Consider the following 114971-nt stretch of genomic DNA (forward strand, 5'->3'; position numbering starts at 1 on the left):
ATGCCTGATGACCATAGCAAGTCGGTCCCACCCCTTCCCATCCCGAACAGGACCGTGAAACGACTTTGCGCCGATGATAGTGCTGCAACCAGTGTGAAAGTAGGTTATCGTCAGGCTAGTTATAAGAAAAAAACCCGTTGGCGTGTGCCGGCGGGTTTTTTTTCGTCCGGAAATTCGCGACTGGCCGCATTAGTCGTGGTAGCGGTGTGCGATCGCGTCTGGTATATGCCACTTGTCCAAGCGGGCCGAGCGGAAGTCCATCCACATCGTATGGGAGCTGGGTTGACGTTTCGTGTTCAGGCACTGCGCCGCCGACCCCTCCAACCTCGCCGATTTGCACGCCATCGTCGAGCACGACCTCGGCTTCATGCGGAACCGGCTACACAGGTATTAAGTCACGACCACCACTTACAACTGCCCAAGCGGTACGACGACCAGTACGAACACGCGCGGCTGTGGTTGTGCAAACGGTGGGACTAACTATCCAATATGCTCACCGCCGGCGCCGACGCCGCCCGCCTACAGTTGCCCATCCTGGTCGAGCGGCCAGTGGACATCGGGAACGAAGACGTACTGCTGGACAGGCAACGATGCGCTGGTTAAGGGGAGTTCGCTCGATCTGATCTGCAAAGGGGTCGGAGTTTTGGAGGTCGAGCGCTTGATTCGTCACGGGCCTGACCAAGTACGGATACGCATGTACGTTCGGTTCGACAAGCCTGTATACGATGGGCGGCACTAAGATTAACTAATCGCCTTACTGTACTTCTGAAACGAAAAAGGCACTCCGTTCCCGGAGTGCCTTTTTTGTTTTAACGCTAACGCACCTTTTACCGCGTGGTAAACTTCCAATTTCGACTCACGACCACGTTATTAACGCGACCCGTGAACGCAACGTTATAGGTCGTCGCGGGTTTGAGTGGACTGGAAGCCACCAGGAAGGCCACGTAATCGCGCAAATAGCGGTTACGGTCATTCTTAGCCGTTATCACGCGTCCGTGCTCGATTCGGAGTTTGTAGACGTTCACTTGATCTATTACCTAATATTGCAGATGGGAAAGATTGTAGCGGACGTGAGAAAGAGCGGGCAGATTTATTTGAGTGAGGCGCCGCATGCACCCTGGCGTCGTGGGTTGGCATTTGCCCGGGTAATAATGAATCGGCGGGAAGCAACCGCATTGATGGCGCGGTTGAGCTGACGGTTGCTGAGCGGGTCAACTGGATCTGACCGGGAAATAGCCAGGCGCCGTCAAGTATCTCTCCTTGGGCTCGGGTGGCATGCCTTCAGTCGCAGGCTTAGGTTGCCAGCGACTGCTCGTTGCACACTTTGAGCATTTGATAAACCGTTATGAGACGGAAATTCGGATTATCTCCGACGATCAAAGGTTTCGCAGATAATCGCTCCGCTCAAACAGCCTCGGCCCAGCGGTCCCGGATGGCGCGGATCGCCGGCATGTGCTGCAAGAATAAATCGACCAGTCGGCCATCGAAATGGCGGCCTTTTTGCAGTTGCAGATATTCGATTGCCGCCTCGATTGTCCATGCCGCCTTGTACGGACGCACCGAGGTCAGCGCATCGAACACGTCGGCGATCGCGACGATTCGCCCTTCGAGCGGTATCGCGTCCCCCGCCAATCCGTTCGGATAGCCGCTGCCGTCCCATTTTTCGTGATGCGTCAGCGCGACGCTGCGCGCCAGCGCCAGCATGCCGGTCCGGTGCTCGCCGATAATCTCCGCGCCGATCGCGGCATGGGTACGCATGACGCGCCATTCGTCGGCATCGAGCGGTCCCGCTTTTTGCAGGATCCGGTCCGGGATCCCGATCTTGCCGACGTCGTGCATCGGCGCCGCGTGCAGCAGGTCGTCCGCTTCAAGCGGATTCATACCGGATGCCACCCCAAGCAGCCTGGAGAAATGGCTCATCCGGATCACGTGCAGTCCGGTTTCGTTATCTTTGTATTCGGCCGCCAGGCCAAGCCGCTGGACAATCTCGAGCCGCGAGTCGCGCAGTTCCTCCATCCGCACCAGCGACAGGTGGGTGTGCACCCGCGCGCGCACGAGGGGCGGGCTAAGCGGCTTGGTGATGTAGTCGACCGCGCCCACCGCGAAGCCCTCGACCTCGTCGTCGATCTCGGTCAGCGCGGTCACGAAGATCACCGGGATGGCAGCCGTCGCCGCTTGCGCCTTGAGGGCGGCGCAGACTTCGTAGCCGCTCATCCCTGGCATCATCACGTCGAGCAGGATCAGGTCGGGGCGCTCCTGCTGCGCTAGTTCGAGCGCACGCCGGCCGTCCTTGGCGAACGACAGCCGGTACTGGTCATGCAAGGCTTGACGCAGCAATTGCAGGTTGCTCGCTTCGTCGTCCACCACCAGGATCAGCGGCTGATACGGGAATGCGCTCATGCGCTTGGCTCCGCTAGCGGATTGGAGGTGACCATGGCGAGCACCGCTTCGACCCGCTGCTGCGCCAGCAGGAAATCGAAATCGGCAAGCGCGGCATGAATCGCCGCCAGCCGACCGCCGGCAGCATGGGCGGCGAGCGCGGCGCACATGTCGGCCAGCGCCGCATCGTCGAGCGCGCCGCGGCGCAGCGACTCGAGCAGCGCGCTGCCGGAGCGCAGGGCGCGCGCGCGGTCGAAGGCGCCGCGCGCGACAGGCGCCGCCGGCTGTAGTTGCGGGGCGGCGCGGATCGCCGCCAGCGCCGCGGCCAGTGCCGCAGCAACGCCTTCCTGCAGGGCGCGCACGGCAAGCTCGCCGGATGCGGCGGCTGGCCTGCCGGCGCCGCATCCGGCGTGCTCGAACTGCGCCAGCGTCTCGGCCATGCGTTCCAGGCCAAGGTTGGCGGCGACTCCGCGCGCCTTGTGGGCCAGCATCTGGGCGCCGGGCCGGTCGTGCGCTGCCGCGTGGTCTGCCAGCTGTTCCGCCAGCGTGCCGTACTGGCGCTCGAAGTGCGCCAGCGCCTGGAGGTAAGCTTCCTCGCGCCCGGCCCAGCGGCGCAGCCCGGCGTGAAGGTTGAGCACCTGGCGCGCCGAGTCCGGCGCCGGGTCGCGATCCAGGCCGTCGCCGAGGCCAAGCACGCGCGCGATTTCATGCGAGAGCGCGGACCAGTCGACCGGCTTGGACGCGAAGCCGTCCATGCCCGCTTCGGCGCTGGCCAGGCGGTGCGCCTCGAGCACGCTGGCCGTCATCGCGACCACCGGCACCCGCGGCCGGCCAGCCAGCAGGGCCGCCGCGCGAATCCGGCGGGTGGCCTCCAGCCCATCGAGCTGCGGCATCTGCACGTCCATCAAGATCACGTCGAAGTCCTGGCTGGCCGCCAGCTCGAGTGCGGCGGCGCCGTCCACGGCGCTGGTCGTGGTATGGCCGCGGCGGGTCAGCAGCAGCTCGAGCAGTTCGAGGTTTTGCGGTACGTCGTCGGCCATCAGGACACGCAGCGGCGGCAGCACCATGGCGGTGCGCGCGCGCGGCTTTTGCGGCGCGAAGCGGGCCGGCGTGAGCGGCAACAGCACATGGAATGCGGTGCCCTCGCCGGGCGTACTCTCGGCCCAGATGCGTCCGCCCATCAGGTCGACCAGCTGTTTGCAGATGGTGGTGCCAAGGCCGGTGCCGCCATAGCGCCGCGTCATCGACGGGTCGGCCTGGGTGAAGGGCTCGAAGATCGCCGCCAGCCGGTCGGATGCGATGCCGATGCCGGTATCGCGCACCAGGAAATGCAGTTCGTCGCCCAGGGTTTCGGCGACCAGGGTGACACTGCCGGCGGCGGTAAACTTGATCGCGTTGTCGAGCAAATTGGTGAGCACCTGGCGGATCCGCAGTTCGTCGCCGTACAGGCAGGTCGGCAACTCCGGATCATAGTCGATTTCGACATGCAGTCCCTTTCCGCGCGCGTTCGCGCCCAGCGTCGACGACAGTTCATCGATCAAGCCGAGCAGATCAAAGTCGCGCAGTTCGAGTTCGACCGCGCCTTTCTCGAGCTTGGCGGTATCGAGGATTTCGTTCAGCAGGCGCAGCAGCGAGCGGCCGGCGCTGCGCACCGTATCGAGATGGCGCCGCTGGTCGGGCGCCAGTTCGCCATCAAGCAGCACGTCGGTAAAACCGAGGATGGAGTTCATCGGGGTGCGGATTTCATGGCTCATGTTGGCGACGAAACGGGCGCGTGAGGCTGCTGCCTGTTCTGCTTTTTCCATGGCCAGGCGCAGCGCTTCTTCCATCGCGCGGCGAGCGCTGATGTCGAGGATGACGCCGTCCAGCCACTGGATCCGGCCGACATCGTTGAGCACCCCTGTGCCGTTCTCCCACAGCCAGCGAATGCTGCCGTCCGCATGCAGCAGGCGGTATTCGACCAGATAGGGCCGCTGCTCGCCCAGCGCCAGGGCGATGGCAGCCGCGACCGGCGCGCGGTCGGCCGCGTGCAGCAGCGCGCCGAAGCTGCGGCGCGGCGGCGCGCCGATGAAGTCGGCGGCGGGATAGCCGGTCACGCGTTCGACTGCGTCGCTGATGAACAGCATCGGCTGGTCGCCCTCCACCAGGCTGCGGTAAGAAATGCCGGGGATGTTGCCGATCAGCGAGCGGAACTGTTGCTCGCTGCCGCGCAGCGCCTGCTCCATCGCTCGCCGCTCGCTGATGTCGGTGATAAAGCAGACGAACAAGTCGTGCCCGGCCGTACGCGCATGGCCAAGCGCGCGTCGGATCGGTACCTGGCGGCCGTCCCTACGCAGGCCGATGACCTCATCGACTTCGCCAACGGCCGCGTGATCCCGGGTGCGCAGGAAATGGAGCAGCCCATCCTGGAGCGAGCGTTCCGGTTCGACGATCAGCAGGCTGATATTGCGGCCCATGATCTCGCTGCGGTTCCAGCCGAAGATCCGCTCGGCCGCGCTGTTGAACTCCTGGATGATGCCTTCCTGGTTGACGGTGATGACGCCATCGACGGTGGTCGTCAGGAGCGCCCGCATCCACGCTTCGCTTTGGCTCAGTTCGCGAAACAGCTGACGGTAGCGCAGCAGGCCATTCGCTGCCAACACGAAGATCGTCAGCGCGACCGTAATCAGGGCAATGGCGAGCGCCAGGAAGGTGCTGTTGGACGACCCGGTCGAGCCGGGCGGCACCTGGCCGACGAAACGCGCCGCCGCCATGCCGGTGTAGTGCATGCCCGCGATCGCCAGGCCCATCACCGTCGCGCTGAGCAGTAGCAGGCGCGATTCGTTCAGCATCGCGCTGAAACTGCGCAGTCCGAAGCGCACCCAGAGCGCCAGCGTGGCGAGCGCAACTGCGACCGCGATCGAAAGGCCGAACATGAACGGATCGTAGCGCAGCAACAGGTTCATGCGCATGCTGGCCATACCGGTGTAATGCATGGCGCCGATGCCGGCCCCAACCAGCACGCCGCCGGTCAGCAGCGCCCAGCCGCCGAGGCGCTTGCGGCCGATCAGCGAAAGCGCGACAAACGAGGCGCCGATACTGGGCAGCAGCGAGAGGATTGTGATGGCCGGATCGTAGTCAACGCGGGTACACAGGTCGAAGGCGAGCATGCCGATGAAATGCATGGCCCAGACCCCACTGCCGAGCGCCAGGCTGCCGGTCAGCAGGACGATAGAGCGTTGGGCCCGGTTTGCGCTGGCCTGGCCGGCTATCTGCAGGCCCATCCACGAGGAGAAGATCGCCACCAGAACCGACAGCGCGACCAGCGCCGGATCGTACACGGCGTAAGTTAGCATCGAAGGCTCGGTCGGCGTAGCAAATAGTTCCAGCAGCGTCATAGTGTGTCCGTAAGCCCTGTCCACATGACAACGACGGTCACCAGAGAGCGCCAAAATATCATCTTCTCAGAGATCGGTTGCTTTATGCAAAGCATTTCGTTACCTGGGGTGTCGGGTAGCCACAAAACTGGAGCAACACTATTAATTAAGACAGGCTTCGCATTTTCCGCAACGCAGGTCGTGGCACAACGACAAAGAGTTGCGCGCCGCACAATTGATGTAAAAACCATAATCACACAAAAACTACGGGCCGAACCCAGCTGCCAAACTGTCGCACCAGCAGATCGCCGATGCGCTGGGGCTGTCGAAGCATTCTCTGAGTCAATCATGGAATTCATTCGCGTGAGGATTTGTTTTCTCTTTTCACGTTTTTTCCATGATGGTCAAGCGTCAGCTTGCGTCCAGGCTTCGCCGGGCATAATACGTTCATAAATTCATCAAACAGCGGCTCCGTGAAAGCGGTATCACCATGCGTCTGACTCCATATCATCCCTTTGGCTATGAGGCTGCTTCGTACCGGGCCGAGTGATGAGCTTTCGCGTCCCAGCTTCGCGGCAATGTCCCCAGAACGGTGTGGTCCACTGCCAAGTTCCGCCATCGCGCGAAGATTTTTTTCTCCGCTGGTGTCAGCCGGTCGAAACGCACCCGGAAAAAGCTTTAATCGAGCGCGGCAACGGCTTCCGTCGAAGCGGTCTCGACATCTAAGCGTGTGATCGGACTGGCGGAAGCAACGTCCCATGCGTGCTTGCCCCATTCTTGCAGGAAGTATGGGTAGCCTTTGGTGTATGTGACGATAAGTGTTACTGCGTCTTCATCGAAGTCGACGCCTTCATCTTGTGCAGGCTTGACGATTGCGTCGGCTGCGTCGGCTGCGTCAAGCGGTCCAATCGCAGGGAAGTCGAACAGGCGCTCGGCATATGTAAGCGATCAGCCGCCGGCGTCCGTACGCCGTCCACCAAGGTCATGCAAATCGGACCGCAACGGGTTGGCGGCGAACATCTGCTTCCAGATGCGCGGCGTGAGCTGATGCACCAGTGACGCCGGGTGCTTGCCGACGCGCTGCAGTACGTCGACGAAGTAGTCACGCATCGAGTGCCTGATCCGCGTGGGCAGGCTCGATGTCGCGAGCGTCGTAGATTGTTCGGCGCGAATGTGCCCAGCACTGCGCGTGGGTGATCCCCGTCTTCTTCGCGTAGTGCGCATAGGCGCTGTAGCCGTCGCTCTGCAATACCGCGCCGTTCGGACGCGTCAGGCCGAGCGCATCCTCGATGTGCTTTGCCGCCCGACTGGGGTAATACAGGAAGCAGATTTCATCCTGTTCGCCCACCACCGGCCAGAAATACGCCGCCTTCATCTTGCCGGGGCCGGCGCGTCCGGCCTTGATCGGCGTTTCGTCCATTGCGATGACGCGGGACAGCCGGACCGAGTCCAGCTGAGCTTCGAAGATCGGTTCGATCAGCGATACCGCCGCCGGCATCAGCTTCGTTACCCAGGGCCGGCTGACGTTGATGCCGGAATCCTGCAGTTTGACGTGCTGGCGCGCCGGAGGGCAGGACAGCGCCTGGGTGGCGCGCAGTTTGATGACCGGACGAACATATTTCAGGATCACATAGCTGCCGGGGCGTTGCGCGAGGCAGTGGCTGACCTTCAAGCCGATCACCTCGAAGTCGGCAGGGTCGAGTCCGGCCGCGTCCGGATTGGGGACGGCGATGACCTCCACCGGCACTTTCGAGTCGTCATAGAACAGGGCCGATTCGTCGCCGCTGTCGATCTGATTCTCGTTCTTGTGTTCGCGCTCGTGCGCGGCGATCCTGCTCTTCTTGGCAGGTGGCAGATCGTCGGGTACGATCTCGAACAGTTCGCCCAGCGTGCCCCTGGATGCCTTCCGGTTCGGGCAAGCGGCGCTCGCTCTTCTGGCCGAAAATCTGGCGCTGAAACCAGGCCACCTGGCGGCGCAGGTGGACGATTTCGCGATCCTTCACATCGAGCAGTTTGGCCATATCCACAGCGCTCAATGCCACCGTCGGGTGGACAAGTTTAGCGGCGGATTCTTGGTCGAATTGCATATCATTATCATAAGTCGAAATACAGGACTCTGATCTGGGTGGCGCGCCGGTTGATGAACGCGAACAGATTGCCCGACAGCGGATCCTGGTGCATGACGTGCCTGGCCAGCGCGTACAGGCCATCAAACGACAGGCGCATGCTCACCGGCCGGCCGTACAGGAATACGCGCACCTGGCCTTCGGGGAAGAACATCAGCGCCTCGCGATCGTCAGTACGACACCGCCGCCGAGATCTATGCGGATGTCGAGGCTGGGAATGGCCAGTGGCGCTGGTGCCGGCGCATGCTCCGTGGCTCTGCTACCGACGGCGCTGTTGACGGCGCCAAGATCGATGCATGTCGCCTGCGGTGCCGGCCGGGCGGCGTGCTCATTGGCGCCGTTTGCGAGTTTCGTGCGCCAGACGTGAAAGTTGGCCTGCGAGATCGCATCATCCCGACAGAAGGCGGCGATGCTCTTGCCGCTCGAGGCATGTCGTGCCAGGTGATTGCGCCAGGTCGCTTCTTTCGAGGTCTGAAATTCCAGCTTGTCCATGTCCCGCTCCTTGTTGTTGAACTCGGAGGAGATTGTGCCGGCATGACGAACCGATAGAAGTGATCGGGAATATTATCGGTAATGCCGTGCGCTATACGCCTTCCGGCGGGCGGATCGACATCGGCATGTCGTGTACGCCCGATGCCGTGACGATCACGATCGCCGATACCGGTATCGGCATTCCACCTGAACGGATGGCGGACTTGTTTGGCCTGTTCACGCAAGGCGACAGGACGAGCGACCGCAACAGCAGCGGCCTCGGCCTGGGCCTGGCGCTGGTGCAAAAGCTGGTGGCGCCGCATGGCGGCGCTGTGTCTGCATTCAGCGCCGGCGAAGGGCCGGGTAGCGTCTTTTGGATCTGCGGATTGTCCTTCCTGATCTCCGCTTCGAACGGCATCGATGTCGCATACCCCTGCGCGTGCCACGACGCATGGTCCGAGCACGCGTATCCGCACTTGTCGTAGCCAACGGTCAGCGTCGGCAGGTAGTGTTCAGGAGTTTCACCAGGAACTGGTTTTGCGGCTCGCTCGTGTCATCGACATCTCCTGCGTTAATGCGGCGAGGAAATGTTGCCAGTGGGGAAGGTGGATGCATCAGGACTGCGCAGCGTAACAATTGATCGAAATCAGTCGCTACGCTGTCAGTGGGGCCAGTGCTTAAAACGCCCGGGCGGCCTTCAGGACGAGGAAATTAACGCCGTCGTTGGGCTTCTTGTAGCCGCCGTTCGAGAAGTGCTGTACTTTCAGGCCAAGGTCCCAGCGGTTCGCGAAGACATAGCCGGCGCCGACGTGGTCGCCGAACTGGAAGTGGGTCGACAGCTCGCTGCCATCGTTGTCGTAACGCTTAGACAGCAGGTTCAGGCCGATACCGCCTTCGGCATACCAGCCCAGTTTGTTATCGGCCTGGAAGCGGAACACCGGCGTGAAGCCAAGGTTGGTGATGTTTTGATTCTCACCTGGCACGTTGCGATATGCGGTCCCGCGCCATTGAGCCAGCGACAGGTCCCAGTAACCGGAAAGATGGGTGCCGTTCGACACGAACCACCGCTTGTCCCATTGCGACTGGGCGCCCAGGCGCACCATCCGCGCCTTGGACGTGGTGCCGAATTCCAGGGATGCGGAATCGAACATTGTGTCGGAAGCGGTGGCCGGGGATGAAACAATTGCGGCGACCAATGTCGCCAGGGAGATGTGAACCAGGGATTTTGCACTTAACATATTTACTTCCACTCGATAGGTGCGCTGACGCATGCAGCACAGGAGCGATTATTTTACCGACGATCCGAAATCCTTGTTGCAAGCCTCGTAATCGTTGAACTAGTTGCATTAAATTTCCAAAGGGGACGCCTTGAGTACGCCAAATATCACATTCCTGGGAATCGGTTTGATGGGTGCGCCTATGGCCGCGCGTTTGCTCGCGAACGGTTACCGGGTGCGCGCCTGGAACCGCAGTTTTGCGAAAGCGGCGGCGCTGGCCGGAAAAGGGGCGCAGGCCGAGCCCGACCTGCAGGAAGCCGTGCGGCACGCCGATATCCTCATCTCGATGCTCGAATCCGGCGCGGTGGTTGGCCAGGTCATCGATGCAGCGCTTCCGGCAATGAAGCCTGGCGCGTTATGGATCGACATGAGTTCCACGCGGCACGATGAGGCCCTTGCCTTCAATGGCAAGCTCGAGGCGCTTGGTTTCCATTTCCTCGACGCGCCGGTGTCCGGCGGCGTGGTGGGCGCCGAGGCTGGCACCCTGGCGATCATGGCCGGCGGCAGCGTGCAGGATTTTTCGATGGCGGAAGCGGTACTGCAGGCGATGGGACACCCGATGCTGGTCGGGCCCGCCGGCAGCGGCCAGGTCGCCAAGCTGTGCAACCAGCTGATTGTCGGGGGAACGCTGAATGTCATCGCGGAAGCGCTGCTGTTGGCGCAGGCCGCCGGCGCCGATCCGGCCGCCGTTCGCGCCGCGATGCGCGGCGGCTTTGCCGAGAGCCGGATCCTCGAAGTGCACGGCCAGCGCATGCTGGACCGTAATTTCCTTCCGGGTGGACAGGTGAAAAGCCAGCTCAAGGATTTGCAGAATGTGCTGGCGGCCGCTGCCGATGCGGGCCTCGTGCTTCCCGTCACCGCGCTTGTCACAGAGCACTACCAGTCGATCGCAGGGGAGTTCCCGCGCGCCGACCAGTCGGCCGCGCTGCTCGCGGTGGAACAGCGCAATCCGGGCCAGCGGCTGGGCGCCGGCCCGGACCAGTTGCCTTAACGCAGAGGCAAGCTCATCTCTGCCAGCCGCACCCAGTAGCTGGCGCCGATGGGCAGCAAGTTGTCGTTGAAGTCATAGCTCGCATTATGCAGCTGGCACGGGCCGAGGCCGTGCCCGCCCATGCGATGGTCGCCTTCGCCGTTGCCGATGAACACATAGCATCCCGGCTTTTCCTGCAGCATGAAGGCGAAGTCCTCGGCGCCCATAGTCGGCTCGACATTCGTGTTGACCCGGTCCGCGCCGGCCACCGCCTTCATCGCCTCGACGGCGAAAGCGGTTTCCTTTTCATGGTTGACCAGCGGCGGATAGTTGCGCTTGAACCCGAAATCGACTTTCGCGTTAAAGCCAGCCGCGACACCATTGGCGATCTCTTCCATGCGGCGCTCGATCAGGTCCAGCACTTCAGTCGTGAACGTCCGCACGGTGCCGATCAGCACCGCTTCATCCGGGATGACATTGGTGGCGCTGCCAGCGTGGATCTGGGTAATCGACAGCACCGCGGTATCCAGCGGATTTTTCTCGCGCGAAATGATGGTCTGCCATGACTGGGCGATTTGCACCGCCACCATCACCGGGTCGACGCCGCGGTGCGGCTGGGCCGCATGGGCTCCCTTGCCTTTGACCACGACGCGGAACTCGTTACTGGACGCCATCATCGGCCCGGCGACGACGCCAAAACTGCCCGCTTCCAGGCCTGGCCAGTTGTGCATGCCATAAACAGCTTCCATCGGGAATTGCTTGAACAAGCCATCGTCCATCATGCGGCGCGCGCCGCCGCCACCTTCCTCGGCAGGCTGGAAAATCACATACACGGTGCCGTCGAAACTGCCATGCGTTGCCAGGTAATGCGCGGCGCCCAGCAGCATGGCAGTGTGGCCGTCATGGCCGCAGGCGTGCATTTTGCCCGCATGGCGCGACGCGTGCGCAAAGCTGTTTACTTCCTGCATTGGCAAAGCGTCCATATCGGCGCGCAGGCCGATGGCCCGATCCGAGGTGCCATTCTTGATGATCCCGACAACGCCGGTCACGCCCAGGCCACGCACGACCGGAATGCCCCATTCGGTCAGCCGTGCGGCGACGATTTCGGCGGTACGTTCTTCTTCATAGCAAAGTTCCGGATGCGCATGCAGGTCCCGGCGTATTTCTTGCAGCGCGCTCTGAAAAGCGATGATCGGTTCAACCAGTTTCATAATCTTCTCCGTGATGCTGGAATGCTAATGAGCCATTGTAGCCTTCTCATCCTAGGTAAGCCAGTCTGGGACGTCATCATAACGACCAGCCCGGAATCGTTTACAGTAAGGGTTTCAAGCACGTTTTTTTTCTGGAAATCCACATGACGACCACCCAGGTCCGGGCAACTTGCCCTCACGACTGCCCCGACACCTGCGCGCTGCTGATCACCGTCGAGGACGGCGTCGCAACCGAAGTCAAGGGCGACCCGGACCACCCGACCACGGCGGGCGTCCTGTGCACCAAGGTGGCGCGTTACGCCGAGCGAACCTACCACGTAGAGCGCCTGCTGCACCCAATGAAGCGAGTCGGGAAAAAAGGCGAAGGCAAGTTCGAACGCATCAGCTGGGACGAAGCGCTCGACACCATCGCCGCGCGCCTGAAGGACATCGCCGCGCGCGATCCGCAAGCGATCCTGCCGTACAGCTATTGCGGCACGATGGGAATGGTGCAGGGCGAGTCGATGTCGCTGCGCTTCTTCCACCAGCTGGGCGCGTCGCTGCTCGACCGCACCATCTGCGCCAGCGCGGGTTCGACCGGCTACAAGTACACCATCGGCGGATCGATCGGCACCGACATGGAGCAGTTCCAGGATGCGAAACTGATCATCATCTGGGGCGGCAACCCGATCGCCTCGAACCTGCACTTCTGGACCCGCGCCCAGGAAGCCAAGCGCCGCGGCGCGAAGCTGATCGCCATCGATCCATACCGCTCGCTCACCGCCGACAAGTGCCACCAGCACATCGCGCTGTTGCCGGGCACCGACTCCGCGCTGGCGCTGGGCGTGATGCACGTGCTGATCCGCGAGAACCTGCTCGACCACGACTACATCGCGCAGCACACCCTCGGCTTCGAGCAGCTCAAGGGGCGCGCGGCCGAATGGACGCCGGAACGCACCGCCGAAACCTGCGGCATCACGGTCGATGAAGTGGTCAACCTGGCGCGCGAGTATGGACAAGCTGCGGCGCGAGGAGACGCTGCCGCGATCCGCGTCAACTACGGCGTGCAGCGCGTGCGCGGCGGCGGCATGGCGGTACGCGCGATCGCCTGCCTGCCGGCGCTGGTCGGCGCATGGCGCCACCCGGCCGGCGGCATCCAGCTGTCGTCGTCCGGCACCTTCCCGACCAACAAACCGGCGCTGCAGCGGCCGGACCTGCTGAACGGACGCCCGGCGCGCACGATCAACATGACCACCATCGGCGACGACCTGCTGAAGGACAGCTCGCCCGAATTCGGCCCGAAGGTCGAAGCGGTCATCGTCTACAACGCCAATCCGGTGGCCATCGCCCCGGACTCGGGCAAGGTGATGCGCGGCTTCGCGCGCGACGACCTGTTCACCGTCGTGATGGAGCACTTCCAGACCGACACCGCCGATTACGCCGACATCCTGCTGCCCGCCACCACCCAGCTCGAACACGTCGACACGCACACCTCCTACGGCCACCTGTACATGATGGCAAATAACGCGGCCATCGCGCCGATGGGCGAAGCCAGGGCCAACACCGAGGTATTCCGCCTGCTGGCCGCGCGCATGGGTTTCGACGACCCGATCTTCCGCGAGACCGACGACGAACTGGCCGCGCAGGCCTACGACAAGAGCCACCCGCGCGCCATGCATTTCGACTGGGAGTCGCTCAAGCGCACCGGATGGCAGAAGCTGAACGTGCCGGCCGCGCCGTTTGCCGAAGGCGGCTTCATGACCCCGTCCGGCAAATGCGAGTTTTACTCGAGCGCGATGCTGGCCGACGGCCTCGACCCGCTGCCTGCGTATATTCCGCCCTACGAATCGATCGCGTCGAACCCGCAGCTGGGCGCGAAGTACCCGCTGGCGATGATCTCCCCGCCGGCGCGCAACTTCCTCAACTCCAGCTTTGTGAACGTCAAGAGCCTGCGTTCGGCCGAAGGCGAGCCGCACCTCGACATCCACCCGCTTGACGCGGCCGCGCGCGGCATCCTTGATGGCGACATGGCGCGCATCTTCAACGACCGCGGCACGTTCGTCGCGCGCGCCCGCGTCACCGACAAGGCGCGCCAGGGACTGGTGGTCGGCCTGTCGGTGTGGTGGAAGAAGCTCGCCACCGACGGCAAGAACGCCAATGAAGTGACCAGCCAGCGCCTGACCGACATGGGCCGCGCGCCGACCTTCTACGACACGCTGGTCGAGGTCGAAAAACACGCTGCATAGGAAACAGGAACCGCCTAGATGAAGACCAGGACCCTCAGGCAGATCGCGCTTGCGGGCGCGGCGGCGGGCTTGCTGGCCAGCTGCTCCAGCCTGAACTACTACGCGCAGGCCGCGCGCGGGCAGGTGTCGCTGCTGACCGACGCACGGCCGATCGAAGATTGGCTGGCCGATAACGGCACCGACTCGAAGCTTCGCGTGCGGCTCGCGACGGCGCGCCAGATCCGCAGCTTCGCGGTCAAGGAGCTTGGCCTGCCCGACAACGGCAGCTACAAGAACTATGCAAAGCTGTCCCGGCCCTACGTCCTGTGGAACATCGTCGCCACGCCGGAACTGTCGCTCAGGCCCCTGCAGTGGTGTTTCCCCGTGGCCGGGTGCGTCAACTATCGCGGCTACTACAGCAAGGAAGACGCGCAGGCCTATGCGCAGGAGCTGCGCGCCGGCGGCCACGACGTGCAGGTCGGCGGCGTTCCGGCCTATTCCACGCTGGGCTGGTTCAACGACCCGCTGATTTCCACTTTTATCCAATATCCTGACGCCGAACTGGCGCGCCTGATCTTCCACGAGCTGTCGCACCAGGTGATCTACGTGCCTGGCGACTCGCAGTTCAACGAATCGTTCGCCAGCGCGGTCGAAGAAGCCGGCGTCGAACGCTGGCTGGCTGGATTCGGCAACGACGTCATGCGCCAGAACTACGCCAAATTCGCCGCGCGCAAAAAGGACTTCCTCAAACTGCTGCTCGAATACCGTCACGCGCTGGAGGTGAACTACGCGTCGAAGGCGCCTGCAGCGTCCAGGCGGGAGACCAAGGCGCGCCTGTTCGTCCAGCTGAAGGACGACTACCTGCTGCTGAAGGAATCATGGGGCGGCTTCGCGGGCTACGACCGCTTCTTCGCCGAGCCGCTGTCGAACGCCCACCTGGCCTCGGTCGCCACCTATACCGATTTCGTGCCGGCCTTCCGCGCACTGCTGGCGCGCGAAAAGACCTTCGCCGGTTTTTACGACGCGGCCCGCAAACTCGCCGCGCTCGAAAAAGCAGAACGCCACCGCCGGCTAAAGGCGCTCGTCGCGCGCGCCTGAGGCCCGCCCTGTGGTGCTCTGCTGCGCCGCAGCAAACCATCGCGGGTAGAGGCATTGCTCAAATAGCAGCAAAAGCGCTTGCGTAAGGCCGCGTCGCCCGATAGCATCAACAATGGGAGTAGTCATGCGCCTGCACGATCAGGCCAGATAACATCCGCGACTGGCAGGTGCGCCAGATCCCATAACGATAGAGACGAGACGAGGCAGACATGGACAAATTTTGGTTGAACTCATACCCCCCTGGCGTCCCCGCCGAGATTGATCCGGACCAGTATCGTTCGCTGGTCCAGATGTTCGAAGAGTCGTTCCAGAAGTTCGGTGACCGCAACGCCTACGTCTGCATGGACAAGTTCCTGACTTATTCGGAACTGGACACCTATTCGAAGAAGTTGGCGGCCTGGCTGCAAAGCCGCGGCCTGAAAAAGGGCGCCCGCGTCGCCGTGATGATGCCGAACGTGCTGCAGTACCCGATCGCGATCACCGCGATCCTGCGCGCCGGCTATACCGTCGTCAACGTCAACCCGCTGTACACGCCGCGCGAACTCGAACACCAGCTGGCCGACTCCGGCAGCGAGGCGATCATCGTCCTGGAAAACTTCGCCAACACGCTGCAGCAGGTACTCACCAAAACGCCGGTCAAGCACATCGTCGTGGCCAGCATGGGCGAAATGCTGGGCGGCGCCAAGGGCATGCTGGTCAACTTCGTGGTCCGCAACGTCAAGAAGATGGTGCCTGAATACGCGCTGCCGAATGCGGTGCGCTTCAAGGACGCGCTGTCGCAGGGCGAGCGCATGACGTTCACGCCGGCCGATATCGCCAGCGCGGATGTCGCCTTCCTGCAGTACACCGGCGGCACCACCGGCGTGTCGAAAGGCGCCACGCTCACGCACCGCAACATCATCGCCAACATCCTGCAGACCGAAGTCTGGGCCAAGCCGGCGCTGGACCAGGCCCCTGTCGTCGAACAGCTCACCATCGTGTGCGCACTGCCGCTGTACCATATCTTCGCGCTGACGGCCTGCGCGATGTGGGGCACCCGCGTCGGCGCGCTGAACATCCTGATCCCGAATCCGCGCGACATCGGCGGCTTCATCAAGGAACTGCAGAAGTACAAGTTCAACATGCTGCCGGCGGTGAACACGCTGTACAACGCGCTGCTGAACCACCCGGAGTTCGAGAAGATCGACTTCAGCGGGCTGAAGCTGTCGAACGGCGGCGGCATGGCAGTGCAGCAGGCGGTCAACGACAAGTGGAAGAAAGCCACCGGCACCTCGATCATCGAAGGCTACGGCTTGTCCGAAACCTCGCCGGTCGCTACCTGCAACCGCGCCGACATGCTTGAATTCACCGGCAACATCGGCCTGCCGATGCCGTCGACCGACATCGCCATCGTCGACGACGACGGCGTTCCTGTCCCGCTGGGCGAACCGGGCGAGATCGCGATCCGCGGCCCGCAGGTGATGGCCGGCTACTGGAACCGTCCCGACGAAACCGCCAAGGTCATGACTGCCGACGGCTACTTCAAGTCGGGCGACGTCGGCGTGATGGATGCGAACGGCTATGTCAAGATCGTCGACCGCAAGAAGGACATGATCCTGGTGTCGGGCTTCAACGTCTATCCGAACGAGCTGGAAGGCGTGATCGCGATGCATCCGGGCGTGCTCGAATGCGCGGTCATCGGCGTCGAGGACGAACATTCGGGCGAAGCGGTCAAGGTGTTCGTGGTCCGCAAGGACCCGAACCTGACCGTGGCCCAGCTGATGGACTACTGCAAGCAGCAGCTCACCGGCTACAAGAAACCGAAGTACATCGAGTTCCGCGACGAGCTGCCGAAGACGAACGTCGGCAAGATCCTGCGCCGCGTCCTGAGGGACGAGCAGAAGAAGATCGAGAAACAGGCCGCGTAACACGGGTGGACCACAAGGCCGCCCGCATGCGGGCGGTCTTTTCATTTATAAAACGAACAAATGACAGAGGCATCAAAGATGGACAAGTTTTGGCTCAGGCAGTATCAACCGGGCGTGCCGGCGGAAATCGACATCACGCAGTACCGGTCGCTGTCGCACCTGCTGGAAGAGTCGTTCCGCAAATACGCGGACCGCAGGGCCTACGTCTGCATGGACAAGGCCATCACCTTCCGCGAACTTGACCAGATGTCGCAGCAGATGGGCGCGTGGCTGCAGTCGCGCGGCCTGAAGCAGGGCGCCCGTGTCGCCATCATGATGCCGAACGTGCTGCAGTATCCGGTGGCGCTGGCCGCCGCGCTGCGCGCCGGCTATACCGTCGTCAACGTCAACCCGCTGTACACCGCGCGCGAACTGCAGCACCAGCTGATCGACTCGGGCGCCGAAGCCATCGTCGTACTCGAGAATTTCGCCCACACGGTCGAACAGGTGCTGGACAAGACCAGCGTCAAACACGTCGTCGTCGCGTCGATGGGCGGCCTGCTCGGCGGCCTGAAAGGCACCATCGTCAACTTCGTGGTCCGCAAGGTCAAGAAGATGGTGCCGGCCTTCGCGCTGCCGACGGCGGTAGGCTTCAACAAGGTGCTGGCGGAAGGCTCGCGCCTGCCGTTCAAGGCTGCCACGCTGGGCCACGACGACATCGCCTTCCTCCAGTACACCGGCGGCACCACCGGCGTGTCGAAGGGCGCCGTGCTCCTGCATCGCAACGTGATCGCCAACGTTCTGCAGAACGAAGCGTGGCTGCAGCCGACGCTCGATACCCTGCCGAAGGGCACCGAGCCGCAGTTCGTATGCGCGCTGCCGCTGTATCACATCTACTCGCTGACGGTCTGCGCGCTGATGGGCATGCGCCTCGGCGGCATGAACGTGCTGATCCCGAACCCGCGCGACATCCCGGGCTTCGTCAAGGAACTGGGCAAATACAAGATCAACATTTTCCCGGCCGTGAACACGCTCTACAACGCGCTGCTGAACAACGCGGAATTCGCGAAGCTGGACTTCTCCAGCTACAAAGTCTGCAATGGCGGCGGCATGGCCGTACAGCGGCCGGTGGCCGAGAAGTGGCTGGCAGTGACAGGCACCGCGATCGTCGAGGGCTACGGCCTGTCGGAGACGTCGCCGGTGGTTACCGCCAACCGCTGCGACATCAAGGAATTCACCGGCACCATCGGGCTGCCGTATCCATCGACCGAAGTTGCGATCCTCGACGACGACGGTAATCCGGTACCGCTAGGCACCGCAGGCGAAATCGCAGTCCGCGGCCCGCAGGTGATGGCCGGCTACTGGAAGCGCGACGACGAAACGGCCAGGTCGATGACTGCGGACGGCTTCTTCAAGACCGGCGACGTCGGCATCATGGACGAACGCGGCTACACCCGGATCGTCGACCGCAAGAAGGACATGATCCTGGTCTCCGGCTTCAACGTGTATCCGAACGAGGTGGAAGAAGTCGTGGCGGGCCACCCGGGCGTGCTGGAAGTGGCCTGCATCGGCGTGCCGGACAATGCGTCCGGCGAGGCGGTGAAGCTGTTCGTGGTCCGCAAGGACCCATCGCTGACCGCGGAGCAGCTGAAGGACTACTGCAAGGAACAGCTCACCGGCTACAAGAAGCCGAAGTACATCGAGTTCCGCACCGAGCTGCCGAAGACGAACGTCGGCAAGATCCTGCGCCGCGAACTGCGCGATAAACCAGCGGCGGCATAAAACCGATTACAGCCTGACAGAGATGCGGCGCCGCGCCGCGTCGCTGGCGGTGGCCTGGAATACCAGCGTGCCGCTGGCGCCCTGGTAGTCGAACGGCACAGCGCGGCCATCCACCTCGACCTGCGCCGGCTTCGCGCCGATGTTATGAATGACCATCGACAGCGTGCGCGCCAGGCGGCGGCGGTTCGCACCGGCCTCGCTGGCTATCGTTATCTCAAGCTGCTTGCCGCTCAGGCGGCTGGCGAACTGCAGCAGTTCATACTTGCCCTTCTCGAAAGCCTCCGGCGTTTCGCCATCGTCCTCATACATCTTGCCGCTGCCTGCCGCCACCGAGCGGTCGTGGTAGTAGTGGAGCTCGATATTCTTTCCCGAATAGTCGCGCGTGGTCTGCATGCCGGGCGCCATCGGGATGAACGCGCCTGCGCGCACGAAGACGGGGATGCGGTCCGCAGCCAGCGCCACCGTGGCTGTGCTGCCACCTTCATGGCGTTGGCCTGTGTGGAAATCGATCCATGCGGCGGTCGCCGGGAAATAGACTTCCTGCGCCGTCTTCTTCGCTTCCAGCACCGGGCTGACAAGGATGTCGTTGCCCCACAGGTAGGTCGACGACAGCTCGCGCAATCGCGGGTTGCCCGGCTCCTCGTACATCAGTGGCCGCATCAGCGGCAGGCCAGCCTGGTTGTTATCGAACGCCGCCGTGTAGTTATACGGCAGCAGTCGATAGCGCAGGCGGATCGCTTCGCGCGCCAGTGCCAGCGCAGCCGGTGAACGGAACACCGGCTCCGAGGCCACGTCTTCCTGCGCATGCGGGCGGAAGATCGGCTGGAACACGCCGTACTGGAGCCAGCGCGTGTACAACTCGTCGTCCAGGTTGGCGCCGGCGAAGCCGCCCAGGTCGGAATGCATGTAAGCCGCGCCCTGCATCCCCATCTGGAGCGAAATCTCAGGCTGCGGCTTGAGCCCGTCCCAGCTGCGGCTGACGTCACCGGACCACGGGATAAGCCCGAAGCGCTGCGAGCCCGAATAACCGGAACGCATCAGGATGAACGGCCGCTGGCCAGGGAAGTCCTTGCGATAGCCCTCATGCACCAGCCGCGCCCACTCATGGCCGTAGACGTTGTGTACCTGCGCTGCGCTGCCGCCAACATGGCGCGTAGCGTCCGGATGGACCTCAGGTTCGCCCAGGTCGCCCCACCAGCCGGCCACACCCATCGGGGCCAGTTCCTTGTAGATGTCCCAGAACCAGCTGCGTGCCAGAGGGCTGGTGATGTCGATCAGTCCCGTGTTCCCGAAGTAGAAGTCGTAGCGGAACGGCGCGCCCTTGTCGTCGGTCGCGAGCACCTTGCGGTCGACCGCCTCCTGCCAGCGCGTCGACGCGGTCAGCACAAACGGCTCGGTGATCAGGATGGTCTTGACGCCCTTTGCCGAAAAATCGGCCATCATCCCGCGCGGATTCGGGAACTGCGCCTTGCTGAAGCTGAAGTTCCCCATCGAGCCGCGCATGTCGGGACCGAACCAGTACAGGTCGAACACGATCGCATCGAGCGGCACCTTCTCGGCGATGAACTTGTCGACGGTGGCGCGGGCCTCCGCTTCGGTGTGATAGCCGAAGCGGCTGGCGAAGTTACCGAAGGCCCAGCGCGGCGGCAGCGGCTGGCGGCCTGTCAGGCCGGTGTACTCCCAGGCCAGCTGCTCCCAGCTGTCGCCGGCGATCACCTGGTAGGCCTTGCGGCCGCTCGACGGCTGGTACGACAGCACATTCGCCTTCTTCGCATCGAGGTCGAGGAAGCCGGTGGTCGGATTGTCGAAGTGGACCATGTACATTTTCGACGACAGCACCAGCGGCATCGCATAGCTCATCTGCTCCGACTTCTGGCCGTACCCGTAGTGCGCCTTGTTATACAAGGGAAGGCGGTGGCCGCGCCGGTTCATCCCGAGCGCGCGGGCACCGCCGCCGTACAGGGCCTCGTCCGGCGTCAGCGCGAAGTCGATCGATTCAAGCTTGCCCTGGCGCGCATAGCCGTTCTTCTCGGCGACCAGCGGCTTGCCCTTGTACGAATAGCTGATGCCGAAAGGCGCGCGCGTGACAGTCGCACTGATGCCGCCGGTGGCGAATTCGACCGCGCCGTCCAAGGTGCGGAGTGTCCCCGCCGCCTTTGGCGCCATGACCACCGCATGCGAGCGCGGATCGTGCGCTTCGCCGTTCGGGACGAACACGGTTTCCATGATGCGGTCGGAGTAGGGCGTGATCAGGTAAACGCCGTCGCTGGTGACGACCTCCAGCCGGTTGCCTTTCTGCTCGATGCGCTCCACCGTGCGGCTGCTGTTCTGGGCGAAGCTGAGCGAAGGGAGCGCCAGCAGCAGTAGCGCGGTGTGAAGCGTTGCTCTGATCATTGGAAGTGGAATGCGGGTGTGGAAAATGTAGTCAATGTACATCATGCCACCCGTCCTTGTCATGGCCAGGTTCAGCTGCGGGCGGCTTTGCGCTAAACTGGGTCGGCCCCTCATCACTGGTCTGCTATGAAAATCTCCAAGTCCCTGCCGCGCTGGTCGATCGCCGCCCCGATTTTTTCCTGGCTTCTGCTGGCCGGATCAGTTGCCGGCGCCGGAGACCTCCTTGGCGTGTACTACACGGTGCTTCTCGTCGCCGGCCTGTTTGGCGGCGTACTCGCTGCTGTTTTTCACGCGGAGATCGTCGCCCACAAAGTCGGCGAACCGTACGGCACGCTGGTACTGGCCCTTGCGGTGACCGCGATCGAGGTCGCGCTGATCGTGTCGCTCATGATTGCCGGCGGCGAGTCGACGACAGGCCTTGCGCGCGACACGGTATTCGCCGCCGTCATGATCATCCTGAACGGCATGGTCGGCTTGTGCATTCTTGCGGGCGCGGGACGGCATGGCGAGCAGACTTTTGGGCTGTATGGCGTATCCGCTGCACTGGCCACGCTCGCGGCGATTTCGGTGCTGACGATGGTACTCCCGAATTACACGACCACCACGCCCGGCCCCTCGTACAGCACCAGCCAGCTGGCTTTCATTGCCGTGGTTTCGCTCGTGCTCTATGGGACGTTTGTGCTTGTGCAGACCGTGCGCCACCGCGATTACTTCCTGCCTGAAGCGGCTTCCGGCGACGAGGATGTGCACGCACCGCCACCGCCCGCGAAGATGGCGTGGATCAGCGCGGGCTTGCTGCTGGCCTGCCTGGGGGGCGTGGTCCTGCTCGCGAAATCGCTGTCGCCGACGCTGGAGGCGGCGGTCATCGCGATCGGTGCGCCCAAGGCCCTGGTCGGCATCATCATCGCGGCGGTTGTGCTTCTGCCTGAAGGGATCGCGGCCTACCAGGCCGCGCGCGCCAACCGCCTGCAGACCAGTCTTAACCTGGCTTTGGGATCGGCGCTGGCCAGCATCGGCCTGACGATTCCCGCCGTGGCGATCGTGTCGTTGGCGACTGGCTGGACGCTGTCGCTCGGGATCGACGTCAAGTCGACCGTGCTGCTGGTGTTGTCGATCATCGTCGCCACGCTGTCGCTCGGCACCGGCCGAACGACCGTCATGCAAGGGACCGTACACCTGGTGATATTCGCGGTGTACTTGTTTACGACGATTGTTCCGTAGGATCAGGCCCGGATCGCGCCCGGCCGGCCATGTTCGACCCGGAACTGGGCGATCGTGGTAGCCCCCGAGCCGGCCAGCTTCACATCGTCCAGCCCGACGAACATCGCCTTGGTAGCGGCGGGAGTTACCTCCATCAGGATGAACCCGCGCTTGTCGCTGCGGCCGTATTTGACGTGCGGGTTCATGTCGACAAACTGCAGCGTGCGCGCCTGCGGGCGGGAGCCCGAGGTAACCGAAGTACCGCAAAACTCGGTCGCGATGACCGGATTTTGTTTGGATAGCGGGCGGTCGAAATCGGTCTTCAGGTCGGTCGCATAGAAGGTGTGTACATCGCCCGCCAGCGTGATCGGATTCGAGGCGCGCGTGCTTTCAAGTGTATCGAACAGGCGCTGGCGCGCCGCGGGATATCCGTCCCAGCCATCGTTCCAGAAACGGCCATCGTCGGGCCGGCTGACCGGAACCTGGGACGACTGCGCCATCGGCGTTTGCTGGACGAGGAAGTTCCAGCGTGCCTCCGACCTTTCCAGGCCGGTTTCCAGCCAGGCTTCCTGCTCCGCGCCGAGCATCGTGCGCGATGAATCGCGCAGCGCGTGGCAGCGCGAACGCAGCACCGATGAAGAACCACCCTTGCCGGGCTGCTGGCAGGCGTGCGTCGCGCGGTACTGGCGGTCGTCCAGCACGTGCAGCCGCGCCAGCCTGCCCCAGTCGAAACGGTCGTAGATGCGCAGGTTGCCGAAGCCGTTGCGGCGTGCCGGCGCCACCCGCAGCGGCATATGCTCGTAGAACGCCTGGTAAGCGGCCGCGCGCCGCTGCGCAAACGTCGGGCTGAGCCGCTCGTCGCGGTCGCCCGCGTAGTCGTTCGCGACTTCGTGGTCGTCCCACGTCACGATCCACGGCGCCGCGCGGTGCGAAGCCTGCAGGTCAGGGTCGCTCTTGTACTGTGCATAGCGCGCGCGGTAGTCGGCCAGCGAGTAGCTTTCGTCGACGCGCCTTGCGCGCTCCGGATGGTTAAGCTGGTAGGGGCCCCACTCGTAGATGTAGTCGCCCAGGAAGGCGACCAGGTCGGGCGCCGCGTTGGCGATATGGCGGTGCGCGGCAAAGCTGCCGAACTCCCAGTGCTGGCAAGATGCGACAGCCATCTTCAGCATTGTCGGCAGCGAATCCGCGGCCGGCGCGGTACGGGTGCGTCCGACCGGACTGACTGCATCGCCCAGCATGAAGCGGTACCAGTACCAGCGGCCCGCTTCCAGCCCCGTCGCGTCGACGTGCACGCTGTGCGCCAGCTCGGGGACGGCGCTGGCGCTGCCCTGCGCTGCGATGCGGGTAAAGGCTTCGTCGTGCGCGACTTCCCAGCGCACGACGAAGGCGACCGGCGGCGTGGCCGCGGCATTGAGCGGATCGGCCAGGATGCGGGTCCACAGGATGACCGAGTTGGGCAGCGGCGAGCCGGAAGCGACGCCCAGGCTGAACGGATAAGCGTTTCCCGGCGCCGCTTGTGCCGCGGCACGCGCGAGCGGCGCGCAGGCGGCCAGCACGGCCATCTGGCCCGCGCCCGCCAGGAAGATGCGGCGCTGCTCGTCCATTACTACCCCGGGTCAGTTGTCGATGAGCGATTCGAGCGGCGGCAGCTGGCGCGGCTTGCGGTCGTCGCCGGTGGCGACATACGTCAGCGTCGCCTCGGTCACCTTGACCGTGTCGGCCTGCAGCCGGTTCCGCTCGGCGTAAACTTCGACATACACGGTGATCGACGTGTTCCCGACTTTGACGATATCGGCGTAAAACGACAGCAGGTCGCCCACGAACACCGGGTTTTTGAAGACGAAGGAATTCACGGCAATGGTCGCGACACGGCCGTTGGCGCGCCGGGTGGCCGGCAGCGAACCGGCGATGTCTACCTGGGCCATGATCCAGCCGCCGAACACGTCGCCGTAGACGTTGGCATCGGAAGGGGCTGGCATTACGCGCAGTTGAGGCATCTTTCCTGCTGGAAGCGACGTGTTGACAGGGCAGGGTGCGACGTTCTCGGGCTTGGTCATCTTGAAATCTCATGAAAGGCTACAATCGAACCCGATTGAACCATAAATTACAGAGCTCTGCCATGCGCCATCATTCCACCAGTACCACCGCACCTGTTCCCCCAGTCGATCCGAACGCCACCAAACGCAGCGAATGGGCCACGCTCAAGACCCTGCTGCCGTACCTGTGGGTGTACAAATGGCGCGTGACCGCGGCGCTGGCCTGCCTGATCGGCGCCAAGGTCGCCAACGTCGGCGTGCCGCTGATCCTCAAGCAGCTGATCGACCACCTGACCATCAGCCCGTCCGATCCGAAGGCGCTGCTGGTGCTGCCGCTCGGTATCCTGGTCGCCTATGGCGCGCTGCGGCTATCGACCACGGTGTTCACCGAACTGCGCGAATTCCTGTTCGCGCGCGTGACCCAGCGCGCGGTCCGCACGATCGCGCTGCGCGTGTTCCGCCACCTGCACGCACTGTCGCTGCGCTTCCACCTGAACCGCCAGACCGGCGGCATGACGCGCGACATCGAGCGCGGCACGCGCGGCGTCAGCTCGCTGATCTCGTTCACGCTGTTTAATATCCTGCCGACGCTGGTCGAGATTTCGCTGGTGCTGGGCTACCTGGTCCTGAACTACGACATCTGGTTCAGCGTGATCACGGTGCTGGCGCTGGTCAGCTACATCGCGTTCACCGTCATCGTCACCGACTGGCGCACCCACTTCCGGCGCACGATGAACGACCTCGATTCGAAAGCCAACACCAAGGCCATCGACTCGCTGATCAATTACGAGACGGTCAAATATTTCGGCAACGAGGACTACGAAGCCAAACGCTACGACGAAGGGCTCAAGGGTTTCGAGAACGCGGCGGTGAAGTCGCAATCGTCGCTGTCGGTCCTGAACACCGGCCAGTCGCTGATCATCGCCACCGCCGTCACGCTGATCCTGTGGCGCGCGACCGAAGGCGTCATCGCCGGCACCATGACGCTGGGCGACCTTGTGCTGGTCAACACCTTCATGATCCAGCTGTACATTCCGCTCAACTTCCTCGGCGTGATCTACCGCGAGATCAAGCAAAGCCTGGCCGACATGGAGCGCCTGTTTGGCCTGCTGGAGCAGAACCGCGAAGTGGCCGACTCCAGGGACGCCAGGGCGCTCCAGACGCAAGGCGCGCGCGTCACGTTTTCCAACGTCGAGTTCAGCTACGAGCCGAAACGCCAGATCCTGTTCGACGTCGACTTCACGATCCCCGCCGGGACCACGACTGCGGTGGTGGGGCACAGCGGATCGGGCAAGTCGACCCTGTCGCGGCTGCTGTTCCGCTTCTATGACGTCAACAGCGGCAGCATCACGATCGACGGCCAGGACCTGCGCGAGGTGACGCAGGAATCGCTGCGCCACGCGATCGGCATCGTGCCGCAGGATACGGTGCTGTTCAACGACAGCATCGAGTACAACATCGCGTATGGCAAACCCGGCGCGACCAAGGACGAGATCATCGCGGCTGCGCGGGCCGCGTCGATCCACGACTTTATCGACAGCCTGCCGGACGGGTACGCGACGACCGTTGGCGAGCGCGGGTTGAAGCTGTCGGGCGGCGAGAAGCAGCGCGTGGCGATCGCGCGCACCTTGCTGAAGAATCCGGCGATCCTGATTTTCGACGAAGCCACGTCGGCGCTCGATTCAAAGGCCGAGCAGGCGATCCAGGCCGAGCTGAAGGAAATCGCGAAGAGCCGCACGACCCTGGTGATCGCGCACAGGCTGTCGACTGTGGCGGACGCGCAGCAGATCCTGGTGCTCGATCACGGGCGGATTGTGGAGCGGGGGACGCATCAGCAGCTGTTGGCGGCGAATGGCTTGTATGCGCAGATGTGGGAGCGGCAGCAGGCGAGGCAGGATGAGGAGCTGAAGTCCCCGGTCGAAGAACTGAGTTAAACGTTAAGCCGTCGTTTCCGCCACTGGCGGAAACGACTTTCCGCGAACGCGGATTTAATAGGTGTAGAACATCCGCTGGATTTCCTTGGTGTTATTCGTCTTGGTCAGCGCCAGCATCAGCAGGATGCGCGCCTTTTGCGGGTTCAGCGTATCCGCCACAACGAAGTCCAGCTCATCGTCGTTCGCTTCGCCATTGCGCGCCAGGATGCCCTGGCCAACGCGGCTCGAACGCACAACCAGAACGCCCTTCGCACGCGCGGCCGACAGCGCCGGACGCACCTTCGCAGGCAGGCTGCCGTTACCGACACCCGCGTGGATCAGCCCCTTCGCGCCAGCGCCGACCAAAGCATCGATCGCGGTCGGACCAACGTTTGCGTACGAGTAAGCCACATCAACCTGCGGCAGCGCAGTGAGTGAGCTGACATCGAACTCGGTCTCGGTCGTATGTTTGCGCACCACCTGGCGATAGAAGAGCGGCTTCCCGCCCTGGAAATAACCGAGCATGCCCATTTCCGGCGTACGGAAGGTATCGACCATCGTGGTATTCGACTTCGACACATCGCGGCCTGCGTGGATCTGGTCGTTCATCGACACCAGCACGCCGCGGCCAACCGCGTCAGGGCTGGCAGCCAGCACCACCGCGTTGTACAAGTTGACAGGGCCATCGGCCGAGATGGCGGTCGATGGACGCATCGAGCCCACCAGCACCACCGGCTTCTTGCTCTTGACGACCAGGTTCAGGAAGTACGCGGTTTCTTCCAGCGTGTCGGTGCCGTGCGTGATGACGATGCCGTGGACGTCCTTCTGAGCCAGCAGCGTGTTGACGCGCTTGGCAAGCGTCAGCCAGTGCTCGTTGCTCATGTTCTCGCTGGCGATCTGGAATACCTGCTCGCCGCTGACGTTGGCGACCTTGGTCATCTCAGGAACGGCCTGGATCAGCGTCTGCACGCCGACGGTCGCCGCGGTGTAGCCCACGGTGGTGGTGCTGGTAGCGCCGGTGCCGGCGATGGTGCCGCCGGTTGCGAGGATGGTGACATTCGCCAGTTTCGGATCGGCGGCATGCACCGATGCGACAGCAACCATAAAGCCCAGCAGCGCAATCATCGACTGCGCGGATTTTTGAAACAACATACGATCTCCTTTAAAAATTATGGCTTCTTGTAGACGACGCCTTCTTTCATCACGAACTGGACTTGCTGCAGGATTGTCACGTCGCGCAGCGGGTCGCCGCTGACTGCGATGATGTCGGCAGCATAGCCAGGCTCGATCGAACCGAGGCGTTTTTCCTGGTCGAGAAGGGCGGCCGCACCCAGCGTGGCGGAGCGGATCGCCTCCAGCGGCGGCATGCCTGCTTCGACCATGTAGGCGAATTCCCTGGCGTTCTCGCCGTGCGGGAAAACGCCGGCATCGGTTCCGAAGGCGATCTTCACGCCGGCCTTGTAGGCGCGGCCGAAGGTGGCCTGGATCTGCGGGCCGATGGCAGCAGCTTTCGGGCGCACCAGCGGCGAATAGTAATCCGCTTCTTTTGCCTTGTCGGCGACGTAGCGGCCGGCCGAGATGGTCGGGACGTACCAGGTGCCGTGCTTCTTGATCAGGGCGATGGTCTCGTCGTCCATCATCGTGCCGTGTTCGATCGAGTCGATACCGGCGCGCACCGCGCGCTTCATGCCTTCGGCGCCGTGAGCGTGGGCCGCAACGCGGAAGCCGTAGTCGCGCGCCGTGCTGATGATGGCGCGCAGCTCGTCCTCGGTGTACTGCGAATTCTCTCCGCTGCGGGCCTGGCTCAATACGCCGCCGGTCGCGGTGACCTTGATCAGGTCCGCGCCTTCCTTGTAACGCGCGCGCACCGCCTGGCGGCCTTCTTCCGGGCTGTTCACGACACCGTCTTCAGGCCCGGGTGTGCCGAGCGCCATGCTGAAGCGGCGCGAGTAGTTATTGGTCGGGTCGGCGTGGCCGCCGGTTGTGGCGATCGATTTGCCGGCCGTGAACATGCGTGGCCCTGGAATCGTACCGCTTGCGATGGCGCGCTTGAGCGATACGTTCAGGCCATCTGCGGCGCCGAGGTCGCGCACCGTGGTGAAGCCTGCCTTCAAGGTGCGATCCGCGAACACCACGGAGCGGTACGCCAGGTCGGCCGGATCGAAGCTGATGCTCTCGCGCAGGGCGTCGACCTGCTTCTGCGTCTCGCCGGTCAGGTGCACGTGCATGTCGATAAAGCCGGGCATGCAGGCGTGTTTGGACAGGTCGATATGGTCAGCGCCCTGGGTCATCGGCCCGACCGATTTGACCGAGCCATTTTCGACCACCACGCTGACACGCTCGAGCCACTTTCCCCCCTTGACGTCCAGGAGGCGGCCGCAGTCGATCGTCTGGGTGGCGGCCTGCGCGAGGCCGGTGGCGGCGAAGAGAAGACTCAAGGCGGACAGCTTCTGCATATCTGGTGCTCCTGGGAGGGGATAATGGCAAAAGAGCATACACGATTCAATACGGAAAGTTTATAAAAACGTTCACCAAAAGACACGGGGCGGGATGCGTTATCCGCATACCCGCCCCGTGGCGTTCCGACCGAAGCGCCGTATTTACGGCAGCGGCACGGTCGCCAGGTCCTTCTTGATCGGATCGGTCAGTTCGTTCTCCCACTTGGCCACGACGGCGGTAGCGATACCGTTGCCGATGACGTTGGTGGCCGAACGCGCCATGTCGAGGAAGTGGTCGATGCCCAGCAGGAGCAGCAGGCCGGCTTCAGGGATGTTGAACTGGGTCAGGGTCGCGGCGATCACCACCAGCGAAGCGCGCGGCACGCCGGCCATGCCCTTCGAGGTCAGCATCAGCACCAGCATCATCACGATCTGGGTCGACAGGTCCATCTCGATGCCGTAGGCCTGCGCGATGAACACGACGGCGAAGGTGCAGTACATCATCGAGCCATCAAGGTTGAACGAGTAACCGACCGGCAGCACGAACGCCGCGATGCGGTTGCGTACGCCGAAACGCTCGAGGCCTTCCAGGGTTTTCGGGAATGCCGCTTCCGACGACGCGGTCGAGAAAGCCAGCAGGGTCGGCTCGCGCAGTTCGCGCAGCAGGGCGAACACGCGCGGGCCCAGGAACATGAAGCCGGCGATGGTCAGCACGATCCACAGCAGTACGATGCCGAAGTAGAACTCGGCCATGAAGATGCCAAAGGTCGATAGCACGCCGAGGCCCTTGCTGGCGATAGTGCCCGAGACAGCTGCAAACACGGCGATCGGCGCCAGGTTCATGACGTAGCCGGTCACTTTCAGCATGACGTGGGCGACGCCGTCGATCGCATCGATCATCGGATTGGCGCGCGGGCCGACTGCGGCGGCTGCCGTACCGAAGAACAGCGAGAACACGACGATCTGCAGGATCTCGTTCTTGGCCATGCCGTCGACGATCGACGAAGGCACCAGGTGGGTGACGAATTCCTTCAGCGTCAGGCCGGTGGTGGCGATACCCGAAGCTGCGTCGGCGGCTGGAACCATTGCGGTCAGCGCGTCGCCTGGACGGAACAGGTTCACCAGGATCAGGCCGAGCGACAGCGAGATGACGGAGGCGATGACGAACCAGCCCAGCGCCTTGACGCCGATGCGGCCGACTTCCTTGGCGTCCCCCATCTTGGCGATACCGACGACCAGCGTGGAGAACACCAGCGGCGCGATGATCATCTTAATCATGCGCAGGAACAAGGTCGAGATCAGCGACATGTAATCAGCGAACTGCCCGGGATTTGGCATGCCGACGTTGGCCAGGAAGCCGACGACGACACCGGCGATTAGGCCGATGAGGATATAGATAGTCAGGCGGTTTCGATTATTCATGTGCTGCTGCGCTTTCTGTAAGGGTGTCGAACCGTATATGGAAAAGAAAGGACTGCCTGTCCCGGCGCGTTCTCGGGCAAAATAGCGTCATTTTGTGAGTGAACTTGCCAGATGCATTTGATGATTTTGCAAGTTCCGGCAGTATCCTAGGGGCAGCGGGTACTGTCAAGCTCGCCTATCAGGCGCTGTGGTGGGGCGTTAACGACCTGGGTAAATGAACAAAAACATGATCGAGCTAAAGAATGTCAGCAAGTGGTACGGCAAGTTCCAGGTGCTGTCCGACTGCACCACCCACGTCGCCAAAGGCGACGTCGTCGTCATCTGCGGGCCGTCCGGCTCCGGCAAATCGACCCTGATCAAGACCGTCAACGGGCTCGAACCGTTCCAGCAGGGCGAAGTGGTGGTCGATGGCGTCCAGGTCGGCGATCCCAGGACCAAGCTGTCCAAACTGCGCGCCCGGATCGGCATGGTGTTCCAGAACTTCGAGCTGTTCCCGCACCTGTCGGTACGCGATAACCTGACGCTGGCGCAGGTCAAGGTGCTGGGCCGCACGCGCGACGAAGCGACCGAAAAGGGTCTCCGGTATCTCGACCGGGTCGGCCTGCTGGCGCAGCAGGACAAGTTCCCGAGCCAGCTGTCGGGCGGCCAGCAGCAGCGCGTGGCGATCGCGCGCGCGCTGGCGATGGACCCGATCGCGATGCTGTTCGACGAGCCGACATCGGCGCTGGACCCGGAAATGATCAACGAGGTACTCGACGTGATGGTCGGCCTGGCGCAGGAAGGCATGACCATGATGGTGGTCACCCACGAGATGGGCTTCGCGCGCAAGGTGGCGGGCCGGATCATCTTTATGGACCACGGCCGCATCGTCGAGGATAGCCCGACTGAGGAATTCTTTACCCTCCCGCGTGCGGAACGGGCGCGGGAATTCCTGGCCAAGATTATTCATTGATGCGGTCTTTTACTCGTAATGCGTCCACATTCGCAGTACTTGTACGGTCATGTCGTTCGCAAGGACCCGGTATACCAGTCGATGCTGGATATTGATCCGGCGCGAATATGCGCCGGCGAGATCGCCGACCAGCTTTTCACACGGCGGTGGGGACTGGAAGGGATCGACGGCCAGAATTTCGAGAAGTTCTTGCGCTTTCGGTTTTAAACCTGCCCGTGCGAGCTTCGTTGCATCTTTCGCGGCCTGTTTGGTGAATACTACCCGCCAGCTCACCACTTGAGTTCGGTCGTGCAGTCATCAATGGGTGTTGCCATACCCTCCCGAATGGATTCCCGCATTCCTGGGACAGAGAGCAAAAACAAGGTTTCCTGTATCGCCGCCCAGTCTTGGGCGGACACGAGGACGGCATCATTGCGTTTGCCCGTAATTGTTACCGGCGCATGGCTTGCGGCCGTTTCATCGATAAGCTCGTACAGGTTGGCGCGCGCTTTGCTCGCAGAAATGGTTTCCATGATCAGTTACCTTCAAAACATCAAACGTACGCTTTAACGTACGGGATGTCAAACGGTCCGGACAAGCGTCCTCTGCTCCCTCATGCTCAACGGGTAAATGCCCATCGACAAGACTTTTGTGTTGACGCTTTTACACCGCTTAAATACACTCGGCTGCTTGAACGACGGCATGCCATCCCGGGTTAATAATGTCTTTGAATTTTGAGTGAGCTTCAACTAAATGGCGCCGGATTTCGCCATAAGACCGCTCTCGCCTTTGTAGCGGCTGCTCACCTGCTTGCGATATTCGCGTTCACGGCTGTAAAGCCGCGGCCGGAGAAAGACGCCGTCTGGTCCGATCCTGTCCTTCTAATCCTTCCTCCAATCGCCGAAGCAGTGCGTCCTCCGGCGCTGACCCGATCGCCCCGGCCAACGACGCGTGAACGGATCCGCACGCCAACACGCGAGGCGGTCCATGCCGAACAGCACACCGCGCGTGCCAACGACCTCGAAATAGCCGCCGACGTCCCTGATGTGCTGATAGTCGGCGAGCCAGCGCCTGCGGTCGACCTGACGCACCAGGCCAAACGGGATCTCGTTAAGGTCGAGCGTGAGCTCGCCAAGACGCAGCGCGCCGGCATCAATGGCCCGCCGACATACCAGTCTGCCCTTGCCAAGGGCATCGAAGCTGCTTACAAGCCACGTGGCATCACCATCAAAGAATACATACTGCCCGATGGCCGGCGCATGAGCAGGGTAACCGGTTCCGGTGGGTCGAAGTGCCATGCCGCGCTGGACAATCACACCATCATGGCCGAGGCGTACAGGTCGCAGGGGCGCGTCGCCAAAGAGGTCCCATGTCCGCCGAATTAATGGCAAACAGGAAAGTTCGTCCGCCGGGAGCGGGACAAGCGGCACCCGATCAAAAGCGAGCAGGTAAAATGGCGGGATTCGTTTTCCGAAAGCCGCCATGTCCATCCTCGAAACGCCCCAAAGCCTGACGATCGCCCGTCCCGACGACTGGCACCTGCACCTGCGCGACGGCGCGGCAATGGCCAGCGTGCTGCCGCATACAGCGCGCCAGTTCGCCCGCGCCATCGTGATGCCGAACCTGCGCCCGCCAGTCACCACCACCGCGATGGCCCAGGCCTACCGCGAGCGCATCCTGGCCGCGCTTCCCGCCGGCATGAGCTTCGAGCCGCTGATGACGCTTTACCTGACTGACAACACCGATCCGGACGAGATCCGCCGCGCCAAAGACAGCGGCTTCGTCCACGCGGTCAAGCTGTACCCGGCAGGCGCCACCACCAATTCCGACGCCGGTGTCACCGACCTGGCGCGCTGCCACAAGACGCTGGAAGTCATGCAGGAACTCGACATGCCGTTCCTCGTGCACGGCGAAGTGACGGACCAGGACATCGACCTGTTCGACCGCGAAGCTGTCTTCATCGAGCGCGTCATGCGCCCGCTGCGTAAGAACTTCCCGGAATTGAAGATCGTGTTCGAGCACATCACCACCAAGGACGCGGCCCAGTACGTGGCCGAAGCCGAAGGCCCGATCGCGGCAACCATCACCGCGCACCACCTGCTCTACAACCGCAACGAGATCTTCAAGGGCGGCATTCGCCCGCATTACTACTGCCTGCCGGTGCTCAAGCGCGAAGAACACCGCCTGGCGCTGGTAACGGCTGCGACCAGCGGCGACGAACGCTTCTTCCTCGGTACCGACTCGGCGCCGCACGCCATCGGCGCCAAGGAAACCAGCTGCGGCTGCGCCGGCTGCTACACCGCGCTGCACGCGATGGAGCTGTACGCCGAGGCATTCGAACGCGCCGGCGCGCTCGACAAGCTTGAAGCCTTCTCCAGCTTCTACGGCCCGGACTTCTACGAACTGCCGCGCAATACCGAGACTGTCACGCTCAAGCGTGAAACCTGGACCCTGCCTGAAACGGTGCCGCTGGCCGATTCGCAGCTGGTCCCGCTCAACGGCGGCGAGTCGATCAACTGGAAGATGATCTAATCCACATGCTGGAGCAGATCGACTGGACGCGCCGCTGGTATGACTCGGTGCGTCCGGCCTTCGCCCGCATCGATAACGATGCGGGCAGCGTCGGCGATGCGCTGAATGCTGGCGCTGCTGGCCTCGACCTGCGCAACGCAGCCGGACTGCCGGTGCGCTTCGTGCCCCAGTCGGACCTGCCGGAAGGGCTGGCCTACGAACAATTCATCGGCGCCACCGGATGCGTGCCGACGCGCGACAACCTGCATGACTTCTTCAATGGGCTGGTGTGGCTCACCTTCCCGCGTATCAAACAGCGGCTCAATGCCTTGCAGGCGGCGCAGATCGCGCTGGCCGGCGTGGGCAAATCGCGTGGCCCGGCCCGCGATGCGGCGACCATCTTCGATGAGAACGCAGCGCTGCTGGTAGTGCGCGATAGCGCCGCCGCGCGTGAACTGGTCGACGCGCTGCGCGGACATCGCTGGACCGAAGCGCTGTTCGGACGGCGCGCTCAGTTCGGAGTGGATGTCCAACCCTGGCTGTTCGGCCACGCGCTGATGGAAAAGCTGGTCGCGCCGCGCAAAGCCATCACCGCGCACACGCGCGTTATCGTGGCTCCCGACGCTTACTTCGCGCTGGATTGGAATGCGCAGCGCGCCTGGATCGACGAGGCCGTGGCGGCGGAACTGGCAGCGGATGACCTCACGACAGCATCCTTTACGCCGCTGCCGGTGCTCGGCATCCCCGGCTGGTATGAAGGGCAGGATGGCGATTTTTATGCCGACGCGAGCGTGTTCCGGCCAAAGCGAACCAGCACCGCCTCCTGACATGTTTGACAGTGTCAATGTTCGCGCCGATACTGGAAAATGCGCTTCCGCTCTCCCTGGGAGCGGAACAAGGAAGGCAAATCGGTCGACCTGAATATCGAGCTGAAGGGCTTTAACGGCGATAATTTCGATGCGGGCGTGAGCGTGGTGCGGTCGACCTTTGTCGTCAGCAAACCGCCGTACCGCGATGGACGCGACTGGAAAATGGTTGTTGACGGCGTCGAACTGACGAAGGTTGAATAAGGAAAAAATATGGCTGACGAGGTTCGCTGGGGAATTATCGGTACCGGGAAAATTGCGCGCGCTTTTGCGACAGCGCTGAAGGACACGCCCGGAGCGGTGCTGGCAGCGGTCGGATCGCGCCGGATGGACAGCGCGCTGGCCTTCGGCGCCGATTTCGCACTTCCGGACCGCGCCTGCTTCGGCTCGTACGAGGAAGTCGCCAACGCGATGGACGTCGATATCGTCTACATCGGAACGCCGCACCCCATGCACGCCGAGAACGCGATCATGGCGCTCAAAGGCGGCAAGGCCGTACTGTGCGAGAAGCCGTTCACCATGAACAAGCGCGAAGCCGAGCAAGTGGTGGCGCTGGCCCGTTCCAAGAAGCTGTTTTTGATGGAAGCGATGTGGACGCGCTACCTGCCGGCGGTCGACGAAGTGCGGCGCATTATCGCGTCGGGCGAGATCGGCAAGCCGCGGCAGGTCAGCGCGGACTTCGGATTCACTGCGGCAGTCGATAACGACCATCGCCTGCTTAATCCGGAACTGGGTGGCGGCGCGCTGCTGGACCTTGGCATTTATCCGCTGTCGATTGCCGCGTACCTGCTCGGCCCGGTGGCATCGGTGCAGGCGCAGGCCGAAATCGGCGCCACCGGCGTCGACGTGCAGACTGGTTTCGTGCTGAAGCATGAAGGCGGCGGCATGTCGGTGTGCAGCTGCTCGATCCAGGCGCGCACGCCGGCGGAGCTGACGGTGTCGGGCGACCTTGGGCATGTTCGGATGAATACCATGTTCCATCGCGCGCCGTCGATCAGCGTGTCGCTGGTGGACGGGACTTCGCGTACGGTGCCGACGCCGTACGCTGGTAACGGCTATGCCTACGAAGCGGTGGAAGCTGGGCGCTGTCTCAAGGAAGGGCTGCTGGAAAGCCCGCGCATGCCGCTCGACGAAACGCTGGCGCTGATGGGCGTGCTCGACACGATCCGCGAACAGATTGGCCTGCGTTATGCGGCCGACGCCGCGCGCTGGGCTGACGGCGCGGACATCTAAACCTTCAAGAATTCCTCGCGTCCGCCCAGCCATCGCGCGAGGTGCGCTTCGACGGTGTCGTCATCGGCTTCATGCAGCAGCGAGTGCGCGACGTCGCGCGCTCGCTCGACCAGCCACTGGTCGGTCTCCAGATCCGCAAACCGCAGCATCGCCTGTCCTGACTGGCGCGCACCGAGGAATTCGCCCGGTCCGCGTATCTCCAGGTCGCGCCGCGCGATCTCGAAGCCGTCGGTGGTTTCGCGCATCGTCATCAGGCGCTGCTTCGCCACGCTGCCCAGCGGGCTCTGATACAGCAGCAGGCACACACTGGCCGCGGAACCCCGCCCGACCCGCCCGCGCAACTGGTGCAGCTGCGACAGGCCGAATCGCTCGGCGTGCTCGATCACCATCAGCGATGCATTCGGTACGTCCACTCCGACCTCGATGACGGTGGTCGCGACCAGCACATGAACCTCGCCCGCCGCGAATGCGTCCATGACCTGCTGCTTCTCGGCCGGCTTGAGCCGCCCGTGCACCAGCCCCACCTGCAAATCCGGCAGCGCTTCGGCCAGCATCAGGTGGGTGTCGGTCGCGGTTTGCAGCTGCAGCGCTTCCGATTCCTCGATCAGCGGGCAGACCCAGTAGGCCTGGCGGCCTTCCTGCGCCGCCGCGTGCACGCGCTCGATGACTTCGTCGCGACGGTTCTGGTCAATCGCGCGCGTGACGATCGGGCTGCGCCCGGGCGGCAGCTCGTCGATGATCGATACCTCGAGGTCGGCGTAGTAAGTCATCGCCAGCGTGCGTGGGATCGGCGTGGCCGACATCATCAGCTGGTGCGGCGTGCGTCCCTGTGCGCCTTTGTTGCGCAAGGTGAGGCGCTGGCCGACCCCGAAGCGGTGCTGTTCGTCGACGATCACCAGTCCGAGCTTCGCAAACTGCACGGTGTCCTGGATCAGCGCGTGCGTGCCGATGATCAGGTGGGCTTCGCCCGATTCGACCAGCGCGGTCGCGGCCAGCTTGTCCTTTTTCTTCAGGCTGCCGGTCAGCCACGCAACCTTCACGCCCAAGGGTTCCAGCCACGCGGCGATTTTTCGGAAGTGCTGGTCAGCGAGAATCTCGGTCGGCGCCATCAGCGCGGCCTGGTAGCCGCTGTCGATGGCCTGCGCGGCCGCCAGCGCCGCGACAATCGTCTTGCCGCTGCCGACGTCGCCCTGCAGCAGGCGCTGCATCGGGAACGCCTGTGTCAGGTCGGCGCGGATCTCCTTCAGCACGCGCTGCTGCGCGCCGGTCAGCTTGAACGGCAGGGCGCGCATGAAGGCGTCGGACAGCGTGCCGACCGCATCCAGCACCGGTGCTCCTTTGCTGCGGCGTGCGACCTGCGCGCGCTTGAGCGACAGCTGCTGCGCCAGCAGTTCGTCGAACTTCATCCGCACCCAGGCCGGATGCGAACGGTCGACCAGCGCGTTCGGGTCGACTTCCTGCGGCGGGTAGTGCAGCAGCTTGACCGCAGGCTCGAAATTCGACAGCTGCATGCGCTTGAGCAGGGCTGGCGGCAAGGTGTCGCGCCAGTCGACGCGTTTCATCGCGTCCGAAATCGCACGCCGCAAAATCGCTTGCGACAGTCCTTCGCCGGAGGGGTAGACTGGCGTTAGCGCCGTTGGCAGCGGGGCGCCTTCGTTGATGACCTTGTACGCAGGGTGCACCATCTCGGCGCCGAAGAAGCCGTGCTTGAGCTCACCGCGGGCGCGCACGCGCGTTCCTTCGGCCAGCTGTTTGGTCTGGCTGCCGTAGAAGTTCATGAAGCGCAGCAGGACGTCGCCGGTTTCGTCGGCGATCGTCACCAGCATCTGGCGCCGCGGCCGGAAGCTGGTTTCATTTTTGGTCACGACGCCTTCGACCTGCGACACGTGGCCGCCGCGCAGGCAGGCTTCGCGGATCGAAACCACCTGGGTTTCGTCCTCGTAGCGCATCGGCAGGTGCAGCACCAGGTCCATGTCGCTGCGCAGGCCGAGCCGCGCGAGCTTGCTTTCGTTGGTTTTTGGCGCCGTTTTCGGTTTAGTTGAGGGCATATCGCGGTAAAATAGAGGGTTGCCCTTTGTGCGTAAGCGCTATTGTAAGGCCCTCGTTATCCATTTTTCCAGAATTTGCAGAATGTACTCGCTTTCCGATTTCGATTTTAACCTGCCGCCCGAGCGTATCGCACAGCTGCCGCTGCCGGACCGCAGCGCCTCGCGCCTGCTGCATCTCGACGGCGCGCAGCTCATCGACCGCGGCTTCGCCGACATCGTCGGCCTGCTCCAGCCGGGCGACCTGCTGGTGATGAACGACACGCGCGTGCTCAAGGCGCGCTTTTTCGGCGTCAAGGAGACCGGCGGTAATGTCGAGGTGCTGGTCGAGCGCGTGCTGGACAACCGCACCGTGCTGGCGCAGGTGCGCGCATCGAAGTCGCCCAAGCCGGGCACGAAGATGCGCCTGGCCGACGCCTTCGAGGTGACCGCCGGCGAACGCGCGGGCGAGTTCTTCACCTTGACGTTCGAAGGCGATGTGTTCGACCTGATCGAAGCGCACGGCCGCCTGCCGCTGCCGCCGTACATCGAACACGACGCCGACGAATTCGATGAGACCCGCTACCAGACGGTGTACTCGAAAGAGCCGGGCGCAGTGGCGGCGCCGACCGCCGGCCTGCACTTCGACGAAGCGCTGCTGGCCAAACTGAAGGACAAGGGCGTCAACTTCGCCTTCGTCACGCTGCACGTCGGCGCCGGCACCTTCCAGCCGGTGCGGGTCGAGGCGCTGGCCGAGCACAAGATGCACACCGAGTGGTACACCGTGCCGCAGGCGACCGTGGATGCGGTTCGCGCCGCGAAAGCCGCTGGCCGCGACGTGGTCGCAGTCGGCACCACCAGCCTGCGCGCGCTCGAATCGGCGTCGCAGTCGGGGATACTTTCGGCCGGCAGCGCCGACACCAGCCTATTCATCACGCCGGGCTACACGTTCAAGACAGTGACGCGGCTGGTGACCAACTTCCACCTGCCGAAATCGACGCTGCTGATGCTGGTGTCGGCCTTCGCAGGGTACGACGAGATCCGCGCGGCCTATGCCCACGCGATCGCCAATGAATACCGTTTTTTCAGCTATGGCGACGCCATGCTGCTCACCACACTGAACAAGTAGGACACGATGCTCGAATTTACACTCCTGAAAAAGGACACCAGCGGCCTGTCGCACGCGCGCCGCGGCCGCCTGAAGGTCAATCACGGCACCATCGAAACGCCGATCTTCATGCCGGTCGGGACCTATGGCTCGGTCAAGGCGATGTCGCCGCTCGAACTGAAGGAAATCAAGTCGCAGATCATCCTCGGGAACACCTTCCACCTGTGGCTGCGCCCGGGCACGCAGGTGCTCGACAAGTTCGGCGGCCTGCATGGCTTCATGGGCTGGAACGGCCCGATCCTGACCGACTCCGGCGGCTTCCAGGTGTTTTCCCTGGGCGCGATGCGCAAGATTACCGAAGAAGGCGTCAAGTTCGCCTCGCCGATCGACGGCAGCAAACTGTTCCTGTCGCCGGAAATCTCGATGCAGATCCAGAAGTCGCTCAATTCCGACATCGTGATGCAGTTCGACGAATGCACGCCGTACGAAATCGACGGCCGCCCGGCCACGTCCGAAGAAGCGGCCAAGTCGATGCGCATGTCGCTGCGCTGGGCCCAGCGTTCGATGAATGAGTTCAAGGCGGGCGAGAACCCGAACGCGCTGTTCGGCATCGTCCAGGGCGGCATGTACGAGAAGCTGCGCGATGAGTCGCTCGAAGGCCTCGAGAACATCAACTTCCCGGGCCTGGCGATCGGCGGCCTGTCGGTCGGCGAGCCGAAGGAAGACATGATGCGCATCATGGCGCATATCGGCCCGAAACTGCCTGAGAATAAGCCGCACTACCTGATGGGCGTCGGTACCCCGGAAGACCTGGTCGAAGGCGTGGCGAATGGCGTCGACATGTTCGACTGCGTGATGCCGACCCGGAATGCCCGCAACGGCTGGCTGTTCACGCGTTTCGGCGACATCAAGATCAAGAACGCGCGCTACAAGGAAGACGACACGCCCTTGGACGAGACCTGCGGCTGCTACTGCTGCCAGAACTTCACGCGCGCTTACCTGCACCACCTGCACCGCTCGAAGGAGATTTTGGGCGCGCGCTTGAATACGATCCACAACCTGCATTACTACCTGCAGCTGATGCAGGATATGCGCGACGCGATTGATGAGGACCGCTTCCACGCGTTCCGTTTGCAGTTCAATGCGGAGCGGGCGCGGGGAATTTAACGCCGACGTTTTACTTTATTTGTAAATACTTGCAATGAGAATTACGGCCACAACATGGCTTGAATGACTTGCATCATCCCAGCCGGTGCTAGAATACAGCGCTACTTTTTTTCACTGACTAACTAACAAACGGAGTCACCGTGTTTATTTCCAACGCTTACGCACAAGCCGCCCCAGCAGCAGATCCTGGCCTGATGGGCAGCCTGTCGACCTTCCTGCCATTGATCCTGATGTTCGTGGTCATGTACTTCCTCATGATCCGTCCGCAGCAGAAGCGCGCCAAAGAGGCGAAGGCCATGATGGACGCACTGGCCAAGGGCGACGAAGTGATCACCGCCGGCGGCATCCTGGGCAAGGTTATCAAGGTCAACGACACCTACGTGACCGTTGAAATTGCTGCGACCACCGAGATCGTCGTGCAGAAGCACTCGGTCACCACGCTGCTGCCAAAAGGCACCATCAAGTCCCTGTAAGCCTGACGGGCGGCCATAAGCCGCCCTGCTGCTCAACATCGAACGCTGGAAAACTATGAATCGCTATCCCGTCTGGAAATACGTCCTGATCGCCGTCGCGCTGTTGCTGGGCGCGTTGTACACGGCGCCTAACTACTTCGTCGAATCGCCAGCCCTGCAGGTCACCACCGGCAAGGCAACCATGAAGATCACCAGCGACACCGCGGCCCAGGTCGAGTCGGCGCTGAAATCGAGCGGGATCGCGACCGACGGCATCAGCCAGGACGGGACCGGCAGCAGCAGCTCCGTGCGCGCGCTGTTCCGCAGCACCGACGACCAGTTCAAGGCCAAGCTGGCCCTTGAACGCGCGCTCAACCGCGACCCTGTCGATCCGGACTACATCGTCACCGTCAACCTGGTGAAGAATGTGCCGAAGTGGATGCAGGCGGTCCGCGCGCTGCCGATGAACCTCGGCCTCGACTTGCGCGGCGGCGTGCACTTCCTGCTCCAGGTCGATGCAGCGGCGACGCTGGAGACCAAGGTCAAGGGCATCCAGGCAAGCGCGCGCAGCACCCTGCGCGACAAGAATATCCGCCACACGGGCATCGAGCGCGTCGGCAGCCGTATCGAAATCAAATTCCGCGACGCTGCCACCCGCAGCGCCGCCCGCGACGCGCTGGCCGGCCAGATGGCCGACCTGGCGTTTGCCGACTCCGGCGAAGGCGAGGACCTGAAACTGGTCGTCACCCTCAAGCCGGACGCGCTCAAGCGCACCGTCGAAGACGGCGTCAAGCAGAACATCTCGACCTTGTCCAAGCGTATCAACGAACTGGGCGTGTCGGAACCGATCATCCAGCAGCAGGGCCCGGACCGCATCGTGATCCAGCTGCCAGGCGTGCAGGACGTCGCCCACGCGAAAGACATCATTGGCCGCACCGCCACGCTGGAACTGCGCATGGTCGACAAGTCGGTGGTGCCAGGCACCGAATCGGCTGCGACCATTCCGCTGAACTCGGAACTGTTCGGGCCGGAGCAGGGCGGCCCGCTGGTCGTGTCGAAAGACGTGATCCTGACCGGCGACTACATCTCCAGCGCCGTTGCCAGCTTCGACCAGAACCAGCAGCCAGCCGTCAGCCTCGACCTGAACGGCGACGGCGGCCGCAAGATCCGCCTCGCCACCCGCGACAACGTCGGCAACAAGATGGCGATCCTGCTGAAGGAAAAGGGCAAGTACACGATCCTGTCGGCGCCGACCATCCAGAGCGAACTGGGCAGCTCGTTCCAGATCACCAACATGGGCAGCGCCGAGAAGTCGACCGAACTGGCGCTGCTGCTGCGCTCGGGCGCGCTGTCGGCCCCAATGGAATTCATCGAAGAACGCGTGATCGGCCCGCAGCTGGGCGCCGAGAACATCGCCAAGGGCCTGTACTCGACCGTGTACGGCTTCGTCGCGATCGCCATCTTCATGATCATCTACTACCACCTGTTCGGCGTCTTCAGTGTTCTGGCGCTGGCGTCCAACCTGCTGTTCCTGCTGGCCCTGCTGTCGCTGATGCAGGTCACGCTGACCCTGCCGGGTATCGCGGCAATCGCGCTGGCGCTGGGTATGGCGATTGACGCCAACGTGCTGATCAACGAGCGCATCCGCGAAGAACTGCGATCGGGCAACACGGCGCAGGCATCGATCTCGGCCGGCTTCGACCGCGCATGGGCAACCATTCTCGACTCGAACGTCACCACCCTGATCGTCGGTATCGCACTGTGGGCATTCGGCTCCGGTCCGGTGCGCGGCTTCGCTGTCGTGCACGTGCTCGGCATCCTGACCTCGATGTTCTCGGCCGTGTTCGTTTCGCGCGGCGTGGTGAACCTCTGGTATGGCCGCAAGAAGAAGCTGTCGACCGTATCGATCGGCACCGTCTGGGCTCCTGGCCTGTCGGTCAAAGAATAACTAGAACTCACGTACAGGATTCAAGATGGAATTTTTCCGAATCAAGAAAGATATTCCCTTCATGCGGAACGCGTTGATTTTCAACGTGATTTCAGCACTGACTTTCGTGGCCGCCGTCTTCTTCATCGCGACCAAGGGCCTGCACCTCTCGGTGGAGTTCAAGGGCGGCACCGTGATGGAACTGCAATACCCGCACGCGGCCAACCAGGAACAGATTCGCGGCGAGCTGATCAAGCTCGGCTACGAGCACCCTGAAGTGACCAGCTTCGGCAATGCCCAGACCGTCATGCTGCGTCTGCCGATCGTCAAGACCGTCAGCGGCGCGACCGGTTCGCAGCTGGTGTTCAACGCGCTATGCAAGGTCGAAGGCGGTAGCACCCGGCAAGTCAACACCGTCAGCGCCAAGGGCGAAGCAGTGGCCAAGTCGGGCTGTTTCACTGCCGCCGGCGCGGAATCGGTGAAACTGCAGAAGGTCGAATTCGTCGGCCCGCAGGTTGGCGAGGAACTGGCGCAGAACGGCCTGAACGCACTGATCATGGTGATCATCGGCGTGATGATCTACCTGGCCATCCGCTTCGAATGGAAGTACGCAGTGTCGGCGATTATCGCCAACCTGCACGACGTGGTCATCATCCTCGGCTTCTTCGCGTTCTTCCAGTGGGAATTCTCGCTGACCGTGCTGGCCGCGGTGCTGGCGGTGCTGGGCTACTCGGTCAACGAATCGGTGGTTATTTTCGACCGGATCCGCGAAAACTTCCGCAAGCAGCGCAAGGCCACCGTGACCGAAGTGATCGACAACGCGATCACCAGCACCATCTCGCGTACCATCATCACCCACGGTTGTACCCAGATGATGGTGCTGTCGATGCTGCTGTTCGGCGGCTCGACCCTGCACTACTTCGCGATCGCGCTGACCATCGGTATCTGCTTCGGTATCTACTCGTCGGTGTTCGTGGCGGCGGCAATCGCCATGTGGCTGGGCGTCAAGCGTGAAGACTTGATCAAGCCGGTGGTCCAGAAAGACGAGACGGACGGCGCCGTCGTGTAACAATTGGTCGGTCCTCGCGGGCCGGCACTTTGCGCGCCATTAACGGAGGGAAACGCCCGTTTCCTTCCGGCGCGCAAGCTTCCCAGCGCGATTCGCGCAACTTATCCTGACACTTAAGTGCAAATTGTGTGCGTTCACGCACAGAGTGGCATTCGCCATGGCGTTAAAGTGGCACTGTCTCTTTCAGGACATCCCTAGTTTTGGACTTGGCCCGCTCTCGTAGCGGGCGTTTTTTTGCCCGGACGGTGTTACAGCAGGGCGGATGCCAGGCTGCGCACTTCCTCGGCGGATTCGTCCAGGATGCTTTGCAGGCTGCCCTCGCCGATGACGAAGTCGATGGTCGCGGCGGATTGCTGGGAGGTGGCGCCGGGGCGCACGTGCAGCGGGGAGGGCACCTGTGCCAGGTCATTGGCCAGCAGCAGGGTATCGCCCAGGGATTCCGGCGGCAGCGCGCGCAGGCCGTGCCACATCGCTTCGATCGCGTCCGTCACGGTCGACGGCACGCCGAGCTTGCCCAGCACGCCGCGGCCGACGGCGGTTTCGCCGAACTCGATCCACTCGCCCGGTTCGCCATCGAGCAGGCCGGGGAACTCCTCGGCGCGCGACAGCACGTAGAAACTGCCAACTTCATGCACGATGCCCGCGAACAGCGCGGTGTCGGGGTCGGTATGGGTGACGCGGCGCGCGATGACTTGCGCCAGCGCGGCAACGTGGGTGGAGTGGCGCCACAGCTGGTCGGCCATGGCGCGCAGGTGCGGATCGGTGATTTTGCTGTCGAGCTGGCGCACGATGACTGCCGCGACCAGCGCATTGAGCGTACGGAACCCGACGCGCTGGATGGCGGCGCGCACGTTGGTGATTTCGTTGCCGGAACGGTTATAGGCGACCGAGTTGGCGATCGCCACGGCGCGCGCGGCAAGCAGGGGTTCGGCCTGGACCAGGCGCGCCGCGGTCTCGGTATCGCAGTCCGGATCGTCCAGCGCGCGCTGGAGCTTCAGCGTGGCATCGAGATTGGTCGGAAACGTCAGTTCGCCGCGGCTGGCCTCGGCGGCAAGGCTTTTGAAGGCTTCAAGTCTGTCCATGTGGAAATTTTACCCCAGTAAACAAGCCTTCCACCGAAAAAAATGCCTTGCGGCATTTTTTTGCGACCAGCTTGCCGCTCAGGCCTCGCCAAAGATGGCGTCGCAGCCTTCGCGGGTCTCTTCCAGGTCGGCCAGCTCATCGACCAGTTCCATGTCGTCCAGCTCTTCGACCGCGTTGACGTAGCTGTTCATCTTGGTCGCGCCGATCAGGCGGTAGATCTCGCCATCGTCGTTGCGCACGCCGATCACCATCTTTTCCGCGCGCACTTCATCGGGCGACACCGACTCAAGCAGCAGGTTGCCGGTGATTTGCGTATCGAATTTTGCAGGCTGGACGCCGTCGAGCAGGGTAGTTTTTAGCATTTTTTATTCTCTATTCATGAATTAGGGGAAGCGGCAGCGCCGGCGCCGGCAATGAGCTGCCTCAGCCTGAGCAAGGACGCATCCAGCGCTTCAAAATCGGCGTCCGAATACGTCTCGAACAGCTTCTTGCCGTGCGCCACAACCACCGGGAAGGCCTGGCGGAACGTATCCTCGCCTGTCGGCGTCAGGCGCACGAAGAACGAACGCTTGTCTTCGCTGCTCTGCTCGCGTGCAACCAGGCCCTTCTGCTCCAGCCGATCGATCACGCCGGTCAGGGTGCCCTTGGTAATCAGGGTGCGCTCGCCCAGCTCCTTGTACGTCATGCCCGCCGTGTTGCCGAGTGTGGCGATGATATCGAACTGGGCATGGGTCAAACCGCAAGCGCGGACCGATTCGCCGGAGAAACGCTCGAAGCCTTGCAGGCATTCCGCCAGCAGCCGCACACTCTTTAGATATCGTTCACCCATGGGAAGCAATTATAGCTGGCCGCGCCCGATCGCAGTTGCGCCCCGCGTGGCGGGAGGAAAACGAGGGCCGGACCAGACCGCGGCTATTGATCTCCGGTATGATATGAGCCACGCAATCCTGAGCCGCTGTGAGCGCTCCTTCCACTGAGTAAATGACACGCCTGCCGCAGTCCGATGCCGTCCGCTGACCTCTCCCGCCTTGCGCAGGAGAAGCCGCTGCGCGTCCTGCTGATCCATGCCGGCGAGCCCGACTCGCTCAGCTGGGCAGGCCTGTACCAGCCGCTGCGGCTCGCCGCCAAGCTGCTCGGGCCGGACCGGCTGCACGTCGATGTCCGCAGTCCCGACAAATTCACCACCGATGTGCAACGCCACTGGCAGCTGGTGCTGCTGGTTGCTGACGAAGCGCAGGCCGCGCTCAAGCCTGGCAACATCCGCGTCGTGATTGAGCGCTGCCGCTCGGCCGCGTTCTGGGGCGGGGTCGGTGCCGGTGTCCTCTGGCTGGCCGACGCAGGCGTGCTGGCGGGGGTGCGCACCGCGCTGCCGTGGTCGCTGTATCCCGACGCCGACTCGGTCGACGAGCACACGATATTCACGCCGAACCTGTTCGAAATCGACGGCGCGCACCTGACCTGCTGCGGCGGCGCGGCCAGCATCGACTTCGCGCTGACGCTGGTCGAGGCGATATTCGGGGCGGGCATCCAGGCCCAGATCAAGGAACAGCTATGCATTGAGCGGGTGCGCGGCAAGGACGAGCGGCAACGGGTCGCGCTGCAAGCGCGCTTCGGCACCTTGCAGCCGAAGCTGACCGAAGCGGTATCGCTGATGGAAGCCAACATCGAAGAGCCGCTGTCGACGGACGACATTGCCAACCTGGTGGGCATATCGCGGCGCCAGCTCGAGCGTCTGTTCAAGCAATACCTCGGCAGCCTGCCATCGCGCTACTACCTGGAGCTAAGGCTGCAGCGCGCGCGCCAGCTGCTGCAGAGCACCAACAATTCGATCGTGCAAGTTGGGCTGATGTGTGGCTTCTCCAGCGGCTCGCACTTCTCGACCGCGTTCGGCGCCCTGTTCGGCAACACCCCCCGCGAAGAACGCCAGCGCAAGCTCAGCGGCACCAACTAAATCGGGGTCCGTCCCCGGGGACGGACCCCAGGTCACTAAAGTCTGTCAACTTCCCATAAATTCGGGGTCAGCGTTCCCCGGTCCGCCCTGACTGTTCGAAATACTTCGAAGCAGAAATGTTTCAAAAGGCTTTGGGGGCCGTCCCCGGGGTCTGTCCCCGGGGACGGACCCCGATTTTCGGGGCAATTTTGTGTGAGCAAAAGTGAAAATGGCTGTCGCTTGTTGAAAAGAGTTTTGTCGCTGCGTTTCCTATAATGGCCCAAACGCGCCTCGCTGTTGGGCCGGGCGCGACCCTTAACTTCAACGAGGAATGCCATGAAAGCAAATGATGCCGGTCTTACTACCCGGGCTGTTACCCGGGAAACTTTCGACGAGGTCCTGGTTCCGACGTACGCACCCGCAGCCATGGTGCCCGTGCGCGCTTCCGGACTCGATCTGTGGGACCAGGCCGGCAAGCATTACCTCGATTTCACTTCCGGTATCGCCGTCACCAGCCTCGGCCATTGCAATCCGGCCATCATCGATGCGCTGACCCAGCAAATGCACAAGGTCTGGCACCTGGGCAACGGCTACACCAACGAGCAGGTGCTGCGCCTCGCGCTGGCACTGACCGAGGCGACCTTCGCCGACCGCGCGTTCTTCTGCAACTCGGGCGCCGAGGCGAACGAGGGCGCGCTGAAGCTGGCGCGCAAGTACGCGCACACCAAGTTCGGCGCGCACAAATCGCGCATCGTGTCCTGCCTGTCGTCGTTCCACGGCCGTACCCTGTTCACCGTGTCCGTCGGCGGCCAGCCAAAGTACACCGAGGGCTTCGAGCCGCTGCCGCAGCAGCTTGAGCACATCCCGTACAACGATATCGAAGCGGCCCGCGCTGCCATCGGCGACGACGTGTGCGCGGTGATCGTCGAGCCTATCCAGGGCGAGGGCGGCGTCATCCCGGGCAATCCTGACTACCTGAAGGCGCTGCGCGAGTTCTGCGACAACACCGGCGCGCTGCTGATCTTCGACGAAGTGCAGTCGGGCGTCGGCCGCACCGGCGAGCTGTATGCCTACATGGGCATGGGCGTGACCCCGGACATCCTGACCAGCGCCAAGGCACTGGGCAACGGCTATCCGATCGGCGCCATGCTGACCACCAACGAGATCGCGCACCACTTCGGCGTCGGCTCGCACGGCACCACCTACGGCGGCAACCCGCTGGCGGCGACCGTCGCGCTGAACGTCATCGAGACCATCAACCATCCTGCCTTCCTGGCGCGCGTGAAAGAAGCGTCGGCCAAAATCTTCGCCAACCTCGACAAGCTGTCCGCCGACTACCCGCAGGTGTTCGGCAAGGTGCGCGGCAGCGGCCTGCTGATTGGCTTGCCGCTGGCCGAAGGCTTCAAGGGCCGTGCCAAGGACTTCACCAGGTCCTGCGAAGCGATCGGCCTGATGCTGCTGATCGCCGGCCCCGACGTGGTGCGCCTGGCGCCTGCGCTGATCGTCTCGGACGAGCAGATCGCCACCGCCGACCGCATCATGCGCGAAGCGATCGACGCGATGCTCAATCCGGCACCGGCCAAGTAATACCCCCGCCGGCGCGCAGCCAAAGCGCGCCGGCATCCGCACGCACTTTAGGAGTTCACATGTTTGTTGTCCGTCCGGTCGAACTTACGGATATCGCCAGCCTCGAAAAGCTGGCCGCGGTGACCATGCCCGGCGTGCATACCCTGCCGAAGACGCACGGCGAAATCGCCGCGTCGGTCGAGCGTTCGATCGCGTCCTTCGCGGCCCATGTCGACATCCCGAGCGAGGAGTCGTACATGTTCGTGCTCGAGGAAACGGCCACTTGCGACATCGTCGGCACCGCCGCGATCCATGCGTCCGCAGGCTCGAACGGCACCTACTTCTCGTTCCGTAACGACGTGATCCAGCAGGTGTCGCGCGACCTGAACATCAGCCACAGTGTGCACGCGCTGACCCTGTGCTCCGAGCTGACCGCTTACTCGCAGCTGTCCGGCTACTACATCAACAACCGCGAACAGGCGGGCATGGAAGCGGCGCTGCTGTCGCGCGCACGCCTGCTGTTTGCCGTGCTCGCGCCGCACCGCTTCGGCGACCGTTTCTTCGTGCCGCTGGCCGGCATCACCGATAGCCGCGGCCAGTCGCCGTTCTGGGATGCGCTGGGCCGCAAATTCTTCAAGATGGATTTCCTCGACGCCGAGCGCGTCATCGGGGGCGCGCGCAACCGCACCCTGATCGTCGAACTGATGCCGCATTACCCGGTGTACGTGCCGCTGCTGCCGGGCGCCGCGCAGGCGGCGATGGGCCAGATCCACCCTGACGGCGAGCTGGCCTTCAGCCTGCTGACCGAAGAGGGCTTCGAGGCCGACGACTACATCGATATCTTCGACGGCGGCCCGATCCTGCAGGCCCACAAGAACTCGCTGCGCACTTTCAGCGGTTCGATGGTGCGCCGCGCCGCCGAAGCAGAACCCGGCGCCGCCAGCGATGCGATGGTCGATTACGTGGTGGCCGCCAGCAGCGAGCAGAACTTCCGCGCCATTACCGTCGCCTGTCCGTCGGCCGAGGCGCTCGACACCGTGCAGTTGCCGGCGTCCGCACTGGCGGCGCTGATGGTCGCGCAGGGCGACAACGTCATTTGCGTCAGAATCTAAGTGAGCGATAAACCTATGCTAGTAGTACGCGCAATCACCGCCAGCGACCTCGAAGCCTTGCTCGACATGGCGGCCCAGGTCGGCAGCGGCATGACGACCCTGAAGCCGGACCGCAAGATGCTGGGCGACCGCGTCAGCGTGGCCGTGCAGTCGTTCGCCGAGACCATCGCGCCCGAAAAGCGCGACTACATGTTCGTCATGGAGGACACCAGCAACGGCCGCATGGCCGGCGTTTGCGCGATCAAGGGCGCGGTCGGGCTGGACGAGCCGTTCTATAACTACCGCATTGGCACGCTGGTGCATTCGAGCCGCGAGCTCGATGTGTTCACGCGCATGGAGACGATGTACCTGTCGAACGACCTGACCGGTTCCACCGAATTGTGCTCGCTGTTCCTGCATCCGGATTACCGCATCGGTAACAACGGCAAGTGGCTGTCGAAGAGCCGCTTCCTGTTCATCGCGCAGTTCCCGCACCTGTTCACCGAGAAGCTGATCGCCGAGATGCGCGGCTACCAGGAAGACGACGGCCGCTCGCCATTCTACGAAGGCCTCGGCCGCCACTTCTTCAAGATGGACTTCAACCACGTCGACAACCTGACCGCGCTGGGAAAGAAGTCCTTCATCGCCGAGCTGATGCCGCGCCAGCCGCTGTACGTCGACTACCTGCCGGACGATGCGCGCGAAGTGATCGGCAAGGTGCATACATCGACCGCTCCTGCGCGCAGGCTGCTCGAGCAGGAAGGGATGCACTACGAGGGCTACGTCGACATCTTCGACGCCGGGCCGGTGCTGCAGGCGCGCGTGTCAGAACTGCGTGCGATGCGCGACAGCATCGTGGTCGTGGCCGACGCAGCGATGCCTCACCAGGCGGGCGAGCCGACCCTGGTGTCGAACACCACGCTGCATGATTTCCGGATGATCGTGGCAAGCGCCGCGCCGGTGCAGGGCAAGATCGCCCTGACAGCCGACGAGCTGGCGCTGCTGCACTGCCAAGGCGGCGACCAGGTTCGCACGCTGTCACTCAATGTAAGGAAGAACGTACATGTCTAACCTGAGCAACTACATCAACGGCGAGTGGGAAGCCGGCAGCGGCGCGGATCTCGCGACCATCGACCCGGCCAGCGGCCGCCAGACCTGGACCAGCAAGGAATCGACACCGAGCGACGTGGCGCGCGGAGTAGAGGCCGCACGCGGCGCCTTCGACAGCTGGGCGATGGCCTCGCTGGACGAGCGCATCGCCGTCTGCAACCGCTTCCGCGACCTGCTGAAGGAAAACGCCGAGGACCTGGCGAAGACGATCGCCGAAGAAGTCGGCAAGCCGATGTGGGAAGCGCGCACCGAAGTGACGACCATGGCCAACAAGGTCGATATCTCGGTACAGGCCTACGGCGCGCGCACCGGCGCAACCGCGGCCAAGGTCGCCGACGGCAATGCCGTGCTGCGCCACCGCCCGCATGGCGTGTTCGGCGTGTTTGGCCCTTATAACTTCCCTGGCCACCTGCCGAACGGGCATATCGTCCCTGCGCTCATCGCCGGTAACACGGTGGTGTTCAAACCGAGCGAGTACGCGCCGCGCACCGCCGTCAAGACCGTGCAGCTGTGGGAAAAGGCCGGCCTGCCGAAGGGCGTGATCAACCTGGTCAACGGCGGCCGCAATACCGGCGTCGCGCTGGGCCAGGCCGATGTCGATGGCGTGCTGTTCACCGGCAGTTGCCAGACCGGCGTCGCGCTGCACAAGCAGTTCGGCGGCCAGCCGGGCAAGATGCTGGCGCTGGAAATGGGCGGTAACAATCCGCTGGTGGTGTGGGATGTGAAGGACGTCGACGCGGCCGTCCACCACGCCGTGATGTCGGCATTTATCTCGGCCGGCCAGCGCTGCACCTGCGCGCGCCGCCTGGTCGTGCAGGACTCGCCCGCAGGCGAGGCGTTCATCAAGCGCCTGGTGGAAGTGGCCGCAAAGCTGACCCTCGGCGCGCCGGACGCCGATCCGCAGCCGTTCATGGGACCCGTCGTCTCAAGCGCCGTCGCTGGGCGCCTGGTGCAGGCGCAGGCCGACATGGCCGCCAAGGGCGGCGCCGTGCTGCTGCGGATGAAGCAGCTCGATCCGAACGCAGGCTTCGTCACCGCCGGCATCGTCGACGTGACCAACGCCAAGGGCATTGCCGACGAAGAATGGTTCGGACCCTTGCTGCAGATCGTCCGCGTCAAGGACTTCGACAGCGCGATCAAGGTCGCCAACGCGACCGAATTCGGCCTGGCCGCGGCGCTGCTGTCGAACGACGAAGCGCTGTGGAAGCGGTTCTCGGTGAAGGCACGCGCCGGCATCGTCAACTGGAACCGCCCGACCACTGGCGCGGCAAGCAGCGCACCGTTCGGCGGCGTCGGCAAGTCCGGCAACCATCGTCCTAGCGCCTATTACGCCGCCGACTACTGCGCCTATCCGGTCGCGTCGATCGAGACCGATGAACTGGCGCTGCCGGCCAAGCTGTCGCCTGGCCTGGCCCTCTAGGACCATTTATGCAACCAGCACGCGAATATAACTTCGATGGCCTCGTCGGGCCGTCCCACAACTACGCCGGACTTTCGTTCGGCAATGTCGCCTCGTTCAGCAACGTCAAGAGCGCGTCGAACCCGAAAGAGGCTGCATTGCAGGGCCTGGCCAAGATGCGCGCACTGGCTGGGCGCGGCTTCGCCCAGGCGGTGATGCCGCCGCAGGCGCGTCCGAACTTCCGCCTGCTGCGCTCGATCGGCTTCACCGGTACCGACGCCGAGGTGCTGGCCCGCGCCTACCGCGAGTCGCCGGTGATCCTCGCCTGCGCGTATTCGGCGTCGCCGATGTGGACCGCCAACGCGGCCACCGTCAGCCCGTCGGCCGACACGCTTGACGGCCGCGTGCACTTCACCGCCGCGAACCTGAACAACAAGCTGCATCGCGCGATGGAGCACCAACAGGCCGCGCGCACGCTGCGCGCGATCTTCGCGGACGCCGCGCACTTTGCGGTCCACGACGCGCTGCCATTGACCCCGGCATTCGGCGATGAGGGCGCGGCCAACCATACCCGCTTTGGCGCCAGCCATGGCGACCGCGGCGTCGAACTGTTCGTGTACGGGCGCGTCGAGTTCGACCCCTCGGCGCCAAGTCCGAAAAAGTACCCGGCCCGCCAGACGCTGGAGGCATCGCAGGCCATCGCGCGCCTGCACGGCCTGCATGGCGAGCGCACCGTGTTCGCATCGCAGAACCCGGACGTGATCGACCAGGGCGTATTCCACAACGACGTGATCGCGGTAGGTAACGGCAATGTGCTGTTCTATCACGAGCAGGCTTTCGCTGATGAAGCGACCGTGCTGTCCCCGCTGCGCACCGCGATGGCGGGGGTAGGCGCAGAATTGAACGCTGTCCGCGTCGATACCGGGCAGGTGTCGGTCGCCGACGCCGTCTCCAGCTACCTGTTCAACAGCCAGCTGTTGTCGAAACCCGACGGTTCGATGGCCCTGGTGGTGCCGCACGAATGCGCGGAGAACGAAGCGGTGTCGCGCTACCTGCAAGGGCTGGTCGCGGGCGCGGGCCCGGTCAATGAACTGATCGACTTCGACCTGCGCCAGAGCATGCGCAATGGCGGCGGGCCGGCGTGCCTGCGCCTGCGCGTGGCGCTGACCGGCGCCGAGGCGGCCGCGATGCACCAGGGCGTGGTGATGACCGAAGCGCTGTATGCGACCCTGGTGGCGTGGGTGGAGAAACACTACCGCGACCAGGTCGAGCCGAAAGACCTGGCCGACCCGCAGCTGGCCATCGAATGCATGGCTGCGCTCGAGGACCTGGAACGCATTCTGGGGCTGCCCGGCCTGTACGACCTGGCGTAAAATACCGGGTTGCTTTGAGGAACTAGTTTTTTGACGGGCCAACCCCGTCTTTCTATCGATCGCGCCAGCACGGCCACAAGCAGGTGCCGGCGCGAGGCACTACACAACAAGCATTGGAGAAGCAATATGAAGAACATGCCACAAAACGTGCGCACGCAAACGCTGGCACTGGTCAGCGCAAGCAAGCCGGCCGCAGACAGCAGCCAGGTCGAGGCCCTGATCGGCGCCTGGCTGGCGTCGCTGGACGACGAAGACCTCGCAGGCACGTCGCCCGACAGCCTTGCGCCAGTGCTGTGGGACGGCTTTTTCCAGGCCGCGCGCCGCAGCTCGCACGGCTGCCAGATCGCGCAGCTGCGCTACGCGGATGGCCGCGGCGGCATGGCCAGCGCCTTGCTTGTCCTGAATGACGACATGCCTTACCTCGTCGATTCGATCGTCATGGCGCTGCGCAAGCAGAAGGTCGTTGCGACCGGCGTGATGAATGCAGTCCTCGCGGTGCGCCGCGATGCCAGCGGCCAGGCGGTCGCAGTCGGCGAAGCCGGCGCACCGCTCGAATCGTATGTGCTTTGCCTGCTGGCTGAAGACCTCGCCGCGGATGAATTGAACGCGCTCGTCGAGCGCCTGCAGATGGTGGCGCGCGACGCCGCCGTGGTACGCCGCGACGCCGTTGCGATGGCCGACCGCCTCACCGCCGTCGCCGCGCAAGCCGCCCAGCAAGGCCCGGCCGGCCAGGAAGTGGCCGCATTCCTCGAATGGACAAAGAACGAAGGCTTCGAGCCGTTCGGCTACGCTTACTACGTCGCCAAGCCTGGCGTGCGCGAACTTGAGCGCGACATCCCGAGCCGCATGGGCGTGCTGCAGGATACCTCGCACCCGGTCTACGGCACCTGCCTGGCGAACATCCCCGGCGACTTCGAAACCCTGTCGAACCGCGCCGACGCGCTGTCGATCGTCAAGGCCGACGTCGGGGGCACGCTGCACCGCGACCAGCCGCTCGACTTCATCGGCGTGCGCCATACCGACGCACAGGGCAGCATCCTCGGCGAGCACTGCTTCGTCGGCCTGTTCACCCGCGCCGCCACCTCGACCCCGCTGGCGCGCCTGCCGTTCGCACGCGGCCGCGTAGCCAAGGTGCTGTCGCTGGCTGGCGTTCGCCAGGAAGGCTTCCGCGCCGAGAAATTCCTCGAGATCCTCGAATCGCTGCCGCGCACCGAAGCGCTGGAAGCCGATCCTGAATGGCTGGCGCAGGTGTGCAGCTCGGTCGTTTCGCTGTACAAGCAGCCGCGCGCCAGGATCTTCGCGCGCCGCGACGTCTACGCGCGCCACCTGAACGTGCTGGTCTACCTGCCGCGCGAGCGCTACAGCGCGGCCATCGTGCAGAGCCTCGCGAACGCCCTGAAGGAAAGCTCGGGCGCGACCGACGTGCGTTCGCAGACCCTGGTGGCCGACGGCCCGCTGGCTCGCGTCTACCTGATCGCCCATGCCGCGCGCAATCCGCTCGACCTCGAAAGCGACATCCAGCAGCCGCTGATGTCGATCCTGGAGGGCTGGCACGACAAGTTCGCCGCGCTGACCGACAGCGTCGCCGACGTTGCGACGCGCACCACCCTGCGCAAGATGTGCTCAACCCTGCCGGTCAACTACGTCACCGCCACCGCACCGGACGTCGCCTTCCGCGACCTCGAGGCGATCCTGGTCAACGGCAGCGAAGGCATCGAAGTGCGCATCGACGCCGAAGATGCGGACTCCGCCACCGTGCGCCTGTACTCGATCGAAAACGTGCCGTCGCTGTCGCGCATCCTGCCTGCACTGCAGAACGCCGGCGTGGCCATCGACCGCGAACAGACCTACGCGATCGCATCGATCGACGGCGCGCGCCGCTTCGTCACCAGCCTGTCGGTTGACGCGGAAAGCGCAGCCAAGCTGGCGCGCCCGAACATCGTGCCTGTCGCCGAAGAGCTGTTCACCGCGCTGTTCAACGACGAAGCGGAAGACGGCCGCATGAACGGCCTGGTCATCGAGGGCGGCCTGTCCACCCGCGAAGTCCAGCTGGTCCGCGCCTACATCAGCTACTGGCGCCAGACCGGCAGCAAGTTCACCGTCCGCTACATGGCCGACACCCTGCGCCGCCAGCCGGACATGGTCAAGGAACTGGTCGACGGCTTCCTGCAGCGCTTCAATCCGGCGCTGACCGAAGCGGAACGCGCAGCGGGCACCGAGAAAGTCAAGTCGATCAAATCGCGCCTGGCGACCGTGAACCACGCCGATACCGAAGAAATCCTGGCCGCGCTGGCCGACCTCGTGCTGCACACCGTACGCACCAGCTACTTCCAGAACGAACAGAAGGGCGACAAGATCATCTTCAAGTTCGACACCAGCAGCCTGGCGCTGGCGCCGGAGCCGCGCCCGTACCGCGAGATCTTCGTGTTCTCGCGCCGCTTCGAAGGCGTGCACCTGCGCGGCGGCCCGGTCGCCCGCGGCGGCCTGCGCTGGTCGGACCGCATGGAAGACTACCGCACCGAAGTGCTTGGCCTGGTCAAGGCACAGATGGTGAAGAACGCGGTCATCGTGCCGGCCGGCTCGAAAGGCGGCTTCGTCTGCAAGCAGATGCCGAAGGATGCAGTGCGCGAGACCATCGCCGCTGAAGGCGAAGCAGTCTACCGCCTGTTCATTTCCAGCCTGCTGGAAGTGACCGACAACCGCGTGCGCGGCGCCATCGTTCCACCAAGCGATACCGTGCGCTACGACCAGGACGATCCGTACCTGGTGGTCGCAGCCGACAAGGGCACCGCAACCTTCTCCGACATCGCCAACAGCATCGCGGTCAAGCGCGGGTTCTGGCTGGGCGACGCATTTGCGTCGGGCGGCTCGAACGGCTACGACCACAAGAAGATGGGCATTACCGCCAAGGGCGCGTTCGAAGCGGTCAAGCGCCACTTCTACGAGATGGACCATGACATGGAAACCACCCCGATCACCATGGTCGGCGTGGGCGACATGTCGGGCGACGTGTTCGGCAACGGCGTACTGCTGTCGCGCCAGATCAAGCTGCTCGCAGCGTTCGACCACCGCCACATCTTCCTCGACCCGACGCCAGGCGTTGCGGCTTCGTTCGCCGAGCGCGCACGCATGTTCGCGCTGCCACGCTCGTCGTGGGAAGACTACGACAAAGGCCTGATCTCGGAAGGCGGCGGCGTGTTCCCGCGCAGCGCCCGTACGATCGAACTGTCGCCGCAAGTGCGCGCGGCGCTCGACATCGCCGAGACCTCGCTGGCGCCTGAAGAACTGATGCACCGAATCCTGCTGGCGCCGGTGGACCTGTTCTACAACGGCGGTATCGGAACCTACATCAAGTCGTCGGCCGAAACCGACGCACAGGTCAAGGATCGCGCCAACGACAATATCCGCGTCGACGGCAACCAGCTGCGCTGCAAGGTCGTGGCCGAAGGCGGCAACCTGGGCGCGACCCAGGCCGGCCGTATCGAGTTCGCACTGGCTGGCGGCCGCATCTTCACCGATGCGATCGACAACTCGGCCGGCGTGGATTGCTCGGACCACGAAGTCAACGTCAAGATCTGGCTCGACACCGAAGTCAATGCGGGCGAGCTGCCGGAAGCGGACCGCAACCGCATCCTGAACGAGATGACCGGCGAAATCGAACGCCTGGTCCTGCGCGACAACACGCTGCAGACGCACCTGCTGACGCGCGAAGGCCAGGCGCAGTCCGATGCCAACGTGGTCGACGGTTACGCATCGCTGATCACCAGCCTGGAACGCGAAGGCGCGCTGTCGCGCGACCTCGAGCAGCTGCCGACCGACGCTGAACTGCAGCGCCGCAAGGCCGGCGGCCATGGCCTGACCGCGCCTGAACTGGCCGTGGTCATCGCCAACGTCAAGAACCGCTTCAAGCGCACGCTGTCGGTACTGCCGCTGACCGAACTGCCATGGGCTGCGACGGTGCTCAAGCCGTACTTCCCGGCGCAGCTGGTGGCGACCCGCGATCCGCTGGCGCACCCGCTGGCAAACACGATCCTGGCAACCGTGCTGGCCAACGAAGCGGTCAACCGCTGCGGCCCGCTGATGATCCGCGACCTCGCCGCCGAATATGGCATCGACGACACCGAAGTGGTGAAGGCATGGGGCCAGGCGTGGTCTGCACTCCAGCTGGCGCCAGTGTTCAACGCACTCGACGCCGATGCGCTGAAAGTGCCGCGCGCCGTGTCGATCAAGGTCGATGCACGTACCCGTGTGCTGTTCAAGGCGCTGCTGGAAGGCGTGCTGTCGGTGAACGGCGGCGCGCATGAAGGCGGCATGGCCGAACTGACGCAACTGTTCGCGCAGCCGGACACGGTCAAGAGCCTGACTCCTGCGAATGCCGAGGCGGACAGCTACCCAGCCTTGCCTGCATCGTTTGCGCAGGCATGGAAGGCGGTCGATGCGATCGAGTCCGTATCGAGCTTCCTGTTCGCCGCGGTGTCGGTGCAGCGTCCGGCAGGCATGACGCTGGCGCAGTTCCTGCAAGTCGGCATGGCCCTGCGTGCACGCGCCGGCATCGACACGCTGGAACGCGGCCTGAAGCTGACCCCGCAGAGCAAGTCGCAAGAACAGCTGCGCAACTACGCAATGCAGGCCCTGCGCCGCACCCAGCAGCGCTTGCTGGCACAGGTGCTGGCGCGTGCCAGCGGCGGCACCTCGGCGCATGACGCGGTCGAAGCGGTAGCCAGCCAGCTGGCGCTGAACGGCTACGCACAGCCGGCGGACCTCGAGCAGGCAATGCTCGATGTCTGGTCGCTGTCGGAGGCAACCAGCCCGTCGGCCAAGGCAGCGTAAGCAGCATGTCGCTTCCTGACGCCGTTCGCGCACTCGCCGAAGCTGACCTCGGCGGTGTCGCGCAGCGTTTCCTTGATGCCGGGTTCGCGGTTGCGCTGCCGGCGCGCGGCATCATGACCATCAAGTCGGCCGCAACGCCGCGCGCCAGCGTGGTGCTGTCGGTCGGCGTGCATGGCGACGAGACCGGGCCGATCGAAGTGGTCGCCCATGTGCTCGACGCCTTGTCGCACGCGCCGTCCGAACTGGCGGTGGATTTGATGGTCTGCGTCGGTAACGTCGACGCCATCGCGGCGGGCAAGCGTTTTATCGACGCTGACCTGAACCGCATGTTCCGTCCGGTGCGAGGAGCGCTGGCGGATGCGGCGGAAGCCGCGCGCGCCGATACGATGGTCGCAGCTACCGAAGACTTCTTCGCTGGCGCTGGCCTGGTGCGCTGGCACCTGGACCTGCACACGGCGATCCGTCCCTCGGTGTACCCGACCTTCGCCATCGTGCCCGACCTGATCGCCGACGAGGGCAAGGCGGCGCTGGTGGCATGGCTGGGACAGGCGGCAATCGGCGCGATCATCATGAACCCGAGTTCGGCCGGCACCTACAGCTACTACTCGGCGGAGCATCACGGCGCGGCGGCAAGCACCGTGGAACTGGGGCGGGTCGGTGTGCTGGGGCAGAATGACTTGTCGCAGTTCGCCGATGTGCAGGCGGCGCTGGAAGGGCTGCTGCGCGGCGCTGCGGCCAGGCCCGCACGGACCGAGCCGCATGTGTTCAAGGTGGCGCAGGAAGTGATCAAGCTGACCGACGGCTTCCGCATGACGTTCGACCGCAATACGCAGAACTTCACGGCGCTGCGCCAGGGCGACGTGATCGCCACTGACGGCGACACTGTCTACACGGTGAAGCACCCGGAGGAGCTGGTCGTGTTCCCCAACCCCGACGTCAGGGCCGGATTACGTGCCGGTTTGATGGTCGTACGCGTCAACTGACGTCGTTCCCGGGCTCGGCGCCCCCCTTAGCGGGAATCCATGCGTCACATATGTATTAGTGGATTATTGGGTTCCCGCTTAGGGGGGCGCCGAGCCCGGAAACGACGGGCTATTCTGCGGCCTGTTCCGCCATTTATGCAGTTCATCGCACTGCAGTTCTTCCCCACGGACGCTTTTGTTAAGGTTGAATCCTCAACCAAGCAGCAGCACGAGCGCCCATGCCAACCTGACTGGTTCCGGCCGCATCATGCTGGGCCAGGTCCATGGCGACCAGCTCATCGCGCATGTGCGCGGATCGGGCGACATCGAAGCCAGCGGCGCGGTGCAGACGCTGAACGCCAGCGTGCATGGTTCCGGTGATGTTCATGTCTCGCGCGTGACCGCACAGCGCGCCGACCTGTCCACCAACGGTTCGGGCGACATCTCGGCGCTGGTCAAGCAGTCGCTGGTCGCCAATGGTAACGGCTCCGGGCGAATCACCGTGCACGGCAACCCGAACCAGCGCAATGTCAGCGGCAAGCATATCAACGTGCTGAACTAAGAGAAATGGCGGCCATCGCGGCCGCCATTCGACTTACAGCAGGTGGTCGAGCAGATCAGGCCCGAACACCTCGCGGTGCAGGCGCGTCACGGGCACGCCCGCACCCACCAGCCCAAGCCACTGCTCCTTCATGAACGGCAGCGGTCCGCACATGAAGACATCGGTCTCGCTGCGCGGCCACGGCGGCAGCTGGCTCGCCTGCATGCGTCCCGCCTTCGCTTGCGCGCTTTCTTCGACGGTTTCATAGAACGTCACTACCTGCAGGTTCGGCATCGCGGCCTTTGCCATCGCCAGGTCAAGCTTGTGCGGATGGTGAGCCGCATCGCGCGCGGCGAAGCCGAAGATCACGTAACGCTGCGGGTTGATGCTGGCGATGCGGTTCAGCGCGGCGATCATCGGCGTGATGCCGACGCCTGCCGACAACAGCACCACCGGCTCGTTCGATTCGGTATCGGGCGCGAAATCGCCGAACGGGTGCGATACCTGCAGCACGCTGCCTTCCTTGACGTTCGCATGGATCCAGTTCGATACCTGGCCTGCGGTCGCCGCATCGGCGCCGGCCTCGCGCTTGACCGAAATGCGCAGGGTAGCGCCATCGGCCGCGTCGGACAGGCTGTACTGGCGGGTCTGGCTGACGCCGGCGCCCAGGTCGACCTTGACGCTGACGTACTGGCCGGCTTTGAACTCAGGCACCGCGCCATCGTCCGCCGGCGCCATGCGCACCGAGACCACGTCGTCGCTTTCGCGGGTCACCCTGGTCACGCGCATCGGGCGCGTCTGTCCCGGTTCGACCTTCGCGCTGGCGTACAGATCCTTCTCGGCCTGGATGAACAGGCTGGCGAGCGAGTTGTATGCCTCTTCCCACGCGGCGAGCAGCGGCGGGGTGGCCGCGTCGCCGAGCGTTTCAGCGATGGCGCCCAGCAGGTGGCGGCCGACGATCGGGTAGTGCTCGGCGCGGATACCGACCGAGACGTGCTTGTGGACGATGCGGTTGACCACCGGACCGAGCGCGACGGGGTTGCCGATGTTGGCGGCGTAGGCGAACACGGCCGATGCGAGCGACTGCTGCTGCACGCCGCTGGCCTGGTTACCCATATTGAACAGGTTGGTCAGCTCCGGCAGTTCGGCGAACATGTTGCGGTAGAAAGTGGTGGTCACGGCCAGGCCATGCTCGCGCAGGACCGGTACGCTGGCGTCGATGTAGGGGCGGGAAGCGGCTGAAATCATGGTTCTTTCTCCAAAAAGAGCGGGGGATGCGGGACGTTTTAGCGTCGACGGCTATATTCTATCAAAACATGTAGATGAAATGAATCTTTAAGTTTGACTCCGATGAAAGATGTGTATTGGTAAATTGGATATGCCCCTATAATCGCTAGAATTTTTTAGAGCGCGAAAAAGGGACTGACGTGAATCAATCATTGGGCCAGAAGCTGTTGCGAACCAAGCTGGTAGACCGAACGGCGGACGGCGCCGGCGGCCTGGCTCAGACGATGGGCTTGTTCCCGTTGACTATGATTGGCGTCGGCGCCACCATCGGCACCGGGATTTTCTTCACGATGGTCGAGGCAGTCCCAAAGGCCGGGCCGTCGGTGATCCTGTCCTTCCTGATCGCCGCCATCACCGCCGGCCTGACCGCGCTGTGCTACGCCGAGCTGGCCTTCAAGATTCCGGCCTCCGGCTCGTCGTATTCGTTCGCGTACGCGTCGGTGGGCGAATTCGCCGCCTTCATCATGGCGGCCTGCCTGCTGCTCGAATATGGCCTGGCAGCCAGCGCCACAGCGATCGGCTGGTCGTCCTACCTGAACAACTTCCTCGACAATGCGTTCGGCTGGCAGATACCCGAGATGCTGCGAACGCCGATGATCGTGTCGGGGCCGAACGGCGTCGAGTTCAACTATGGCCACATCAACCTGCCGCCGATCCTGCTGGTGATCATGTGCGGCATCATGCTCGTTCGCGGCACCCGCGAGTCGGCCACCACCAATGCGGTCATGGTGCTGATCAAGCTGGCGATCCTCGTGTTCTTCGTCGTGATCGCGTTCTCTGGCTTCGACAGCAACAATTTCACGCCGTTCTTTAATACCGATAACAGCAAGGGCTTTGCGGGCATGGCGGGCGTGACGGCTGCCGCTGGCACGGTGTTTTTCTCGTTTATTGGACTCGATACCGTTGCTACCGCAGGCGAAGAGGTCAAGGATCCTAGCCGCGTCGTACCGATGGGCATCCTGCTGGCACTGGGTATCGTCACGGTGTTTTACCTGCTGGTGGCTTTGGCCGCGGTTGGCGCGCAACCGGCGCACATGTTCGCGCACCAGGAAGCCGGCCTGGCCGTCATCCTGCAGAACGTGACCGGCCAATCATGGCCGGCGCTGGTGCTGTCGGCCGGCGCGGTGATTTCGGTGTTCAGCGTGACGCTGGTGACGATTTATGGCCAGACCCGCATCCTGTATGCGATCAGCCGCGACGGGCTGATTCCGAAGACTTTCCAGAAATTGAGCTTGCGCACCGCGGCGCCGGTCAGCAACACGATCATCGTCTGCATCGTTGTCAGCCTGGTCGCAGGACTGGTCGATTCGACCTTCCTGTGGGATATGGTCAGCATGGGCACGCTGACGGCGTTCATCGTGGTGTCGATCGCGGTGCCGGTGATGCGCAGGCGCGGCGGCGAGAATACGGGCAAGGGCTTCCGCGTGCCGTTCGGGCCTTACCTGATTCCGGGCATGTCGATTTTCGCCTGCCTGTACATCATTAAGGACTTGTCGAAGACCACGTTCACGACGTTTGCGATCTGGATGACGGTGGCGGTGGCGACCTACTTTGCGTACGGTATCCGGAACTCTAAGCTGAACGGCAAGATCTAAGCCCCAAAGAAACAATGTCATCCCCGCTTGCGCGAGGATGACGATGATCAGCAAGCGCACGGCGAAACCCGCCGCATGCCAACGTCCCCCAAGAACATAAAAAAGCCACCCGGCCTTGCGGCGGGGTGGCTTTCACATGGCATCTTGCGATGCCTTCGTCCGCTTACTGGACGTTCATTTCTTTCAGCAGGTTGTCGGCTTTGTCGACATGCTTCATGTTCCACAGCATGTAACGGACGTCGACCTGGATGTCGCGGGTGTTTTCTTTGTTGAAGTCCCAGTCCGAGATGATCGAGTCGAGCGTGCCGTCGAATGCCAGGCCGATGAACTCGCCCTTGGCGTTCAGCGCTGCCGAACCCGAGTTGCCGCCGGTGATGTCGAGCGTTGCCAGGTAGTTCACAGGCACGGTCTTCAGCTTAGGATCGACATACTTGCCGAAGTCCTTGGCCTTGATCGCCGCCAGCTGGGCTGCCGGTGCGTTGAACTCGCCTTCGCCGGTTGCCTTCGCTACCACGCCTTTGACGGTGGTGAACGCGGTCCATGCGCCGGTGCCGTCGGCGCCGTGTGCGCGGCCGGCAACTTTGCCGAAGGTCGCGCGCAGGGTGCTGTTGGCGTCAGGATAGACCGCCTGGCCCTTGCTGGTCATGTAGGCGATCTTCGCTTTCATGTAGTTGGCGTAGGCTTGCTGGATCTTGCCGGCCAGTTCTTCGTCTTCCGCTTCGCTCTTCATGCCCTGCTCGTACATCGCGACGGCCGCCTTGATGAAGCTGTCGTTGCTGGCCTTGAAGTCTTCCGGCTTCTTGCCCAGCCATGCGGTGCGCGCTGCCTTGTCGGCCAGCTGCGAACCTGCGTACATCTTGTCCAGCACGGCCTTCAGCTGCGCTTCGGTCATGCCGTCGGTGATACCGACAGCGGCGTCGAAGTTGGCGCTGCGCTGTGCTTTCGGCTGTGCAGCGTACTTGACCAGGCTGTTCAGTACCAGCGCCTTGTCGACTGGCTCGGCATAGGTGCGGTCAAGTGCGGCTACGCCCGCCTGGATGCGCGGCAGGTCGCGTTCCTGGTAGCCGGCCTTGCGCTCGACGTTAGGCTTGGTGCTTTCGTTCGACAGGCGATACAGCTCGCGCGCGGTGCGCAGCAGGCGTGGCGACGACGAGGTCAGGAAGAAATCGCGCTTGGTGTCGGCGTCGCGCTGGGCGATCAGCTTTTCCACTTCGACGATGTCGGCGCCGAACTCCTTCTTGCGCGCTGCATTGGAATCGATCCAGGCCTTGAGGTCCGCGTGTTCCCGGGTCTTGCGCGCCAGGAAATCGCTGTTCTCGTAGCTGGTCAGCATGCCCTTGCGGTTCTTGTAGTAGTTGTTCACGCCCGCGACCTGGCCAGCGTACTTGAGCTTGGCGTCAGGATCGTTCTTGGTCTCGCGGTCGATGATCTGCAGGGTCTCTTGCGATGCCTGCACGAACGCCGGGTAGTTCCAGTCGAAGGTGAACGCCACTTCCGACGGCAGGCGGTGACGGTTGGTGCGGCCTGGGTAGCCCAGCACCATGATGAAGTCGCCTTCCTTGACGCCTTCTTTTGCAATCTTCAGGTGGTGCTTCGGTACGTAAGGAATGTTGTCCTTCGAGAAGTCGGCAGCCTTGCCGTCCTTGCTCACGTAGCCGCGGTAGAAACCGTAGTCGCCGGTGTGGCGCGGCCACATCCAGTTGTCGGTGTCGCCGCCGAATTTGCCGACGCCCGATGGCGGCGCGTGCACCAGGCGCACGTCGCGGATCTCCAGTTGCTTGATCAGGTAGAACTCGAGGCCGCCGTAGTAGCTGGCCACGTTGCAGCGGTGGCCGGCGTCTTTTTCGCACTCGGCTACCATCGACTTCATGTTCTTTTCCATCGCGTCCACGCGCGCCTTGCCTGCCAGCTTGGCGACGTCGGCGGCGATGATCTTGTCGCTGACGTTGGTCACTTCCTTGGTCACGAAGATGCGGCTGCCTGGCGATGCAGGCAGTTCTTCCGCGAACGTCTTGGCCAGGAAGCCGTTGGCCAGCAGGTCGCGCTCAGGGGTCGAGTTGACAGCTACGCTGTTGTAGACGCAGTGGTGGTTGGTGGCAACCAGGCCTTGCGGCGACACGAACGAGGCCGAGCAGCCGCCCAGGCTGACGATCGCGCCCATCGGAAATTCGGTCAGCTTGGTCAGGGCAGCAGGATCGAGCTTGAGGCCGGCTGCTTTGAGTTGCTTGGCTACTTGTGGCAGCTGCTGCGGCATCCACATGCCTTCGTCGGCTTGGGCGACGGTCGACAGCAGGGCGAGCGGGAGAAGGATTTTTTTCATTCGCGTTTCGTCTCTTATGGTAATCGGAACTGGACAGGGCGCTACTGGAGCGCCCTCGAGTATCCGTATCGACTTAATATTAGTCAACCATATTTTGCACTGTACATATGGGGTTTTGTACAGTTTTTCCAGAGAGTAACGCGACGTTCGTCGTTACAGCTGCGAACCGATCAGCGAGGCGATTTCGCCGTGCAGCTTCTCGGTCCACGGCCGGTTTTCCCATGCCTGCAGGGTGATCGGCTTCGATTTGGCCCAGTCGGCGTCGAAGATATCGACCTGCTGCCTGGCGAAGTCGCGGTCCATGATGTTCAGGTTGGCTTCGTCGTTGATGCTGAACGAGCGGTTGTCGAAGTTGGTCGAGCCGACCGACACCATCATCGCGTCGACGATCAGCGCCTTCACGTGGTACATGGTCGGCTGGTATTCGGCCATCTTGATGCCGGCCTTGAGCAGGTCGCCCCAGCGTTCGCGCGAGGCGGCGCGCACGATGTCCGAATCGATGTCCGGGCCGGGCGTGATGATGCGCACGTCGACGCCGCGCTGCTGGGCCGCCACCAGCGCCTTGATCGCCAGCTCGTCCGGCACGAAGTAGGAGGCCGACAGGTGGATCGTGTGGCGCGCGGCGTTAATCGCGATCAGGTACATCAGGTGGGTGCTGCCGCTGCCGCCGGTCGGCGAACTGCTGAACATCTGGGCGTCGTGGGTCCCGGCCGCTTGCAGTTCGGGGAAATAATGCTGGCCGTCGAGCACCTGCCCGGTGGCCTTGGTCCAGTTGTCGTTGAATACCGCCTGCATCTGGCCGACTACCGGGCCCTGTACGCGGAAATGGGTGTCGCGCCAGTGCTTGTCATCCTCGGCGTCGCCGCGCCACCGGTCGGCGATGCCGACGCCGCCGGTAAACCCGGTGTTGCCGTCGACGATCAGCAGCTTGCGGTGGGTGCGGTTGTTCAGGCGGGTGAACTTCCACCACACCGGCTTGTGGTAGCGCTGGACGTTGACGCCGGCCGCTTTCATGGCGTCGATCACCGCGACGTCCATCTTGATGCTGCCCAAGAAGTCGAGCATGACGTGCACCTTGACGCCGGCGCGCGCGCGCTCGCTGAGCGCGTCGCTGAATTCCTTGCCGATCGTTTCGGACCAGTAGATGTAGGTTTCAAGCGTGATGGTGTGCTGGGCGCCGCGGATCGCTTCCAGCATCGCCGGGAAAATCTTGTCGCCGTTGAGCAGCACGTCGACTTTGTTGCCCTCGATAATTGGCGGACCCAGCAGGACGCCCATCGAGCGGCGGAATTGCGGGTCGGCCGTATCGTATTTCTGCAGCAACTGCTTCTCGATCGTCTTTTCGCTTGGCAACAGGTTGAATACTACAAACACGACTGCCAGGGTGGCGAGACTGCTGAGCAACGCGGTAGTGACCATTTTTCGGTTCATTCAATAATCCAGACGAAAAAAAACCAACGCGGTGAGGCGTTGGTTAGTAGAGCGTGCCCCGATTAACGTACCTTGCCGCGACGCAGCAGGTTGACGATAGCGAGCAGGATGACAGCGCCCAGGAACGAGACCAGCAGCGACGTGATGCTGAAGTCGTCCGCGTTGATGGTGCCGGTGCCGAACAATGGAGAAAGCAACCAGCCGCCCAGGAACGCGCCGATGATACCGACGACGATGTTCAGGATCATGCCCTGTTCAGCGTCCGTTTTCATGACCATGCTCGCCAGCCAACCCAAGATACCGCCGACAATGATCCAGATGATGAATAACATGTTGATTCCTCCTATTAGTTTAGAAACGTACCCCCCTTTGGCCATCCCTAAATGTGCTGACCATGCAAAAAGAATAGTCTTTCGATAACCATTGGTCGGTGCGGCAACGAACGTAACGACGATATCGCAGCGGGCGAATTTCATGCCATTTGGAAAGTCGAAAGATCGGTGCGTCAGCGAACAGAGCGCAACTTTGTCGAGGCATATTGTTAGAGAACTGGCAACGTATTCCAGGTTTTTTTAAGTCCCGCAGATTGAATATCCTAGGAGATTGATATGAGCAATTACGACACGAACAACCAGAAAAATTCGCGCATGGTAACCGGTCTGTTCCGCGACCGCGACAGTGCCGAGCGGGCTTACACCTCCCTCGCCGACCGCGGCTACTCGAAGGACGACGTCACGCTGATGATGTCGGACGACGCCCGCAAGCGTCACTTCGCCGACACCGAAACTGAACTGGGCAGCAAGGCAGCTGAAGGCGCCGGCGTCGGCGCAGGCATCGGCGGCACCATCGGCGCGGTCCTGGCTGGCGTGGCAGCAGTAGGCACCACCCTGGTCCTGCCAGGCATCGGCCTGGTGGTAGCCGGCCCGATCGCGGCGGCACTGGCTGGCGCTGGCGCCGGCGGCATCGCCGGCGGACTGGTTGGCGCGCTGATCGGCGCAGGCATCCCGGAAGAGCGCGTCAAGCACTACGAACAGGGCATCAACGAAGGCGGCATCCTGATGGGCGTGAGCCCGCGTTCGGACGACGATGCGGCGCACATCGAGCGCAGCTGGACTGAACACAAGGGCGAGCACATCATCGGTACCGGCCTGGGCGCTGGCGCTGGTGCGCTGACCGGCGCCGGCATTGGCGCCGCGGCTGGCCCGATCGGCATCGCAGCCGGTGCGGCCATCGGCGGCATCGCCGGCGGCCTGGCAGGCAAGGGCGCAGCCGAAGTGGTCAATCCTGAAGCCGGCGACGAGCTGCATGAGCACCATTTCGCCAAGGGCGTAGGCGCAGGTAGCGGCGCGGCAATGGGCGCAGCGGCTGGTGCAGTCGGCGGCCCGATTGGCGCGGCAGCCGGCGCCGTGGTCGGCGCAGTTGCCGGCGGCATGGCAGGCAAGGCAGCTGGCCGCATGGTCAACCCGGCCGAAGAGTCGGCTTACTGGCGCAGCGCTTACCAGACCGCGCCGTACTACACCCCGGGTTACACCTATGACGACTACGGTCCGGCATACGAACTGGGCTATAACAGCCGCAGCAAGTTTTCGGGCGACTTCGACGCCTATGAGCAAGACATGTCGAGCGACTGGGACCGCGTCAAGGGCAATTCGCGCCTGTCGTGGGACCAGGCCAAGTCGGCAACCCGTGCAGCATGGCACCGCGTTGAACGCGCCATTCCAGGCGATGCGGACGGCGACGGACGTTAATGGTTGCTGGCAGTAACATCGCGAGGTAATAAAAAACCCCGCTTCCTGCAGAGGAAGCGGGGTTCTTCTTTAGCTATGTCACCGTTAAGTGTGGAATGCGCTTCCACCACACCGCGTTGTTCCCGCGCAGGCGGGAACCCATGCTGAGTATGCGCGGCAGGGACAATCGATTTACTAGTGACCGGCTTCAGTATGGATTCCCACACTTAACGGTGACATAGCGTTTTCTTTTGGCTGTGTTACCTAAGTGCGGAGCGGCCTCTCGCCTAATCCGGTCAGACGAGCTGGAAATCGCTAAGGTCGATCGACACCAGCACCTTGTCGCGTACGGGCTGGCGATCGTCCAGGCGCGGGTGGGCACGGCGGCGCGTCGGGAACTTGATGCCGTCGAACTCCTTGATATCGTAAAGATATTGGGCTGCCTTGAATCCGCCCGAAATCTCGACCTGGTAGTCGTGGCGGCGCAGCAGGACGTCAGGGCCGAAATAGAAGTCTTGCTCGCGGCAGTGGGTCGCGATCGACGCCGGAAAGCTGGCCCGCAGCACGCGCCAGGGTTCGCCCTGCTCGTCCCACGGTTCAACTTCGCGCACCGTCACCCCCGGCATGGCCAGCAGGAACGGGGTTGTGAAATAGGTCCATAGCGCATAGCCGTTGAAGTAAGCACGGTGCAGCGGGTCCCACGGCGTCTCCAGGCCATGGCCGGCAAACGCGCTGGCCGGATCGTTGCGTTCGGCGATCACGGCCTTTGTGCCGTCTTCGATCACGACTCTTTCAGGCGTGAACGTCATCGTCCAGTCGGGATTGCCAAACGGGGTGACCGTCGACCATTCGCGGTCGATGGCCGCGCTGGCGCGCCGCGCGAACGAGTCCATCTCGAGTCCCTTGGTGGTCCAAAAGTCGCCGCCGGTGACCACTGTCGCCGATACCGTCTTGAACGCGTTCCAGTGGTCCAGCCCGCCATGTGCGTCGAGGACGCGTTTCAATAGTTCTTGCATGAGATTCTCCGTGGTCAGCCAGTTCGAGGGATGCCGCAATCATCGGGGATCAAATGCGACGAATTAATAATAGTGAGCGCAATTATTAAAGTCAAGGTGATTATCGTCGATGGCCGGCCGTTCCTTGCATGTTAGGGCTGGGCGGAGCGGGCGGGGCTGCCGAGGGCGTTGTCGATGAGCTGGCGGACCCCCTCGAGGACCTGGGCCGACACCGCCGGCCTGGCGCTGAGCGCGGCGCGCGACACCGCTAACCCGCCAATCATTGCGGCAACGATCCCCATGGCGATCTGCAATGCATCGGCGCCGGGATTGTTTGCAGCAACCTTGCGCTCGAAGGCGCGCACCAGGACCATGTATCCCTCGGTAAAGGCGGCGCTGGTGGCCGCATCCTGGCGGCCGATCTCGCTGGCCGATGCGGCCATCGCGCAGTGCCCGGCATAGTCGTCGCGCTGCTGCGGCGACAGGTAGTACGACAGGAAGCGGTCGAGGTCGGGCTCGCCGTCGACCGTGCCTGAATACAACTTGGCATTGGCCTGTTCCATGCCCCAGGCCAACGCCGCGGCCGATAGCTCCTCTTTCGACTTGAAGTGCGCGTACAGCGCGCCATGCGTCAGGCCGGCCGCCTTGCTGATTTCCGCCACCCCTACGCCATCGATGCCTTTTTCGCGAAACAAGCGGCTCGCTGCCTCAATCAGCGCGGCACGATTTTCGTCCGCTTTTTCTTTGGTGATTTTCATGATGCCGATCCTTTTGCCAAATTGCCGTGATGGCTGCATCCCAGATTCTACGACACTTTAGTTGCATTCACAATCAAGCCGCCAGCGAACCATCTGGCGTTGGCAAGTGCGAATCGGAAGCGCGACGAGATTTTTCTTGACTTTAATAATTTCGATCACTACTATTAAATCATTGATTGCAATCGCAATCTAAAACGAGCGAAACCCGCTCATGCAACCAGGAGCTCATCATCATGAAGATCAAACATTCCGTCGCATTCGTTACCGGCGCCAACCGGGGTCTGGGCCTCGCATTCGCCCGCGAACTGCTGGCGCGCGGGGCCAGCAAAGTGTATGCAGGGGTTCGCAATCCCGACGGCGTCGACATTCCCGGCGTGATTGCGGTCCGCCTCGACGTGACCGATCCGGCATCGGTCGCTGCCGCCGCCGCGCAATGCGCCGACACTACCCTGCTGGTCAATAATGCCGGCATCGCGCGAGTGATGCCGAGCATGCTTGCCCCGGAACTGGCCGACGTCGCCCGCGAGATATTCGAAACGAACTACTACGGCACTTTGCACGTGAGCCAGGCATTCGCGCCCGTGCTGGGAGCCAATGGCGGCGGCGCGATCGTCAATGTGCTGTCTGACGCTGTATGGGTTGCCCGTCCTTTCCTTTCCGCCTACGCCGCCTCCAAGGCCGCCGCGTGGAGCTTCACCAACTCGCTCCGGATTGAACTGCGCGGCCAGAATACCCTCGTGCAGGGCGTCCACGTCGGCTTCATGGACACCGACATGACCCACGGATTCGACATGAAAAAGACCCACCCGGACGCTGTGGTCGCTCAGGTGCTGGACGGGGTGGAAGCGGGCGCCGAAGAAATTCTGGCCGATGCCGTCACCGTCGCCATCAAGGCGAGCCTGTCGGGTCAACAGGCGGCTTACCTCAATCCGCCCGAGATCGTATAAGCGCATCCGCACCCCAGAACGAGCCCACTTACTTTTTATATCCTACGAAAGAAATATATGTTCACCAAATCGACAGTACCCGCAATGCGCACCCTGCTTGCCGCAGCAGCCCTTGTTGGCGCCGCGTGCGCCCTCCCGGCGACGGCTTCGGCGGCGCCCGAAGACACCGCGATCCGCCCTTTCCGCATCCACGTTTCTGACGCCGCCATTAGCGAACTGCGCCAGCGCGTGCAAGCGACGCGATGGCCCGCGCGCGAGACCGTGAACGACCAGTCGCAGGGCGTGCAACTGGAGCGCATCCAGTCGCTGGTACGGTACTGGGGCACTGGGTACGACTGGCGCAAGGTCGAGGCCAAGCTGAATGCCTTGCCGCAGTTCACCACCAAAATCGACGGGATCGATATTCAGTTCGTGCACGTGCGCTCGCGTCATCCGAACGCCTTGCCGCTGGTGATCACCCACGGCTGGCCCGGTTCGGTGATGGAACTGCTCAAAGTGGTCGGTCCGCTCACCGATCCGACTGTGTATGGCGGCAAGGCCGAGGATGCGTTCGACCTGGTGATCCCTTCGATGCCGGGCTACGGCTTTTCGGGCAAACCGACCGGCCCCGGCTGGGGCGCGGAACGCATCGGCAGCGCCTGGGACGTGCTAATGAAGCGCCTGGGCTACACGACCTATGTGTCGCAAGGCGGCGACTGGGGCTCGGTGGTCGCCGACGCAATGGGCCGACAGGCCCCGGCAGGCCTGTTGGGTATCCACGTGAACATGCCGGCGACTGTGCCGGCAGAGGTCGCAACGGCGCTGGCGCACGGCGCCCCGGCACCGGCCGGCCTGACCGCCGTCGAAAAGGCGGCGTTCGAATCGCTCAACAAGCTTTACACCAAGGGCGCCGGCTATGCGGCGCTGATGGTGACTCGTCCGCAAACGCTGGGCTACGGCCTGACCGATTCGCCCGTCGGCCTGGCGGCCTTTTTCTACGACAAGTTCACCGAGTGGACCTACAGCGGCGGCAATGCCGAGAAGGCGCTGACCAAGGACGAGATGCTCGACGATATTTCGCTGTACTGGTTCACCAATAGCGCCGTGTCGTCGGCCCAGCTGTACTGGGAGAACAACAACAACAACTTCAATGCGGCCGAGCAGAAGACGGCGCAGATCAAGGTGCCCGTCGCCATCACCGTCTTCCCTGGCGAGATCTACCGTGCGCCGCGCAGCTGGGCCGAACGCGCGTATCCGAAGCTGACCTACTTTAACGAAGTCGACAAGGGCGGCCACTTCGCTTCGTGGGAGCAGCCGCAGCTGTTCAGCGAGGAGCTGCGCGCCGCGTTCAGGTCGCTGCGCTAGTCATCGGCGCCGAGCCGCACCTTCAACTGCCCCCTAGATGTTGGCCGGACTAGTCCGGCCAACATCGCTCAGGCTTGGTCAATCGATTAATCCTGGCCGGCACCGGACCAAAGGGCGGGCAAGGCATTGCCGACATCCGCACACCATTGACGGCATCTGCGGCAATGGGCCTGGACGAACGAAAGCTGTACCTGTTCTACACTGCGTCCGCCGCCAGCCGTGCCCTCGGGCAGCGGTCCCTGGACCGGATTCATCATCGCACCCTTAATCGCGACAAGGAAGTCGGCGCCGGCGCGATCCAGGGGCAGTTGAACGCGATCCTGAATTGGGGGCAAGCCCACAGGCGCTGAACAGGCTCAGGTCCGTCACCCACCCGGTGCTGATCGTCAATGGCAGCAACGATATAGTCGTCCCAACGATCAATTCCTAGGTAATGTTTGCGACTTTACCGAATGCAAAACTCAGCCTCTACCCGGATGCCGGGCATGGCGCGATTTATCAGCACTCGGGCTTGTTCCTGAACGAGGCGATCCCATTCTTGCAAGGGAAGGGAAGCAAGGGCAGGCGCGCGGCTTTTCAGCCGCTACGCATGCCGCGGGCTACAGCCATACGGCTCATGTTGCTCTGACTGCAGGTGAAGGTTTTGTCAGGCGGCTTAGTTATTCTTCAGCGCTTCCACTTCGATCTGCAGCTTCACTTCCGGCGCGAAACTCGGGGTGGCGTAGTTGATGCCGAAGTCGGTGCGCTTGAACGCGGCCGATGCGTCGGCGCCGCACTTCTCGCGCTTGGTCATGCCGTCGGTGATGCACTTGAACTTGTTGATGGCAAGGGTCACCGGTTTGGTGACGCCGTGCAGGGTCAGTTCGCCCTCGACCGATACCGGGGTGTCGCCGTTGAACTTGATCGACTTGCCGATGTAGCGCGCTTCAGGGAACTTCTCGACGTCGAACATGTCGGCGTTTTTCGCGTGCGCGTTCAGCTTGTCATGGCCGAAGTCGATGCTGGACGCGTCGATGATGATTTCCATCGAGCCAGTCTTGGCTGCGCGGTCGAGCACGATGCTGCCCTTGGTCGCGTTGAACTTGCCGCGCAGCACGGAGATGCCCATGTGGTCAGCCTCGAAGCTTGGGTAGGTGTGGCCCGGATCGATGGTGTAGGTGTCGGCGGCGAAGGCGATGCTGGCGGCGCCAGCGGTAGCGAGTGCAACGACCAAGTGCTTGAATTTCATATGCTATTCCTTTTGATGGAGAAAAAATTACTGGCCCGCTAAGACGCGGAACCGGATCACAACCTCGTCGGCAACCATGCTCGTGTCCTTCCACTCGCCGTCGCCAATATTGTAGGCAAGCCGCCCGATCGGCAGCGCACCCTCGAACAATTGTTTGCCGGCGTCAAGCCGCACGGTCAGCGGGAAGCTGACGTTGGCCGATTTGCCCTTGATGGTCAGCTTGCCGGTCACGGTCAGCTTGCCCGGTCCGGCCGGCTTGATCGAGGACGAGACGAAGCTCGCCTTCGGGAACTGGGCTGAATTGAACCAATCCTTCTTGGCCACTTCATTGTTCATGTCCGGGTCGCCCAGGTCGAGGCTGGCGGTGTCGATGTCGACGCTGGCGCGGGCCGCTTCCGGCTTGGCAGGGTCGTAATCGAGCTGCGCGGAAAACTTGCGGAACTTCGCTTCGACCGGCACGTTCATCTGCTTGAAGGTGGCGGTAATCGCGCTTTTCGCGGTGTCGGTTTTCAAGGGCGCGGCGCTGGCCGCCAGCGCCACCGCCAGAAGCGAGGCCAGTAATGGGCCACGGGTCAGGGTCATCAGGTTCTCCTAGTTTGAAAATTCAGGGCAGCATGCGGCGCAGGACGCCGTCGCGGTCGACAAGCTGGTGCTTCAGCGCGCCCGCCACGTGGATGCCGACCGAACCAGCCAGCAGCATGTTGAGCCAGAAGTGCACCGCCTTGAGGACCGGCTTGAGTTCGGTACTGGCTTTGAACAGCACCGGCAGCTCGAACAGGCCGAGGTAGACGACCGGCACGCCGGACGCCAGGCTGTAGAAGTAGCCCGACAGCGGCACCGCGAAAATCAGCACGTACAGAAGGAAATGCAGGCCGTTCGCGGCGCTTTGCTGCCAGCGCGCCATGCTGGCGGGGTAGGCGGGGCTTGGATGGAACAGGCGCCACAGCACGCGCAGCACGGCCAGCAGCAGCACAGTGACGCCGAGCCACTTGTGCCAGGAAAAATAGCGCAGCTTGGTCGGCGTCAGGCCGGGGATGTCGGTCATCACCAGGCCCAGCGTGAAGGCGGCCACGACCAGCAGGGCGATGAGCCAGTGAAATAGCATGGCGGTGTAGGTGTAGCGTTGCTGCATAGGCCGGGTTGGGTTGGTCGTACTCATTAGAACAAATATAGCAGATAAAAAGATTTGACGTTTAAACGCCTCATTTTGATGGCATTACGCTATCACGGCGGCACTCATTCGTACGGAACGGCCAGGCGCGGACTGTAAAATAAATGTGTTGCCTTCCATTATGGTGAATAATGGCTTAAGGCAACTTTCACTACCAATCACGATCGCCGGGGAACCAGGGGGAGATTATGGAGTTTGTCCACCATCCGCACGCCGTCGCTTTGATTCGCACGTCCCGCCGCGCCTTTCTCGCGCCGCTGGCGTCGCTGCTGCTGGCCGCGCCGGTCCACGCCGAGTACGCCGACGTCCGCGACATGGCGGACCTGTCGATCGAAGAATTGGCCAGCATCCAGATCACCTCGGTATCGAAAAAGCCGGAGCCGCTCGGCAGCGCCGCCGCCTCGGTGTTCGTCATTACTGCCGACGACCTCCGCCGCTCCGGCGCCCACAGCGTGCCGGAAGCGCTGCGGCTGGCGCCCAACCTGCACGTCGCACAATCCAACATGGCCGGCTATGCCATCACCGCGCGCGGCCTGAACGGCAGCAATAACAGCGCGCCCAACAAGCTGCTGGTGCTGATCGACGGCCGTTCGGTCTATTCCCCATTCTTTTCGGGCGTATTCTGGGACGCTCAGGACCTGATGCTCGACGATGTCGAACGCATCGAAGTCGTCAGCGGCCCGGGCGGCACGCTGTGGGGCGTGAACGCCGTCAACGGCGTCATCAACATCATCACGCGCACCGCCGCCAGCACGGCGGGCAGCCTGACCACGCTGGAAGCGGGCACCCGCGGCGCGGAAGTCGCCTTCCGCCAGGGCGGCGCCACCGCGCACGGCGGCTGGCGGGTCTACGGCAAGCACCTTGAACGCAGCCATACCGAGATGGCCAGCGGCGCGCGGGTCAACGATGCGCGCCACCAGTCGCAGGTCGGGTTCCGCGCCGACTGGAACCTCGACGCCGACCGCTTCACCGTCAACGGCAACGCCTACCAGGGCGCCGCCCAGCAGCCCGAGCCGGGCCTGATTTCGGTCACCGGCACTTCGCTCAAGCTTGGAACGGTCGCCACCTCGGGCGTCAACCTCACCGGCAGCTGGATGCACCGGCTCGCCGATGGCGGCAGCCTCAGTCTCCAGGCCTATCTCGACCATACCAAGCGCACGGTGCCGCCGACGTTCGCCGAGCTGCTCAATATCGCCGACGTCCAGTTCCAGCACTCGCTGCGCCCGATGGGGCAGCACCGCATCGCCTGGGGCGCGAACTACCGCCATTCGTGGGACAACGTCACCAACAGCGGCACGATCGCCTTCCTGCCTCCTGAGGTCGAGCAGGACTGGGCCAGCCTGTTCGCGCGGGACGAGATCGGCCTGCGCGACGACCTGCGCCTGACCATCGGCGCGCGGATCGAGCGCAACGACTACACCGGCAACGAGTTCCTGCCGACGATGCGCCTGTCATGGCAGGCCGCGCCGGCGCACTCGTTCTGGGCGGCTGCGTCGCGCACGGTGCGCGCGCCGTCGCGGCTCGATGCCGACGCGTATATCCCGGGCCGTCCGCCTTACCTGCTGCGCGGCGGACTGCGCGTGCGTTCCGAGGTGGCGAAGGTGTTCGAACTGGGCTACCGCGGACAGCCGCTGCCGGGCCTCTCGTATTCGGCCACGCTTTTCCACAATGATTACGACCACCTGCGCACCCAGGAAATCGACCCGGGCTACACGTACATCACGTTCGACAGCCTGATGGAAGGCAAGGCGAACGGCATCGAGATGTGGGGCAGCTACCAGGCCACGCCGGCATGGCGCCTGAGTGCGGGGCTGACGGCGCTACACCAAAGCATGCAGCTCAAGCCGGGCAGCAATGACCTGGCAGGACCGGGAACGGCGGGCAAGGACCCGTCTCACACCGTGCAACTGCGCTCGACCCACATCCTCGCGCGCGGCAAGGAGCTGGAAGTGGCGGTGCGCAAGGTGGCGGCGCTGGAGAATCCGGCGGTACCAGGCTACACGGCAGTCGACGCGCGCTTTGGGTGGCAGGTGAATCCGGAGTTCGAGGTGTCGGTGACGGCGCAGAACATCAATGGCGATCACGCGGAATATGGGCCGATCGCGACGCGTTCGGAGATTCCGAGGTCGGTGGCGGTCAGGCTGGTGTGGGGAATTTAGACGAATTCGGCGGATAACGCGCTTCGCGTCATCCGCCGTTTTTTTCTCAGATCTCGCGCGCCAGCTTTGCCGCGATACCGATGTAATTCGCCGGCGTCATGGCCAGCAGCAGGTCCTTGGCTTCCTGCGGCATCGCCAGCGTCAAAATGAACTCGCGCAGCGCGTCTTTCGAAATGCCCTTGCCGCGCGTGAGTTCCTTCAGCTGCTCGTACGGGTTCTCGATCCCATAGCGGCGCATCACCGTCTGCACTGGCTCGGCCAGCACTTCCCAGTTCGCGTCCAAATCCTGCTCGAGGCGCGCGTGGTTCACTTCCAGCTTGTTCAGGCCGCGCAGGCAGCTGTCATATGCCAGCAACGTGTAGCCGAAGCCCACGCCGATATTGCGCAGCACCGTCGAATCGGTCAGGTCGCGCTGCATGCGCGATACCGGCAGCTTCTCGGCCATGTGGCGCAGCAGCGCGTTGGCCAGTCCCAGGTTGCCTTCCGAGTTTTCGAAGTCGATCGGGTTGACCTTGTGCGGCATCGTCGACGAACCGATCTCGCCGGCCTTGGTCGACTGCTTGAAGTAGCCCAGCGAGATGTAGGTCCAGATGTCGCGGTTCAGATCGAGCAGGATGGTGTTGGTGCGCGCGAACGCGTCGAACAGTTCGGCCATGTAGTCGTGCGGCTCGATCTGGATCGTGTACGGGTTGAAGGTCAGCCCGAGGCGCTGCTCGATGACGTCCTTCGAGAACGCCGCCCAGTCGAAGCCAGGATACGCCGACAGGTGCGCGTTGTAGTTGCCGACCGCGCCGTTCATCTTGGCCAGCATCTCGACATCGGCGATGCGCTTGGCGGCGCGCTGCAGGCGCGCGACGACGTTGGCGATCTCCTTGCCGAGGGTGGTCGGGCTGGCGGTCTGGCCGTGGGTGCGCGACAGCATCGGCACATCCGCGTTGTCGTGCGCGATCTGGGTCAGTTTGGCGACCAGCTTGTTCAGCGTCGGCAGCATGACGGTGTCGCGCGCGGCCTTGAGCATCATGCCGTGCGAGGTGTTGTTGATGTCTTCCGAGGTGCAGGCGAAGTGGATGAACTCCGTCGCCGCGACCAGTTCCGCCACATCGCCTACGCGCATGTCCTTGACCTGTTCCTTCAGCCAGTACTCGACCGCTTTCACGTCGTGGTTGGTGACCGCTTCGATTTCCTTGATGCGGGCCGCGTCGGCTTCGCTGAAGTCGGCGGCCATCTTGTCGAGGTGCGCGATGGCGGCGCCTGAAAACGGCTTGATCTCGTCGAAGCCCGCCTGCGACAGCGCCTGCAGCCACGCGATTTCAACCTTGACGCGATGGTGCATGAAGCCCGCTTCGGACAGGATTGGACGCAGTTGATCGGTCTTGGCGGCGTAGCGGCCGTCCAGCGGCGACAGGGCCGACAGCGTGGAGTAAGGTGCGGTAGAGGTCATGGGAGAGGGCGTTGATTGAAAATGAGGTGCGATACGACAGAAGATGGATTTTACCACTCGCAGGCCACCAGCCGGTACAAGCTGCGGTGCTATACTGTTGATAATTAATCTACTCAAAAAGCCTATGAAACTGATCGGTTCGCTTGCCAGCCCTTACGTGCGCAAGGTGCGCGTGGTCCTGGCCGAGAAAAAGCTCGACTACGCCTACGAGCTCGAAAACGTCTGGAGCCCGGATACCAGAATCAACGAGTCCAACCCGCTGGGCAAGGTGCCGTGCCTGATGATGGAAGACGGCAGCCCGATGTACGACTCGCGCGTGATCGCCGAATACCTCGACACCCTGACCCCGGTGTGCAAGCTGCTGCCGCCGAATGGCCGCGACCGCGCCGACGTCAAGGTGTGGGAAGCGCTGGCCGACGGCGTGCTCGATGCGGCCGTGCTGGTGCGCCTCGAGAAAACCCTGCGCCCCGCCGAGCAGCAGAGCGAAGCCTGGACAACGCGCCAGATGGCCAAGGTCGGCGCCGGCCTGGCCGTGATGTCGACAGACCTGGGCGAGTCGCCGTTCTGCACGGGGAACCAGTACACGCTGGCCGACGTGGCGGTCGGCTGCGCGCTCGGCTGGCTGGCGTTCCGCTTCCCCGAGATCGACTGGCGCGGCGACTACCCGAACCTGGCGCGCCTGTACGACAAGCTGTCCGAGCGCCAGTCGTTCCGCGACACGGTCCCGCAGCAGTAATGACCACGGTCGTATTCGGCGAAGCGCTGGTCGACGATTTCGGCGGCGACCAGCAGGTCGGCGGCGCGCCGTTCAATGTGGCGCGCCACCTGGCCGCCTTCATGGCGCCGCAACTGATGGTCACGCGCGTCGGCGCCGACCGCAACGGCAACCTGGTGCGCGCCGAGTTCGAACGCTTCGCCATGTCCGCACGCGGCCTGCAGCTCGATCCGATGGAAGAAACCGGCCGCGTCATCGTCGAACGCAGCGGCGATACCCATCGTTTCATCATCCTGCCCCGCCAGGCCTACGACTTCATCGACACCGATGCGGCGCTTGCCGCCGTGCGCGAAGTCGATCCGCTGACGGTCTGTTTCGGCACGCTGGCCCAGCGCGGCGAGCGTTCGCGCGAGGCGCTGTTCGCGCTGCTCGGCGCCTCCACCGCCACCCGTTTCCTCGACCTGAACCTGCGCACTGGCCAGTGCGACAACGACTGCCTCGACCGCTCGCTGTCCGCGGCCGACATCGTCAAGGTCAATGAAGAAGAACTGCAAACGCTGTTCCGCGAGTTCCTTGGCATCGACGAGCCGGCCGACGCGATGACGGCCGAAGCCGTGCACGTCGCGTGTGCGGCGCTGGTCAAAAAATTCAGGCTGGAGGCATTGCTGGTCACGCTGGGCCATCGCGGCTCGGTGTATTTCGGCGCGGGCGGAACGATGATCGCCAACCGCGACACGCCGGCGCCGCCCTACGTGATCGACACGGTCGGTGCGGGCGACGCCTTCTCGGCGATTTTCCTGCTGGGCCGCGCGCTCGGCTGGCCGCTGGCGCAAACCCTTGCGCGCGCCAACGAGTTCGCCGGCGCGGTGTGCGCGATACCGGGTGCGGTACCGCGCGACATGGACTTCTACGACAAGTGGGAGGCGCGCTGGCGCGCCGCCTGATTACTCCGCCATCTGGCTTTGCAGGTAGTTCTGGATGCCGATCTTGGTGATCAGGTCCAGCTGCGTTTCGAGCCACTCGATATGTTCTTCGGTGTCCTCGAGGATCTGCAGGAACAGATCGCGCGATACGTAATCGGCCGCCTTTTCGCTTTCCGCGATGCCTTCCTTGACCGTGACCTGGGCGGCTTTCTCGAGCTGCAGGTCGGCTTCGAGCATTTCCTGGGTCGACTCGCCGATCAGCAGCTTGTGCAGCGCCTGCAGGTTCGGCAGGCCGTCGAGCATCAGGATGCGGTCGATCAGCTTGTCCGCATGCTTCATTTCGCCGATCGACTCGTCGTATTCCTTCTTGCCGAGCTTTTCGAAGCCCCAGTGGCGGTACATGCGCGCGTGCAGGAAATACTGGTTGACGGCAGTCAGCTCATTGGTGAGCTGCGCGTTGAGCAGACGGATGATGTTCGGATCGCCCTTCATGGGATGCTTTCGAAAGTGGTAGGGATGCCACCATCATAGCAAACTGATACGGGCGCGGCAAAAGGCGCGTGCTCAGCCGAGCTGGAAATTGAGCGGGACGATCACAAACACGGCCACCGGGCGGCCATCTTCGACATGCGGTTTGAACAGCGCGCGCAGGGCAGCCTGGCGGCCGGCCTCGTCGAGGCGCGACGATCCGGAAGAATGTTGCACCAGCACCTGGTCGGGCTGGCCTTTCTCATTGACGAGCACGCGCAGCACGACCTTGCCCTGCTCGCCCATGCGGCGCGACTGCGAGGGGTAGACCGGCTGCGGCGCCTGGATATATTCGACGCCGCTGGAAATTGTTTTCGGCCCGCCAGGCTGCGGTGGCGCCGGTACGCTGGCGACCGCGACACGCGGCGACTCGGCAGGCGCGCTCGGCGGCGGGGCGGGAGGGGCAGGGGCCGGCGGTTCAGGCTCCGGCGCAACGAAGATGACGTCCACCATCTGGGGCAGGGCCACTTCGGCGACACGGGCCAGCAGGCCGGTCGAGATCACATAGAACAGCAGCGCATGGGCGGCGATGACAACCGCGACCGGCCCGAACCTGGTGCGGATTCGCCCAACCAGCGCGGCGATGGCGCTGAAGCCGGGGCCGCTCGGCCAGGCCGTTGCGCTCATGGCGCTGTCACGCGGCCTGGGTGGCGCGGAACGACAGTTCGGTGATGCGGGTGGTGCTTTCGACGTGCGCGTCGAGGACTTCTTCGGCATAGCTTTCGCACTTGCCGCAGCAGGTGGCGACGCCGAGGTTTTCGCGCAGCTCGGCCATGGACGACAGGCCAAGGTCGACCGCCTGGCGGATTTCGCGGTCGGAGATGTTGTTGCAGACGCAGACGATCATGAAATTACCCTGTCCTGTGTGAAGAAGCCGACAATATTGTCGTTTTCTCTAATGCGAATCATTCGCATTACGGTTCGTATTCTGCCCCCGTTTTGAAAGCGATGCAAGCGATTTTGTTGGGTAAACCCTGCTGACTGAACGTTTTTTGGTGCTCGACAGTCCTGCAAATGGTAATAATTCGCATTTAGGTTTATGATGTAGGGGTGCGACAAGGCCGTTCGCCCCTCGCCGGGCGCCCTCGCCGGTATGCCCCTCGCCGGGCGCCCTCGCCGGTATGCCCCTCGCCGGGCGCCCCCAACCTGAAAGAAGCGACACATGACTCTTGCACCTACCTTGATCACACTCGACGCCCTCGCGGCGGGGCAGAGTGCCACCGTCATCCACCTGGCGCCGGCTGAGCGGCGCGAAGGCGAGGCCGGTGTGGACATGTCGCGCCGCCTGATGGAACTGGGCTTCGTGCCGGGCGAGCGCATCCGCATGCTCAAGCGCGGCCTGCCCGGCGGCGATCCGCTGGCGGTCAAGGTGGGCCAGTCGACGTTCGCGCTGCGCCGCTTCGAAGCCGCGCTGGTTTCGATCCAGCCGGAGTAAGCAATGGGAGCAGTTGATGCAACTGTGCAGGCAGCCGCCCGCACGCCGCTGATCGCCCTGCTGGGCAATCCGAACTGCGGCAAGACCGCGCTGTTCAACCGCCTGACCGGCGCGCGCCAGAAGGTCGCCAACTACGCCGGCGTGACGATCGAGCGCAAGGAAGGCAGCTTCACGTCGCCGGCCGGTCGTCCGTTCCGCGTGCTCGACCTGCCGGGCGCGTACAGCCTGTCCGCCACCACCCCCGATGAAGCGATCACGCGCGACGTCATCGCCGGCCTGCGCGCGGGCGAACAGGCCCCGGACGCCATCGTCTGCGTCGTCAACGCCACCAACCTGCGCCTGAACCTGCGCCTGGTCCTCGAGATCCAGCGCCTCGGCATGCCGATGATGCTGGCGCTGAACATGGTCGACATGGCCAAAAAACGCGGCATCGCCATCGATACCGCCAGGCTGGAAAAAGAACTCGGGATTCCGGTCGTTGAAACCGTCGCCGTCCACGCCGGCGGCGAACAGGCGCTGCTGCACGCGCTCGACCGCATGCCGCAACAAGCGCACGTCGCTGCGCGGCCGCTGTCGGCCATCGATGAAGTATCGGTCGAAGACACCCAGCGCGAAGTGCGCCGCATCCTCGCTGCATCCGCCAGCTATGCCAACGACACCGGCAACCTGACCGAAAAAATCGACAACGTGGTGCTGCATCCGGTTGTCGGACCGGTGCTGCTGGCCGCGATCATGTTCCTGGTGTTCCAGGCCGTGTTCAGCTGGGCCGCGGCGCCGATGGAGATGATCACCGGCGGCGTCGAGGCGCTCGGCCAGATGGCGACGGCGAATATGTCCGACGGCCCTTTGCGCAGCCTGCTGGTCGAAGGGATCTTCGGCGGCGTCGGCAGCGTGCTGGTGTTCCTGCCGCAGATCCTGATCCTGTTCTTCTTCATCCTGGTGCTGGAAGACTGCGGCTACCTGCCGCGCGCCGCCTTCCTGCTCGACCGCGTGATGGGCGGGGTAGGCCTGTCGGGCCGCGCCTTCATCCCGCTGCTGTCCAGCTTTGCCTGCGCGATCCCCGGCATCATGGCCGCGCGCACAATCCAGAACCCGCGCGATCGGCTGGTCACGATCATGATCGCGCCATTGATGACATGCTCGGCGCGCCTGCCGGTGTACGCCCTGGTGATCGCCGCGTTCATCCCGAACCGCGAAGTCGGCGGCTTCATGAACCTGCAAGGCCTGGTGCTGTTCGCGCTGTACTTCGCGGGCATCGTCGGCGCCATGGTGGTTGCATGGATCTTCAAGCGCATCTGGGGCGGCAGCCGCCATAACCCGCTGATGCTGGAACTGCCAAGCTACCACTGGCCGCACCTGCAGAACCTCGCAATCAGTTTGTGGGAACGCGCCAAGATCTTCCTCACCCGCGTCGGCACCCTGATCCTGACCCTGATGATCCTGATCTGGTTCCTGTCGACCTTCCCGGGCGCACCGGAAGGCGCGACCCAGCCGCCTATCTATTACAGCGTGGCGGGCATGCTTGGCCGCGCGCTGGCCGTGGTATTCGAACCGATCGGCTTCGGCTGGCAGATCTGTATCGCGCTGGTGCCCGGCATGGCGGCGCGCGAAGTCGCCGTCGGCGCGCTCGGCACCGTGTATGCGCTGTCGCAGACCGGCGACGACCTGGCCACCACGCTTACGCCGCTGATCGCGCAGTCGTGGAGCCTGGCGACCGCCTTGTCGCTGCTGGCGTGGTACGTGTTCGCGCCGCAGTGCCTGTCGACGCTGATGGTGGTCAAGCGCGAGACCAACAGCATGCGCTATCCGCTGCTGATGGCCGGCTACATGTTCGCATTGGCCTACGTGGCCTCGTTCATCACCTACCGCACTGCGCTGGCGCTGGGAGGCTGAGGTGCTTGAATACGTCATCGTCGGACTGATCGTTGCGGCTGCCGCGTTTTACACGGCCCGCAAGTACATGCCGGCTGCATGGCGCAAGAAGCTCTCCTACCGCGTCGGCGGCAGCGATTCAACGCTGGGCCGCCTGCTCAACCCGGACCCGGGCTGCGGCAGCGGCTGCGACAGCTGCAAGGCGTGCGCCGATCCGGCGCCCGCGCCCGCAGACGCAAAACGCGTCATCAAAATCCACAAGTCCTAAGCCAGTCCAAGCCTCTCGATCAGCCTGCGCGCGTCGAACGGCGCGCGCACCTTGATGTCATTGTCGAAGTAGCAGAAGATGTCGCGGCTTTTGCGCGCCGGCGGCGCTTTCGACGAGACCAGGCGGGCGTCGGCAGGCTGCGAACCGGTCGACCACGCCTGCATGCGTTCGGCCCAGCGGTCGAGCGCTTCTTCGGTGTAGCCGCTGGCGTACAGTTCCTTGTCGCCGTGCAGGCGCAGGTACATGAAGTCGGCAGTCATGTCTTCGATATACGGCCATTTGCCGGTGCTGTCCGCCACCACCACGGCCACCTTGTACTTGCGCAGCAGCGCGATGAAGGCCTCGTCGACAAAGCTCTCGTGGCGGATCTCGACCGCATGGCGCAGCTTGCGCTTCTTGTCGACGTCGAGCGCGACCTTGCCTTCCATGCGCGGCTCGTAACCGCGCGCCAGCGCCAGTCCGGTCTCGCTATCGTGCGGCAGCAGGCTGAGGAAGTGCTCCATCCGTTCTGGATCGAACTTGAAATTGGGCGGGAACTGCCACAAGAAGGGCCCGAGCTTTTCGCGCAGGTTGAACGCACCGGACGCCAGCACGTTAGCGACCGGCCGGTCGACTTCCTTCAGGCGCAGGATATGGGTAATGAAGCGGTTGCCCTTCACGCTGAACATGAAACCGGGCGGCGTCGCTTCGTACCAGGCGGCGTAGCTTTCCGGGCGCTGCAATGAATAGAAGGAACCGTTGATCTCGATGGTCGGCAGGGCGCGCGAGGCGAATTCGAGCTCGCGGTGCTGCACCAGATCATCCGGATAGAAGACCCCGCGCCACGGCTCATAGCGCCAGCCAGAAATTCCGATGCGGATCGTGCCCATCGTTCACAGCATAGGCAGGACGCATCGGCCGCTCCGTTCGCTGCCGAACCTTCTGCGTTAATGAACTTCGCGCGTGAAGGCTCCGGCAACTTTTCCGTCTGAATTGATCAGCATGTGCCAGTCGTGTTGGCCGTGCTTGTGCTCCACGCGGTACACATTGAATCCGTTTCGGTCCACCGCGACGAATTCACCGCCTTAGCCCGGTCGTAGAGTCGTGTTCCTTGACCATGCTCGGCAACCCACGCTGCATCTGCTTGCCGAACTGAGATTCAGGTCGTCGATCCTGAGCTTTAGAAGCGCTTGTCTTTCACGCAAGCCCCGACTAGGGACACTCGCAGGGCACACAGGTCCGCCTGCTATAATCTTCCGACCCAAAATTTCCAGCCGCCTACGCGTTCTTGCGCCCTCCTATGGATGTCTTTCACCTGGTTATCGATACCAGCATGCTGCGCAGATTTCCCTTCCAACACCCCGACTTCCAGCGCCTGCTGCGGCAGTGCCAGATGGGCTCGCTGAAGTTGTACATCCCGCACATTGCCCTTGAAGAGGAGCGGACAGCCCAGCTAGCAAAGCATGTAGAGTATGTTGAAAAGATGAAGTTGCTGTTCGACAAACTCCAACGCGGCATGCAGGGCATGCTTGTGGAGGGGCTGCCGGAACCCCATTTGGACTTGTGGGATGTCGACGAGGTAGCACGCAACTCACAGACCACCTTCAACCGCTTCGTGGCGACCAATAAAATTGAAGTGATCGAGATTTCGATGGAGCACGCGGCCAACGCGTGGACCAGGTACTTCAATGTTGATCTGCCGTTCAGCCCGGCAGAGGAGCGCGAACAGCGGCGCAAGGACATCCCTGATTCATGGATCTTGGAAGCCGGGATTGAAATTAAGAATAGGAAGGGTCACCGCTGTGCTCTGGTCGGAGATAACAAGCTTGCCGAGGCGTTTAAGAAGGAAGGCTTCAAGGTCTACCGGGAAGTGGAAACACTTCTCAATGACATCGAGCTAGCAACTGCCGTCATCGCAATCCGGCCGCCGGTCGTCGAGGAAGTAGCCGTACCTCTCCACCAACTTCGTAGTCCGTCCTTCAAGGAAATGGATATCATCGTGCTGGGTCTAATCGAGGCCCTCAACACGCCTTCGAAGGACGAACTGTTTTCCACTCTTGAGAATGCAGGGTTCGACCGCGCTATTGCTGAACACGAGGCGCGTACCCTAGTACTTTCTGGCAGACTCAACGATACCGGAACCCACCTCATCCCGACGAGCCGAGCGCTAGCCCAGCAGGCCGCGGGTACCGAGGTCGTAATTAGCGTCTTACTGAAGGTCGCTTTATGAGCAAGTTCGAACTACGCCTCTCGGCACTTTCCAAGCTGGTGGACGTTAAGTCTCCAGCAGTCGAGGAGCGTCTAAGCGAAGAATTCGGCCGTATCTCAGAAGTGCTCCAGGAGAGCTGCGAATACGACGAGTTGTCGGAAGCGCTGAAGACGCTTGAGGTTCTGGTCCCGCGGTTCCATATGGCGACGCTCCCGACGCTGGAATCTTTCGTAAAATCGGTACAGACTAGGACCTTGACTGAGGGTGGTGCTCCGATCACTGGCGCGAAGCTTCGCTACCGGTCTCCGGAAATCCTGATACGTGAAAGTATCGAAGTCGCTGACAAGGTGCGGTATGTGCACACAGAGTTGCTGGTTGATTTCCTGCTGCAGATGTCGCGCGACGATGACAAAGAAGTGCGGGCAAAGGCGGAGCGTTCCCTTGAAACTCTTGCGAGCATAGATTTACACGTCTTTTACGGACCGCCCCCCCGCGGCGCCGAGTCGCAGGCGCGACTGGTGACCCATCTCACCCAGTTGACGGACGACGCTTTGCGAACCAATGCGGATATCGTCCTCAGGATCCTTGGCACAATACTTTCACCGACTATTGAAGGAACGAACTGGACGTTCCAGAGCGTTACGATCCGACGTGGCTCAGTAACAAGCGACGGTGGTGTCGCTGACATGCGTGCCGACGCCATCAAGCTGGCGAAGCGAATGTACGGACTTGTAGCATCCGTCGACCACCAGAAGCACGTCCTGAGAACCTTAGATTCGGCGACCAGGCGCGAGGTTCCCAGTAGCGACGCAGGAACTTCGGCCATGTTTGAGAGGGATACGGTCACAGTACTCGATTTCATGCGAGAGCTGGTGATGACTAGCGCGCTGCCGTTAGTGCAATTAATTGAACACGACGCCTACTGGGACTATTACCGCGGCGCCTCGGAGACGATTAAGCGGAAAGCATTAGACGTGCGGGATGTAGTGGATGCGCACGCTGAATACCAGATCTACAAGCAACTCATCGGCTTCGAAGGTATCTTTGGGAACTGGGAAGATTTGAGCCGTTCCGACGAAGCCTGGGAGTATGGTGATACCAAGCGGCTCGAGGCCGCGCGCCAATACCTCCACGAAATCGACGACGCTAGCTATGAGAAATGGCGCGATCGTATTTTGGACTTTTCCAAAACCCGGTCGAACGACTTAGCGTCGTTCCCGGTGTATTACCAATTCCTCGAGTCCATCGGCAGAGAGAGACCTCGCCTTGCGCTCGAACTCGTTGCCGTCCACGAAGTGCTTATGGCGCCTTTCCTCATCCCGTTATTGCGCGGCCTATGGGGCAGTGTCAGATCGGTCGAGATAGAAGCGATTGTGGAGAATTGGTTGGAGAATGGTCGACATTTAATACCCATCGCAAAATCCCTCTATCAAATGGCCCCACCGCGGCTAGATATTCTGCTGGAGGTTACTGCCCGTGCCTCGGCCCTTAGTGACCGGGACGCTCTCATCGAAGTGATGGCAGTGGCAGCCAGCCTATATGCCAAAGGTGCGGAGGATGCCAAGTCCCTTTTCATGCAATCACTGCGCGAATTAAAGAAGCATAATGACTCCCGCTGGGTCAGAGCAATTTGGTTCAATAGGGACCTTCGAGTCTTAGTGAGCGCAATGGAGCCACATGAACGCGCCGAGCTGCTTGCATCGCTCGCCACACTTCCAGAGTTGGACTACCAGGCTGAGGACGTACTCTACGAGATGGCGCAGCATGATCTCCATGCCGTTCTAGACTTTCTGATTGGCCGGCTTACGCATGCTCGGGTACTGGATAATCAAAAGCGAGTACCCACTGGTGGCAGCAGTTATAGATTCGAAGCAATTCCGTACCAGCTGAACAAATTAAATAAAGTGCTTGCCCGTGAGCCGGACGCACTACTTTTGGCTCTCCGAGGTACCTTTGACAAGGAAAATCAATCCTTTTTTAGCTATCGTGGGGCGCGACTCGTTAAGTCCGCCTTCCCATTGATCGGTGAGCCGTTGGAGCAGCTGCTGCTCAAATACGTCGTGGCGGGTACCGAGGACGACATCAAGTTCGTGATCGGAGTCCTGCGCGCCTACGAAGGGGATCCATCGATTCTGGAGGTCTGCAAAGCAATCATCAGGACCGTGCCGGAACGCTCCCCCATCTGGAATGAGGTCGCGGCCGCAATTGAGACAACTGGCGTTGTGAGCGGCGAATATGGCATGGTCGAGGCCTTCGAGCGCAAGCAGCACGAGATTTCCGGCTGGACGCACGATGAGGACAGTCACGTCCAAGCTTTCTCTCGGTGGCTCACCGAGAGCTTGCAGCGCATGATCAAGCTTGAGACAGAGCGTGCTGGCGAAGGGATGGCGCTTCGCAAATATCGCTATGGCGTGGGCAAGGATAAGAGCTAAAAGTTGGGTGCTCGGTAATCGATCAAACAATTCTCCGACATCCCGTCAAGCTTGACCAGTGCGGCGTTTTCGGCGGTGGCATAGGCCTTGGGCTCCTATCCGAGCCACAAATTTCCGGCCATGAGTGCGGCAAGAAAGTCCTCGTGCCTATCAGGGCCAATCCTCTTAAAGTTCGAGAACGTCCTTCAGACTCACGCCTTTCTCCCACCGTACTTCTTCTCCATACAACCTCGCGTGTGGCATTTGGTTCAAACAGTCAGGGAGCGGGTGAAAAGCCCATGGATTGAAGTAGATTGTATGGCGTCTGGACGCAATATTATGCGATTGCAGATCATTGAAGATCCATGCGCCGCTCGCTCGGCGACCTTGTGGGCCTTTGTGTCCGCGCCAAGCGCCGTTTGGCGCGCGTCGCAGTTTTGGCTCCGCGCCCAAGTCCTCGCTATTGAATACGAATTCTTCTTGTCCAAATAGCGCCTGCATCTCGTCAATTCTCTCGAGATTAAATGAACCAAAGTTTACGGCAACCAATAGAGGCATTCCAAGGTCGCAGTATCTGCCGCCCTTAAATTTGATCTGGTCTCTAATAGGAGTCCAATCGTCCACGATCCCGGCCCAACCATCGAGAAAGCCTATCAAAGTCGTTGCCGTACCTCTTTGCTCAAACCCGATTGGTATCGGACGGAGCATGACTTTCAATTGTTCATGTTCCCAGATAAGCGTTGGCAAGCTGTCGAAGCCATTTTCCTCAACCGAACTGGCTATGTGGTCCGGATCAAGAGAATCGAGCCAACCCAGCACTTTTGCGAGCAGTTTTTTCCCACTTGGTTGCGTAGTAGGTGACCCTTCCGTGCTGACTTCGACGTAAAAATGATTATGATTGGATTGATATAAGTGATCCAACGCGGTCGCAATCATCGCATCTGCCGGATAATTAGAGCCGTCGTTTGATGATGCCAGTACAGCTTCCAGGTAGAACTCGGTCCCGTCAGGCGCGATTACATGAAAATCTGGTAGCTTGGTAGAGCCGTTTGCGAGCTGGGGATGCGGACGTAGCGTATAGCCCAAACGAGTGAGGAAAGCATAAATTAGAAGCTCGAATGTCGCCGATCTGAAATTGACGTTATTTCTCGATCGTATTCGGGCGATAAGCTCGTGTTTCTCGCTCCCCGGATAACCCTCGAACAAACGATCCAGTTGCTCCCTTACGCGCTGAATCTCAGGCCGCACTGAGCGGTCAAGGAACGCGAAATCACCCTCGCGGTTAGCTTTTGGTTTATCGTCAGTACGAACGTAGTCGGTAAAGAGCATAAAGCCTCGATTAATTTCAACGTTGCAAAGGGGCAGAGAGAGGATGAATGTAGAACATCACATCCCGCACTTTGGATACCAAACATCTTACTTGTTAGTATGAGTAACGGAAAAATTCTTTGGTGACATATGGCTGGGACATATACATTCTTGCAGAGGAGGCACCGGATTTTTTTCGCAAACGCGACTTCTGCTTTTCGCTTCTTTCGTCCGGCTTCACTTGTTACGATGTAGTAAATGGAAGAGGCGTTGGGCCGCTGCATCGGTACGTGCCTGTTGGCCCAGTTGCCACCGAAGGACGCCCCCCTCACTAAGCGACAAATCCTTTCGCAAGTTGAATTGGTGAAATGAATCACCGATGGGGCAGTCGAGCAGTTGGGCGAGACTGACCCAAGAATGGGGCTTTATGGATCAGTCTGAACGAATTGTTGAAAAGTATCTACAGTCTCTCGAACTTGGAACTATCGTTTTTGAGCCCGATGGGAATGTTCCTCCGGACTTCAGCATCGGGGGAATGATTGGAGTGGAAGTACGCCGTCTTAACCAAAACTACCACCTCAAGGATTCGCGAACGGAAGGATTGGAGCAGGTGGCGATACCCCTCTGGCAGCGCACGGAAAAATACTTTCCCGCTATCGGCAAGTCGATCGATGGAGAGAGCTGGTATGTAACCTTAATCTACAAGCGTCCGCAAATAGCGTGGAAAATTGCTGAGCCCATCATTCGCCGCGAACTATTTATGTTCATGAACGCGCAGAATCGTCAGCCCATCACTATCCGCATTAACGATACACTTCAACTAAAATTGCGAAGAGCTGGGAAGGATCAGGGAAGTTTTTTTTTGCTCGGATCAAGTCTCGATCGCGACTCCGGCGGATGGGTGTTGAGCGAAGTCGAGACCAACCTCATGCTGTGCGTCGCTGAAAAGGCGCGCAAGGTTTCTCCGTATCGATCGCGGTATGCATCTTGGTGGCTCATTCTGGTTGATCACATCGCTCTTGGTGTAAGGGAATGCGAACAAGAACGGTTTCGGGCCAGCCTTGTTGTTAATGCCGAGTTCTCTGCATGGGGAAAAGTCATACTGATAGATCCCAGAGATCATTGCCGCGCATTTGAAATTTGGCCGAGAACGGAATGCTGATCGGTGATGTGTAGTTGCCCAGATTTCACATGACACACCCAGTCTATCAGACAGCGGCTTCACGGTCGCTCTAAACGCGACCTATTCACGGCGGGTTAGGTTCGGAGCGCACCGCCAGGATCTACCATGACGCCGACTTAGTGACTACCTGTCGGAGCATGTCAGAGCAAGTTCATTTTCGCACTTTCCTGGTGCAGGCCATACTTTCTTCCAATGCGCGACCCAAGCCACACCTCGATACGTTGTCATGGATTTTTCTAAGTACGCATAGTGTTCAGGATTCGTATCGCCAAAAATTGCGGGCGACTCCGCGTACCCGGAGGCGTCGCTTTCCGGGCGCTGCAATGAATAGAAGGAACCATTGATCTCGATGGTCGGCAGCGCGCGCGAGGCGAATTCGAGCTCGCGGTGCTGCACCAGATCTTCCGGATAGAAGACCCCGCGCCACGGCTCATAGCGCCAGCCAGAAATTCCGATGCGGATCGTGCCCATCGTTCACAGCATAGGCAGGGCGCATCGGCCGCTCCGTTCGCTGCCGAACCTTCTGCGTTAATGAACTTCGCGCGTGAAGGCTCCGGCAACTTTTCCGTCTGAATTGATCAGCATGTGCCAGTCGCGCTGGCCGTGCTCGTGCCGCACACGGTACACATCCCATCCATTCTGGTCGACCATCAGGAACGTGACAGACTTGAGCCGGCCATACGGTGCCAGCTCGTTCGTGATCCGTGGGGCGACCCGGAGCACCTGCCTGGCGAACTGTGGCGTCAGGTCGTCGAGCCGGACCTTGCCTGCCACGGCCTGGTCGACATTGCGCCGCAGAAGTGCCTCACCGCCCGGCCTGGGCCTGGTGCGCACGATGTTCTGGTTGATCTTCATCGATGCGGCGGCGATACCGTCACGGTCGAGCCTTGGAGCGACGAAGTCCCCGCCCATCCAGTGCAGCCGGAGTCCGTCCACCTTGCCGCGCGCGTCGCGCTGGAACGCTAACTGGACATCGACGTCGCGCGAGAAGAACGCATCCTGGCGCTCCGCGTATTGTTCGATGCGCGGTTGTCCGCTCATCCGCGTCCACAGGCGCCGGCCGTCGCGCGTGACTTCCATCAGCACGAATTCGTCGACCTGGTAGGTGCCTTCGTAGTCGAGCAGGCGCGATGCTGGCAGGTCGATCTGCTGGCGCGGCGCTTGCATTGCAACGCTTGGCGGCGGCGCGACTTGCGCGGCAATCGCGGCCATCGACAGGGCCAAACCGCCCAGGACGAAGCCGGCTGCGCGGCCTTTGGGGCCGGGCGCCCGCAGCATCAGGCGGATGCGCTGTTCCAGCAAGGAGCGCGATTCGGCCATCGCCGCCGCTGCCCCAAGATAGCCAGACTGGCGCTGGCCGACGTCAACCAGCGCCTCGCCGTAGGCGCGAACATCATGCCCGCCACGCAGCACGCGCGCGTCGCAATCGACTTCGATGGCATGGCGCAGGCGGCGCAGCATCCACCACAGCGGCAGGTTCCACGGCATCAGTGCCAGCACGGCGATCGCGAACGCGAGCAGGTGCGGATCGCGCGCATCGACGTGCGATCTTTCATGCGCGATGACCAGCGACTGCTGAAGCGGCGACGCTTGCAGCAGCCACGCCGGGACAACGATTCGCGGGCGCACCAGGCCCACCACGGCGGGGCCTGCGTCCGGCGCGACCAGCACGTCGACGCCGGCCATTACCCGCTGCGCCCAGCGGCGCTTGCGCAGCTGCAGGGCGACGGCGCTGGCTGCGAGCGCGATCACGATCGCAAGCGACGCGGCGAGCGATACGCGTTCGAGAAGCGGGCCGGTTTGAACGCTGCTATCGACCGCCGCCGTTGGCGTAGCGATCCAGGTCGATGGCGACAATGCTGGTGAGGTTACCTCGCGCAGGGCGACCGGCGCGGTTACGGCGTTTGGCGCGAGACTTGCAGGCACCTGGATCGACACCGTCGATATCACCAGCGGCAGCAGCGCGGCGGCGACTATCGCCGCCGCCCAGATCCAGCGCGTCGCGGCCCGGCGCAGGCGCGCGGACGCTTCGGCGGCGAGGGCTGCGCCGGCCAGCAGCAAGGTCACCATCACGGTGTACGCGATCCAGGCGATCATGATTTGTCCTTCGCGCTGTCGGCCAGCAGCTTGCGCATGCGGGCGATTTCGTCCGCGCCAAGCTTGCGGTCCGAGACCAGGTGGGCAAACAGCAGCTCGGCCGAGCCCTTGAACAATTTGCTGGTGAGGTGGGCGAGGGCGCTCTTGCGCGCCGCCTGCTGTTCGATCGCGGCGAAATAGCGGTGGCCGCGGCCCTCCTCGGTGTGGCCGACGTAGCCCTTGGTTTCGAGCGTACGCAACACCGTCAGTACGGTGGTGTAAGCCAGTTCGTCATCCAGCTTCGCGCGCACTTCGGCGACTACCGACGGCCCGCAGTCCCACAGGACCTGCATGACGCCGGCTTCGCGGTCGGTAAAGGTAATGTCCATCGCACCTCCTTCTACTATATGTTTAGTAGATCGTAGGCGCGATGTGCGGCGCTGTCAACTATAAGTTTAGTAGACAGGCAGTTCGATGGCGCTTTCCATACCCGGCGCATGGTAGATGCGCTGGGTCGCCTTGCGGTAGTCGCCTGGCTGGGCGAAGAAAATATTCGGCACGAAGGTCTGCGGATTGCGCTCGTACAGCGGGAACCAGCTCGACTGGATCTGCACCATCACGCGGTGGCCGGGCAGGAAAACGTGGTCGGCGTTCGGCAGCTCGAAGCGGTAGCGCTCCACCTTGTTCGGCGTGACCGCGAGCGGCTTGTCGAAGCCCTGGCGATAGCGGCCGCGGAAGATGTCCATCGAGATGCCAAGCTGGTAGCCGCCCATCTCCGGCTGGGCCGACACTTCGTCCGGATACACGTCGATCAGCTTGACGACCCAGTCGGCGTCGGTGCCGGAGGTCGACGCGAACAGGTTCACCATCGGCGCGCCGGCGATCTTCATCGGCGCTGTGAGCGGCTCGGACACGTAGGTCAGCACGTCGGGGCGGTCCGAGAACGAACGCTGGTCGCTGACCAGCCACGGCTTCCACACAGCCGCATCGTGCATGCGCACCGGGCGCGATATGAACGGTACCGGCTTGGCAGGATCGGAAACGTACTCGTCGAACTGCGCGCCGCCGGCCGGCTTGCCCTGGCCCAGCGCGAAGCCGGCCTTCAGGTACACCGGCTGCATCTTGCTTGACAGCGGCCACTTGTCCAGTTTCTGCCACTGGTCGGCGCCGGTGCGGTAGGACAGGACGGGCGCGGTATTCGCCTTCGGCGCGCCGTCGCGCAGGTGCTGGTCGAAGAAGGGCTGCATCACATCGCGGCGGAACTGCGCCGCGGTGTCGCCGTTGAATTTCAGCGGGCCGAGCGTCGAACCCTGGTAATTGACGCCGCTGTGGCGCCACGGACCGACAACCAGGTGGTTCATGTCGTTGTTCTTGTCCATGCGCTCGGTGGCGGCATAGGCCGCGTACGGGCCGTAGATATCCTCCTGGTCCCAGCGTCCGACGACGTGCATGGTCGGCACCTTCAGCGGGCGCGTAGCGAGGACCCGGTCGACCGCCTGCTCCTGCCAGAAACTGTCGTAGGCCGGATGTTCAAAAATCTTCTTCGTGAAATTCAGCTGGTCGATGCCGAAACGCCTGGCGTAATCGGACGTCGATCCGGCGCGCAGCGCGAACTCGTAATCGTCATACACGCCGGTCGAGAGCGACGGGGCGTTGCCGCGCGCGGTCGTCTGGGTGGCGAAGTAGTTCAGCATCGGCAGGCGGAATGCGCCGTTGTGGAACCAGTCGTCGCCGCGCCAGCCGTCGACCATCGCGCTCATCGGCACCGCAGCCCTCAAAGCCGGGTGCGGGTCGGCCAGCGCCATCAGCACGGTAAAGCCTTCGTACGACGAGCCGACCATGCCGACCTTGCCGTTCGACTGCGCCACGTTCTTGACCAGCCAGTCGATGGTGTCCCAGGCGTCGGTCGCGTGGTCGACCTGCGTTGTGTTCAGTGTGCCGCGCAGCGGGCGGTTCATCACATATTCGCCTTCCGATCCGTGCTTGCCGCGCACGTCCTGGAACACGCGGATGTAGCCGCCTGCGATGAAGTTGTCGTCGCCTTCCGGCAGCATCGACAGCATGTGCGGGCTGACATTGCGCTCGGCGCGCTTGGCCGCGTTATAGGGTGTGCGGGTAAGCATCATCGGCGCACCTCTGGCATCCGTGGGGATCACGATCACGGTGTACAGTTTGACGCCGTCGCGCATCGGGATCATCGCCACCTGCTTGACATAGTCGGCGCCGGGCACCGGCAGCTCGAAGCGCGCGGCGGGGATGTCGGGCGCCATCGCCGAGGTCTGGGCCGATGCCGGGGCATGCAGTGCAGTGAGAAGCAGGGAAAGGACGGATAACTGCAAGGCGATTCGGCGCGACATCGATAACTCCACTGATTAGATGGAGGCATACTACCGAAGCATCGATTGTCGCGCAATCTTGCTCTTGCTGCCGTTACAATGCACGTATTTGCGAACATGGGGAAGCACAACATGATCATCGTCCACCACCTGAACAACTCGCGCTCGCAGCGCATCCTGTGGCTGCTGGAAGAACTTGGCCTCCCTTACGAGATCAAGAAGTACCAGCGCGACCCCACGACCATGCTGGCGCCGCCCGAGCTGCGCGCCATCCACCCGCTTGGCAAGTCACCGGTGGTGGCGGACGGCGATACGGTAGTGGCCGAATCTGGCGCGATCATCGAATACTTCATCGAGCGCCAGGGCGGCACGCAGCTGGTGCCCGCGCCCGGCACGCCGGACAAGCGGCGCTACACCTACTTCCTGCATTACGCGGAAGGCTCGGCGATGCCGCCGCTGCTGATGAAGTTTGTCTTCGACCGCATCGAAACCGCGCCAATGCCGTTCTTCGCCAAGCCGGTGGCGCGCTCGATCGCGCAAAAGGTCACGCGCGGTTTCATCATGCCGCAGATTCTCTCGCACCTGGCCTTCCTCGAGGCCGAGCTGGGCAAGAGCACCTGGTTTGCGGGAGAAGAATTCACGGCGGCGGACATCCAGCTCAGCTTCGTGATCGAAGCGGCGGCGTCGCGCGGCGGGCTCGATGAAAAATATCCAAGGCTGAATGCGTACCTGCAGCGCATCCATGCGCGGCCTGCATACCAGCGCGCACTGGAGCGCGGCGGCCCGTTCACGATCGGGAAATAAAAGAGATGGGCAAGCTGCTTGCGATCGACGGACTCAATATCGTCCGCCGCGTCTACGAAGCCAGTCCCGAGCCGGACTCGCGCGAGAAGGCCGATATCGCCCTGCGCCACGCGCTGTCGTCGTTCCGCAACCTGATCGCCGCGCATGAGCCGACGCACGTGCTGGCCGCGTTCGACTTCGGCGGCGCCACGTGGCGCCATGCGCTGTACCCGCGCTACCGCGAGAACCGCGCACCGATGCCGTCGTGCCTGCGCGAAGCGCTGCCGGGCTTCCACGACAAGCTGGCGCAGGCTGGCCTGCATGTGCTGATGCTGCCCGAGGTCGAGGCCGACGACGTGATCGGCACTGGCGTGCTGCGCTGGCTGCAGGAAGGGCGCGGCGACGCGATCATCGCCACCACCGACAAGGACCTGCACGGCCTGATCGCGCAAGGCGCGCTGGTGTGGGATCACTTCAAGGGCGAGTGGCATGACGACGCCTGGGTGCGCAACAAGTTCGGCGTCGCGCCCGAGCTGCTGGTGGATTTGCTGGCGCTGATGGGCGACGTTACGGACGGCGTGCCGGGCGTATCGAAGGTCGGCATGAAGACGGCGGCCAAGCTGCTCAACGCCTACGGCAACCTCGATGCGGTGATGGCAGGGGCGGGGATACTCAAGACACCGATCGGCGAACGCCTGCGCGCCGAGCGCGAGATACTGTACCTGTCACGCCAGCTGGTGCAGCTCAAGACCGACGTGCGCCTGGGTGTAAGCTGGAAGATGCTGGCGTACCAAACATTTTAAGAGCAAGGAAAAGAAGCGATGTTGAAGGCAGTACTTGTGGATTCGAACGCCATTTCGCGCGGCTTGCTCAACACCGTGCTGACCGACGGCAGCTACAACGTCGTCGGACACACGCACACGAGCGCGCAGGGCTACGCGCTGCTGCAGAAGCACCATCCGCACATCTTCTGCATCGCGCTGGAGCAGATGGAGGATGGGCACAACATCGTCGAGCAGGTCAGGGAGACGATGCCGAAGACGCTGATTTTCCTGGTGTCGGGTACGCTGGATGCGGCGACCATCCAGTCCGCGCTGGCGCGCGGCGTGCACGGCTTCATCGTGAAGCCGTTCAAGGCCGACGCGGTACTGAAGACGATCAGGAATACCGTGATTGCGGTGGTGAAGAAGAACAGCGTCCCGGCGAGTTAATAATTGCGCGGCAGCGGTCGTGGGGATCGGCCATGGCGGATGAGCCGCCACACAAAACCCGACAGCGAGTGCACCAGGCGCGAAAATGACGCAATGACCAGCGCCATGATGGCCGGCAGCACAGCGCCAAAGGTAAAGGTCATCGCGAGTACGAAGCCCAGCACATACTCAGCGCGATAGGCCGGCACGATTACCGATATCGCAAAGAGCGCCAGGAATATGTAAGTCAGCGCCGCGTGATTCAGCGTGAACGCGATGGCAAGCACTGCCCCATAGGCGAGTGCGCCAAACAACCCGGCCAGGACGGCGGGGCCAAGGCGCGCGCTGCCGAGCGTATTGCCGCCGCGTTTTGAAATTCGGCGCTGGATCAGGCCGGTAAGGGACCAGGTGAGTGCGGGAATAACAAGCACACCCCACCAGTTCGAGATGGCCGGCATGTCAGCGCGGTTGAGCAGGTGATGAGCCACGACCCCGCCGTTGAAGTGTTCCCACGCGAGGTGGGCCAGCTCGAGCATCAGTGCAAAGACGGTGAGGATGGCGCGCGTACGATTGGCGGGAACGGCATTCATGGCAGATATCCTTGGTGGCCGCCCGGTCAGGCGTCCGCCGAGTATATTGACACTTTTGCATGATGTAAACATGCATATGCCCGCCCCGCCGGTCAAATGCGCGAGCTGTCGATAATCCCGCCGCCCAGGCACACATCGCCGTCATACAGCACGGCCGACTGCCCCGGCGTCACCGCCCATTGCGGATCGGTGAAATCCAGCGCAAACCGGTCCATCCCCTGCGGCGCCACATGGCACGCCACATCGGCCTGGCGATAGCGCGTCTTGGCCGACAGCGCACGCGCCACCGGCGGCTCGCCCGCGATCCAGCTGGCCTGGCCAGCTTGCAGCGACGCCGACAGCAGCCACGGGTGGTCATGCCCCTGCACGATCCACAGCGTGTTGGTTTCGACGTCCTTGCGCGCGACGAACCACGGCTCGCTGGTGCCGTCATCGTTCTTGTACTTCTTCATGCCGCCCACGCCGATGCCCTTGCGCTGGCCCAGCGTGTAGAACGACAGCCCCACGTGCTCGCCCACCACGGTGCCGTCGTCGGTCTTCATCTGGCCCGGCTTGTACGACAGGTAGCGGTTCAAAAAGTCGCGGAACGGGCGCTCGCCGATAAAGCAGATGCCGGTCGAGTCCTTCTTGGCCGCATTCGGCAGCGCCAGGCGCTCGGCGATCTTGCGCACTTCGGTCTTCGGGATTTCGCCGAGCGGGAACAGCGTCTTCGACAACTGCGCCTGGTTCAGGCGGTGCAGGAAGTAGCTCTGGTCCTTGGTCGCGTCGACGGCCTTGAGCAGCTCGAAGCGGCCGGCGTTTTCACGCACGCGGGCATAGTGGCCGGTCGCGATCAGGTCGGCGCCCAGGTGCATCGCGTGGTCCAGGAAGGCCTTGAACTTGATCTCGGCGTTGCACAGCACGTCCGGATTCGGCGTGCGGCCGGCCTGGTATTCGCGCAGGAACTCGGCGAACACGCGGTCCTTGTATTCGGCGGCGAAGTTGACGGCTTCGATGTCGACGCCGACCACGTCGGCCACGCTGGCCGCGTCGATCCAGTCCTGGCGCGACGAGCAGAATTCGGAGTCGTCGTCGTCTTCCCAGTTCTTCATGAACAGGCCGATGACTTCATAGCCCTGCTCCTTCAGCATCCACGCCGCGACCGAGGAATCGACTCCTCCCGACATGCCGATCACGACTTTTTTCTTGCTCATTTCAGGTGGCATCCGTTTTTAGTGAGAGCCCGTCCTCGAATACCGAGGAGTGGGTGTGCAGCAGGTCCAGCGCGGCGCGTTTGCCGGCCAGGTAATCGTCGACGCAGGTGAGCACGATCGGGCTGCGGTGGCGTTCCTGGCAGGCGGCGATCTCGTCGCGCGTCATCCACATCGTGCGCAGGATGCCATGGTCGAGCGGCTGGTCGTATTCCTTGCCCGCTGCGCCGCAGAAGGTGAAGCGCAGGTAGGTGACGTCGGTGCCGCGCCGCTTCGAAGTGTAGCGCGACATGTACATGCCGACCAGTGCGTGCGGGATGAACTCGTGCGCCGTCTCTTCCATCACTTCGCGGATCACCGCCTGTTCCAGTGTCTCGAGCGGGTCGAGGTGGCCGGCGGGCTGGTTGACACGCACGCCTTCACTGGTCTCTTCTTCAATCAGCAAAAAACGGCCGTCGCGCTCGATGATCGCGGCGACGGTAACTGACGGTCTCCAGGTGTGTGGCATGTGCGCCCCTCAAAATTGAAGCCGACATTCTACCTTGGCCCCGCATCGGTTGCTCACGAGCGGCCCGAAAATCCCGGATTGCCCTTTGATTAAGGTTGCGGCATTTTGTATTCACAATTTACGTGTACTATCTTATCAATCAATTCATTTCACGGAGGCATTTATGAGGATAGGCATACCCGCTGAAACGCGGGCTGGCGAAACCCGTGTCGCGGCTACCCCCGAGACAGTGAAGAAGCTGGCGGCGAAGCACCAGGTGGTTGTGCAGTCGGGTGCAGGCGTGGCGGCTTCGGTCATTGACGAGGCCTATGCGGCGGCCGGCGCAACCATCGGCAGCGCCGCCGACGCCTTCGGCTGCGACGTCGTGCTGAAGGTGCGCGCACCTGGCGCCGACGAGCGCGCGCTGATGAAGCAGGGTGCAGTCTTGATCGGTATGCTCAATCCTTTCGATGCCGAGAACACCGCTGCGATGGCCGCCTCCGGCCTGAGCGCGTTCGCCCTCGAAGCCGTGCCGCGCATCACACGCGCGCAATCGATGGACGTGCTGTCCTCGCAGGCCAACATCGCCGGCTACAAGGCCATGATGGTCGCCGCCAACACTTACCAGCGCTTCATGCCGATGCTGATGACGGCCGCGGGCACCGTGAAAGCGGCGCGCGTGCTGATCATGGGCGTGGGCGTGGCCGGCCTGCAGGCCATCGCCACCGCCAAGCGCCTCGGCGCCGTGATCGAGGCGTCCGACGTGCGCCCGCCGGTCAAGGAACAGGTCGAGTCGCTGGGCGCCAAGTTCATCGACGTGCCTTACCTGACCGATGAAGAGAAGGAAATCGCCCAGGGCGCCGGCGGCTACGCGCGCGCCATGCCGGCCGACTGGATGCGCCGCCAGGCCGAACTGGTACACGAGCGCGCCAAGCTGGCCGACATCATCATCACTACCGCGCTGATCCCGGGCCGCCCGGCGCCAGTGCTGATCTCGGAAGAAACCGTGAAGGCGATGAAGCCAGGCTCGGTGATCGTCGACCTGGCCGTCTCGCAGGGCGGCAACTGTCCGCTGTCGGAGCTGAACAAGACCGTCGTCAGGCACGGCGTGTCAATCGTCGGCGAGCCTGACCTGGCGACGCTGGTGGCGGCCGACGCTTCCGCGCTGTACGCGCGCAACGTGCTCGACTTCCTCAAGCTGGTCATCGACAAGGACGACAATCTCGTGATCGACCGCGAGGATGAGATCCTGAAAGCGACGCTGTTGTGCGCCGGCGGCGACGTGCTGCGTAAATAACAAGGACGGGAGAATCACATGGAAATCAGCCATACCATCATCAACCTGATCATCTTCGTGCTGGCCATCTACGTCGGCTACCACGTGGTCTGGACCGTCACCCCGGCGCTGCATACGCCGCTGATGGCAGTCACCAACGCGATCTCCGCGATCATCATCGTCGGCGCCATGCTGGCGGCCGCGCTCACCGAGGGCCTGCTTGGCCAGGTGGCCGGCACGATCGCGGTGGCGCTGGCAGCCGTCAACGTGTTCGGCGGCTTCCTCGTCACCCAGCGCATGCTCGAGATGTTCAAGAAAAAAGAGCCGAAAGCTAAAGCGGGAGAGCGGGCATGAACTTCATCAGCTTGAACCTGGTAACGCTGCTGTACCTGGTCGCGTCGGTCTGCTTCATCCAGGCGCTCAAGGGCCTGTCCTCGCCATCCACCGCGCGTGCCGGCAACGCCTTCGGCATGACCGGCATGGCCATCGCCACCGTCACCACCGTGGCGCTGATCCTCAAGCTCAAGGCCGAAATGGCCACGGGCACGATGGGCTACGGCCTGGTCATCCTCGGCCTTGTGGTTGGCGGCGGCATCGGCGCGTTCGCGGCCAAGAAGGTCGAAATGACCAAGATGCCGGAACTGGTCGCGGCGATGCACTCGCTGATCGGCCTTGCCGCTGTCTGCATCGCGGTCGCCGTGGTGTCGGAGCCGTGGGTATTCCAGATCACCGAGCGCGGCGTCGCGCTGCCGTTCGGTAACCGCCTCGAGCTGTTCATCGGTACGTTTGTGGGCGCCGTCACCTTCTCCGGATCGGTGATCGCATTCGGCAAGCTGTCGGGCAAATACAAGTTCCGCCTGTTCCAGGGCGCGCCGGTCAGCTTCCCCGGCCAGCACATGTTCAACCTGGCGATCGCCATCGCGATCGTCGTGCTGGGACTGGTGTTCTGCTTCTCCGAAGGCGCCGAGCCGGCCTGGACGCCGTTTGTCATCATGGCGATCCTGTCGTTCATCCTGGGCGTGCTGATCATCATCCCGATCGGCGGCGCGGACATGCCGGTGGTCGTGTCGATGTTGAACAGCTATTCGGGCTGGGCGGCTGCGGGCATCGGCTTCTCGCTGAATAACTCGATGCTGATCATCGCCGGTTCGCTGGTCGGCTCAAGCGGTGCGATCCTGTCGTACATCATGTGCAAGGCGATGAACCGTTCGTTCTTCAACGTGATCCTCGGCGGCTTCGGCGGCGAGGCTGCTGTCACGGGCGGCGCCGCGCAGGAGCAGCGCCCGGTCAAATCCGGTTCGGCCGACGATGCTGCCTTCATCATGAGCAATGCGGAATCCGTCATCATCGTTCCGGGCTATGGCCTGGCGGTGGCGCGCGCGCAGCACGCGCTCAAGGAGCTGGTCGAAAAGCTGACCCATCAGGGGGTGTCGGTGAAGTACGCGATCCATCCGGTGGCAGGACGCATGCCCGGACACATGAACGTGCTGCTGGCCGAAGCCGAGGTGCCGTACGACCAGGTGTTCGAGATGGAGGACATCAACGGCGAATTCGGCCAGACCGACGTGGTGCTGGTGCTCGGCGCGAACGACGTGGTAAACCCGGCGGCGAAGGATCCGAAGTCGCCGATCGCCGGCATGCCGATCCTCGAGGCGTACAAGGCCAAGAGCATCATCGTCAACAAGCGCTCGATGGCTTCCGGCTACGCAGGCCTGGATAACGACCTGTTCTACCAGCCGAATACGATGATGGTGTTCGGCGATGCGAAGAAGGTGCTGGAGTCGATGGTCAAGGCCGTCGGGTAAACAGGCATCCGCCGTTCCGGCTATGCCGCCTCGACCCGGTTGCGCCCGCCGTTCTTGGCGACGTACAACGCGCAATCGGCATTCGCCAGCGCTTCTTCCAGCGCGCTCCCCGGCATCATCGTGGCCACGCCGATGCTGACTGTCGCGCACACTTCGCAGTTGTCGTCGGCCCGGATCGGGCTGGCGGCAATCGCTTCGCGGATCCGCTGCGCGATCCCGATCGCCGTCTCGGCCTGCGTCTCCGGGAACAGCAAACCGAATTCCTCCCCGCCGATGCGCGCGACAAAATCGGTCGCGCGCGCAGCATCGATGATCCGCCTGGCCACCGCGCGCAGCACGGTATCGCCGACCGGATGGCCATGGTCGTCGTTGATGTTCTTGAAGTGGTCGATGTCGGCGATGCCCACGGCGACCGGCATGCCGCTGCGCTGCGCCCGCGCCATCATCTGCATCGCTTCCGCGTCGAACGCGCGCCGGTTCGCGATTTTGGTCAGCGAATCGGTCATGGCTTCCTGTTCAAGCCGCGCCAGCAATGCCGCGTTCTTATTCTCTATGCGCCGGCGCGTCCGCAAGTCCTCGAGGAAGGCGCCGAAGTAGCGCAGCCCGTCGTGCTCGCCGAGGTCGAGCGCTTTCATTTCGATGGGGATCGCCTTGCCGCTTTTATGGTGGATCGAAAATTCGCGCACCTTGCCGAGCACCGCCGCCGGCTTTCCGCCCTGCTCGAGCATGCGCAGGTAATCGGTATGGTAGGCGGCCATCGCGTCCGGCAGCAGGGCATCGAGCGATTTTCCCAGCAGGTCGGGTTCGCTGCGGCCACATAGCGCCTGGAGTGACTGGTTGGCGTAGCGGATCCGGCAGTGCTCATCAACGATGACGACTGCGTCGAGCGACTCTTCAATGAGGGCCGACATCAACGATGCGGGCAGGGCGGTAGGCATGATAGCGCGCGGTCGGGGGCGTCGCTACATTCTGCCACCACTGCGAAATTCTTGCCATTCTACGCCTCGGCAACCGCCACCTGCATCTGCCCGACGATCGTACGGCGCGACTCGCGCCAGAAAAACCATGCGATGGCCGCGATGCCCAGCGCCGACGGGAGCAGCTGCGACCAAGGCTGCCCCTGCGGGAACAGGTTGCCCGCCGCAGCCGACAGCATCGAAAACAATGAGGCCACCAGTTTGTAGATGTGTTCGTAGCGCCAGAGCGTTGCATGCCATGCGCGCGGGAATAGCCAGCGCAGCGCGTCATAGGCGATCAGGGCGAACAGTGCGGCGAGGGTTGCGTAGACGACAACCGGTGCGCTTTCGCGGGTGGAATTCGTGAGTACCAGCGGCACCAGGCTGATCGCCCACCAGGCCGCGCCCGCACCCAGCATGGCGTCGACCTGGTTGGGACCGGCAGCTTTGGTATAGACGGCGCGCCATCCGCTCAATAACTGGTACAGCACCAGTACGGTCAACACCGCGAACAGGGGCATGAAGCGGAAGACCGCGTTGCCGACGACCGCGGAGGCGCAGACGGCCAGCGTGAACCAGGCGAACAGGCGTCCGCGTTTGCGGTGGGAGGGGGTTCCTTTGGCTGCCGCGAGGAGCCAGAACCCAATGGCCATGGCGATCGTCCCGGCGCCAACATGCACACCAATATTCAGCAAATGCGGAGAAATCATCGAGCCTCCTGTTTGATGGGCTGTTGACCCGTGCGCGCCGGTTTAAGGGGCGCGATGTCCAAACATCATGGTTTCCGCCAGCAGTGTACGGGCCGGGCCCACCGTGTCGAGCACGCCCAGCGCAAGACCGAGCAGCGCCTGCGAGCGGCCGCCGCTGGCGAACACGCGCGCCATCGCGTCGGTCAGCCCGACCACCAGTCCGCGGTCGCGCTTGCGCTCTGCGGCAAAGCGCGCCAGCACGCCAGGCGTCGCTTCGCGCGCCAGCATGCGCGCAAGCACGGCAGCGTCGCGCAGGCCCAGGTTCAGGCCCTGGCCTGCTACCGGGTGCAGCGTTTGCGCCGCATTGCCGATGGCGACCGTGCGCGCGGTGGCGGCGGCGTCGGCGTTCAGGCCAAGCGGGTAGGAGACGCGCCGGGTTGCGCCGACAAAGCGGCCGAGGCGGGTGCCGAAAGCCTGGCCCAGCTCGGACAAGAATTCCTTATCGTCGAGCGCCAGCAGGGCTTCCGCGCGTTCAGGGCGCACGCACCATACCAGCGCGTACTGCTGGCCATCGGCCCCATCCTGCGGCAGCAGGGCCAGCGGACCTTCGTCGGTGAACCGTTCGTAGGCGCGGTGCGAGATTGGCGCATTGGTGCTGACGCGCGCGATCACGGCGGTCTGGCCATAGTCGCGCTGGCGCGTCCGCGCTTCCTGTGCGCCGAACACGCCGCCTTCGGCCTGCACCGCCAGCGATGCGCCGACCTCGCGGCCGTCTTCGAGGCGTAGCACCACGCCGTCGCCATCTTCCACGGCGCCGGCGACGCGGGCCGGGCGCGTGATCTCGATGCCGAGGCCGTCGCAGACGGATGCCAGCACGCCGGCCACGTCGCCGTAGCGCGCCACATAGCCCAGCGCAGGCACTTTATGGTCGCCGCGCTCGATCATGCTGCGGCCTAAGTGGCCGCTCCGCGATACGTGGATTTCATGGATTGGTGTCGAATCGACCGGCCATGCGCCGATCGCTTCGAGCAGCTGGCGGCTGCCGTAAGACAGCGCGATCGAGCGCGGGTCGGACAGCGCCAGCGCGAGCGGCCTGGCGTCGAGCAGCGCGATCGTATGCGGCGCCATGCCGCGCTTGACCAGCAGGGCGGCGAGCGCCATGCCGACCGGGCCGGCGCCGCAGATCGCGACGTCGAGTTTGTTGTCTGCGGCTTCCATCATCCGTGTTGCATCGCCTTCTCGATATCGGCGACCAGCTTCGGCGCGGCGCCGCTGAGGATTTTGCGGCCGGAAGCAGTGACCACCACGTCGTCCTCGATGCGGATGCCGATGTTCCAGAACTGTTCGGGCACGCCCGGCGCGGGCCGCACGTAGAGGCCCGGTTCCACCGTCAGCGCCATGCCCGGCTGCAGGATGCGCGATGGGCGCTCGTCCAGCGTCACGTCGCGGTAGGCGCCGGCATCGTGCACGTCGAGCCCGAGCCAGTGGCCGGTGCCGTGCATGTAGAACTGCGCGAACGCGCGTTCCGCGACCACATCGTCGACGCCGCCGAACTTCGCCTTGTCGAGCAGGCCGAAGTCGAGCATGCCCTGCGCCAGCACCTTCAGCGCGGCGTCATGGATGGCGCTGTAGCGCTGGCCCGGCACGATGGCGGCCAGCGCCGCCGACTGCGCGGCGAGCACCAGTTCGTACAGTTGTTTCTGCGGTGCGCTGAAGCGCCCGTTCACCGGCCAGGTCCGGGTGATGTCGGATGCGTAGCTATCGAATTCGCAGCCGGCGTCGATCAGGACCAGGTCGCCGTCGCGCGTTTGCGCGTTGTTGGCGTTGTAGTGGAGCACGCAGGCATGCGCGCCCGACGCCACGATCGACGCGTAAGCTGGCGACTGGGCGCCGCTGCGGCGGAATTCGTGCAGCAGTTCCGCTTCGATCTCGTATTCGAACATGCCGGGTCGCGTGGCGCGCATCGCGCGTTCGTGCGCGCGGGCCGAGATGTCGGCGGCGCGCTGCATCAGCGCCTGCTCATGTTCGTCCTTGAATACGCGCATTTCATCGAGCAGCACCAGCAGGTCATGCACGCTGGCGGGCGCGGTCACGCCGCTGCGCGACAGGCCGCGCACCTTGTCCATCCATCCCTTGATGCGCGCGTCGAAAGCGGCGCTGTGCGCCAGCGGGCAGTACAGCGCGGCGGCATTGGCGAGCAGCCTGGGCAGCTCGCTGTCGATGTCGTCGATGGCATACGCTTCATCGAAACCGAAGGCTGCGCGCGCGGCCTCGGGGCCATAGCGGAAGCCGTCCCAGATTTCGCGCTCGGCGTTTTTCTGGCGGCAGAACAGGATCGAGCGCGAAGGCGTGCTGCCCTGCGCGGCCACCAGTACCGCCACGGCTTCAGGTTCGGTAAAGCCGGTCAGGTAGTAGAAGTAGCTGTCGTGGCGATAGGGGTAATCGCTGTCGGCATTGCGCGGCACTTCGGGCGCGGTGGCGAGGATTGCGACCGCGCCTGCAGGCATCTGCCCGCAGACCAGCGCCCGCCGCGCCGCATGGTGTTTCACGCGATTACCTTCTTTGCCAGCGGGGCGTTGAGTTCCTCCAGCTGCGCGATGGTGCCGACGTTGACCCATTCGCCCATATAGACTTCACCGCCGGCCAGGCCGCGGTCGGCGTAATCGCGCATCAGGTTGCCGAGGCGCGCGCGTTCGCCCGGCTTGATGTGCGCGAACATCTCGGGACGGTAGACGCCGATGTTCGCGAAGTTCCACTTCGGCGTGCCTTCGTTCGCCACCGAGTACATGGTGAGCGCGAAGTCGCCTTGCGGGTTGTGCCACGGGTTCGGCGTCAGGTACAGCCAGCAAGCGTCGCGTTGATCAGGCGGGTAAGGATTGCCCAGCGCGTCCTTTTCGGCCAATACGTCCTTGACCTGTTCGAAGTCGAAGTAAGGGCAGTAGATATCGCCCGACACCGCCACGAAAGGCTGGTCGCCCAGCAGGTGCAGCGCGTTGGCGATGCCGCCTGCCGTTTCCAGCGCGGTTTCCTCGCGCGAGTAGACGATGCGCGCGCCGTACTTGCTGCCGTCGCCCAGTTCTTCCTCGATCATGTGGCCGAGGTGGGCGTGGTTGATGACGATCTCGGTGATCCCGGCGCGCACCAGGTTCAGCACGTGCCAGGTGATCAGGGGGCGGCCGCGCACTTTGAGCAGCGGCTTGGGGCAGGTGTCCGTCAGCGGACGCATACGCTCGCCGCGGCCAGCGGCAAAAATCATGGCTTTCATTGATGCCTTGCTGTCAGAAGGTATAGCCGACCTGGGGCGCCTTGTCCTCGAACGTGTCGAGCAGGCGCACCAGCGGTTTGAGCACAGTGTAGCGGTTGGCTGTCTTGCGCACGTAGTCGGTCACGGTTGGCAAATCGCCCATGTAGATCGCTTTGCCATCGCGGTAATTGAGGCGGCAGAAGATGCCGAGGATTTTCAGGTGGCGCTGCAGGGCCATGAACTCGAAGTCGCGGTAGAACGCGTCGATGTCGGGATTGACCGGCAGGCCGACCTGCTTGGCGCGCTGCCAGTAGCGCACCACCCAGTCGAGCACCACTTCCTCGTCCCACTGGACGTAGGCGTCGCGCAGCAGCGAGCCGAGGTCGTAGGTGACGGGGCCGAACACGGCATCCTGGAAGTCCAGCACGCCCGGGTTGCCCTGGTCGAGGAACATCAGGTTACGCGAATGGAAATCGCGGTGCATGAATACCTGCGGCTGCGCCAGCACGTTGCCGATGATCGCTTCGAACACGCCGTTCAGCTGGGCGCTTTGCTCTTGTGTCATGTCGATGCCGAGGTGCTTGCCGACGAACCATTCAGGGAACAGGTTCAGCTCGCGCTCGATGAAGGCGCGGTCGTAGTCGGCCAGCACGTCCGGCTTGCTGTGCAGCTGGAACTGGACCAGCGCATCGACCGCGTCCGAATACATGAACGGCGCGTTGTCGATATCGAGGCGCTGCAGGTAAGTGGTGGTGCCGAGGTCCGACAGCAGCAGGAAGCCGTTCGGCACGTCCTGCGCGACGATCGCCGGCACCGTGACGCCGGCTTCGAGCAGCAGGCCTTGCACATGGATAAACGCCGGCACGTTTTCGCGCTCCGGCGGTGCGTCCATGGCAATCAGGGTGTTGCCAAGTTTCTCACGTAGTTCGGGCACAACATCGAGGCGGAAATAACGGCGGAAGCTGGCGTCGGACGAGGCAGGGCGCTTGGTCTCGACCTGCACCAGGTTAAGCGTTCCCAGCCATGCGGAAAGCTGCTCCAGGCGGGCGTCGGACTTGAGTGCGGGGAAATTTGATGACAATAAAGACATGAAGCAGCCTGTGGAATCCGGTTGAGTGACACAATCCCATATAATAAGGGATTAAACTCAAAAAAGCGCCTGTCATGGTGTTTGATCGCATCTTTTCATGAGCTGGATTTCAGCTCCCGCACCCTCGCAACGTTGGGTATACGCCCTGACCGCGATCGTCACCGCCACCGCGGTGCCCGCGCACGCCCAGACCGCCGCTCCGCAATCGAACGCTGAAGACCCCAGTGCGCCCATCACGGTGCAGGCCGAACAGATCACCGGCCGTCCCGACCGCGAAGTCAACCTGAACCGCAATGTCGAACTGACACGCGGCCAGATGCGCCTGACCGCCGACACCGCCTGCTACCTGCAGGTCGAAGATGAAGTGTCGGCGCGCGGCAACGTGTTCATGCAGCGCTTCGGCGACCGCTACACCGGCGATTCGCTGCAGCTGAACCTCAGCTCGGGCAAGGGCTACGTGCTCAATCCGACCTACAAGCTGCAGATGAATAACGCCCAGGGCGGCGCGGCGCGGCTCGACTTCATCAGCGAAGACGAAGCGGTCGTCACCAACGCCACCTACAGCACCTGCGAAGGCCTGAATCCCGACTGGTATTTGAAAGCCAACACGCTGCGCCTCGATGCGGGCCGCGATGTCGGCGTCGCCAGCGGCACCGTGGTGTACTTCAAGGACGTGCCTATCCTCGGCACGCCGGCGCTGTCGTTCTCGCTGTCGGGCGCGCGCCGCTCCGGCTGGCTGCCGCCAAGCGTGGGCTTCGGCTCCAAGGGCGCGGCCGAAGTGATGGTGCCTTACTACTTCAACATCGCGCCGAACCGCGACCTGACCCTGTACCCGCGCCTGATGCTGGACCGCGGCCTGCAGATGGGTGCGACCGGACGCTATATCGGCGAGACCGGCGCCGGCACGTACGCCGGCGAGACGCACCTCGAATTCCTGCTCGACGACAAAGAAACCGATACCAACCGCTGGCTGGTCAATTCGAACCACGCGCAGGCGCTGGCCAAAGGCCTGTCGTTCGGCTGGAACATCCGCGCCGCGTCCGACGATGAATATCCGAGCGATTTCTCGAAGTCGATTTCGACCAGCGCCGAGCGCCAGCTGCTGCGCGAGATCCGCACCGACTACGTCAGCCAGTACTGGAGCCTGACGGCGCGCGCGCAGAGCTACCAGATCCTGCAGGACCCCGCCGCGGCCACCGATCCAAGCCTCACCGTGATCCGCCCGTACGACCGCCTGCCGCAGGTTAACTTCCACGCCGGCCGCTACGACGTCAGCGGCTTCGACTGGGCCCTCGACGCGGAACTGGTGCGCTTCTCGCATCCTGATTTCCAGACCGGTAACCGCGCCGTCGCGATCCCGCAGGTCAGCTATCCTTTCATCCGACCGGGCTACTTCGTCACGCCGAAGCTGATGGTCCACAGCAGCAAATACGAGATCGACACCGTCGGCGGCGCCTCGCGTTCGCTGACGCGCACCCTGCCGACCTTTTCGCTCGACAGCGGCCTGATTTACGAACGCGATGCCACGCTGCTCGGCAAGAACGTCACGCAAACGCTGGAGCCGCGCCTGTTCTACGTGTACACGCCGTACAAGGACCAGAGCATGTTGCCGCTGTTCGATACGGCGGAAGCAGGCTTCAACTTCGCCCAGATCTTCAGCGAAAACCGCTTCATCGGCGCCGACCGGGTGGCCGACGCCAACCAGGTGACGGCGGCGGTGACGTCGCGCTTCATCGAAGAAAACGGCGCCGAGCGGCTGCGCCTGGCGATCGGCCAGCGCTTCTACTTCCGCGACCAGCGCGTGCTGCTGGATCCGAGCCAGACCCGCAACGACCGGCGCTCAGACCTGCTGGCGGCGGCCTCCGGCCGCATCGCCGAGGACTGGAGCTTCGACAGCGCAGTACAATACGACGCGAGTGGGAAGCAGACCTTCAGCTCGAACTACGGCGTGCAGTGGCGCCCGGGCGACAAGAAAGTGATCAACGCGGAGTACCGCTACCTGCGCGACACGTTCAAGAACGTCGACCTGTCGTCGCAATGGCCGCTGTCGATGCGCTGGTACGGCGTGGGCCGGGTAAGCTATTCTGTCAAAGATCACAAGATCCTCGAGAGCCTGCTCGGGCTCGAGTATCGTGCGGACTGCTGGGTGTTCCGGATGGGCGCGCAGCGCTTCGTGACCACCTTGCGCAATACCTCGACGCCGATCTTCTTCCAGCTCGAGCTGAACGGCCTGTCGAAGCTTGGTTTCGGCAGTCCGCTCGAATCGTTCTACAAGAGTATTCCCGGCTACACGAGGCTGAACCCTGGCTACGGCCGCTAAGCAGCACAATCGATTTTTTCATTCACCTGAACATGAGTGCTTCCCAGATTATGCGTAAAGTCAGTATGCACCAACTCAAGATCGCAGCTGTCCTGCTGTGCGCCCTGTCCGCCGGCCAGGCCGCCGCACAAGCCACCGCGCCTGCCGCCAAGCCGTCGTCGGGCTTCCTGCCGCCGGCGTCCAGTTCGGCCAACGTGATCGATTCGATCGCGGTCGTCGTCAACGACGAAGTCATCACGAAGAACGAAGTCACCAAGCGTGTCGAGTCCGTGGTCCAGCGCATGCGCGCGGCCAACGCGCAGATCCCCGACCAGTCCGACCTGCAGCGCCAGGTGATCGAATCGATGATCGTCGAACGCGCCCAGTTCCAGCTGGCCAAGGAGATGGGCGTGCGCGTCGACGACGCCATGCTCGACCGCGCCATCGGCGGCATCGCCGAACAGCAGAAAATGAACGTGCAGCAGCTGCGCGACGCGCTCGAGAAGGAAGGCACCACCTTCGCCGCCTTCCGCGAAGAGATTCGCAGCGAGATGATGCTGCAGCGCCTGCGCCAGCACGAAGTGGACAACAAGATCCAGGTATCCGACGCCGAAGTCGACACCTTCATCGCCGCGCGCAAGGCCGCAGCGGCCGAACGAGTCGAGATGAACCTGGCGCAGATCCGCGTTCGTATCCCGGAGAACGCATCGCCGGAGCAGATCGCCGCACGCCGCGCGCGCGCCGAAGAAATCGCACGCCAGCTGCGCACCGGCGCCGACTTCGCCAAGATCGCCGCGACCTATTCGGACTCCGGCGACGCGCTCAAGGGCGGCGAAATCGGCTGGCTCGACTCGCAGCGCCTGCCGGAAGCCTTCGCCACGGCGCTGGCGCCGCTCAAGCCTGGCCAGGTCACCCCGATCATCAAGTCGGCGACCGCCTTCCACATCCTCAAGCTGGTCGAAAAGCGCACCCCGACGGAAGCATCCGACGCGGCCGTCGTGCAGCAGACCCGCGCGCGCCACATCCTGCTCAAGGTCACCCCGACCATGACGGCGGACGACGCCAGGCGCAAGCTGGTGGAGCTGAAGGAACGCCTCGACAACAAGGCCGCCAAGTTCGAGGAGCTGGCGCGCCTGTTCTCCAACGACGGCTCGGCCAGCAAGGGCGGTGACCTCGGTTGGCTGTACCCGGGCGACACCGTGCCCGAATTCGAAAACGTCATGAACGACCTGAAGCTCGGTGAAGTCAGCGGCGTGGTCGAAACCCCGTTCGGCTACCACCTGATCGAAGTCATGGAGCGCAAGAGCGACGACAAGTCGAAGGAACGCGAGCGCACCGCGGCGCGCCAGGCGATCCGCGACCAGAAGATGGCCGAGGCGACCGAGGACTGGGCGCGCCAGGTGCGCGACCGCGCCTACGTCGAGTTCCGCGACGAGAAGTAAGCATGACGACAGTCCCGCATGAGCGCCAAGCTCCCGAGCCGCGGCGCCACGCGGGCGCTGTCAGACCCACGCTCGCCGTCACCACCGGCGAACCGGCGGGCATCGGTCCCGAAATCTCGATCCGCGCCGCATGGGACATGCGCCACGAAGCCAACTGCGTGCTGGTCGGCGACGCCGCCTTCCTGGCGATGACCGCCAGCTACATCGATCCCTCCATCAAACTCGCGGCACTGTCCGTGCAGGCGCTGCGCAACAGCAGCCTTCCGCAGTTCGGCGCCGACCGCATTGCCGTCATCGATGTGCCGCTCGACGCGCATGTCGTTCCCGGCACGCTGGATGCGGCCAACGGCCGGGCCGTGCTTGCCACGCTCGACCTCGCGGTCGAAGGCGTGCGGGCCGGCTGGTTCGATGCGATCGTCACCGCGCCGCTGCAGAAGTCGACCATCAACGACGCCGGCGTCGCGTTCTCCGGCCACACCGAATATCTCGCTGAAAAAACCGCCACCAGTAAAGTCGTCATGATGCTGGCCGGCGTGCCGGGCGACGGCCAGCCGCCGCTGCGCGTCGCGCTGGCCACCACCCACCTGCCGCTGAAGGACGTGCCGGCCGCGATCACGCGCGATGGCCTGGCGCAGGTGCTCGATATCATCGACCGCGACCTGAAGATCAAGTTCGGCATCGCCGCGCCGCGGATCCTGGTGACGGGGCTGAACCCGCACGCGGGCGAGGGCGGCTACCTAGGGCGCGAAGAGATCGACACCATTACGCCAGCCATCGAAGCTGCGCGCGCGCGCGGCATCGACTGCAGCGGCCCGTATCCGGCCGATACGCTGTTCCAGCCGCGCTACCTGAAGGACGCGGACTGCGTGCTGGCGATGTACCACGACCAGGGCCTGCCGGTGCTGAAGTACGCCACCTTCGGGCACGGCGTCAACATCACGCTGGGCCTGCCGCTGGTGCGCACCTCGGTCGACCACGGCACTGCGCTCGACCTCGCGGCGCAGGGCCTTGGCCTGGCCGACTGCGGCAGCATGATCGAGGCGATCCGCACCGCGCTGCACATGGCCCGCGCACGGCGCGCTGCCAACCACTAACACGAAAAGAAATCAATGAAACACATCGCACGCAAGCGCTTCGGCCAGAACTTCCTGACCGATAAATTCGTCCTCGACGCCATCATTGAAGCGATTAACCCGGAGCCGGGCCAGGCGATGGTCGAAATCGGGCCGGGCCTTGCCGCGATGACGGCGCTGATCCTCAAGCGCATCGACCACATGCACGTGGTCGAACTCGACCGCGACCTGGTGGTGCGCCTCGAGAAGGCATTCCCGCGCGAGAAGCTGACGATCCACTCGGGCGACGCGCTCAAGTTCGATTTCGGCCAGATCCCGGTGCCGGAAGGGCAGAAGCTGCGCGTGGTCGGCAACCTGCCGTACAACATTTCGAGCCCGCTGCTGTTCCACCTTGCCGAGTTTGCGCACCTGATCGAAGACCAGCACTTCATGCTGCAGAAGGAAGTCGTCGAACGCATGGTCGCGGCGCCGGGCAGCAAGGTGTACGGGCGCTTGTCGGTGATGCTGCAGTGGCGTTATGACATGTCGCTGCTGTTCATCGTGCCGCCGACCGCGTTCGACCCGCCGCCGAAGGTGGACTCGGCGATCGTGCGCATGATCCCGACCAGGCGCAAGCTCGCCTGCGACGGCGCGACCCTCGAAGCTGTGGTGACCAAGGCATTCTCGCAGCGCCGCAAGGTGATCCGAAATTGCGTGGCGGGGATGTTCACCGAGGCGCAGCTGGTGGAGGCTGGGATTGATCCGTCGACGCGGCCCGAGACGGTGGGGCTGGAGCAGTATGTCGCGCTTGCGAATTTGTTAAAGCCTGTTTAAGTATCGCCGTCGTTCCCGCGCAAGCGGGAACCCATACGTCGTCGGCTTCAGACGTTCAGCATGGGTTACCGCGGGGCCGCCGAGGCTTTCGCGGGAACGACGTGTATTAGCTACCGATCCTGCCACCGTCGTTCTTGGTGATCACAATCGTCGCCGACCGCGGCCGCTTGCCGGCCCCATAACCCGCATTGCTCGGCCACTGGCTGGTGTACTTGCTTGGATCGGCCAGGTTCGCCTGCGACGTGGTTTCGCCCGGGTGCTGGATGTTGACGAACATCGTCTTCCCATCCGGCGTCTCCGCGATGCCGGTGATCTCCGACCCCACAGGACCCACCAGGAAGCGCTTGAGCGTGTCCGGCGCCGCCTTCTTGCCCACGAACGTATCGACCGCCAGCGTAGCGCCTGAAGCCTGTGGGTAGGTTAGCGTGACCTTGCCGCCATCGCCTACCTGGCCCGGCACGGCCGCCAGCATCATGCAGTTGGTGACGTCGGTGTACGCCCCGTCATCGGTCTGGATCCAGCAGATGCCGGTGTACGGGCTGAATGCCAGGCCATCCGGGCTGGAGAAGTCCTGGTCCGCGGTCAGGTTCGACAGGTTGACCTTGCCGGCATCGGCCGACGCCTCCGCGCCGAACAAGTACACGTCCCACGTGAACGCCGTGGCCTGCGCGGCGCCCGTGCCTTCCTTCAGGCGCACGATGTGGCCATTCGGGTTGCCGTTCTGCGTCGTCGTACCTTTCATGTCGGTGTAAGCGCGCGGGTTGGCGCTGTCCGGCGTCAGTTGCGACGAGCCGGACGGGTTGACGGTGCGGTTCGAGTTGTTGGTCAGCGAGTAGTAGATCTCGCCGTTCTTCGGATTGACCGAGCACCATTCCGGGCGGTCCATCTTGGTCGCGCCGACCGCGTCGGCCGCGAGGCGCGCATTGACCACGATATCGCCCTGGTCGGCGAACTTGTACGCTGCGTAAGCCGCGATGGCCGCATTCGCCAGCGACAGCTCGATCCACTGGCCGCTGCCGTCCGCATTGAGCTTCGCCACATACAGCTTGCCGCTGTCGAGGT

At 63.1% G+C, this 114971-nt stretch carries 99 protein-coding genes, 1 rRNA gene and 2 pseudogenes (1 of these 102 running past the window's edge); 53 read left to right on the top strand and 49 right to left on the bottom strand.

Annotated elements, in window-relative coordinates; genetic code table 11:
• Positions 1-3: 3 nt before the first annotated feature.
• Positions 4-116: ribosomal RNA gene (gene rrf, locus HHL21_RS09705) — 5S ribosomal RNA — on the top strand.
• 1288 nt (positions 117-1404) lie between these two features.
• On the opposite strand, the gene HHL21_RS09710 is transcribed toward rrf, so the two are convergent.
• The 6 genes and pseudogenes from HHL21_RS09710 to tnpA form a co-directional block, all read right to left on the bottom strand.
• Positions 1405-2400: an HD domain-containing phosphohydrolase gene (locus HHL21_RS09710; RefSeq protein WP_169465194.1), complete on the bottom strand. Its 996-nt coding sequence runs from the start codon at positions 2398-2400 to the stop codon at positions 1405-1407.
• A complete protein-coding gene (locus tag HHL21_RS09715; RefSeq protein WP_229496282.1) occupies positions 2397-5714 on the bottom strand; it encodes an MHYT domain-containing protein in 3318 nt (1105 codons plus the stop codon). The genes HHL21_RS09710 and HHL21_RS09715 overlap by 4 nt, the downstream gene beginning before the upstream one ends.
• Positions 5715-6090: 376 nt before the next feature.
• Positions 6091-6510: a DUF8462 domain-containing protein gene (locus HHL21_RS22305; RefSeq protein ID WP_502570044.1), complete on the bottom strand. Its 420-nt coding sequence runs from the start codon at positions 6508-6510 to the stop codon at positions 6091-6093.
• A gap of 173 nt (positions 6511-6683) precedes the next feature.
• Positions 6684-7714, bottom strand: a pseudogene (locus HHL21_RS22260) (IS66 family transposase); the annotation flags it as partial.
• Between the two features lie 115 nt (positions 7715-7829).
• A complete protein-coding gene (gene tnpB, locus HHL21_RS09735; RefSeq protein WP_169465202.1) occupies positions 7830-8015 on the bottom strand; it encodes an IS66 family insertion sequence element accessory protein TnpB in 186 nt (61 codons plus the stop codon).
• Complete coding sequence (tnpA, locus tag HHL21_RS09740; protein ID WP_169465204.1) at positions 8015-8353, bottom strand: IS66 family insertion sequence element accessory protein TnpA; 339 nt, start codon at positions 8351-8353, stop codon at positions 8015-8017. The genes tnpB and tnpA overlap by 1 nt, the downstream gene beginning before the upstream one ends.
• A 59-nt stretch (positions 8354-8412) precedes the next feature.
• On the opposite strand from tnpA, the gene HHL21_RS22035 reads away from it, so the two are divergent.
• Positions 8413-8817, top strand: a complete 405-nt coding sequence (locus tag HHL21_RS22035; RefSeq protein ID WP_169465206.1) for a sensor histidine kinase — start codon at positions 8413-8415, stop codon at positions 8815-8817.
• A 192-nt stretch (positions 8818-9009) separates the two neighbouring features.
• On the opposite strand, the gene HHL21_RS09750 is transcribed toward HHL21_RS22035, so the two are convergent.
• The gene (locus tag HHL21_RS09750; RefSeq protein WP_169465208.1) at positions 9010-9570 is read right to left on the bottom strand and encodes an acyloxyacyl hydrolase; all 561 of its coding nucleotides are present in this window, start codon (positions 9568-9570) and stop codon (positions 9010-9012) included.
• A gap of 130 nt (positions 9571-9700) precedes the next feature.
• On the opposite strand from HHL21_RS09750, the gene HHL21_RS09755 reads away from it, so the two are divergent.
• Positions 9701-10600 carry an NAD(P)-dependent oxidoreductase gene (locus HHL21_RS09755; RefSeq protein WP_169465210.1) on the top strand — a complete coding sequence of 300 codons (900 nt, stop codon included), beginning with the start codon at positions 9701-9703 and terminating at the stop codon, positions 10598-10600.
• Here HHL21_RS09755 and HHL21_RS09760 read toward each other — a convergent pair.
• A complete protein-coding gene (locus HHL21_RS09760) occupies positions 10597-11790 on the bottom strand; it encodes a M20 aminoacylase family protein (protein ID WP_169465211.1) in 1194 nt (397 codons plus the stop codon). The two genes, HHL21_RS09755 and HHL21_RS09760, sit on opposite strands and share 4 nt — an antisense overlap.
• Before the next feature lie 143 nt (positions 11791-11933).
• Between HHL21_RS09760 and HHL21_RS09765 the strand changes: the two genes are divergently transcribed.
• The 4 genes from HHL21_RS09765 (at position 11934) to HHL21_RS09780 (ending at position 18760) form a co-directional block, all read left to right on the top strand.
• On the top strand, positions 11934-14015 hold the full coding sequence (locus tag HHL21_RS09765) for a molybdopterin-containing oxidoreductase family protein (RefSeq protein WP_169465213.1): 2082 nt from the start codon (positions 11934-11936) through the stop codon (positions 14013-14015).
• 18 nt (positions 14016-14033) lie between these two features.
• Entirely contained in the window at positions 14034-15092 is a 1059-nt protein-coding gene (locus HHL21_RS09770; RefSeq protein WP_169465215.1) for an aminopeptidase, read from the top strand.
• A 209-nt stretch (positions 15093-15301) separates the two neighbouring features.
• Complete coding sequence (locus tag HHL21_RS09775; protein WP_169465217.1) at positions 15302-16999, top strand: long-chain fatty acid--CoA ligase; 1698 nt, start codon at positions 15302-15304, stop codon at positions 16997-16999.
• Between the two features lie 78 nt (positions 17000-17077).
• Positions 17078-18760 (top strand): long-chain-fatty-acid--CoA ligase, encoded by a 1683-nt coding sequence (locus tag HHL21_RS09780; protein ID WP_169465218.1) that lies wholly within the window; start codon positions 17078-17080, stop codon positions 18758-18760.
• A 6-nt stretch (positions 18761-18766) separates the two neighbouring features.
• Here HHL21_RS09780 and HHL21_RS09785 read toward each other — a convergent pair whose 3' ends face one another.
• Positions 18767-21199, bottom strand: coding sequence for a glycoside hydrolase family 31 protein (locus tag HHL21_RS09785; RefSeq protein WP_229496286.1), 2433 nt, complete (start codon positions 21197-21199; stop codon positions 18767-18769).
• Positions 21200-21280: 81 nt separating this feature from the next.
• Here HHL21_RS09785 and HHL21_RS09790 point away from each other — a divergent pair, with 81 nt between their 5' ends.
• Entirely contained in the window at positions 21281-22375 is a 1095-nt protein-coding gene (locus tag HHL21_RS09790; RefSeq protein ID WP_169465220.1) for a calcium:cation antiporter, read from the top strand.
• Between the two features lie 2 nt (positions 22376-22377).
• On the opposite strand, the gene HHL21_RS09795 is transcribed toward HHL21_RS09790, so the two are convergent.
• Positions 22378-23958 carry an alkaline phosphatase D family protein gene (locus tag HHL21_RS09795; protein WP_169465222.1) on the bottom strand — a complete coding sequence of 527 codons (1581 nt, stop codon included), beginning with the start codon at positions 23956-23958 and terminating at the stop codon, positions 22378-22380.
• A gap of 12 nt (positions 23959-23970) precedes the next feature.
• Positions 23971-24411: an acyl-CoA thioesterase gene (locus HHL21_RS09800; protein ID WP_169465224.1), complete on the bottom strand. Its 441-nt coding sequence runs from the start codon at positions 24409-24411 to the stop codon at positions 23971-23973.
• 62 nt (positions 24412-24473) lie between these two features.
• On the opposite strand from HHL21_RS09800, the gene HHL21_RS09805 reads away from it, so the two are divergent.
• Positions 24474-26324: an ABCB family ABC transporter ATP-binding protein/permease gene (locus HHL21_RS09805; RefSeq protein ID WP_169465226.1), complete on the top strand. Its 1851-nt coding sequence runs from the start codon at positions 24474-24476 to the stop codon at positions 26322-26324.
• Positions 26325-26378: 54 nt separating this feature from the next.
• Here the strand turns inward: HHL21_RS09805 and HHL21_RS09810 are convergent, their stop codons facing one another.
• The 3 genes from HHL21_RS09810 to HHL21_RS09820 form a co-directional block, all read right to left on the bottom strand.
• Positions 26379-27455 (bottom strand): type II asparaginase, encoded by a 1077-nt coding sequence (locus HHL21_RS09810; protein WP_169465228.1) that lies wholly within the window; start codon positions 27453-27455, stop codon positions 26379-26381.
• 17 nt (positions 27456-27472) lie between these two features.
• Positions 27473-28759: a metal-dependent hydrolase family protein gene (locus tag HHL21_RS09815; RefSeq protein WP_169465230.1), complete on the bottom strand. Its 1287-nt coding sequence runs from the start codon at positions 28757-28759 to the stop codon at positions 27473-27475.
• 144 nt (positions 28760-28903) lie between these two features.
• Entirely contained in the window at positions 28904-30163 is a 1260-nt protein-coding gene (locus HHL21_RS09820) for a dicarboxylate/amino acid:cation symporter (RefSeq protein ID WP_169465232.1), read from the bottom strand.
• A gap of 226 nt (positions 30164-30389) precedes the next feature.
• Here HHL21_RS09820 and HHL21_RS09825 point away from each other — a divergent pair, with 226 nt between their 5' ends.
• Positions 30390-31115, top strand: a complete 726-nt coding sequence (locus HHL21_RS09825; RefSeq protein WP_169465787.1) for an amino acid ABC transporter ATP-binding protein — start codon at positions 30390-30392, stop codon at positions 31113-31115.
• Between the two features lie 9 nt (positions 31116-31124).
• Here HHL21_RS09825 and HHL21_RS09830 read toward each other — a convergent pair whose 3' ends face one another.
• Both HHL21_RS09830 and HHL21_RS09835 read right to left on the bottom strand, forming a co-directional pair.
• Positions 31125-31388, bottom strand: coding sequence for a Txe/YoeB family addiction module toxin (locus tag HHL21_RS09830; RefSeq protein ID WP_169465234.1), 264 nt, complete (start codon positions 31386-31388; stop codon positions 31125-31127).
• A complete protein-coding gene (locus HHL21_RS09835) occupies positions 31385-31627 on the bottom strand; it encodes a type II toxin-antitoxin system Phd/YefM family antitoxin (protein WP_169465236.1) in 243 nt (80 codons plus the stop codon). Before HHL21_RS09835 ends, HHL21_RS09830 begins: the two co-directional genes overlap by 4 nt.
• Before the next feature lie 201 nt (positions 31628-31828).
• On the opposite strand from HHL21_RS09835, the gene HHL21_RS09840 reads away from it, so the two are divergent.
• The 5 genes from HHL21_RS09840 to HHL21_RS09860 all read left to right on the top strand — a co-directional run bounded on the left by HHL21_RS09840 (position 31829) and on the right by HHL21_RS09860 (position 35704).
• The gene (locus HHL21_RS09840; RefSeq protein WP_169465238.1) at positions 31829-32479 is read left to right on the top strand and encodes a hypothetical protein; all 651 of its coding nucleotides are present in this window, start codon (positions 31829-31831) and stop codon (positions 32477-32479) included.
• 97 nt (positions 32480-32576) lie between these two features.
• Positions 32577-33626, top strand: coding sequence for a dihydroorotase (gene pyrC, locus HHL21_RS09845; protein WP_169465240.1), 1050 nt, complete (start codon positions 32577-32579; stop codon positions 33624-33626).
• 5 nt (positions 33627-33631) lie between these two features.
• Positions 33632-34432, top strand: coding sequence for a DUF3025 domain-containing protein (locus HHL21_RS09850; RefSeq protein ID WP_169465242.1), 801 nt, complete (start codon positions 33632-33634; stop codon positions 34430-34432).
• A 39-nt stretch (positions 34433-34471) separates the two neighbouring features.
• Positions 34472-34675, top strand: coding sequence for a hypothetical protein (locus tag HHL21_RS09855; RefSeq protein WP_169465244.1), 204 nt, complete (start codon positions 34472-34474; stop codon positions 34673-34675).
• A 9-nt stretch (positions 34676-34684) separates the two neighbouring features.
• On the top strand, positions 34685-35704 hold the full coding sequence (locus HHL21_RS09860; RefSeq protein WP_169465246.1) for a Gfo/Idh/MocA family protein: 1020 nt from the start codon (positions 34685-34687) through the stop codon (positions 35702-35704).
• On the opposite strand, the gene recG is transcribed toward HHL21_RS09860, so the two are convergent.
• The gene (recG, locus tag HHL21_RS09865) at positions 35701-37752 is read right to left on the bottom strand and encodes an ATP-dependent DNA helicase RecG (RefSeq protein ID WP_169465248.1); all 2052 of its coding nucleotides are present in this window, start codon (positions 37750-37752) and stop codon (positions 35701-35703) included. The genes HHL21_RS09860 and recG overlap by 4 nt on opposite strands.
• Positions 37753-37834: 82 nt before the next feature.
• Here recG and queA point away from each other — a divergent pair, with 82 nt between their 5' ends.
• The 5 genes from queA (at position 37835) to secF (ending at position 43451) form a co-directional block, all read left to right on the top strand.
• Positions 37835-38857, top strand: coding sequence for a tRNA preQ1(34) S-adenosylmethionine ribosyltransferase-isomerase QueA (gene queA, locus HHL21_RS09870; RefSeq protein WP_169465250.1), 1023 nt, complete (start codon positions 37835-37837; stop codon positions 38855-38857).
• A gap of 6 nt (positions 38858-38863) precedes the next feature.
• Positions 38864-40003, top strand: a complete 1140-nt coding sequence (tgt, locus tag HHL21_RS09875) for a tRNA guanosine(34) transglycosylase Tgt (RefSeq protein ID WP_169465252.1) — start codon at positions 38864-38866, stop codon at positions 40001-40003.
• A gap of 140 nt (positions 40004-40143) precedes the next feature.
• Complete coding sequence (yajC, locus tag HHL21_RS09880; protein ID WP_169465254.1) at positions 40144-40476, top strand: preprotein translocase subunit YajC; 333 nt, start codon at positions 40144-40146, stop codon at positions 40474-40476.
• A 55-nt stretch (positions 40477-40531) separates the two neighbouring features.
• Positions 40532-42403, top strand: coding sequence for a protein translocase subunit SecD (secD, locus tag HHL21_RS09885; RefSeq protein WP_169465256.1), 1872 nt, complete (start codon positions 40532-40534; stop codon positions 42401-42403).
• Between the two features lie 25 nt (positions 42404-42428).
• Positions 42429-43451 (top strand): protein translocase subunit SecF, encoded by a 1023-nt coding sequence (gene secF, locus HHL21_RS09890; RefSeq protein ID WP_169465258.1) that lies wholly within the window; start codon positions 42429-42431, stop codon positions 43449-43451.
• A 248-nt stretch (positions 43452-43699) separates the two neighbouring features.
• On the opposite strand, the gene HHL21_RS09895 is transcribed toward secF, so the two are convergent.
• The 3 genes from HHL21_RS09895 to HHL21_RS09905 form a co-directional block, all read right to left on the bottom strand.
• Positions 43700-44533 carry an HDOD domain-containing protein gene (locus tag HHL21_RS09895; protein WP_169465260.1) on the bottom strand — a complete coding sequence of 278 codons (834 nt, stop codon included), beginning with the start codon at positions 44531-44533 and terminating at the stop codon, positions 43700-43702.
• Positions 44534-44611: 78 nt separating this feature from the next.
• On the bottom strand, positions 44612-44896 hold the full coding sequence (locus tag HHL21_RS09900; RefSeq protein ID WP_169465262.1) for a hypothetical protein: 285 nt from the start codon (positions 44894-44896) through the stop codon (positions 44612-44614).
• Between the two features lie 14 nt (positions 44897-44910).
• Positions 44911-45363: a MarR family winged helix-turn-helix transcriptional regulator gene (locus HHL21_RS09905; protein WP_169465264.1), complete on the bottom strand. Its 453-nt coding sequence runs from the start codon at positions 45361-45363 to the stop codon at positions 44911-44913.
• A gap of 174 nt (positions 45364-45537) precedes the next feature.
• Between HHL21_RS09905 and HHL21_RS09910 the strand changes: the two genes are divergently transcribed.
• The 9 genes from HHL21_RS09910 (at position 45538) to HHL21_RS09950 (ending at position 59357) form a co-directional block, all read left to right on the top strand.
• Positions 45538-46485, top strand: a complete 948-nt coding sequence (locus tag HHL21_RS09910) for a GlxA family transcriptional regulator (RefSeq protein WP_169465266.1) — start codon at positions 45538-45540, stop codon at positions 46483-46485.
• A gap of 315 nt (positions 46486-46800) precedes the next feature.
• A complete protein-coding gene (gene astC / locus HHL21_RS09915; protein ID WP_169465268.1) occupies positions 46801-48051 on the top strand; it encodes an acetylornithine/succinylornithine family transaminase in 1251 nt (416 codons plus the stop codon).
• Between the two features lie 59 nt (positions 48052-48110).
• Positions 48111-49142 (top strand): arginine N-succinyltransferase, encoded by a 1032-nt coding sequence (locus tag HHL21_RS09920; RefSeq protein WP_169465270.1) that lies wholly within the window; start codon positions 48111-48113, stop codon positions 49140-49142.
• A 15-nt stretch (positions 49143-49157) separates the two neighbouring features.
• On the top strand, positions 49158-50192 hold the full coding sequence (gene astA / locus HHL21_RS09925) for an arginine N-succinyltransferase (protein WP_169465272.1): 1035 nt from the start codon (positions 49158-49160) through the stop codon (positions 50190-50192).
• Positions 50185-51651 carry a succinylglutamate-semialdehyde dehydrogenase gene (astD, locus tag HHL21_RS09930; protein ID WP_169465274.1) on the top strand — a complete coding sequence of 489 codons (1467 nt, stop codon included), beginning with the start codon at positions 50185-50187 and terminating at the stop codon, positions 51649-51651. The genes astA and astD overlap by 8 nt, the downstream gene beginning before the upstream one ends.
• An 8-nt stretch (positions 51652-51659) precedes the next feature.
• Positions 51660-53003 (top strand): N-succinylarginine dihydrolase, encoded by a 1344-nt coding sequence (gene astB / locus HHL21_RS09935; protein WP_169465276.1) that lies wholly within the window; start codon positions 51660-51662, stop codon positions 53001-53003.
• Between the two features lie 126 nt (positions 53004-53129).
• Entirely contained in the window at positions 53130-57833 is a 4704-nt protein-coding gene (locus HHL21_RS09940; protein ID WP_169465278.1) for an NAD-glutamate dehydrogenase domain-containing protein, read from the top strand.
• Between the two features lie 5 nt (positions 57834-57838).
• Positions 57839-58816, top strand: coding sequence for a succinylglutamate desuccinylase (locus tag HHL21_RS09945; protein WP_169465280.1), 978 nt, complete (start codon positions 57839-57841; stop codon positions 58814-58816).
• A 184-nt stretch (positions 58817-59000) separates the two neighbouring features.
• Complete coding sequence (locus HHL21_RS09950; protein ID WP_169465282.1) at positions 59001-59357, top strand: GIN domain-containing protein; 357 nt, start codon at positions 59001-59003, stop codon at positions 59355-59357.
• Between the two features lie 33 nt (positions 59358-59390).
• On the opposite strand, the gene HHL21_RS09955 is transcribed toward HHL21_RS09950, so the two are convergent.
• A complete protein-coding gene (locus tag HHL21_RS09955) occupies positions 59391-60584 on the bottom strand; it encodes a globin domain-containing protein (RefSeq protein ID WP_169465284.1) in 1194 nt (397 codons plus the stop codon).
• A gap of 179 nt (positions 60585-60763) precedes the next feature.
• On the opposite strand from HHL21_RS09955, the gene HHL21_RS09960 reads away from it, so the two are divergent.
• Positions 60764-62218 (top strand): APC family permease, encoded by a 1455-nt coding sequence (locus HHL21_RS09960; protein WP_169465286.1) that lies wholly within the window; start codon positions 60764-60766, stop codon positions 62216-62218.
• Positions 62219-62381: 163 nt separating this feature from the next.
• On the opposite strand, the gene HHL21_RS09965 is transcribed toward HHL21_RS09960, so the two are convergent.
• From HHL21_RS09965 to HHL21_RS09975, 3 genes are all read right to left on the bottom strand, one after another.
• Positions 62382-64538 (bottom strand): S46 family peptidase, encoded by a 2157-nt coding sequence (locus tag HHL21_RS09965; protein WP_169465288.1) that lies wholly within the window; start codon positions 64536-64538, stop codon positions 62382-62384.
• Positions 64539-64691: 153 nt separating this feature from the next.
• Complete coding sequence (locus HHL21_RS09970; RefSeq protein WP_370659697.1) at positions 64692-65969, bottom strand: phospholipase D-like domain-containing protein; 1278 nt, start codon at positions 65967-65969, stop codon at positions 64692-64694.
• Positions 65970-66031: 62 nt separating this feature from the next.
• The gene (locus HHL21_RS09975; protein ID WP_169465290.1) at positions 66032-66301 is read right to left on the bottom strand and encodes a GlsB/YeaQ/YmgE family stress response membrane protein; all 270 of its coding nucleotides are present in this window, start codon (positions 66299-66301) and stop codon (positions 66032-66034) included.
• Positions 66302-66577: 276 nt separating this feature from the next.
• On the opposite strand from HHL21_RS09975, the gene HHL21_RS09980 reads away from it, so the two are divergent.
• A complete protein-coding gene (locus HHL21_RS09980) occupies positions 66578-67717 on the top strand; it encodes a hypothetical protein (protein WP_169465292.1) in 1140 nt (379 codons plus the stop codon).
• Positions 67718-67992: 275 nt separating this feature from the next.
• On the opposite strand, the gene HHL21_RS09985 is transcribed toward HHL21_RS09980, so the two are convergent.
• Positions 67993-68712 (bottom strand): hypothetical protein, encoded by a 720-nt coding sequence (locus HHL21_RS09985; RefSeq protein ID WP_169465294.1) that lies wholly within the window; start codon positions 68710-68712, stop codon positions 67993-67995.
• A 131-nt stretch (positions 68713-68843) separates the two neighbouring features.
• A complete protein-coding gene (locus tag HHL21_RS09990; protein ID WP_169465296.1) occupies positions 68844-69449 on the bottom strand; it encodes a TetR/AcrR family transcriptional regulator in 606 nt (201 codons plus the stop codon).
• 233 nt (positions 69450-69682) lie between these two features.
• Between HHL21_RS09990 and HHL21_RS09995 the strand changes: the two genes are divergently transcribed.
• The 3 genes from HHL21_RS09995 (at position 69683) to HHL21_RS10005 (ending at position 72090) form a co-directional block, all read left to right on the top strand.
• Positions 69683-70396: an SDR family oxidoreductase gene (locus tag HHL21_RS09995; protein WP_169465298.1), complete on the top strand. Its 714-nt coding sequence runs from the start codon at positions 69683-69685 to the stop codon at positions 70394-70396.
• A 57-nt stretch (positions 70397-70453) separates the two neighbouring features.
• Positions 70454-71740 carry an epoxide hydrolase family protein gene (locus tag HHL21_RS10000; RefSeq protein WP_169465300.1) on the top strand — a complete coding sequence of 429 codons (1287 nt, stop codon included), beginning with the start codon at positions 70454-70456 and terminating at the stop codon, positions 71738-71740.
• Positions 71741-71814: 74 nt separating this feature from the next.
• Positions 71815-72090: a hypothetical protein gene (locus tag HHL21_RS10005; protein ID WP_169465302.1), complete on the top strand. Its 276-nt coding sequence runs from the start codon at positions 71815-71817 to the stop codon at positions 72088-72090.
• 305 nt (positions 72091-72395) lie between these two features.
• Here the strand turns inward: HHL21_RS10005 and HHL21_RS10010 are convergent, their stop codons facing one another.
• Genes HHL21_RS10010 through HHL21_RS10020 form a run of 3 tightly spaced genes read right to left on the bottom strand, consistent with a single transcriptional unit; the run spans position 72396 to position 74100 of the window.
• On the bottom strand, positions 72396-72968 hold the full coding sequence (locus tag HHL21_RS10010) for a YceI family protein (RefSeq protein ID WP_169465304.1): 573 nt from the start codon (positions 72966-72968) through the stop codon (positions 72396-72398).
• A gap of 27 nt (positions 72969-72995) precedes the next feature.
• Positions 72996-73550: a YceI family protein gene (locus HHL21_RS10015; RefSeq protein WP_169465306.1), complete on the bottom strand. Its 555-nt coding sequence runs from the start codon at positions 73548-73550 to the stop codon at positions 72996-72998.
• A gap of 22 nt (positions 73551-73572) precedes the next feature.
• Positions 73573-74100: a cytochrome b gene (locus tag HHL21_RS10020; protein ID WP_169465308.1), complete on the bottom strand. Its 528-nt coding sequence runs from the start codon at positions 74098-74100 to the stop codon at positions 73573-73575.
• A gap of 227 nt (positions 74101-74327) precedes the next feature.
• Here HHL21_RS10020 and HHL21_RS10025 point away from each other — a divergent pair, with 227 nt between their 5' ends.
• Entirely contained in the window at positions 74328-76298 is a 1971-nt protein-coding gene (locus HHL21_RS10025; RefSeq protein ID WP_169465310.1) for a TOL_0244 family TonB-dependent receptor, read from the top strand.
• A gap of 46 nt (positions 76299-76344) precedes the next feature.
• On the opposite strand, the gene purB is transcribed toward HHL21_RS10025, so the two are convergent.
• Positions 76345-77739 carry an adenylosuccinate lyase gene (purB, locus tag HHL21_RS10030; protein WP_169465312.1) on the bottom strand — a complete coding sequence of 465 codons (1395 nt, stop codon included), beginning with the start codon at positions 77737-77739 and terminating at the stop codon, positions 76345-76347.
• Between the two features lie 124 nt (positions 77740-77863).
• Here purB and HHL21_RS10035 point away from each other — a divergent pair, with 124 nt between their 5' ends.
• Entirely contained in the window at positions 77864-78475 is a 612-nt protein-coding gene (locus HHL21_RS10035) for a glutathione S-transferase N-terminal domain-containing protein (RefSeq protein ID WP_169465314.1), read from the top strand.
• Entirely contained in the window at positions 78475-79398 is a 924-nt protein-coding gene (locus tag HHL21_RS10040) for a PfkB family carbohydrate kinase (RefSeq protein ID WP_169465316.1), read from the top strand. Before HHL21_RS10035 ends, HHL21_RS10040 begins: the two co-directional genes overlap by 1 nt.
• Here HHL21_RS10040 and bfr read toward each other — a convergent pair whose 3' ends face one another.
• From bfr to HHL21_RS10055, 3 genes are all read right to left on the bottom strand, one after another.
• The gene (bfr, locus tag HHL21_RS10045; RefSeq protein ID WP_169465318.1) at positions 79399-79869 is read right to left on the bottom strand and encodes a bacterioferritin; all 471 of its coding nucleotides are present in this window, start codon (positions 79867-79869) and stop codon (positions 79399-79401) included.
• Between the two features lie 72 nt (positions 79870-79941).
• On the bottom strand, positions 79942-80532 hold the full coding sequence (locus tag HHL21_RS10050) for an energy transducer TonB (protein WP_169465320.1): 591 nt from the start codon (positions 80530-80532) through the stop codon (positions 79942-79944).
• A 7-nt stretch (positions 80533-80539) separates the two neighbouring features.
• Complete coding sequence (locus HHL21_RS10055) at positions 80540-80752, bottom strand: (2Fe-2S)-binding protein (protein WP_169465322.1); 213 nt, start codon at positions 80750-80752, stop codon at positions 80540-80542.
• 315 nt (positions 80753-81067) lie between these two features.
• Between HHL21_RS10055 and HHL21_RS10060 the strand changes: the two genes are divergently transcribed.
• Genes HHL21_RS10060 through HHL21_RS10070 form a run of 3 tightly spaced genes read left to right on the top strand, consistent with a single transcriptional unit; the run spans position 81068 to position 83480 of the window.
• A complete protein-coding gene (locus tag HHL21_RS10060; RefSeq protein ID WP_169465324.1) occupies positions 81068-81340 on the top strand; it encodes a FeoA family protein in 273 nt (90 codons plus the stop codon).
• Positions 81341-81343: 3 nt separating this feature from the next.
• Positions 81344-83233 carry a ferrous iron transporter B gene (feoB, locus tag HHL21_RS10065; protein WP_169465326.1) on the top strand — a complete coding sequence of 630 codons (1890 nt, stop codon included), beginning with the start codon at positions 81344-81346 and terminating at the stop codon, positions 83231-83233.
• Between the two features lies 1 nt (position 83234).
• A complete protein-coding gene (locus tag HHL21_RS10070; RefSeq protein ID WP_206085720.1) occupies positions 83235-83480 on the top strand; it encodes a DUF6587 family protein in 246 nt (81 codons plus the stop codon).
• Here the strand turns inward: HHL21_RS10070 and HHL21_RS10075 are convergent.
• On the bottom strand, positions 83477-84349 hold the full coding sequence (locus HHL21_RS10075) for a DUF72 domain-containing protein (RefSeq protein ID WP_169465328.1): 873 nt from the start codon (positions 84347-84349) through the stop codon (positions 83477-83479). The two genes, HHL21_RS10070 and HHL21_RS10075, sit on opposite strands and share 4 nt — an antisense overlap.
• A gap of 410 nt (positions 84350-84759) precedes the next feature.
• Here HHL21_RS10075 and HHL21_RS10080 point away from each other — a divergent pair, with 410 nt between their 5' ends.
• Both HHL21_RS10080 and HHL21_RS10085 read left to right on the top strand, forming a co-directional pair.
• Positions 84760-85689 (top strand): PIN domain-containing protein, encoded by a 930-nt coding sequence (locus HHL21_RS10080; protein WP_169465330.1) that lies wholly within the window; start codon positions 84760-84762, stop codon positions 85687-85689.
• Positions 85686-88100 (top strand): hypothetical protein, encoded by a 2415-nt coding sequence (locus HHL21_RS10085; protein WP_169465332.1) that lies wholly within the window; start codon positions 85686-85688, stop codon positions 88098-88100. The genes HHL21_RS10080 and HHL21_RS10085 overlap by 4 nt, the downstream gene beginning before the upstream one ends.
• Positions 88101-88265: 165 nt before the next feature.
• Here HHL21_RS10085 and HHL21_RS10090 read toward each other — a convergent pair whose 3' ends face one another.
• Entirely contained in the window at positions 88266-89408 is a 1143-nt protein-coding gene (locus HHL21_RS10090) for a hypothetical protein (protein WP_169465334.1), read from the bottom strand.
• 406 nt (positions 89409-89814) lie between these two features.
• On the opposite strand from HHL21_RS10090, the gene HHL21_RS10095 reads away from it, so the two are divergent.
• Entirely contained in the window at positions 89815-90549 is a 735-nt protein-coding gene (locus tag HHL21_RS10095; protein WP_206085721.1) for a hypothetical protein, read from the top strand.
• A gap of 291 nt (positions 90550-90840) precedes the next feature.
• Here HHL21_RS10095 and HHL21_RS21680 read toward each other — a convergent pair.
• From HHL21_RS21680 to HHL21_RS10115, 4 genes and pseudogenes are all read right to left on the bottom strand, one after another.
• Positions 90841-91041 (bottom strand): annotated as a pseudogene (locus HHL21_RS21680) (DUF72 domain-containing protein); the annotation flags it as partial.
• Between the two features lie 57 nt (positions 91042-91098).
• A complete protein-coding gene (locus HHL21_RS10105; protein WP_169465338.1) occupies positions 91099-92667 on the bottom strand; it encodes a M56 family metallopeptidase in 1569 nt (522 codons plus the stop codon).
• The gene (locus tag HHL21_RS10110) at positions 92664-93035 is read right to left on the bottom strand and encodes a BlaI/MecI/CopY family transcriptional regulator (RefSeq protein ID WP_169465340.1); all 372 of its coding nucleotides are present in this window, start codon (positions 93033-93035) and stop codon (positions 92664-92666) included. The genes HHL21_RS10105 and HHL21_RS10110 overlap by 4 nt, the downstream gene beginning before the upstream one ends.
• 66 nt (positions 93036-93101) lie before the next feature.
• Positions 93102-95003, bottom strand: a complete 1902-nt coding sequence (locus tag HHL21_RS10115) for a CocE/NonD family hydrolase (RefSeq protein ID WP_169465342.1) — start codon at positions 95001-95003, stop codon at positions 93102-93104.
• Between the two features lie 111 nt (positions 95004-95114).
• On the opposite strand from HHL21_RS10115, the gene HHL21_RS10120 reads away from it, so the two are divergent.
• From HHL21_RS10120 to HHL21_RS10130, 3 genes are read left to right on the top strand one after another with little or no spacing between them, the layout of a single operon-like run.
• The gene (locus HHL21_RS10120; protein WP_169465344.1) at positions 95115-95786 is read left to right on the top strand and encodes a glutathione S-transferase family protein; all 672 of its coding nucleotides are present in this window, start codon (positions 95115-95117) and stop codon (positions 95784-95786) included.
• Positions 95787-95791: 5 nt separating this feature from the next.
• Positions 95792-96568 carry a 5'-3' exonuclease gene (locus tag HHL21_RS10125; RefSeq protein ID WP_169465346.1) on the top strand — a complete coding sequence of 259 codons (777 nt, stop codon included), beginning with the start codon at positions 95792-95794 and terminating at the stop codon, positions 96566-96568.
• A gap of 18 nt (positions 96569-96586) precedes the next feature.
• On the top strand, positions 96587-96976 hold the full coding sequence (locus HHL21_RS10130; RefSeq protein ID WP_169465348.1) for a response regulator: 390 nt from the start codon (positions 96587-96589) through the stop codon (positions 96974-96976).
• Here the strand turns inward: HHL21_RS10130 and HHL21_RS21405 are convergent.
• The 3 genes from HHL21_RS21405 to HHL21_RS10145 form a co-directional block, all read right to left on the bottom strand.
• Positions 96973-97545 (bottom strand): hypothetical protein, encoded by a 573-nt coding sequence (locus HHL21_RS21405; RefSeq protein ID WP_206085723.1) that lies wholly within the window; start codon positions 97543-97545, stop codon positions 96973-96975. The two genes, HHL21_RS10130 and HHL21_RS21405, sit on opposite strands and share 4 nt — an antisense overlap.
• Before the next feature lie 92 nt (positions 97546-97637).
• Complete coding sequence (gene mnmA, locus HHL21_RS10140; protein WP_169465350.1) at positions 97638-98738, bottom strand: tRNA 2-thiouridine(34) synthase MnmA; 1101 nt, start codon at positions 98736-98738, stop codon at positions 97638-97640.
• A gap of 1 nt (position 98739) precedes the next feature.
• Positions 98740-99243 (bottom strand): NUDIX hydrolase, encoded by a 504-nt coding sequence (locus HHL21_RS10145; RefSeq protein ID WP_169465352.1) that lies wholly within the window; start codon positions 99241-99243, stop codon positions 98740-98742.
• Positions 99244-99406: 163 nt separating this feature from the next.
• On the opposite strand from HHL21_RS10145, the gene HHL21_RS10150 reads away from it, so the two are divergent.
• The 3 genes from HHL21_RS10150 to HHL21_RS10160 are packed head-to-tail and all read left to right on the top strand — an operon-like array spanning position 99407 to position 102303.
• Positions 99407-100519 (top strand): Re/Si-specific NAD(P)(+) transhydrogenase subunit alpha, encoded by a 1113-nt coding sequence (locus HHL21_RS10150; RefSeq protein ID WP_169465354.1) that lies wholly within the window; start codon positions 99407-99409, stop codon positions 100517-100519.
• 18 nt (positions 100520-100537) lie between these two features.
• Entirely contained in the window at positions 100538-100852 is a 315-nt protein-coding gene (locus tag HHL21_RS10155; RefSeq protein ID WP_169465356.1) for an NAD(P) transhydrogenase subunit alpha part 2, read from the top strand.
• Positions 100849-102303: an NAD(P)(+) transhydrogenase (Re/Si-specific) subunit beta gene (locus HHL21_RS10160; protein ID WP_169465358.1), complete on the top strand. Its 1455-nt coding sequence runs from the start codon at positions 100849-100851 to the stop codon at positions 102301-102303. Before HHL21_RS10155 ends, HHL21_RS10160 begins: the two co-directional genes overlap by 4 nt.
• Positions 102304-102323: 20 nt before the next feature.
• Here HHL21_RS10160 and HHL21_RS10165 read toward each other — a convergent pair whose 3' ends face one another.
• The 6 genes from HHL21_RS10165 to HHL21_RS10190 are packed head-to-tail and all read right to left on the bottom strand — an operon-like array spanning position 102324 to position 108282.
• Positions 102324-103241, bottom strand: coding sequence for a GGDEF domain-containing protein (locus HHL21_RS10165; protein WP_169465360.1), 918 nt, complete (start codon positions 103239-103241; stop codon positions 102324-102326).
• A gap of 59 nt (positions 103242-103300) precedes the next feature.
• Positions 103301-103969 carry a DUF2306 domain-containing protein gene (locus HHL21_RS10170; RefSeq protein WP_169465361.1) on the bottom strand — a complete coding sequence of 223 codons (669 nt, stop codon included), beginning with the start codon at positions 103967-103969 and terminating at the stop codon, positions 103301-103303.
• 42 nt (positions 103970-104011) lie between these two features.
• Positions 104012-105166, bottom strand: coding sequence for an FAD-dependent monooxygenase (locus tag HHL21_RS10175; RefSeq protein WP_169465791.1), 1155 nt, complete (start codon positions 105164-105166; stop codon positions 104012-104014).
• Positions 105166-106497 carry an aminopeptidase P N-terminal domain-containing protein gene (locus HHL21_RS10180; protein ID WP_370659698.1) on the bottom strand — a complete coding sequence of 444 codons (1332 nt, stop codon included), beginning with the start codon at positions 106495-106497 and terminating at the stop codon, positions 105166-105168. The genes HHL21_RS10175 and HHL21_RS10180 overlap by 1 nt, the downstream gene beginning before the upstream one ends.
• On the bottom strand, positions 106494-107213 hold the full coding sequence (gene murU / locus HHL21_RS10185) for an N-acetylmuramate alpha-1-phosphate uridylyltransferase MurU (protein ID WP_169465365.1): 720 nt from the start codon (positions 107211-107213) through the stop codon (positions 106494-106496). Before murU ends, HHL21_RS10180 begins: the two co-directional genes overlap by 4 nt.
• Positions 107214-107226: 13 nt before the next feature.
• Positions 107227-108282, bottom strand: coding sequence for an aminoglycoside phosphotransferase family protein (locus HHL21_RS10190; RefSeq protein WP_169465367.1), 1056 nt, complete (start codon positions 108280-108282; stop codon positions 107227-107229).
• A gap of 97 nt (positions 108283-108379) precedes the next feature.
• On the opposite strand from HHL21_RS10190, the gene HHL21_RS10195 reads away from it, so the two are divergent.
• From HHL21_RS10195 to rsmA, 4 genes are all read left to right on the top strand, one after another.
• Entirely contained in the window at positions 108380-110602 is a 2223-nt protein-coding gene (locus HHL21_RS10195) for an LPS-assembly protein LptD (protein WP_169465368.1), read from the top strand.
• 65 nt (positions 110603-110667) lie between these two features.
• Positions 110668-112023: a peptidylprolyl isomerase gene (locus HHL21_RS10200; protein ID WP_169465370.1), complete on the top strand. Its 1356-nt coding sequence runs from the start codon at positions 110668-110670 to the stop codon at positions 112021-112023.
• A gap of 2 nt (positions 112024-112025) precedes the next feature.
• The gene (pdxA, locus tag HHL21_RS10205; protein WP_169465372.1) at positions 112026-113117 is read left to right on the top strand and encodes a 4-hydroxythreonine-4-phosphate dehydrogenase PdxA; all 1092 of its coding nucleotides are present in this window, start codon (positions 112026-112028) and stop codon (positions 113115-113117) included.
• Positions 113118-113132: 15 nt separating this feature from the next.
• Complete coding sequence (gene rsmA / locus HHL21_RS10210) at positions 113133-113909, top strand: 16S rRNA (adenine(1518)-N(6)/adenine(1519)-N(6))-dimethyltransferase RsmA (protein WP_169465373.1); 777 nt, start codon at positions 113133-113135, stop codon at positions 113907-113909.
• A 106-nt stretch (positions 113910-114015) separates the two neighbouring features.
• On the opposite strand, the gene HHL21_RS10215 is transcribed toward rsmA, so the two are convergent.
• Positions 114016-114971 carry the 3' portion of a PhoX family protein gene (locus HHL21_RS10215; RefSeq protein ID WP_169465375.1) on the bottom strand. The gene runs 1285 nt beyond the window's last position, so the window shows 956 of its 2241 coding nt (coding positions 1286-2241); its start codon lies beyond the right edge, outside the window; the stop codon is at positions 114016-114018.

The organism is Massilia polaris (assembly GCF_012927275.1).
GTDB classification, from domain to species: domain Bacteria; phylum Pseudomonadota; class Gammaproteobacteria; order Burkholderiales; family Burkholderiaceae_D; genus Telluria_A; species Telluria_A polaris.

Coding starts and splice junctions, on each gene's coding strand:
- HHL21_RS09710 (WP_169465194.1), bottom strand. CDS start 2,400: ATGAGCGCATTCCCGTATCAGCCGCTGATCCTGGTGGTGGACGACGAA.
- HHL21_RS09715 (WP_229496282.1), bottom strand. CDS start 5,714: ATGCTAACTTACGCCGTGTACGATCCGGCGCTGGTCGCGCTGTCGGTT.
- HHL21_RS22305 (WP_502570044.1), bottom strand. CDS start 6,510: ATGGGGCAAGCACGCATGGGACGTTGCTTCCGCCAGTCCGATCACACG.
- tnpB (WP_169465202.1), bottom strand. CDS start 8,015: ATGTTCTTCCCCGAAGGCCAGGTGCGCGTATTCCTGTACGGCCGGCCG.
- tnpA (WP_169465204.1), bottom strand. CDS start 8,353: ATGGACAAGCTGGAATTTCAGACCTCGAAAGAAGCGACCTGGCGCAAT.
- HHL21_RS09750 (WP_169465208.1), bottom strand. CDS start 9,570: ATGTTAAGTGCAAAATCCCTGGTTCACATCTCCCTGGCGACATTGGTC.
- HHL21_RS09760 (WP_169465211.1), bottom strand. CDS start 11,790: ATGAAACTGGTTGAACCGATCATCGCTTTTCAGAGCGCGCTGCAAGAA.
- HHL21_RS09765 (WP_169465213.1), top strand. CDS start 11,934: ATGACGACCACCCAGGTCCGGGCAACTTGCCCTCACGACTGCCCCGAC.
- HHL21_RS09770 (WP_169465215.1), top strand. CDS start 14,034: ATGAAGACCAGGACCCTCAGGCAGATCGCGCTTGCGGGCGCGGCGGCG.
- HHL21_RS09775 (WP_169465217.1), top strand. CDS start 15,302: ATGGACAAATTTTGGTTGAACTCATACCCCCCTGGCGTCCCCGCCGAG.
- HHL21_RS09780 (WP_169465218.1), top strand. CDS start 17,078: ATGGACAAGTTTTGGCTCAGGCAGTATCAACCGGGCGTGCCGGCGGAA.
- HHL21_RS09785 (WP_229496286.1), bottom strand. CDS start 21,199: ATGATGTACATTGACTACATTTTCCACACCCGCATTCCACTTCCAATG.
- HHL21_RS09790 (WP_169465220.1), top strand. CDS start 21,281: ATGAAAATCTCCAAGTCCCTGCCGCGCTGGTCGATCGCCGCCCCGATT.
- HHL21_RS09795 (WP_169465222.1), bottom strand. CDS start 23,958: ATGGACGAGCAGCGCCGCATCTTCCTGGCGGGCGCGGGCCAGATGGCC.
- HHL21_RS09800 (WP_169465224.1), bottom strand. CDS start 24,411: ATGACCAAGCCCGAGAACGTCGCACCCTGCCCTGTCAACACGTCGCTT.
- HHL21_RS09805 (WP_169465226.1), top strand. CDS start 24,474: ATGCGCCATCATTCCACCAGTACCACCGCACCTGTTCCCCCAGTCGAT.
- HHL21_RS09810 (WP_169465228.1), bottom strand. CDS start 27,455: ATGTTGTTTCAAAAATCCGCGCAGTCGATGATTGCGCTGCTGGGCTTT.
- HHL21_RS09815 (WP_169465230.1), bottom strand. CDS start 28,759: ATGCAGAAGCTGTCCGCCTTGAGTCTTCTCTTCGCCGCCACCGGCCTC.
- HHL21_RS09820 (WP_169465232.1), bottom strand. CDS start 30,163: ATGAATAATCGAAACCGCCTGACTATCTATATCCTCATCGGCCTAATC.
- HHL21_RS09825 (WP_169465787.1), top strand. CDS start 30,390: ATGATCGAGCTAAAGAATGTCAGCAAGTGGTACGGCAAGTTCCAGGTG.
- HHL21_RS09835 (WP_169465236.1), bottom strand. CDS start 31,627: ATGGAAACCATTTCTGCGAGCAAAGCGCGCGCCAACCTGTACGAGCTT.
- pyrC (WP_169465240.1), top strand. CDS start 32,577: ATGTCCATCCTCGAAACGCCCCAAAGCCTGACGATCGCCCGTCCCGAC.
- HHL21_RS09850 (WP_169465242.1), top strand. CDS start 33,632: ATGCTGGAGCAGATCGACTGGACGCGCCGCTGGTATGACTCGGTGCGT.
- HHL21_RS09855 (WP_169465244.1), top strand. CDS start 34,472: ATGCGCTTCCGCTCTCCCTGGGAGCGGAACAAGGAAGGCAAATCGGTC.
- HHL21_RS09860 (WP_169465246.1), top strand. CDS start 34,685: ATGGCTGACGAGGTTCGCTGGGGAATTATCGGTACCGGGAAAATTGCG.
- recG (WP_169465248.1), bottom strand. CDS start 37,752: ATGCCCTCAACTAAACCGAAAACGGCGCCAAAAACCAACGAAAGCAAG.
- queA (WP_169465250.1), top strand. CDS start 37,835: ATGTACTCGCTTTCCGATTTCGATTTTAACCTGCCGCCCGAGCGTATC.
- tgt (WP_169465252.1), top strand. CDS start 38,864: ATGCTCGAATTTACACTCCTGAAAAAGGACACCAGCGGCCTGTCGCAC.
- secD (WP_169465256.1), top strand. CDS start 40,532: ATGAATCGCTATCCCGTCTGGAAATACGTCCTGATCGCCGTCGCGCTG.
- secF (WP_169465258.1), top strand. CDS start 42,429: ATGGAATTTTTCCGAATCAAGAAAGATATTCCCTTCATGCGGAACGCG.
- HHL21_RS09895 (WP_169465260.1), bottom strand. CDS start 44,533: ATGGACAGACTTGAAGCCTTCAAAAGCCTTGCCGCCGAGGCCAGCCGC.
- HHL21_RS09900 (WP_169465262.1), bottom strand. CDS start 44,896: ATGCTAAAAACTACCCTGCTCGACGGCGTCCAGCCTGCAAAATTCGAT.
- HHL21_RS09905 (WP_169465264.1), bottom strand. CDS start 45,363: ATGGGTGAACGATATCTAAAGAGTGTGCGGCTGCTGGCGGAATGCCTG.
- HHL21_RS09910 (WP_169465266.1), top strand. CDS start 45,538: ATGCCGTCCGCTGACCTCTCCCGCCTTGCGCAGGAGAAGCCGCTGCGC.
- astC (WP_169465268.1), top strand. CDS start 46,801: ATGAAAGCAAATGATGCCGGTCTTACTACCCGGGCTGTTACCCGGGAA.
- HHL21_RS09920 (WP_169465270.1), top strand. CDS start 48,111: ATGTTTGTTGTCCGTCCGGTCGAACTTACGGATATCGCCAGCCTCGAA.
- astA (WP_169465272.1), top strand. CDS start 49,158: ATGCTAGTAGTACGCGCAATCACCGCCAGCGACCTCGAAGCCTTGCTC.
- astD (WP_169465274.1), top strand. CDS start 50,185: ATGTCTAACCTGAGCAACTACATCAACGGCGAGTGGGAAGCCGGCAGC.
- astB (WP_169465276.1), top strand. CDS start 51,660: ATGCAACCAGCACGCGAATATAACTTCGATGGCCTCGTCGGGCCGTCC.
- HHL21_RS09940 (WP_169465278.1), top strand. CDS start 53,130: ATGAAGAACATGCCACAAAACGTGCGCACGCAAACGCTGGCACTGGTC.
- HHL21_RS09945 (WP_169465280.1), top strand. CDS start 57,839: ATGTCGCTTCCTGACGCCGTTCGCGCACTCGCCGAAGCTGACCTCGGC.
- HHL21_RS09955 (WP_169465284.1), bottom strand. CDS start 60,584: ATGATTTCAGCCGCTTCCCGCCCCTACATCGACGCCAGCGTACCGGTC.
- HHL21_RS09965 (WP_169465288.1), bottom strand. CDS start 64,538: ATGAAAAAAATCCTTCTCCCGCTCGCCCTGCTGTCGACCGTCGCCCAA.
- HHL21_RS09970 (WP_370659697.1), bottom strand. CDS start 65,969: ATGAACCGAAAAATGGTCACTACCGCGTTGCTCAGCAGTCTCGCCACC.
- HHL21_RS09975 (WP_169465290.1), bottom strand. CDS start 66,301: ATGTTATTCATCATCTGGATCATTGTCGGCGGTATCTTGGGTTGGCTG.
- HHL21_RS09980 (WP_169465292.1), top strand. CDS start 66,578: ATGAGCAATTACGACACGAACAACCAGAAAAATTCGCGCATGGTAACC.
- HHL21_RS09985 (WP_169465294.1), bottom strand. CDS start 68,712: ATGCAAGAACTATTGAAACGCGTCCTCGACGCACATGGCGGGCTGGAC.
- HHL21_RS09990 (WP_169465296.1), bottom strand. CDS start 69,449: ATGAAAATCACCAAAGAAAAAGCGGACGAAAATCGTGCCGCGCTGATT.
- HHL21_RS09995 (WP_169465298.1), top strand. CDS start 69,683: ATGAAGATCAAACATTCCGTCGCATTCGTTACCGGCGCCAACCGGGGT.
- HHL21_RS10000 (WP_169465300.1), top strand. CDS start 70,454: ATGTTCACCAAATCGACAGTACCCGCAATGCGCACCCTGCTTGCCGCA.
- HHL21_RS10010 (WP_169465304.1), bottom strand. CDS start 72,968: ATGAAATTCAAGCACTTGGTCGTTGCACTCGCTACCGCTGGCGCCGCC.
- HHL21_RS10015 (WP_169465306.1), bottom strand. CDS start 73,550: ATGACCCTGACCCGTGGCCCATTACTGGCCTCGCTTCTGGCGGTGGCG.
- HHL21_RS10020 (WP_169465308.1), bottom strand. CDS start 74,100: ATGCAGCAACGCTACACCTACACCGCCATGCTATTTCACTGGCTCATC.
- HHL21_RS10025 (WP_169465310.1), top strand. CDS start 74,328: ATGGAGTTTGTCCACCATCCGCACGCCGTCGCTTTGATTCGCACGTCC.
- purB (WP_169465312.1), bottom strand. CDS start 77,739: ATGACCTCTACCGCACCTTACTCCACGCTGTCGGCCCTGTCGCCGCTG.
- HHL21_RS10035 (WP_169465314.1), top strand. CDS start 77,864: ATGAAACTGATCGGTTCGCTTGCCAGCCCTTACGTGCGCAAGGTGCGC.
- HHL21_RS10040 (WP_169465316.1), top strand. CDS start 78,475: ATGACCACGGTCGTATTCGGCGAAGCGCTGGTCGACGATTTCGGCGGC.
- bfr (WP_169465318.1), bottom strand. CDS start 79,869: ATGAAGGGCGATCCGAACATCATCCGTCTGCTCAACGCGCAGCTCACC.
- HHL21_RS10050 (WP_169465320.1), bottom strand. CDS start 80,532: ATGAGCGCAACGGCCTGGCCGAGCGGCCCCGGCTTCAGCGCCATCGCC.
- HHL21_RS10055 (WP_169465322.1), bottom strand. CDS start 80,752: ATGATCGTCTGCGTCTGCAACAACATCTCCGACCGCGAAATCCGCCAG.
- HHL21_RS10060 (WP_169465324.1), top strand. CDS start 81,068: ATGACTCTTGCACCTACCTTGATCACACTCGACGCCCTCGCGGCGGGG.
- feoB (WP_169465326.1), top strand. CDS start 81,344: ATGGGAGCAGTTGATGCAACTGTGCAGGCAGCCGCCCGCACGCCGCTG.
- HHL21_RS10075 (WP_169465328.1), bottom strand. CDS start 84,349: ATGGGCACGATCCGCATCGGAATTTCTGGCTGGCGCTATGAGCCGTGG.
- HHL21_RS10080 (WP_169465330.1), top strand. CDS start 84,760: ATGGATGTCTTTCACCTGGTTATCGATACCAGCATGCTGCGCAGATTT.
- HHL21_RS10085 (WP_169465332.1), top strand. CDS start 85,686: ATGAGCAAGTTCGAACTACGCCTCTCGGCACTTTCCAAGCTGGTGGAC.
- HHL21_RS10090 (WP_169465334.1), bottom strand. CDS start 89,408: ATGCTCTTTACCGACTACGTTCGTACTGACGATAAACCAAAAGCTAAC.
- HHL21_RS10095 (WP_206085721.1), top strand. CDS start 89,815: ATGGATCAGTCTGAACGAATTGTTGAAAAGTATCTACAGTCTCTCGAA.
- HHL21_RS10105 (WP_169465338.1), bottom strand. CDS start 92,667: ATGATCGCCTGGATCGCGTACACCGTGATGGTGACCTTGCTGCTGGCC.
- HHL21_RS10110 (WP_169465340.1), bottom strand. CDS start 93,035: ATGGACATTACCTTTACCGACCGCGAAGCCGGCGTCATGCAGGTCCTG.
- HHL21_RS10115 (WP_169465342.1), bottom strand. CDS start 95,003: ATGTCGCGCCGAATCGCCTTGCAGTTATCCGTCCTTTCCCTGCTTCTC.
- HHL21_RS10120 (WP_169465344.1), top strand. CDS start 95,115: ATGATCATCGTCCACCACCTGAACAACTCGCGCTCGCAGCGCATCCTG.
- HHL21_RS10125 (WP_169465346.1), top strand. CDS start 95,792: ATGGGCAAGCTGCTTGCGATCGACGGACTCAATATCGTCCGCCGCGTC.
- HHL21_RS10130 (WP_169465348.1), top strand. CDS start 96,587: ATGTTGAAGGCAGTACTTGTGGATTCGAACGCCATTTCGCGCGGCTTG.
- HHL21_RS21405 (WP_206085723.1), bottom strand. CDS start 97,545: ATGAATGCCGTTCCCGCCAATCGTACGCGCGCCATCCTCACCGTCTTT.
- mnmA (WP_169465350.1), bottom strand. CDS start 98,738: ATGAGCAAGAAAAAAGTCGTGATCGGCATGTCGGGAGGAGTCGATTCC.
- HHL21_RS10145 (WP_169465352.1), bottom strand. CDS start 99,243: ATGCCACACACCTGGAGACCGTCAGTTACCGTCGCCGCGATCATCGAG.
- HHL21_RS10150 (WP_169465354.1), top strand. CDS start 99,407: ATGAGGATAGGCATACCCGCTGAAACGCGGGCTGGCGAAACCCGTGTC.
- HHL21_RS10155 (WP_169465356.1), top strand. CDS start 100,538: ATGGAAATCAGCCATACCATCATCAACCTGATCATCTTCGTGCTGGCC.
- HHL21_RS10160 (WP_169465358.1), top strand. CDS start 100,849: ATGAACTTCATCAGCTTGAACCTGGTAACGCTGCTGTACCTGGTCGCG.
- HHL21_RS10165 (WP_169465360.1), bottom strand. CDS start 103,241: ATGCCTACCGCCCTGCCCGCATCGTTGATGTCGGCCCTCATTGAAGAG.
- HHL21_RS10170 (WP_169465361.1), bottom strand. CDS start 103,969: ATGATTTCTCCGCATTTGCTGAATATTGGTGTGCATGTTGGCGCCGGG.
- HHL21_RS10175 (WP_169465791.1), bottom strand. CDS start 105,166: ATGGAAGCCGCAGACAACAAACTCGACGTCGCGATCTGCGGCGCCGGC.
- murU (WP_169465365.1), bottom strand. CDS start 107,213: ATGAAAGCCATGATTTTTGCCGCTGGCCGCGGCGAGCGTATGCGTCCG.
- HHL21_RS10190 (WP_169465367.1), bottom strand. CDS start 108,282: ATGTCTTTATTGTCATCAAATTTCCCCGCACTCAAGTCCGACGCCCGC.
- HHL21_RS10195 (WP_169465368.1), top strand. CDS start 108,380: ATGAGCTGGATTTCAGCTCCCGCACCCTCGCAACGTTGGGTATACGCC.
- HHL21_RS10200 (WP_169465370.1), top strand. CDS start 110,668: ATGCACCAACTCAAGATCGCAGCTGTCCTGCTGTGCGCCCTGTCCGCC.
- pdxA (WP_169465372.1), top strand. CDS start 112,026: ATGACGACAGTCCCGCATGAGCGCCAAGCTCCCGAGCCGCGGCGCCAC.
- rsmA (WP_169465373.1), top strand. CDS start 113,133: ATGAAACACATCGCACGCAAGCGCTTCGGCCAGAACTTCCTGACCGAT.